This is a genomic window from Nakamurella multipartita DSM 44233, from assembly GCF_000024365.1.
GTDB classification, from domain to species: domain Bacteria; phylum Actinomycetota; class Actinomycetes; order Mycobacteriales; family Nakamurellaceae; genus Nakamurella; species Nakamurella multipartita.
The window spans coordinates 798073-913415 of record NC_013235.1; the positions used below are offsets into that span (position 1 = coordinate 798073).

95 protein-coding genes, 5 tRNA genes, 2 pseudogenes and 1 riboswitch (2 of these 103 only partly in view) are annotated in these 115343 nt (G+C 72.0%); of the genes and pseudogenes, 62 read left to right on the forward strand and 40 right to left on the reverse strand.

Annotated elements, in window-relative coordinates:
- From NAMU_RS03615 to NAMU_RS31350, 8 genes are all read left to right on the forward strand, one after another.
- Nucleotides 1-351, forward strand: partial view of a hypothetical protein gene (locus tag NAMU_RS03615; RefSeq protein WP_015746057.1) — the end only. It extends 414 nt beyond the left edge of the window; 351 of the gene's 765 nt are visible here — the last part of the coding sequence; the start codon falls outside the window, past its left edge; the stop codon is at nt 349-351.
- 1297 nt (nt 352-1648) lie between these two features.
- Complete coding sequence (gene ssd, locus NAMU_RS03620; RefSeq protein WP_083785659.1) at nt 1649-2740, forward strand: septum site-determining protein Ssd; 1092 nt, start codon at nt 1649-1651, stop codon at nt 2738-2740.
- Nucleotides 2737-3909, forward strand: a complete 1173-nt coding sequence (locus NAMU_RS03625) for a TadA family conjugal transfer-associated ATPase (RefSeq protein WP_015746059.1) — start codon at nt 2737-2739, stop codon at nt 3907-3909. Before ssd ends, NAMU_RS03625 begins: the two co-directional genes overlap by 4 nt.
- On the forward strand, nt 3897-4781 hold the full coding sequence (locus tag NAMU_RS26995; RefSeq protein ID WP_138179933.1) for a type II secretion system F family protein: 885 nt from the start codon (nt 3897-3899) through the stop codon (nt 4779-4781). The genes NAMU_RS03625 and NAMU_RS26995 overlap by 13 nt, the downstream gene beginning before the upstream one ends.
- A gap of 19 nt (nt 4782-4800) precedes the next feature.
- Nucleotides 4801-5604 carry a type II secretion system F family protein gene (locus NAMU_RS27000; protein WP_015746061.1) on the forward strand — a complete coding sequence of 268 codons (804 nt, stop codon included), beginning with the start codon at nt 4801-4803 and terminating at the stop codon, nt 5602-5604.
- 310 nt (nt 5605-5914) lie between these two features.
- Nucleotides 5915-6052: a DUF4244 domain-containing protein gene (locus NAMU_RS31670; protein WP_083785993.1), complete on the forward strand. Its 138-nt coding sequence runs from the start codon at nt 5915-5917 to the stop codon at nt 6050-6052.
- 31 nt (nt 6053-6083) lie between these two features.
- Nucleotides 6084-6404, forward strand: coding sequence for a TadE family type IV pilus minor pilin (locus NAMU_RS03645; RefSeq protein ID WP_015746063.1), 321 nt, complete (start codon nt 6084-6086; stop codon nt 6402-6404).
- Entirely contained in the window at nt 6401-6781 is a 381-nt protein-coding gene (locus NAMU_RS31350) for an Rv3654c family TadE-like protein (protein ID WP_015746064.1), read from the forward strand. Before NAMU_RS03645 ends, NAMU_RS31350 begins: the two co-directional genes overlap by 4 nt.
- A gap of 19 nt (nt 6782-6800) precedes the next feature.
- On the opposite strand, the gene NAMU_RS03655 is transcribed toward NAMU_RS31350, so the two are convergent.
- Nucleotides 6801-9314, reverse strand: a complete 2514-nt coding sequence (locus tag NAMU_RS03655) for a DEAD/DEAH box helicase (RefSeq protein WP_407669225.1) — start codon at nt 9312-9314, stop codon at nt 6801-6803.
- A gap of 143 nt (nt 9315-9457) precedes the next feature.
- Between NAMU_RS03655 and NAMU_RS03660 the strand changes: the two genes are divergently transcribed.
- From NAMU_RS03660 to NAMU_RS03680, 5 genes are all read left to right on the forward strand, one after another.
- On the forward strand, nt 9458-11758 hold the full coding sequence (locus tag NAMU_RS03660; protein WP_015746066.1) for a sodium-translocating pyrophosphatase: 2301 nt from the start codon (nt 9458-9460) through the stop codon (nt 11756-11758).
- A gap of 87 nt (nt 11759-11845) precedes the next feature.
- Nucleotides 11846-12424, forward strand: coding sequence for a hypothetical protein (locus tag NAMU_RS03665; protein WP_015746067.1), 579 nt, complete (start codon nt 11846-11848; stop codon nt 12422-12424).
- Between the two features lie 206 nt (nt 12425-12630).
- Complete coding sequence (gene topA, locus NAMU_RS03670; protein ID WP_015746068.1) at nt 12631-15567, forward strand: type I DNA topoisomerase; 2937 nt, start codon at nt 12631-12633, stop codon at nt 15565-15567.
- Between the two features lie 118 nt (nt 15568-15685).
- Entirely contained in the window at nt 15686-16435 is a 750-nt protein-coding gene (locus NAMU_RS03675) for a hypothetical protein (protein WP_015746069.1), read from the forward strand.
- Nucleotides 16436-16472: 37 nt separating this feature from the next.
- Nucleotides 16473-18650 (forward strand): bifunctional MFS transporter/dTMP kinase, encoded by a 2178-nt coding sequence (locus NAMU_RS03680; RefSeq protein WP_015746070.1) that lies wholly within the window; start codon nt 16473-16475, stop codon nt 18648-18650.
- 9 nt (nt 18651-18659) lie between these two features.
- On the opposite strand, the gene NAMU_RS03685 is transcribed toward NAMU_RS03680, so the two are convergent.
- Complete coding sequence (locus NAMU_RS03685) at nt 18660-19913, reverse strand: NAD(P)/FAD-dependent oxidoreductase (RefSeq protein WP_015746071.1); 1254 nt, start codon at nt 19911-19913, stop codon at nt 18660-18662.
- Nucleotides 19914-20067: 154 nt separating this feature from the next.
- On the opposite strand from NAMU_RS03685, the gene NAMU_RS03690 reads away from it, so the two are divergent.
- Together NAMU_RS03690 and NAMU_RS03695 are read left to right on the forward strand one after the other, a co-directional pair.
- The gene (locus tag NAMU_RS03690; protein ID WP_217180737.1) at nt 20068-20955 is read left to right on the forward strand and encodes a class I SAM-dependent methyltransferase; all 888 of its coding nucleotides are present in this window, start codon (nt 20068-20070) and stop codon (nt 20953-20955) included.
- On the forward strand, nt 20948-22186 hold the full coding sequence (locus NAMU_RS03695) for a DNA polymerase III subunit delta' (protein WP_015746073.1): 1239 nt from the start codon (nt 20948-20950) through the stop codon (nt 22184-22186). The genes NAMU_RS03690 and NAMU_RS03695 overlap by 8 nt, the downstream gene beginning before the upstream one ends.
- A 13-nt stretch (nt 22187-22199) precedes the next feature.
- On the opposite strand, the gene NAMU_RS29740 is transcribed toward NAMU_RS03695, so the two are convergent.
- Nucleotides 22200-22337 carry a hypothetical protein gene (locus NAMU_RS29740; protein WP_015746074.1) on the reverse strand — a complete coding sequence of 46 codons (138 nt, stop codon included), beginning with the start codon at nt 22335-22337 and terminating at the stop codon, nt 22200-22202.
- A gap of 134 nt (nt 22338-22471) precedes the next feature.
- Between NAMU_RS29740 and NAMU_RS03700 the strand changes: the two genes are divergently transcribed.
- Nucleotides 22472-23302 (forward strand): PSP1 domain-containing protein, encoded by an 831-nt coding sequence (locus tag NAMU_RS03700; protein ID WP_015746075.1) that lies wholly within the window; start codon nt 22472-22474, stop codon nt 23300-23302.
- 113 nt (nt 23303-23415) lie between these two features.
- Here the strand turns inward: NAMU_RS03700 and NAMU_RS03705 are convergent, their stop codons facing one another.
- Nucleotides 23416-23820 (reverse strand): Rieske (2Fe-2S) protein, encoded by a 405-nt coding sequence (locus tag NAMU_RS03705; protein ID WP_217180739.1) that lies wholly within the window; start codon nt 23818-23820, stop codon nt 23416-23418.
- Between the two features lie 730 nt (nt 23821-24550).
- Nucleotides 24551-25120, reverse strand: a complete 570-nt coding sequence (locus tag NAMU_RS03710; RefSeq protein WP_015746078.1) for a DUF6529 family protein — start codon at nt 25118-25120, stop codon at nt 24551-24553.
- A 315-nt stretch (nt 25121-25435) separates the two neighbouring features.
- Here NAMU_RS03710 and NAMU_RS03715 point away from each other — a divergent pair, with 315 nt between their 5' ends.
- From NAMU_RS03715 to NAMU_RS03725, 3 genes are all read left to right on the forward strand, one after another.
- The gene (locus tag NAMU_RS03715; RefSeq protein WP_217180741.1) at nt 25436-26953 is read left to right on the forward strand and encodes a M20/M25/M40 family metallo-hydrolase; all 1518 of its coding nucleotides are present in this window, start codon (nt 25436-25438) and stop codon (nt 26951-26953) included.
- A 309-nt stretch (nt 26954-27262) separates the two neighbouring features.
- The gene (locus NAMU_RS03720) at nt 27263-28543 is read left to right on the forward strand and encodes a L,D-transpeptidase (protein WP_015746080.1); all 1281 of its coding nucleotides are present in this window, start codon (nt 27263-27265) and stop codon (nt 28541-28543) included.
- 48 nt (nt 28544-28591) lie between these two features.
- A tRNA-Thr gene (locus NAMU_RS03725) sits at nt 28592-28667 on the forward strand.
- 40 nt (nt 28668-28707) lie between these two features.
- On the opposite strand, the gene NAMU_RS03730 is transcribed toward NAMU_RS03725, so the two are convergent.
- Entirely contained in the window at nt 28708-29202 is a 495-nt protein-coding gene (locus tag NAMU_RS03730) for a MarR family winged helix-turn-helix transcriptional regulator (RefSeq protein ID WP_015746081.1), read from the reverse strand.
- A 116-nt stretch (nt 29203-29318) separates the two neighbouring features.
- Here NAMU_RS03730 and NAMU_RS03735 point away from each other — a divergent pair, with 116 nt between their 5' ends.
- Both NAMU_RS03735 and ribD read left to right on the forward strand, forming a co-directional pair.
- Nucleotides 29319-30119 (forward strand): dioxygenase family protein, encoded by an 801-nt coding sequence (locus tag NAMU_RS03735; RefSeq protein WP_015746082.1) that lies wholly within the window; start codon nt 29319-29321, stop codon nt 30117-30119.
- Between the two features lie 42 nt (nt 30120-30161).
- Nucleotides 30162-31262, forward strand: coding sequence for a bifunctional diaminohydroxyphosphoribosylaminopyrimidine deaminase/5-amino-6-(5-phosphoribosylamino)uracil reductase RibD (ribD, locus tag NAMU_RS03740; protein WP_015746083.1), 1101 nt, complete (start codon nt 30162-30164; stop codon nt 31260-31262).
- 69 nt (nt 31263-31331) lie between these two features.
- Here the strand turns inward: ribD and NAMU_RS03745 are convergent, their stop codons facing one another.
- Nucleotides 31332-32870, reverse strand: coding sequence for a M28 family metallopeptidase (locus NAMU_RS03745; RefSeq protein WP_015746084.1), 1539 nt, complete (start codon nt 32868-32870; stop codon nt 31332-31334).
- A gap of 272 nt (nt 32871-33142) precedes the next feature.
- Between NAMU_RS03745 and NAMU_RS03750 the strand changes: the two genes are divergently transcribed.
- Nucleotides 33143-33607: a rhodanese-like domain-containing protein gene (locus tag NAMU_RS03750; protein WP_015746085.1), complete on the forward strand. Its 465-nt coding sequence runs from the start codon at nt 33143-33145 to the stop codon at nt 33605-33607.
- Nucleotides 33608-33617: 10 nt separating this feature from the next.
- Here NAMU_RS03750 and NAMU_RS03755 read toward each other — a convergent pair whose 3' ends face one another.
- Both NAMU_RS03755 and NAMU_RS03760 read right to left on the reverse strand, forming a co-directional pair.
- On the reverse strand, nt 33618-35138 hold the full coding sequence (locus NAMU_RS03755; protein WP_015746086.1) for a M1 family metallopeptidase: 1521 nt from the start codon (nt 35136-35138) through the stop codon (nt 33618-33620).
- A gap of 162 nt (nt 35139-35300) precedes the next feature.
- A tRNA-Lys gene (locus NAMU_RS03760) sits at nt 35301-35373 on the reverse strand.
- A 91-nt stretch (nt 35374-35464) separates the two neighbouring features.
- On the opposite strand from NAMU_RS03760, the gene NAMU_RS27005 reads away from it, so the two are divergent.
- From NAMU_RS27005 to mftM, 8 genes are all read left to right on the forward strand, one after another.
- Nucleotides 35465-36676, forward strand: coding sequence for an ATP-binding cassette domain-containing protein (locus NAMU_RS27005; protein WP_015746087.1), 1212 nt, complete (start codon nt 35465-35467; stop codon nt 36674-36676).
- Nucleotides 36673-38829, forward strand: coding sequence for a YhgE/Pip family protein (locus tag NAMU_RS03770; RefSeq protein WP_015746088.1), 2157 nt, complete (start codon nt 36673-36675; stop codon nt 38827-38829). The genes NAMU_RS27005 and NAMU_RS03770 overlap by 4 nt, the downstream gene beginning before the upstream one ends.
- Before the next feature lie 234 nt (nt 38830-39063).
- On the forward strand, nt 39064-40158 hold the full coding sequence (locus tag NAMU_RS03775; protein ID WP_052307793.1) for an IS110 family RNA-guided transposase: 1095 nt from the start codon (nt 39064-39066) through the stop codon (nt 40156-40158).
- A gap of 79 nt (nt 40159-40237) precedes the next feature.
- Nucleotides 40238-41026, forward strand: coding sequence for an ATP-binding cassette domain-containing protein (locus NAMU_RS03780; protein WP_015746090.1), 789 nt, complete (start codon nt 40238-40240; stop codon nt 41024-41026).
- The gene (locus NAMU_RS31355; protein ID WP_015746091.1) at nt 41023-43158 is read left to right on the forward strand and encodes a YhgE/Pip family protein; all 2136 of its coding nucleotides are present in this window, start codon (nt 41023-41025) and stop codon (nt 43156-43158) included. The genes NAMU_RS03780 and NAMU_RS31355 overlap by 4 nt, the downstream gene beginning before the upstream one ends.
- A gap of 165 nt (nt 43159-43323) precedes the next feature.
- Nucleotides 43324-43860 (forward strand): MarR family winged helix-turn-helix transcriptional regulator, encoded by a 537-nt coding sequence (locus NAMU_RS03790; RefSeq protein ID WP_015746092.1) that lies wholly within the window; start codon nt 43324-43326, stop codon nt 43858-43860.
- A complete protein-coding gene (locus NAMU_RS03795) occupies nt 43860-45785 on the forward strand; it encodes an MDR family MFS transporter (RefSeq protein WP_015746093.1) in 1926 nt (641 codons plus the stop codon). The genes NAMU_RS03790 and NAMU_RS03795 overlap by 1 nt, the downstream gene beginning before the upstream one ends.
- Nucleotides 45786-46032: 247 nt before the next feature.
- Nucleotides 46033-46938, forward strand: coding sequence for a mycofactocin oligosaccharide methyltransferase MftM (gene mftM / locus NAMU_RS03800; RefSeq protein ID WP_015746094.1), 906 nt, complete (start codon nt 46033-46035; stop codon nt 46936-46938).
- Nucleotides 46939-47031: 93 nt separating this feature from the next.
- On the opposite strand, the gene NAMU_RS03805 is transcribed toward mftM, so the two are convergent.
- The 7 genes from NAMU_RS03805 to mftR all read right to left on the reverse strand — a co-directional run bounded on the left by NAMU_RS03805 (nt 47032) and on the right by mftR (nt 54225).
- Entirely contained in the window at nt 47032-47700 is a 669-nt protein-coding gene (locus NAMU_RS03805) for a MadR family response regulator transcription factor (RefSeq protein ID WP_015746095.1), read from the reverse strand.
- On the reverse strand, nt 47697-49022 hold the full coding sequence (locus tag NAMU_RS03810) for a GAF domain-containing sensor histidine kinase (protein ID WP_041369766.1): 1326 nt from the start codon (nt 49020-49022) through the stop codon (nt 47697-47699). The genes NAMU_RS03805 and NAMU_RS03810 overlap by 4 nt, the downstream gene beginning before the upstream one ends.
- Nucleotides 49023-49036: 14 nt before the next feature.
- Nucleotides 49037-50257, reverse strand: a complete 1221-nt coding sequence (locus NAMU_RS03815) for an iron-containing alcohol dehydrogenase (RefSeq protein WP_015746097.1) — start codon at nt 50255-50257, stop codon at nt 49037-49039.
- 305 nt (nt 50258-50562) lie between these two features.
- Entirely contained in the window at nt 50563-51261 is a 699-nt protein-coding gene (gene mftE / locus NAMU_RS03820; protein WP_015746099.1) for a mycofactocin biosynthesis peptidyl-dipeptidase MftE, read from the reverse strand.
- Nucleotides 51258-52775, reverse strand: a complete 1518-nt coding sequence (gene mftF / locus NAMU_RS03825; protein WP_015746100.1) for a mycofactocin biosynthesis glycosyltransferase MftF — start codon at nt 52773-52775, stop codon at nt 51258-51260. The genes mftE and mftF overlap by 4 nt, the downstream gene beginning before the upstream one ends.
- On the reverse strand, nt 52772-53590 hold the full coding sequence (locus NAMU_RS03830) for an SDR family oxidoreductase (protein WP_015746101.1): 819 nt from the start codon (nt 53588-53590) through the stop codon (nt 52772-52774). The genes mftF and NAMU_RS03830 overlap by 4 nt, the downstream gene beginning before the upstream one ends.
- The gene (gene mftR / locus NAMU_RS03835) at nt 53587-54225 is read right to left on the reverse strand and encodes a mycofactocin system transcriptional regulator (protein ID WP_015746102.1); all 639 of its coding nucleotides are present in this window, start codon (nt 54223-54225) and stop codon (nt 53587-53589) included. Before mftR ends, NAMU_RS03830 begins: the two co-directional genes overlap by 4 nt.
- 115 nt (nt 54226-54340) lie before the next feature.
- On the opposite strand from mftR, the gene mftA reads away from it, so the two are divergent.
- The 11 genes from mftA (at nt 54341) to NAMU_RS03890 (ending at nt 64406) form a co-directional block, all read left to right on the forward strand.
- The gene (mftA, locus tag NAMU_RS03840; protein ID WP_015746103.1) at nt 54341-54466 is read left to right on the forward strand and encodes a mycofactocin precursor MftA; all 126 of its coding nucleotides are present in this window, start codon (nt 54341-54343) and stop codon (nt 54464-54466) included.
- Nucleotides 54467-54570: 104 nt separating this feature from the next.
- Nucleotides 54571-54885 carry a mycofactocin biosynthesis chaperone MftB gene (gene mftB, locus NAMU_RS03845; protein WP_015746104.1) on the forward strand — a complete coding sequence of 105 codons (315 nt, stop codon included), beginning with the start codon at nt 54571-54573 and terminating at the stop codon, nt 54883-54885.
- Nucleotides 54882-56099, forward strand: a complete 1218-nt coding sequence (gene mftC / locus NAMU_RS03850; RefSeq protein ID WP_015746105.1) for a mycofactocin radical SAM maturase — start codon at nt 54882-54884, stop codon at nt 56097-56099. Before mftB ends, mftC begins: the two co-directional genes overlap by 4 nt.
- Nucleotides 56100-56154: 55 nt before the next feature.
- Entirely contained in the window at nt 56155-57336 is a 1182-nt protein-coding gene (gene mftD / locus NAMU_RS03855; protein WP_015746106.1) for a pre-mycofactocin synthase MftD, read from the forward strand.
- A gap of 349 nt (nt 57337-57685) precedes the next feature.
- Complete coding sequence (mdo, locus tag NAMU_RS03860; RefSeq protein ID WP_015746107.1) at nt 57686-58978, forward strand: NDMA-dependent methanol dehydrogenase; 1293 nt, start codon at nt 57686-57688, stop codon at nt 58976-58978.
- Between the two features lie 94 nt (nt 58979-59072).
- A complete protein-coding gene (locus NAMU_RS03865) occupies nt 59073-60314 on the forward strand; it encodes an AAA family ATPase (protein WP_015746108.1) in 1242 nt (413 codons plus the stop codon).
- 8 nt (nt 60315-60322) lie between these two features.
- Nucleotides 60323-61861, forward strand: a complete 1539-nt coding sequence (locus NAMU_RS03870) for a VWA domain-containing protein (RefSeq protein ID WP_015746109.1) — start codon at nt 60323-60325, stop codon at nt 61859-61861.
- Complete coding sequence (locus tag NAMU_RS30210; protein ID WP_041368405.1) at nt 61848-62564, forward strand: energy-coupling factor ABC transporter permease; 717 nt, start codon at nt 61848-61850, stop codon at nt 62562-62564. The genes NAMU_RS03870 and NAMU_RS30210 overlap by 14 nt, the downstream gene beginning before the upstream one ends.
- Nucleotides 62561-62884: a PDGLE domain-containing protein gene (locus NAMU_RS30215; protein ID WP_052307796.1), complete on the forward strand. Its 324-nt coding sequence runs from the start codon at nt 62561-62563 to the stop codon at nt 62882-62884. Before NAMU_RS30210 ends, NAMU_RS30215 begins: the two co-directional genes overlap by 4 nt.
- A 5-nt stretch (nt 62885-62889) precedes the next feature.
- Nucleotides 62890-63675, forward strand: a complete 786-nt coding sequence (gene cbiQ, locus NAMU_RS03885; protein ID WP_015746110.1) for a cobalt ECF transporter T component CbiQ — start codon at nt 62890-62892, stop codon at nt 63673-63675.
- Nucleotides 63672-64406: an energy-coupling factor ABC transporter ATP-binding protein gene (locus NAMU_RS03890; RefSeq protein WP_015746111.1), complete on the forward strand. Its 735-nt coding sequence runs from the start codon at nt 63672-63674 to the stop codon at nt 64404-64406. The genes cbiQ and NAMU_RS03890 overlap by 4 nt, the downstream gene beginning before the upstream one ends.
- A 45-nt stretch (nt 64407-64451) precedes the next feature.
- On the opposite strand, the gene NAMU_RS03895 is transcribed toward NAMU_RS03890, so the two are convergent.
- Both NAMU_RS03895 and NAMU_RS03900 read right to left on the reverse strand, forming a co-directional pair.
- Entirely contained in the window at nt 64452-65906 is a 1455-nt protein-coding gene (locus tag NAMU_RS03895; RefSeq protein ID WP_015746112.1) for an aminotransferase class V-fold PLP-dependent enzyme, read from the reverse strand.
- 44 nt (nt 65907-65950) lie between these two features.
- A riboswitch (SAM riboswitch) is annotated at nt 65951-66065 on the reverse strand.
- Between the two features lie 96 nt (nt 66066-66161).
- The gene (locus NAMU_RS03900; RefSeq protein ID WP_015746113.1) at nt 66162-67148 is read right to left on the reverse strand and encodes a pyridoxamine 5'-phosphate oxidase family protein; all 987 of its coding nucleotides are present in this window, start codon (nt 67146-67148) and stop codon (nt 66162-66164) included.
- Between the two features lie 132 nt (nt 67149-67280).
- Between NAMU_RS03900 and NAMU_RS03905 the strand changes: the two genes are divergently transcribed.
- A complete protein-coding gene (locus tag NAMU_RS03905; RefSeq protein ID WP_015746114.1) occupies nt 67281-68012 on the forward strand; it encodes a hemerythrin domain-containing protein in 732 nt (243 codons plus the stop codon).
- Between the two features lie 12 nt (nt 68013-68024).
- On the opposite strand, the gene NAMU_RS03910 is transcribed toward NAMU_RS03905, so the two are convergent.
- Complete coding sequence (locus tag NAMU_RS03910; RefSeq protein WP_041368407.1) at nt 68025-68681, reverse strand: hypothetical protein; 657 nt, start codon at nt 68679-68681, stop codon at nt 68025-68027.
- On the reverse strand, nt 68639-69709 hold the full coding sequence (locus tag NAMU_RS03915; protein ID WP_041368409.1) for a hypothetical protein: 1071 nt from the start codon (nt 69707-69709) through the stop codon (nt 68639-68641). The genes NAMU_RS03910 and NAMU_RS03915 overlap by 43 nt, the downstream gene beginning before the upstream one ends.
- A 147-nt stretch (nt 69710-69856) precedes the next feature.
- Between NAMU_RS03915 and NAMU_RS30810 the strand changes: the two genes are divergently transcribed.
- The gene (locus NAMU_RS30810; protein ID WP_245544901.1) at nt 69857-70849 is read left to right on the forward strand and encodes an IS481 family transposase; all 993 of its coding nucleotides are present in this window, start codon (nt 69857-69859) and stop codon (nt 70847-70849) included.
- 315 nt (nt 70850-71164) lie between these two features.
- On the opposite strand, the pseudogene NAMU_RS30815 reads toward NAMU_RS30810, so the two are convergent.
- Nucleotides 71165-72628: pseudogene (locus tag NAMU_RS30815) on the reverse strand (BTAD domain-containing putative transcriptional regulator); the annotation flags it as partial.
- Between the two features lie 177 nt (nt 72629-72805).
- Entirely contained in the window at nt 72806-73348 is a 543-nt protein-coding gene (locus NAMU_RS03925) for a hypothetical protein (protein WP_015746117.1), read from the reverse strand.
- Between the two features lie 296 nt (nt 73349-73644).
- Here NAMU_RS03925 and NAMU_RS03930 point away from each other — a divergent pair, with 296 nt between their 5' ends.
- Nucleotides 73645-74466: an MIP/aquaporin family protein gene (locus tag NAMU_RS03930; RefSeq protein ID WP_015746118.1), complete on the forward strand. Its 822-nt coding sequence runs from the start codon at nt 73645-73647 to the stop codon at nt 74464-74466.
- 112 nt (nt 74467-74578) lie between these two features.
- Here NAMU_RS03930 and NAMU_RS03935 read toward each other — a convergent pair whose 3' ends face one another.
- Nucleotides 74579-75535 carry a LysR family transcriptional regulator gene (locus NAMU_RS03935; RefSeq protein WP_015746119.1) on the reverse strand — a complete coding sequence of 319 codons (957 nt, stop codon included), beginning with the start codon at nt 75533-75535 and terminating at the stop codon, nt 74579-74581.
- A 75-nt stretch (nt 75536-75610) separates the two neighbouring features.
- Between NAMU_RS03935 and NAMU_RS03940 the strand changes: the two genes are divergently transcribed.
- From NAMU_RS03940 to NAMU_RS03950, 3 genes are read left to right on the forward strand one after another with little or no spacing between them, the layout of a single operon-like run.
- On the forward strand, nt 75611-75997 hold the full coding sequence (locus NAMU_RS03940) for a RidA family protein (protein WP_015746120.1): 387 nt from the start codon (nt 75611-75613) through the stop codon (nt 75995-75997).
- Complete coding sequence (locus tag NAMU_RS03945) at nt 75990-76931, forward strand: sugar phosphate isomerase/epimerase family protein (protein ID WP_015746121.1); 942 nt, start codon at nt 75990-75992, stop codon at nt 76929-76931. The genes NAMU_RS03940 and NAMU_RS03945 overlap by 8 nt, the downstream gene beginning before the upstream one ends.
- Nucleotides 76928-77713, forward strand: a complete 786-nt coding sequence (locus NAMU_RS03950) for a 2-keto-4-pentenoate hydratase (protein ID WP_015746122.1) — start codon at nt 76928-76930, stop codon at nt 77711-77713. The genes NAMU_RS03945 and NAMU_RS03950 overlap by 4 nt, the downstream gene beginning before the upstream one ends.
- 88 nt (nt 77714-77801) lie before the next feature.
- On the opposite strand, the gene NAMU_RS03955 is transcribed toward NAMU_RS03950, so the two are convergent.
- From NAMU_RS03955 to NAMU_RS03970, 4 genes are all read right to left on the reverse strand, one after another.
- Nucleotides 77802-77878: transfer RNA gene (locus NAMU_RS03955), tRNA-Phe, on the reverse strand.
- 43 nt (nt 77879-77921) lie between these two features.
- Nucleotides 77922-77995: transfer RNA gene (locus tag NAMU_RS03960), tRNA-Asp, on the reverse strand.
- 44 nt (nt 77996-78039) lie between these two features.
- Nucleotides 78040-78112 (reverse strand) — tRNA-Glu (locus tag NAMU_RS03965).
- A 97-nt stretch (nt 78113-78209) separates the two neighbouring features.
- Complete coding sequence (locus NAMU_RS03970; protein ID WP_015746123.1) at nt 78210-78950, reverse strand: lysophospholipid acyltransferase family protein; 741 nt, start codon at nt 78948-78950, stop codon at nt 78210-78212.
- An 83-nt stretch (nt 78951-79033) separates the two neighbouring features.
- Here NAMU_RS03970 and NAMU_RS03975 point away from each other — a divergent pair, with 83 nt between their 5' ends.
- On the forward strand, nt 79034-79534 hold the full coding sequence (locus NAMU_RS03975; RefSeq protein WP_015746124.1) for a methylated-DNA--[protein]-cysteine S-methyltransferase: 501 nt from the start codon (nt 79034-79036) through the stop codon (nt 79532-79534).
- Here NAMU_RS03975 and NAMU_RS03980 read toward each other — a convergent pair.
- Entirely contained in the window at nt 79446-80438 is a 993-nt protein-coding gene (locus NAMU_RS03980; protein WP_015746125.1) for an alpha/beta hydrolase family protein, read from the reverse strand. The genes NAMU_RS03975 and NAMU_RS03980 overlap by 89 nt on opposite strands.
- A gap of 48 nt (nt 80439-80486) precedes the next feature.
- On the opposite strand from NAMU_RS03980, the gene NAMU_RS03985 reads away from it, so the two are divergent.
- From NAMU_RS03985 to NAMU_RS03995, 3 genes are all read left to right on the forward strand, one after another.
- Complete coding sequence (locus tag NAMU_RS03985) at nt 80487-81071, forward strand: TetR/AcrR family transcriptional regulator (protein WP_015746126.1); 585 nt, start codon at nt 80487-80489, stop codon at nt 81069-81071.
- A gap of 114 nt (nt 81072-81185) precedes the next feature.
- Nucleotides 81186-81986, forward strand: a complete 801-nt coding sequence (locus NAMU_RS03990; protein WP_015746127.1) for an ABC transporter ATP-binding protein — start codon at nt 81186-81188, stop codon at nt 81984-81986.
- Nucleotides 81987-81991: 5 nt separating this feature from the next.
- A complete protein-coding gene (locus tag NAMU_RS03995; RefSeq protein WP_015746128.1) occupies nt 81992-84538 on the forward strand; it encodes an ABC transporter permease in 2547 nt (848 codons plus the stop codon).
- Between the two features lie 12 nt (nt 84539-84550).
- Here the strand turns inward: NAMU_RS03995 and glpX are convergent.
- Both glpX and NAMU_RS04005 read right to left on the reverse strand, forming a co-directional pair.
- Nucleotides 84551-85541 (reverse strand): annotated as a pseudogene (glpX, locus tag NAMU_RS04000) (class II fructose-bisphosphatase).
- Nucleotides 85542-85631: 90 nt separating this feature from the next.
- Complete coding sequence (locus NAMU_RS04005; RefSeq protein ID WP_015746129.1) at nt 85632-87122, reverse strand: sugar porter family MFS transporter; 1491 nt, start codon at nt 87120-87122, stop codon at nt 85632-85634.
- Between the two features lie 134 nt (nt 87123-87256).
- On the opposite strand from NAMU_RS04005, the gene NAMU_RS04010 reads away from it, so the two are divergent.
- Nucleotides 87257-88255 carry an enoyl-CoA hydratase/isomerase family protein gene (locus NAMU_RS04010; RefSeq protein ID WP_041368412.1) on the forward strand — a complete coding sequence of 333 codons (999 nt, stop codon included), beginning with the start codon at nt 87257-87259 and terminating at the stop codon, nt 88253-88255.
- Nucleotides 88256-88410: 155 nt separating this feature from the next.
- Nucleotides 88411-89367, forward strand: a complete 957-nt coding sequence (locus NAMU_RS29745; RefSeq protein ID WP_015746131.1) for a PDDEXK family nuclease — start codon at nt 88411-88413, stop codon at nt 89365-89367.
- 88 nt (nt 89368-89455) lie between these two features.
- Here the strand turns inward: NAMU_RS29745 and NAMU_RS04020 are convergent, their stop codons facing one another.
- The 4 genes from NAMU_RS04020 to NAMU_RS04035 form a co-directional block, all read right to left on the reverse strand.
- Nucleotides 89456-90931: a DEAD/DEAH box helicase gene (locus NAMU_RS04020; RefSeq protein WP_217180744.1), complete on the reverse strand. Its 1476-nt coding sequence runs from the start codon at nt 90929-90931 to the stop codon at nt 89456-89458.
- A gap of 228 nt (nt 90932-91159) precedes the next feature.
- On the reverse strand, nt 91160-93160 hold the full coding sequence (locus NAMU_RS04025) for an ABC transporter ATP-binding protein (RefSeq protein ID WP_015746133.1): 2001 nt from the start codon (nt 93158-93160) through the stop codon (nt 91160-91162).
- Nucleotides 93157-94890: an ABC transporter ATP-binding protein gene (locus NAMU_RS04030; protein WP_015746134.1), complete on the reverse strand. Its 1734-nt coding sequence runs from the start codon at nt 94888-94890 to the stop codon at nt 93157-93159. Before NAMU_RS04030 ends, NAMU_RS04025 begins: the two co-directional genes overlap by 4 nt.
- Complete coding sequence (locus tag NAMU_RS04035) at nt 94890-95558, reverse strand: TetR/AcrR family transcriptional regulator (RefSeq protein ID WP_015746135.1); 669 nt, start codon at nt 95556-95558, stop codon at nt 94890-94892. The genes NAMU_RS04030 and NAMU_RS04035 overlap by 1 nt, the downstream gene beginning before the upstream one ends.
- A 220-nt stretch (nt 95559-95778) precedes the next feature.
- Between NAMU_RS04035 and NAMU_RS27010 the strand changes: the two genes are divergently transcribed.
- Nucleotides 95779-97656, forward strand: a complete 1878-nt coding sequence (locus NAMU_RS27010) for a M28 family peptidase (RefSeq protein WP_015746136.1) — start codon at nt 95779-95781, stop codon at nt 97654-97656.
- Between the two features lie 16 nt (nt 97657-97672).
- On the opposite strand, the gene NAMU_RS04045 is transcribed toward NAMU_RS27010, so the two are convergent.
- Entirely contained in the window at nt 97673-98332 is a 660-nt protein-coding gene (locus tag NAMU_RS04045) for a response regulator transcription factor (RefSeq protein ID WP_015746137.1), read from the reverse strand.
- Nucleotides 98323-100065: a sensor histidine kinase gene (locus NAMU_RS04050; protein WP_015746138.1), complete on the reverse strand. Its 1743-nt coding sequence runs from the start codon at nt 100063-100065 to the stop codon at nt 98323-98325. The genes NAMU_RS04045 and NAMU_RS04050 overlap by 10 nt, the downstream gene beginning before the upstream one ends.
- Before the next feature lie 203 nt (nt 100066-100268).
- Between NAMU_RS04050 and NAMU_RS04055 the strand changes: the two genes are divergently transcribed.
- The 3 genes from NAMU_RS04055 to NAMU_RS04065 all read left to right on the forward strand — a co-directional run bounded on the left by NAMU_RS04055 (nt 100269) and on the right by NAMU_RS04065 (nt 104323).
- Entirely contained in the window at nt 100269-101291 is a 1023-nt protein-coding gene (locus NAMU_RS04055) for a hypothetical protein (RefSeq protein WP_015746139.1), read from the forward strand.
- A gap of 167 nt (nt 101292-101458) precedes the next feature.
- Nucleotides 101459-103009: an APC family permease gene (locus tag NAMU_RS04060; RefSeq protein WP_015746140.1), complete on the forward strand. Its 1551-nt coding sequence runs from the start codon at nt 101459-101461 to the stop codon at nt 103007-103009.
- Nucleotides 103010-103054: 45 nt separating this feature from the next.
- The gene (locus tag NAMU_RS04065; protein ID WP_015746141.1) at nt 103055-104323 is read left to right on the forward strand and encodes a serine hydrolase domain-containing protein; all 1269 of its coding nucleotides are present in this window, start codon (nt 103055-103057) and stop codon (nt 104321-104323) included.
- Nucleotides 104324-104354: 31 nt separating this feature from the next.
- On the opposite strand, the gene NAMU_RS04070 is transcribed toward NAMU_RS04065, so the two are convergent.
- Complete coding sequence (locus tag NAMU_RS04070) at nt 104355-104690, reverse strand: YnfA family protein (RefSeq protein ID WP_015746142.1); 336 nt, start codon at nt 104688-104690, stop codon at nt 104355-104357.
- Between the two features lie 92 nt (nt 104691-104782).
- Here NAMU_RS04070 and NAMU_RS04075 point away from each other — a divergent pair, with 92 nt between their 5' ends.
- Nucleotides 104783-109501, forward strand: coding sequence for an ATP-dependent helicase (locus tag NAMU_RS04075; protein WP_015746143.1), 4719 nt, complete (start codon nt 104783-104785; stop codon nt 109499-109501).
- Between the two features lie 57 nt (nt 109502-109558).
- Nucleotides 109559-110485: a DNA-formamidopyrimidine glycosylase family protein gene (locus NAMU_RS04080; RefSeq protein ID WP_041369784.1), complete on the forward strand. Its 927-nt coding sequence runs from the start codon at nt 109559-109561 to the stop codon at nt 110483-110485.
- 15 nt (nt 110486-110500) lie between these two features.
- On the opposite strand, the gene NAMU_RS04085 is transcribed toward NAMU_RS04080, so the two are convergent.
- Nucleotides 110501-111196 carry a DUF4386 domain-containing protein gene (locus tag NAMU_RS04085; protein ID WP_015746145.1) on the reverse strand — a complete coding sequence of 232 codons (696 nt, stop codon included), beginning with the start codon at nt 111194-111196 and terminating at the stop codon, nt 110501-110503.
- Between the two features lie 138 nt (nt 111197-111334).
- On the opposite strand from NAMU_RS04085, the gene NAMU_RS04090 reads away from it, so the two are divergent.
- Nucleotides 111335-112048: a TetR/AcrR family transcriptional regulator gene (locus NAMU_RS04090; protein ID WP_015746146.1), complete on the forward strand. Its 714-nt coding sequence runs from the start codon at nt 111335-111337 to the stop codon at nt 112046-112048.
- A gap of 1 nt (nt 112049) precedes the next feature.
- Here the strand turns inward: NAMU_RS04090 and msrB are convergent, their stop codons facing one another.
- Nucleotides 112050-112469 (reverse strand): peptide-methionine (R)-S-oxide reductase MsrB, encoded by a 420-nt coding sequence (gene msrB, locus NAMU_RS04095; RefSeq protein ID WP_041368415.1) that lies wholly within the window; start codon nt 112467-112469, stop codon nt 112050-112052.
- A gap of 149 nt (nt 112470-112618) precedes the next feature.
- Here msrB and NAMU_RS04100 point away from each other — a divergent pair, with 149 nt between their 5' ends.
- Nucleotides 112619-113701: a DNA polymerase domain-containing protein gene (locus tag NAMU_RS04100; protein ID WP_015746148.1), complete on the forward strand. Its 1083-nt coding sequence runs from the start codon at nt 112619-112621 to the stop codon at nt 113699-113701.
- A gap of 153 nt (nt 113702-113854) precedes the next feature.
- Here NAMU_RS04100 and NAMU_RS28050 read toward each other — a convergent pair whose 3' ends face one another.
- On the reverse strand, nt 113855-114718 hold the full coding sequence (locus NAMU_RS28050; RefSeq protein WP_015746149.1) for a DUF1206 domain-containing protein: 864 nt from the start codon (nt 114716-114718) through the stop codon (nt 113855-113857).
- A gap of 120 nt (nt 114719-114838) precedes the next feature.
- Between NAMU_RS28050 and NAMU_RS04110 the strand changes: the two genes are divergently transcribed.
- Nucleotides 114839-115343, forward strand: the 5' portion of a protein-coding gene (locus NAMU_RS04110) for a maleylpyruvate isomerase N-terminal domain-containing protein (RefSeq protein ID WP_015746150.1). Its footprint extends 110 nt past the window's final position; 505 of the gene's 615 nt are visible here — the first part of the coding sequence; it begins with the start codon at nt 114839-114841; its stop codon lies off the right edge, out of view.

A 115343-nucleotide genomic window follows, 5' to 3' on the forward strand; every position in this document is an offset into this window, starting at 1 on the left:
AGCGGCCGGCTGGCGGCCCTGTCGGATCTGGTGGTGCGTTCGACGTGGCCGGCCCCGGTGCTGGTGGCGATCGTGCACGGCGAGTTGGCCACCCTGGCCCCGTTCGGCTCGGCCGACGCCGTCGTCGCCCGGGCGGCGGCCCGGCTGACGATGGTGGCCACCGGGCTGGACCCCGCCGGGTTGGCCGTGCCCGAGGTGGCCCACCTGCGGTCGATCGCCCGCTACCGGACCGGGCTGCGCGACTATGCCGAGGGCGGCTCGGCCGGCCTGGACGCCTGGGTCGTGCAGGTCTGCGCCGCACTGACCCAGGGGGCCGCCGAGGCCGGGACGCTGGCGTCGACCGCGTCGTGACGCGGGCGGTCATCAACCCGCACCCACCGGGGCACCAGTTCGGACGAATCAGCCACGATCGGGCGAACCGGACAGGCGACGATCCGAATTGCGCAACCCGGAAATCGTTCCCTCTGCAAATGAAAATGCCAATGCCGTTGGCCGGCGCGGGTCCATGCGGGCGAAAAGGGATTCGCCCATTTCCCGGCACGGACAATCGGCACGCCGATGCGCATGCATAGGGTCACTCATTGTCACTCCGTGTGGTGACGCGACCCCGGAAAGGCGTGATGAGGGCTACGTCTGTTCGGGTGAATTTCTCGTGGGTGATGAGGATGACTTGTCGTTTCGTGACGATCACTCCGACGGCGGGCGCAGGAAAACCACCGGTTCCGGCGGCCCCGATCGGGTCGGGTCGGGTCGGGTCGGGCGACCGCCGGAGAAACGTTTCCCGGGGCCGCGGCTGGGCCTGCTCGCTCGTCGCCCGGGGCCGACCGCCGGGCCGGCGGCGACCCTTCGGTGGTGCTCACCCGGGAGGTCCGCGGGGTCGGTTCGCAGGATCGAAGCCGGAGACGAAAGACGGCGCCCGACCTAGGGTCGGGCGCCGTCTGCGCAGGCTGACCAGCTACCAAGCTTCACCACAACTCGTCGTGAACGGGCCCCACGTCCTTCGTGGAGGTCCCTGACGACGTACCTCCCGCGGCTTATAGCGGTGAGTGGGTTCCGGGGTCTGCGCGGGGAGCTCCGGAGGGGGTTGACCGGGTTTCTCTTCACCTGGCCCTTGGCCCTTCGGGGGTCCCTGAGTCAGTGATACCCGGGTGGGCGAGCCACGGCAACCTGCCATCCACCCGTGGACGGCCCTGACCGATTCAGATGCACCCGATTGAGTCTGGCGGTATCGGGAATGAAGATCTTCTGACACATGCCCGGAGCGAACACGTGACGAACCGGCGTTCACGGGTCTACAGTGAGGGAGTCGGTTTCCACCCCCCCGGAACCGACTTCGGTTCAGCTCAACCCCCCGGAGCTGAACCCTTGCGGCCCCCGCCCTCCCCCCTGGCGGGGGCCGCCCTCTAACTCCGGCCGTTTCGTCGGCCGTCGGGCACGCCAGGACAGCTGATCTCGCGCCGCGGTTCGCGGCGGTCTGGCCGATCGGCTCGGTGATCCAATCCACGCGGTGGCCGGTCCATCCACATGTCCGAATTCTGTCCACATTCTCGCGCTGGGTCGGTGTCGCCGGCCACGCGCGAGCCACGCTGGCTCCGACCGGACGGCGGTTCCGGACGTTGGGCCCAGGGCCCGGTGGGAGAGCGCAGCGGTGGACGACCTGATGGACGGCGTGGTGGACGGCGGGCGGGCGCTGATCGTGACGGCCGACGAGGGACTGCTGGACGAGGTGCTGCGGATCGCGGCGGCGGCCGGAGTCGAGATGGCGCACTGCCGGGAGCCGACATCGCGCACGCTGTGGCGCACCGCGCCGGTGATTCTGCTTGACGCAGCACAGGTTCGGGCGGCGGCCGAGGCTCGGCCGGCCCGCCGCCCCGGCATCGTGGTGATCGTCGACGCGGACCCGCCGGAGGCGATGTGGGAGCTGTGCGTGCGGCTGGGCGTGGACCGGACCCTGCACGTGCACCGCGACGAGGTCGAGCTGATCGAGTTGCTGGCCGACTCCGTGCGCGACGGACCGGCCGACGGCCGGTGTGTCGCCGTCGTCGGGGCCTGCGGCGGGGCCGGCGCCTCGGTCTTCGCCGGGGCGGTCGCCTTCGCCGGTGCTCGGTCGGGGCGGCCGGCCCTGCTGCTCGACTGCGATCCCTGGGGCGCCGGACTCGACGTGATCCTCGGCGTCGAGCACAGCCCGGGTCTGCGATGGAGCGACCTGTCCGCGACGGCCGGCCGGCTCCCCGTCGGTGAACTGGTCCGGGCACTGCCCCGGATCCGCCTCGGGCCGGCCGGGATCTCGGTCCTGGCCCACGACCGGGAGACGGTGCACGACCTGGACCCCGACGTGGTCGACGTGGTGATCGACGCCGGCCGCCGGTCCGGGGCGGTCACGGTGGTGGACCTGCCGCGGCCGCCCGGGCCGGCGGCCGACCGGGTGCTGGAACGTTGCGACCTGGTCGTGCTGGTCGTGCCGGCCGACGTCCGGGGCTGCTGGGCGGCCGACCGGATCTGCCGGCGGCTCAGCGGGTTCGACGTCGCGGTCGGGTTGGTCGTCCGCGGGCCCTCGCCCTGCGGGATCGGCGCCGACGACGTCGCCGGATCGCTCGGACTGCCGCTGCTGGCGCAGATGCGGGCCGAGTCCGGGCTGGCCAACGAGCTGGAATTTGGGCTGTCGCTGGCCAGTGGGGGCCGGCGTCCGCTGCTGAAGGCGGCCCGGCGAGTGCTCGCCGAGCTCGACCGCCCGGCATGATCACCCACCCGGTGCTGTCCGACGAGGTCATCGGGCGGGTCCAGCGCCGTCTGGTCGACCGCGGCCAGTCGCCGGATCCGCAGGCCCTGGCCCAGGCGCTGCGCGCGGAATCGTCGATGCTGATGAGCGACGCCGAGATGCTGGGCCTGATCAGGGAACTGCAGCGCGAGCTGGTCGGGGCCGGACCGCTGGCCGACCTGCTGGCCGACCCGTCGACCACCGACGTGGTGGTGAACTCGCCCACCGACGTGCGGGTGGACCGGGGCGCGGGCTGGGAGCCCGCGCCGGTGCGGTTCGCCGACGAGGCGGCCGTGCAGCGGCTGGCCCGACGCCTGGCCACCGCGGCCGGGCGCCGGTTGGACGACGCGCACCCGCACGTCGACGCGCGGCTCGCCGACGGCACCCGCCTGCATGCCGTGCTGGCGCCCGTCGCCGCGTCGGGCACCTGCCTGTCGCTGCGGGTGCTGCGGCCGGTCCGGCACGATCTGGCCGCCCTGGTCGACGCCGGCAGCCTGCCCGGGGCGACCCTGCCGGCCGTGACGGCGATGCTGCGAGCCCGGTTGGCGTTCCTGGTCTCCGGCGGGACCGGTTCGGGCAAGACCACTTTGCTGTCCGCGCTGCTGACCGCCGTGCCGGCGCACGAGCGGGTGGTCACCGTCGAGGACGCCGAGGAGCTGCGCCCGCCGCACCCGCATGTGGTCCGGCTGGTCGCGCGCCAGGCCAACGTCGAAGGGGCCGGGACGATCTCGATGCGCGATCTGGTTCGGCAGGCCCTGCGGATGCGGCCGGACCGGCTGGTCGTCGGCGAGGTCCGCGGGGCCGAGGTCGTCGACCTGCTGGCGGCGATGAACACCGGCCACGAGGGCGGCGCCGGCACGGTGCACGCCAACACGGCCGCCGACGTGCCGGCCCGGCTGGAGGCGTTGGCCGCGCTCGGCGGCATCGAGCGGGCCGCGCTGCATTCCCAGCTGGCCGGCGCCGTGCGGGTGGTGCTGCACGTGCGGCGCCGCGGCGCGCAGCGCGAATTGGCCGAGATCGCCCTGCTGGGTAGGGGTTCGGACGGGTGGGTGTCGGCGCAGCCGGCCGTGATCGCGGGCCGGCCGCAGGAACCGGGAGCCGCCCGGTTGGCGGCGCTGCTCGCCGAGCGGGGCGAGCCGTGCCCGTGGTGAGCCTGGGCGGTGCCACCGCTCTGGGGGAGATAGGTCTGGGGGCGATGGGTCTGGGGGCGATGGGTCTCGGGGCTCCGGCCGGTTGCCTGGTCCTGGCGGTCGCGCTCGCCGCGTGGCCGACGCCCGCCCGGACCGCCCCACCCGGACCCACCGCCGGCCGGCCACGGTGGGCCTGGTCGGCCCGGCCGTCGGCGGTGGCCGGCCTGATCACCGCCGGCGCCGCCGCGCTCGGCCCGATGGCGGCCGCGACGGTGGTGGCCGGCCCGAGCGGGTTGCTGGCCGCGGCCATGCTGGCCTCCACCGTCGCCCTGCTGGCCAGCCGGATGCTGGACCGCCGGCGCCGGCGGCGGGGGATGCCCGAGATCCTGCGGGGATTGCGGGCTCTGGGACGCGAGCTGCGCTCGGGGGCGGACCCGCTGACCGCGGCCCGGGGCGCGGCGGCGGCCGCAACCGGCGCCGGCGGGCTGCTGCTGGATTCGCTGGTCGTGCTGATGCGCACCGTCGACGAGAGCCCCGCGCGGGCGGCCCGGTCGCCGGACGACCCGGCCGGGGTGCTGGCGTTCCTGAGTAGCGGGTGGTTGCTCAGCCGCCGGCACGGGGTCGCGTTCGGGCGGGTGGTCACTGCGGTCGCCGACGAGTTGTCCGATCAGCTGGCCGCCGATCAGACCCGGACCGCCCAGCTGGCCGGCCCGCGGATGTCCGGGTACGTGATGGCTGCCCTGCCGCTGATGGGGGTGGTGCTGGGCGCGGGTATGGGGGTCGACCCGGTGGCCGTGCTGCTCGGGTCCCCGCTGGGCAACCTGCTTCTGGTCATCGGGGTGGCGCTGCTGTGCGCCGGCCTGCTCTGGTCGGCCCGGATCGTGGGCCGATGAACCACCGCGGGGCCGCACCGTGAGTCTGGCCGCCGGGCTGGGGGTCGTTGAGCTGGAAGCGATCCGGGATGCCCGTCAGATCCTGCTGGCCCTGGCGGCGCTGGCCTTGGCCGCCGCCGTGATGGTCGCGCCACCGGCCGCTCGGCGGGTCCGCCCCCGACCCGGCCCGGCCGCGCGCGACCCCCGGCTGCGGCAATGGGTGCGGCAATTGGTGCGGCCGATCGCGGCCTTCCTCGCCGTCACGGTGATCGCGCCCGGCCTGTGGTGGGCCGGTCTGGGGCTGGCCGCGGGGCTGGCGCTGCTGCGGGCGGACCGGGCCCGCTGGCCGACCCGGGGCTCGGCGCGACGGCGGGCGCTGCGGCGCCGGTGGCTCATCGTGCACGCGGAACTGCTGGCCGCGGCGCTGGACTCGGGTCTGGCCATGGCGACCGCCCTGCGCGCGGTCAGCGAGGTGCTGGGTGATCAGGGCCCGTCGGCGGGCCAGCAGCAGTCGGCGCTGGCCGCCCTGGACTCGGTCGCGGCCATGCTGGCCCTGGGCGCGGACACCGATACCGCCTGGCGGGCCGTGGATGCCGATGCGGACCTGGCCCCATTGGCTGCGGCCGCGCGCCGCTCCGCGGTCGGCGGCACCACCCTGGCCGACGCAGTCCGGGAACATGCGGCCCAGCTGCGGGAGCAGGCCCGGGATGAGTCCGTCCGGTCGGCCGGGCGGGCGGGCGTGCTGATGACGGCGCCGCTGGGCGTGTGCTTCCTGCCCGCCTTCCTGTGCCTGGGCCTGGCTCCGGTCGTTCTGGGCCTGCTGGGCCGGCTGACGATCCACTGACCCGGCACCGGCCCGGACGCCCCTGCTGCGGTTGTCCCCATGTCCGAATCTCATCCACATTGGCGCGCTGGGCATGTCGCCGTCGAATGGTCTGCGCCAGGCTGGCCGGTAGACGGCAGGGTGCCGCCGGGAAGGTTGGGAGGCTGTTGTGGGACAACATGTTTCGCTGAGCAAGATCGTGATTCGGGGCCCGTGGGAGCAGCCCCCGCCGGCCGAGGCCGAGCCGGCCGATCCGGAGCCGGCGGGTGGCGTGCCCGGTGATGCCGCGGCGGCCGACCGGCCCCTCGAGCCGCGGTCGCGGGACGCCGGGATGAGCACCGTGGAGTACGCGGTCGGCACGGTGGTGGCGGCCGCGTTCGCGGCGGTGCTGTATCAGATCGTCACCGGGGGCTCGGTGATCTCGGGGTTGACCGACCTGATCAACCGGGCGTTGTCGACGTCGTTCTGACGTGCCCGGGCGCGGACGGGACCGGGGCAGCGTGACGATCGAGGCGGCGTTGGGGCTGGTGGTGCTGGTGCTGGTGGTGGCGATGTGCCTGACCGGCATCGGCTGCCTGCTGGCGCAGCTGCGGTGTGCTGACGCCGCCCGGGAGGCCGCCCGGTTGGCCGCGCGGGGTGATGAGGCGGCCGCCGCGGCGGCGGTGGCCGCGCTCGCCCCGGCCGGTGCCTCGTTGAGCCTGGCCGACGGCGAGCTGGTCACGGCCACCGTGACGGCGGTCCCGGTCGGTGGTCTGTTGCCTGGGGTGCGGATTCAGGCGTCGGCGGCGGCGGCCCGGGAACCGGCCGGGGCCAGCCCGTGAGCGCCCGGAACGCGCGTGAGCGGGACCGCGGCACCGCGACCGTGTTCGCCTGCGTCGGGGTGGTGGTGCTGCTGCTGGTCACCGGGGTCGGGGTGCATCTGGGGTCGGCGGTGCTGGCTCGGCAGCGGGCCGAGACGGGTGCCGATCTGGCCGCTTTGGCCGGGGCGGCGGTGCTGCTCCGGGGCGTCGCGGCCGCGTGTGCGGCGGCCACGCAGGTGGCCCGGGCCAACCAGGTGGAGCTGCGCAGTTGTGCGGCGGACGGGCTGGACCTGCTGGTCGAGGTCTCGGCCGAGGTGGCCGGCGGAACGGGGGTGGGTGGGTCGGCCATCGGCCGGGCCCGGGCCGGCCCGGTGCAACGGGCCGGCGTCAGCGGGTGAGCGCGATCGGGCGAGCTGCTCAGGCCCCGACCGACTCGGCCGGGGCGGTGCGCAGCGCGTCGACGACCAGGTTCAGCACGGTGATCGCGCCGGTCTTGTCCAGCGGGTGATTGCCGTTGCCGCACTGGGGCGATTGCACGCAGGACGGGCAGCCGGCCTCACACGGGCAGCCGGCGACGGTGTCCCGGACGGCGCCGAGCCAGCCGGGCAGCGCGTCGTAACCGCGGTCGGCGAAGCCGGCGCCGCCCGGATAGCCGTCGTAGACCAGGACCGTCGGTTCGCCGGTGTCCGGGTGGGCGGCGGTGGACAGCCCGCCGATGTCCATCCGGTCGCAACCGGCGAACAGCGGCAGCAGACCGATCGCGGCGTGTTCGGCCGCGTGCAGGGCGCCGGGGATCGCCGCATCCCGCACTCCGGCGGCGCGCAGGGCCGCTCGGCTGACGGTGTACCAGACCGCCCGGGTCGGCAGGGTGTGCTGCGGCAGCTCGAGCGGGACCTGGTCCAGGACCTCCCCGGTGGGCCGGCGCCGCAGGTAGCCCACTACCTGGGTGGTCAGCGCGACCGGCCCGACGCCCACCCGCACCTGACGTCCGGCCGGCCGGGACCGCTGCGGGCCGACCATCGACACCGAGCTCACCGAGCGGGCGACCGTGGTCCAGTCCGGTCGCCCCGCGCGCACGGTGGCCACGCCGGCCTGAAGATCGAGCTCGTCCACGACGTAGGACTCGCCGCGGTGCAGGTGCACCGCACCGGTGTGCACGCAGGACGGGGCCCGGTGCGCGTCGACCGTGCCCAGCAGCCGCCCACTGTCGGCGTCGACGATCGCGATCTGCCCGGCGCCGGAGCCGCGCAGGTCCACCCGCTGCGCCGGATGCCCCGGGTTCACCCAGAACCAGCCGCTCGGCCGGCGGCGCAGGATCCGCCGGTCCAGCAGCTGGTCGAGCACCGGCCGGGCGGCCGGGCCACCGAACAGGTCCAGGTCCTCCGGCGTCAGGTGGTGTTCGGCCGCGGCACAGGTCAGATGCGGCCCGAGGACGAACGGGTTGGTCGGATCGATCACCGTGCTCTCGACCGGACGGTCGAAGACCGCCTCCGGGTGCCGGACCAGGTAGGTGTCCAGCGGGTCCTCCCGCGCCACGAAGATCACCAGTGCCCGCCGGCCGCTGGCCCCGCCCCGACCGGCGCGACCGGCCTGCTGCCACAGCGCGGCCAGGGTGCCGGGGTAGCCGGTGATGATGGCCGCGTCCAGCCCGGCGATGTCGATACCCAACTCGAGGGCGTTGGTGCTGGCCAGGCCCAGCAGCTCCCCGGAGTCCAGCGCCCGCTCCAGTTCGCGCCGGTCCTCGGGGAGATACCCGCCGCGGTAGGCGGCGACCCGGGAGGCCAGGTCGGGCGCGATCCGGCGCAGCCGCCGGCGCGCGGCCAGCGCGACCTGCTCGGCGCCCTGCCGGGACCGGACGAAGGTCAGCGTGCGGGCGCCGCCGGCGACCAGATCGGCCATCAGCCGCGCGGCCTCGGCCGGCGCGGACGTCCGGCGGCTTGGCTGCGCGGCTTGCTCGATGCCTGATTCGGGTGTGTCTGATCCGGTGCTGTCCGAGTCGGCGCTGTCTGATCCGGCGCTGTCCGAGTCGATGGGGTCCGAACCGGCCGCGCCCGGTGTCCAGAGCACGAAGTCGGCCGCGGGCCGGGCCGAGCCGTCCTGGGTGACGGCCCGGACCGGCCGGCCGATCAGCCGCTGCGCCGACACCTGCGGCTCGGCCGCGGTGGCCGAGGCCAGGACGAACACCGGGCTTGACCGGTACAGCCGGGCGACGCGGATCAGCCGGCGCAGGACGAGCGCAACATGCGAGCCGAACACCCCGCGGTAGGCGTGGCATTCGTCGACCACCACGAAGGCCAGCCGCCGCCAGAACCGGTCCCAGGCCGAATGATGGGGGAGCAGCCCCAGGTGCAGCATGTCCGGATTGGTCAGCAGCCAGTTCGCGTGCCCGCGGGCCCAGTCCCGGTCGTCCCGCGGGGTGTCTCCGTCATAGACTGCCGGACGCAGCCCGGGCACCGCCAGGCCGGTCAGCACCCCGAGCTGATCGGCGGCCAGGGCCTTGGTCGGGGCGAGGTAGAGAACGGTGGTCCGCGGGTCGTTCTCGATCGCGGTCAGGGCCGGCAGGTGATAGCCCAACGACTTGCCGGATGCGGTGCCGGTGGACAGCACCACGTCGTGACCGTCGTGGGCAAGCTGCGCCGCCGCCACCTGATGCGTCCAGGGCTGTTCGATGCCCGCCGTCCTCAACGCGTCCCGGACACCCGGAGGCGTCCATCCCGGCCACTGGGCCGGCGACCCCGCCGCCCGCGGCAGCCGGCGCACATGAGACGCACAGGATGTGACCGAACTCACGTCAAGAAAGCTGGACCGATTTAGCAGAACCGATCCGTCAGCCGGGGCCGGCCAGGGGTTCGGTGTGGTCACGACACCATTGTCCCGATCCGGTCCGACAGCCGGCCCGGAAGGCGAGCGGCCCGGCGACATTGCTGCTATGCCGGGCGTCTCGGGGCTGTGCTCTACAGTACTGACCGTCAACGTCGGACCGCGGGGGAACGACGAAAAGTAGACCAGCGCCGGTCGCATCGAGTTGACCGGTACACACGTATCTGCACCTTTGTGCATGGATCAGGAGCTCGATGTCCACCAGTGCCGCCGCTGCGGAAGTCGTCATTACCGGTAGTGATCAAGTCATCGTCATTGGTGTCGCCGTCGTTGCCCTGATCGCCCTGGTCATCGCGTTCGTGCTGCGGGCCGGGGTACTGGCCGCGGGCACGGGCACACCGAAGATGCAGGAGATCTCGGCCGCGGTCCAGGAAGGTGCGGCCGCCTATCTGGCCCGCCAGTTCCGCACCCTGGGCATCTTCGTCGTCATCGTCTTCGTGCTGCTGTTCGCCCTGCCGGCCACCACCACCGGTGAGCGGATCGGCCGATCGATCGCCTTCCTGTTCGGTGCCGCGTTCTCGGCCTCGATCGGGTACTTCGGCATGTGGCTGGCCACCCGGGCCAACGTCCGGGTCGCGGCCGCGGCCAACGGCGACGGCGGCCGGGAGAAGGCCATGCAGATCGGCTTCCGGACCGGTGGCGCGGTCGGCCTGGCCACCACCGGCCTGGGCCTGCTCGGCGCGTCCATCGTCGTCCTGGTCTACGTCGGCGACGCGCCGAAGGTGTTGGAGGGCTTCGGCTTCGGCGCCGCCATGCTGGCCATGTTCATGCGGGTCGGCGGCGGCATCTTCACCAAGGCCGCCGACGTCGGCGCCGACCTGGTCGGCAAGGTCGAGCAGGGCATCCCCGAGGACGACCCCCGCAACGCCGCCACCATCGCCGACAACGTGGGCGACAACGTCGGTGACTGCGCCGGCATGGCCGCCGACCTGTTCGAGAGCTACGCCGTCACCCTGGTCGCCTCGCTCATCCTGGGCAGCGCCGCCTTCGGCACCAAGGGCCTGGTCTTCCCCCTGATCATCCCGACGATCGGCGTCATCACCGCGATCATCGGCATCTACATCACCAAGGCCAAGCCGGGCGAGCCCGGCCTGGTCACCATCAACCGCTCCTTCTACATCTCCGCCGCGATCTCGGCCGGGTTGTCGGCGGTGGCCTCGTTCGTCTACCTGCCGACCAACTTCGCCGACCTGGGCATCGACTCGGTCCGCGACGTCTCCGGCAACCCCGCGCTGATGGCGATCATCTCCGTGCTGATCGGCATCGTCCTGGCCGCCGTCATCCTGTGGCTGACCGGCTACTTCACCGGCACCGAGACGAAGCCGACCAAGGACGTGGCCAAGGCCTCGCTGACCGGCGCCGCCACCGTCGTCCTGGGCGGCATCTCGGTCGGCTTCGAGTCCGCCGTCTACACCGCGCTGGTCATCGCCGGCGCCGTCTACGGAGCATTCCTGCTGTCCACCACCCTGATCGTGGCGCTGTTCATGATCGCGCTGGCCGGCTGCGGCCTGCTGACCACCGTCGGCGTCATCGTCGCCATGGACACCTTCGGTCCGGTCTCGGACAACGCGCAGGGTGTCGCCGAGATGAGCGGCGAGGTCTCCGAGGAGGGCGCCAAGATCCTCACCGAGCTCGACGCGGTCGGCAACACCACCAAGGCCATCACCAAGGGCATCGCCATCGCCACCGCGGTACTGGCGGCGACGGCGCTGTTCGGGTCGTACTCGGACGCGATCACCGGCGCCCTGATCTCCGCCGGCGACGCCGCCGGCCTGGCCGCGGGCAGCCTGAGCTCGTTCGTCACCTCGGTCGTGTCCCCGGGCACCCTGGTCGGCATGCTGCTGGGCGCCTGCGTGGTGTTCCTGTTCTCCGGCCTGGCCATCAACGCGGTCTCCCGCGCCGCCGGCGCCGTGGTCTACGAGGTGCGCCGCCAGTTCCGCGAGATCCCCGGGATCATGGAGGGCACCAACAAGCCCGAGTACGGCAAGGTCGTCGACATCGTCACCCGCGACTCGTTGCGCGAGCTGGCCACCCCGGGGCTGCTGGCCGTGTTCGCCCCGATCGCCGTCGGCTTCGGCCTGGGCGTCGGTCCGCTGGCCGGCTACCTGGCCGGCACCATCGCCACCGGCACCCTGATGGCCGTGTTCCTGGCCAACTCCGGTGGCGCCTGGGACAACGCGAAGAAGATCGTCGAGGACGGCACCCACGGCGGCAAGGGCTCGCCGGCGCACGAGGCGACCGTCATCGGTGACACCGTGGGCGACCCGTTCAAGGACACCGCCGGCCCGGCCATCAACCCGCTGCTCAAGGTGATGAACCTGGTCGCGCTGCTGATCGCCCCGGCCATCGTCGCGCTCTCGGTCGGCGACTCGGCCAGCGCCGGCATCCGCTACGGCATCTCGGCGCTCGCCGTGGTGATCATCGTGACCGCCGTCGTGGTGTCGAAGCGACGTGAGTCGTCCTTGCACGCGGATCAGCCGCAGGCCACCGCCTGAGCTCAGGGGTCTGCGCAGGACCGATCAAGCAGTAGCCCCCGGCCCGGTGCCGGGGGCTACTGTGCTTTGGGTGGCGAGGGGGCTCGGTTGACTCAGTTGTCGCTGTGGTCGGCCGACCTGACCGCGCCGGTGGGCGAGGATCTGGGCGGGCTGCTGGCGGCCGACGGGCGCCTGGAGGAGGGCGACGACGGAGTCCGGCTGATCATCCCGTTGGCCGACCCGTGGCGGGCATCGGCCCTGGTCCGGGAGTGCCGGGTGCGTGACGTCGACGCGCACATCGAGACCGACGAGCACGTCACCGAGTTGCGCACCGATCCCGCGCCGGTGCTCGCCGAGCTGCGCGAGCGGTGGGTGGACGGCCCGGACAAGGTGATGCCGGCCGGGTTGGAGCTGTCCGCGGGCCTGATCCGGTGCTGGGTGATCGCCTCCGGGCGACCCGCCCCGGTGGGCTACCTGCTCGGCCTGGACCCCCGGACCCCGGAGCTGCACCAGCCGCTGGCCGCGGTCTGCGCGGCGATGGGACTGGCCGGTTCGATCCTGGGTCCCCGCGGCGGCGGGCCGGCGGTGCGTATCGTCGGTCATCGACGGTGCTCGCGGCTGGCCGAGATGGTCGGCACGCCACCGCCGGAGGCTCCGGCCGGGCAGTTCCCGCAGCCGATGCACTGATCGGATCCGGACCGGCACCGCGACCGTGCGGGCCAGGCTCCACACGGATCGCTCGTCCGGTTGTGGCATCCTGCTCCCGGTAGGGCCGCGACGGACGATCCCGGAGGGGCCCCCGGTGGCGGGGACCACCTGTGCAGCACCGTCCGTCCGGCCCGACCTGCATCACCGGCCGGCGCGACGCCCAGAAACAAGGAGAACGAGACCTGATGGCCACTGGCACCTCCGCGAGCACCCGCAACGGCGGCGTGCGGCTGGTCGTCGTCGAGTCACCGAGCAAGGCGAAGACCATCTCCGGTTACCTCGGCGACGGCTACATCGTCGAGTCCTCGGTCGGGCACATCCGCGACCTGCCCCGCGGCGCCGCCGACGTACCGGCCAAGTACAAGGGCGAGCCCTGGGCCCGGCTGGGCGTGGACACCGAGCACGGCTTCGAGCCGCTCTACGTCGTCTCCCCGGAGAAGAAGGCCCAGGTCGCTAAGCTCAAGTCGCTGCTGGCCGGGGCCGACGAGCTCTACCTGGCCACAGACGAGGACCGCGAGGGCGAGGCCATCGCCTGGCATCTGCTGGAGACCCTCAAGCCCAAGGTCCCGGTCAAGCGGATGGTCTTCCACGAGATCACCCCGGCCGCGATCCGCGAGGCCGCCGCCAACCCGCGCGCCCTGGACGAGAACCTGGTCGACGCCCAGGAGACCCGCCGCATCCTGGACCGGTTGTACGGCTACGAGGTCTCCCCGGTGCTGTGGAAGAAGGTGATGCCCAAGCTGTCCGCCGGTCGCGTGCAGTCGGTGGCCACCCGCATCATCGTGCAGCGCGAACGCGAGCGGATGGCGTTCCGCTCGGGCACCTACTGGGGCCTGGACGCGCTCATGTCGCCGGCCGGCACCGGGGCCGAGCCGTTCAAGTCGGCGCTGAGCACCGTGGACGGGCGCCGGCTGGCCGCCGGCCGCGACTTCGACCCGGCCACCGGCGGGCTCAAGGCCGACGCCGACGTGCTGCTGCTGGACGAGGACGGGGCGCGCACCCTGGCCACCGCGCTGGCCGGCGGCACCGCCACCGTCACCTCGGTGGAGGAGAAGCCCTACACCCGCAAGCCCTACCCGCCGTTCATGACCTCCACCCTGCAGCAGGAGGCCGGCCGCAAACTGGGGTTCAACTCCGAGCGCACCATGCGCACCGCGCAGCGGCTGTACGAGAACGGCTTCATCACCTACATGCGAACCGACTCGACCACCCTGAGCTCGTCGGCCCAGGAGGCCGCCCGGGCCCAGGCCCGCGAGCTGTACGGGCCGGAGTACGTGCCGCCGACCCCGCGGCAGTACACCCGCAAGGTCAAGAACGCCCAGGAGGCGCACGAGGCCATCCGCCCGGCCGGCGACAACTTCCGCACCCCGGGTCAGGTCGCCAACCAGATCTCCGGCGACGAGTACCGGCTCTACGAGCTGATCTGGCAGCGCACCATCGCCTCGCAGATGGTCGACGCCCGCGGCCTGACCCTGTCGGTCAAGATCGCCGCGACCGCGCGGGAGCAGGAGTGCGTGTTCAGCGCGTCCGGCCGCACCATCACCTTCCCCGGGTTCCTGCGGGCCTACGTGGAGACGGTGGACGCGGAGGCCGGCGGCGAGGCCGACGACGCCGAACGGCGGCTGCCCAAGCTGGAGACCGGGCAAAAGCTCGACATCCGTGACCTGATCCCGGCCAGCCACGTGACCACCCCGCCGGCCCGGTACACCGAGCCGTCGCTGATCGGCGCGTTGCAGGACCTGGGCATCGGCCGTCCCTCCACCTACACCTCGATCATCCGCACGATCATCGACCGCGGGTACGTGTGGAAGAAGGGGCAGGCGCTGGTCCCGTCCTGGATCGCGTTCGCCGTCATCGGCCTGCTCGAGCAGCACTTCTCCCGGCTGGTGGACTACAACTTCACCGCGGCGATGGAGGACGAGCTCGACGGCATCGCCGACGGGCGGATCGGCCGCACCGACTGGCTGTCCGCGTTCTACTTCGGCGGCGACCTGGGCCCGGCCGGCTCGGTCGGCCGCTCCGGCGGCCTGAAGAAGCTGGTCGGCGAGCGGCTGGAGGACATCGACGCCCGCGAGGTCAACTCGTTGCCGTTGCTGACCGACGCCGAGGGCCGGCAGGTGCTGGTCCGGGTCGGCCGGTACGGCCCGTACCTGGAGCGGATGGTGCAGGGCGAGGACGGCGAGCCGACCGCCCAGCGGGCCAACCTGCCCGAGGACCTGCCCCCGGACGAGGTCGACGCCGAGGTCGCCGAGAAGCTGTTCAGCCAGTCCGGCGACGGTGGCGAGACCGAGCTCGGGGTGGATCCGGACACCGGGCACCTGATCGTCGCCAAGGACGGCCGGTTCGGCCCCTACGTCACCGAGGTGCTGCCGGAGGCCGCTCCGGCGGCCACCGGGGCCGACGGGACCGCCAAGAAGACGACCAAGGCCAAGGCGGCGGCCAAGCCGCGTACCGCGTCGCTGTTCAAGTCGATGACCCTGGACACCATCGACCTGCCCACCGCGCTACGGCTGCTGTCGCTGCCCCGGGTGGTCGGCGTCGATCCGGCCGACGGCCAGGAGATCACCGCGCAGAACGGCCGGTACGGGCCCTACCTGAAGAAGGGCACCGACTCCCGGTCGCTGACCAGCGAGGACGCGCTGTTCGACGTCACCCTGGACGAGGCGCTGGCCCTGTACGCGCAGCCCAAGACCCGCGGCCGGTCCGCGGCGGCCGCGCCGCCGCTGCGGGAGGTCGGCATCGACCCGTCCGGCGGCAAACCGATGGTGATCAAGGACGGCCGGTTCGGGCCGTACGTCACCGACGGGGAGACCAACGCCTCCCTGCGCAAGGGTGACGAGGTCGAGACCCTCACCGTGGAGCGCGCGGCCGAGCTGCTGGCCGATCGACGCGCCCGCGGGCCGGCCCCCAAGCGGGCGACCACCCGCAAGCCGGCGGCGGCCAAGGCCGGTGCCGCGGCCGGTGGCACCAAGACGGCCACCAAGACTGCGGCGGCCAAGACGACGGCCACCAAGACCGCCACCAAGACTGCTTCCAAGACCACGGCGGCGGCGAAGGCGCGGACCACCAAGGCGGCCGGCACCACCCGCAGCACCACCCGTCGGACCGGCCCCGCGGAGTGATCGACGGCCGGGTGCGACCGGTGCATTCGGGGGTGCGGTCAGGGTTTCACCCTGGCTTTGTCCCGAATTCCCGGGCCGCCCGGGCCGTCCGGTCGGTGCCGGGTCCTACCATTTGAATATGACCGCCGGATTCGACGCGCCTGGCAGGACCGATCGTGGGTTCGCCGACGCCCTGAGCGGTCCCGACGGCACCGGCGATCCGGCCGTCCTCATGCCGGTGCTGTCGGTCTACCCGGACGCGTTGTCCGCGCCGATGCCCGACGCGATGGTCGCCCTGCCCCCGATCGACCCGGCCGCGCTGACCCGAGCCGCGCTGGCCGCGGGGTCGATCGCCGCGCCCGCCGTGCCGGTCCAACCGGCGCGAACGACCCGGCCCCCGGGGCAACGGGCGGCCGGCCAACCGGGCCGGCCGGGCCGCACCTCCACCCCGGCCCGGGCGCCGGCCGCCTGGGGTCCGGTCGACCCGCGCGCCTCCGCCCCGCACCTGTCCGCTCGCCAGCCGCCGATGCCCCGGCCGCCGTCGTCGTCGGCCTCCTCGTCGCATCCGGGCGCGGCGGCCTCCGGGGTGTCCTCGACGGTGTCCGCCTGGGCCAACCGGGCCATGACCCCGGCGGAGGTCGCCGGCTTCCTGCGCAACACGCTGACCGGCAACCCGCAGATCGGCTCGACCTCGGCGATGGCCGCCAACCGGCACCAGCCGGCCGCCCACGCGCCGACCCCGCCGCTGCCGCGACGCACCCCGCGGACGACTCGCCGGAACAAGGGGTCGGGCGTCTGGGCCGTCTTCATCTTCCTGGTCGTCATCGCCTTCGCCAGCGGGCTGGGTCAGCGGATCATCCAGGCGATCACCGAACTGCTCAACCGGTGAGTGCGATGAGCCGGGCCCGGTCGAGCGAGCGGATGCCGTGAAGCGCAAGCGGGAACCGAATTCCGTCGCCGTCCTGCTGCGGCTGCCGGCGTTCCGCCGGCTGTGGGCGGCGATCGCCGTGTCCAGCCTGGGGGACTGGCTGGGACTGCTGGCGACCACCGCCCTGGCCGCCTACCTGACCAAGGATTCGTCCAACCTGGCCCAGGGTGCGGCCGTGTCGGGGGTGCTGCTGACCCGGTTGCTGCCGGACCTGATCCTGGGACCGGTGGCCGGCGCCCTGGTCGACCGGTTCGACCGGCGCACCGTCGCCATCGCCGGCGACACCATGGCCGGCCTGCTCTACCTGTCGATCATCTTCTCCGGCAACCTGCTCTGGTTGCTGGTCGCCCAGTTCCTGGTCGAGGCGATCGGCCTGTTCTCCACCCCGGCCAAGCAGGCGATGTGGGTCAACGTGGTGCCGCGGGAGCGGCTGGCCGTGGCCAACCAGCTCAACTACGTGTCGGTCTACGGCATGGTGCCGGTCGCCGCGGTGCTGTTCGCGCTGCTGTCCACCGTGGCCTCGTTCTTCGGGGTACCGGATCTGGCCGGCGGCAGCGGCGCGCTGATCAGCGGCGGCACCAACACCCTGGCCATCGACATCGCCCTGGCCATCGACGCGGCCACCTACTTCTTCTCCGCCTTCATGGTGCTCATCTCGCGGGGGCTGATCCCGGCCTTCGTCGGCGACCGCAGCACCTCCCGGAGCATCTTCTCGCTGATCGCCGAGGGTGTCTCGTTCGTCCGCAAGAACCGGCTGATGCGCTCGATCTACATCGGCATCCTGGGCGCGTTCGGTGCCGGCGGCCTGGTCGCCGGCGTGGCCCAGGCCTACGTGGCCACCCTGGGCGCCGGCAACGCCGGCTACGGCATCCTGTTCGGCGCCGTGTTCACCGGCCTGGCCCTGGGCATGCTGATCGGCCCCAAGGTGCTGCCCAACGTGCCCCGGCGGATGATCTTCACCCCGGCCATCGGCGCCGCCGGCATCGCGCTGATCGTGATGAGCGTCCTGCAGGACTTCCTGGGCGCGGCCATCACCGCCGCGACCATGGGCGTGTTCGCCGGCATCGCCTGGATCAACGGCTTCACCATGATCGGCCACGAGGTCTCCGACCAGCTGCGCGGGCGCGTCTTCGCCTTCGTCATGTCCTCGGTACGGATCATCCTGCTGCTGACCATCGCTGCCGGGCCGATCCTGGCCGGCGCCATCGGCACCTACCCGGTTACCGTCGGCGACTTCCGTTTCGAGATCACCGGGCCGGCGATCGTGCTGGCCGTCGGTGGGCTGATCGCCTTCAGCGTGAGCGCGATCATCGGCCGGCAGATCGGGGGGCTGACCTCCGGCCTGACCCGCCGGGTCTTCCACCGCAAGATGCCGCCGTCGCTGTGGGACGAGCCGTCCGAGCATGCGGGGGCGCTGATCGCGGTCGAGGGCACCGACGCCGCGGCCACCGCCGACTACCTCAAGAGCATCGAGCAGCACCTGCAGGAGACGGGTTACCTCACCTGCGTGGTCTCCCGCCGGGAGCCCTCGCCCACGGTCCGCTCGGCGGCGGTCGACCCGCTGGCCGACGCCCTGCGCACCTCCGCGACGTTGGCCGAGCTGATGGCCACTCAGGTCGGGCCGGCCCTGGAGGATGGCGCGGTGGTGCTCTGCGACGGCTTCATGGACGAGTTCATCGTGCGGTACCGCACCCTGGGGCTGGTCGAGGACGACCTGAGCCGGGTCGCCGTCTGGGCGATCAGCGGACTCAAGCCGGATCTGACCGTCGTGGTCGACGCCGCCCGCGCCGACGCCACGCCGGCTGCGGATGCCAGTGCGGACGGCCCCCCGACGTCCACTCCGAACAGTGCCCAGGACGCCACCCGGGACGGCGCCGCCGCGGGCGCCCCGGACGAGTCCGGCGCCGCCGAACCCGGCCCGGCCGCCGGTGAACCGGCTCCCGTCGAGGGGTCGTCCGCGGCGCCGAGCGCAGCCGGAGCTGAGGCCGACGAGGACGAGCGGGTCGACCCCGCCCAGGCGTACCGGGACCGCGCGTCCTACACCCCCGAGCGCTACCTGATCGTCCGCCCGCTGAGCGAGGAGCAGGGTGTGATCAACGCCGAGGTCACCGAACGCATCGCCTCGGTGCTGCGCGAGCGGTCCCCGGCGATGGTCGAACAGGAGAAGGTCGCCTGAGCACTGGATTCAGGCCAGAACCTCCGGCAGCGGCACGCTCGGATCGGCGAGCTTGGCCGGATCCGCCGGCCGACCGTCCAGACCCGCCTTGACCAGCGCCTGGATGTCTTCGTTGACGTCCCAGACGTTGGCGTTCATGCCGGCCAGCACCCGATCCTCGCGGAGCCAGAACGCGACGAACTCGGGCGCCGCCTGCGCATCGACGCTTGGATCACCGCGGAACACCACCCGGTCGTACTCGCCGGGCGCGACCCAGCCCGAGTACTCCATGCCCAGGTCGTACTGATCGGAGAAGAAGTACGGCAGCGGCGCGTACTCCTGTGTCCCGCCCAGCATGGCCCGGGCCGCCGCGGGTCCGCCGTTGAGCGCATTCGCCCAGTGCTCCACCCGCAGGTGCCGGCCCAGCAACGGGTTGAACGAGGACGCCACGTCGCCGCAGGCGTAGACGAACGGGTCGCTGGTCCGCAGCCGGGCGTCGGTGACGATGCCGTTGTCGACCGCCAGCCCCGCGGACTGGGCCAGGTCGGTCATCGGGCGGATGCCCACCCCGACCACCACGGTGCCGGCCGCCAGTTCGGACCCGTCGTCGAGGACGACGGACTGCACGGCTCCGCCGGATCCGCGGAACTCGCCGATGCCGGCCCCGAACCGGAAATCGACCCCGTGCGCCCGATGCAGGTCGCGGTAGACGGTGGCGACCTCGTCGCCCAGGACCCGCTGCAGCGGCAGCGGGCCCATCTCGACCACCGTGACCGGGCACCCGTGCCCCCGGGCCGCGGCTGCGGTCTCCAGGCCGATCCAGCCGGCGCCGATCACCACCACCGGCTCCCCGCGGCCGAACGCACGCCGCAGCGCGTCGGCCTGATCCAGGGTGCGCAGGTAGCGCACCCCGTCCAGGTCGGCGCCGGGGACCTCCAGCGTCCGCGGGGTGGATCCGGTGGCGATCAGCAGCCGGTCGTACCCGAGGGTGTCCGCCGGGTGCAGGGCCAGCGTCCGGCTCTGTAGGTCCAGCCCGACCGCGGCGGTGCCGGGCCGCCAGTCGATGTCGTGCTCGGCCCACCAGGACGCCTCGTGCAGGAACGCCGCCGACCGGTCGTCGGCCCCGCTCAGGTATCCCTTGGACAGCGGCGGGCGCTCGTAGGGCGGCTCGGTCTCCGCCCCGACCAGCACCACCCGGCCGTCGAAGCCGTCCTCACGCAACGTCTCCGCGGCCTTGCCGCCGGCCAGCGAGGCCCCCACGATCACGAACGTCTCGGCAGTCATGCCGCCAGCGTGCCTGGCCGGCCCCACTCCGACAACCCGCCGGCCGACCCCGCGGCCGTGGTTCGAGGAAACGGCACTGTCGCAGGCCTCGGCTACGGTGGCCGGGTCCGATCTTCCCGATCGGTTTCGACCCCATTCTCCGAAAGGCTCGCCGGTGCCCGACCGCCCCCGACCACCTGCCGTCCCCGGCTCGCACGCCGCCGGCGTGACCGGGATGGCCGACGGGACGTCGTGGTCCGCCGCCGACACCGAGGCCACCGTGTGCTGCCTGTGCGGGGTGCCCGGTGAAGTGGTGCACCGGCGGCCTCCGTTCGCGGTGGTCCGGTGCCCGATCTGCGCGCTGGTGTTCGTCTCGCCGCGGCTGACCGCGCCGGCGTTGCAGCGGCTGTACGACGAGCCGGCCTACTTCGAGGGCGGCGTCTACGGCGACCGCACCCGATGGTCGCCGGCCATGGTGCTGCAGCGGGTCTGGTCCCACGGCCGGCTGGCCGACCTGGCCCGGCTGCGACCGCCGCCGGCCAGCCTGCTGGAGATCGGCAGCGGCTACGGGTTGTTCCTGGCGGCCGCCCGGGACGCCGGCTACCAGGTCCGTGGGGTCGAGCTGTCCCACACCGGGGTGCAGGTGGCCCGGTCCGAACTCGGGCTCGACGTCGTGGAGGGTCAGCTCGCCGACGCGCCGACGGACCCGGTCGACGTCATCTGCTTCTGGGACACCCTGGAACATGTGCCCGACCCGCTGCAGTTCCTGCGGCAGGTCCGGGCCCGGCTGGCCCCGGACGGGGTGATCGCCCTGTCCGTGCCGTCGGTGTCCTCCCTGCCGGCCCGCGCCCTGGGTTCGCGCTGGTGGACGCTCAAGCCCGAGCAGCACATCTGGCACTTCACCCCGCGCACCTTGGCGCTGGTGGCGGCCCGGGCCGGGCTGGTGATCACCTCGGTGGTCCGCTCACCCGTCCGGGCGGCCAACGCCGGCCGGCTGGACTCCATCGTGGCCTTCGGCCGGGCCCTGCCCGAGCGCGTGGACGGCGGTGCGCCGGATGTCTGAGGCCCCCGAATGGTTGATGCAAGGGCTGGCGCACGCCCCGGTGTTCGACGACCTGATCGGCCAGCAGCATGCGATCGAGGAGCTGTCGCTGGCCGTCGCGGCCTCGCACGGCGATCCGGGGGTACCCGGCGCGGCGATGACGCACGCCTGGCTGTTCACCGGGCCGGCCGGGTCGGGCCGCTCGGTCGCGGCCCGCGCGTTCGCGGCCGCCCTGCAGTGCGCCGACCGGGGCTGCGGGCACTGCTCGCATTGCCGCACGGTGGCCGCGCACACCCACTCGGACGTCCGGGCGGTGATTCCCGAGGGGCTGACCATCTCGGTCAAGGAGATGCGACAGGTGGTCCAGCTGGCCGCCCGTAGCCCGGCCGCCGGGCGCTACCAGATCGTGCTGATCGAGGACGCCGACCGGCTCACCGAGGGCGCCTCGAACGCGCTGCTCAAGGCGGTCGAGGAGCCGGCCGAGCACACGGTCTTCCTGCTCTGTGCGCCGTCCACCCACCCCGACGACGTGTCGGTGACGATCCGCTCGCGTTGCCGGGTGGTCGGGCTGCGCACCCCCTCGGCGCCGGCGATCGCCGACGTGCTGGCCCGCCGCGACGGGGTCGATCCCGAGACCGCGCACTGGGCGGCGTCGGTGGCGGCCGGGCACGTGGGCCGGGCCCGCCGGCTTGCCCGCGACGAGCAGGCCCGCGAGCAGCGGCGGCAGGTCCTGGCCCTGCCGACCTCGCTGGCCTCGGTCGCCGACGTGTTCGAGCAGTCCGCCGAGCTGCTGGCCCGGGCCAAGGGCGAGGCCAGCTCGATGTCGCAGACCCGGGACGCGGCCGAGATTGAGGAGCTGAAGACGGCCCTGGGGGCCGGCGGCACCGGCAAGGGCGCGGTGGGCGCGGCCCGTGGGTCGGCCGGCGTGGTCAAGGAGATGGAACGGCGACAGAAGTCGCGAGCCACCCGGACCGAGCGGGACGTGCTCGACCGGGCCCTGGTCGACCTGTCCGGCTTCTACCGGGACGTCCTGGCCCGCAGCCTGGGATCGACGGCGCCCCTGCTCAATCCGGACATGCCCGGGCAGGTCGACGCGGTGGCCAAGCGACTCGGTCCGGACGGGGCGCTGGCCGCCGTGGACGCGGTGCTGGCCTGCCGGGAGGCCATCGAGCTCAACGTCAAGCCGCAGATCGCGATCGAGGCGATGGTGATGGCCCTGTTCGCCGGGGGTCAGCGGCGCCGGTCGGCCTGACCGGAAGCGCGCGTCAGCGGGTGATCACGCCGGGCGCGGGCACCGGGGCGGTCGATCGGCGGAACACGGCCACCGACACCAGCACCCCCAACCCGAGGGCCAGCAGGGCGATGGCTTTGGCGGTCAGGATCCGTCGCGTGGTTCCGCTCATCGAAGGACACGATTCGCACGGCAGGCCTGGGTCATGCCGGCACTCTACGCACGGCCCGGCCGGACCGCCGTCCGGACGCGGCGGTGGCCGCGAGGGCCCGGGCTACGGATGCCCACCGCGTACCGTGGCCTGTCATGGGCATGTTGTGCGCTGTGACCTTCTCCCAGAACGGGCAGTTGCACTACGCCGACCCGGGGGATCTGCGCCCCGAGGTGGGCGAGATGGTGATGCTGCCGACCGAGCAGGGGGCGGTCGCCGCGCGGGTAGTGTGGGCCGCGGAGTACTCCAGCGAGGACACCGATGGGTTCCCCAAGCTGGTGGGCATGGCCACCGAGGCCGACCTGGCCGCCACCGAGCAGCTGCGTCGGATCAAGGCCCGCACCCTGGTCGCCAGCCGCCGGCTGATCCGCGAGCACGGGCTGCTGATGAAGGTGCTCTCGGTCGACCCGCAGCTGGCCGCCGGCAAGACCGTCATCTACTACTCCTCGCCGGAGACCGTCGACTTCCGCTCGTTGCTGCGTGATCTGTCGGCCACCCTGGGCACGCGGATCGAGCTGCGGCAGTTGGCCGCCCGGGACTCGGTCCGGGTGACCGGCGCCATCGGCTCTTGCGGCCGCGACACCTGCTGCTCCACCTTCCTCAAGGACTTCGAGCCGATCACCCTGGCCATGGCCCGTGACCAGGACCTGCCGGCCAACCCGATGCGCATCTCCGGCGCCTGCGGCCGGCTGATGTGCTGCCTGAAGTACGAGCACCCGCTCTACCAGGACTTCAAGGCCACGGCCCCGGCGATCGGGGAGGACGTCGAGACCCCCGCCGGCCCGGGCCGGGTCGTCGGCCACTCGGTGCCGGGGGAGTCCGTGGTGGTCAAGCTGGCCGCCGACGGCACCCGGCAGGTGTGTCCCAAGGCGTCGGTCTGCGGCTCGCGCAAGGCCTACGAGTCCCGGGACCTGACCCCCGGCTGACCCTCGCCCGGCCTCACCAGAGCGAGGCGATCAGGGCCCCGACGGCGAAGGCAGCGGCGGCCACCCAGATCCAGGTCGGCACATGCTTGCTCACGGCTGTCCCGTCCCTCGCCTCATCCGGCCACCACCGATCCATTGACCACCGACACCGGAACCGTCGGCAGCGGCTGTTGGGCAGGTCCGCGCCGCACCGCGCCGGTGGCGGCGTCGAAGGCGCTGCCGTGGCACGGGCAGGTGATCTCGCCGCCGCTGACCGCCGACACCAGGCAACCCTGATGCGTGCACACCGCGGAGAAGCCGTGCACCGTCGTGCCCGCGCCGCGGGTCACCACGATCTGCCGGTCCGGGAAGACGGTCCCGCCGTTCTCCGGGATGTCGGCGAGCGGGGTGATCGCCGCCGATGCCCCGGCCGGCTCGGGGTATTCCTCGCCCCCGGCGCGGGGTCGCGGCGTGGGTCCGGCGACGACGTACCAGGTGGCCCCGGCCGCGGCCGCCACCAGCGCCACCCCGGTGCCCACCAGCACCGACCGGCGCGACGCCGCCGCCGACCCGGCCGCGGCGGGGGGTTCGGTGACGGTGGGCCCGCTGCCCGGTGGTGAACCGGTGGCGGCTGGCGGATAGCCGATCCCCGGCGGTGGGTAGCCGGCTCCCGGCGGGGGGTAGCCGGTCCCGGGTGGTGGGTAGCCGGGACCGCCGGCCGGCGCGGCACCGGGTGGCCCGGAATATCCGGGACGGTAGCCCGGCGGTGACGCGGGAGGCGGCGGATACGGCGAACTCGGCGGGTACGGCACATTCGGCGGATACGAGGCAGGCGCCGAAGTCGGGCGCCCCGGCGCCGGCGGGCCGCTCCAGCCGGCCGGCGGGTACGGCCCCGCCGGCCGCGGCGGGAATCCGGTCGGGGGCCCCGCCGACGCAGACCGGGCCGACGCAGACCGGGCCGACGCAGACCGGGCCGACGCAGACCGGGCCGACGCAGACCGGGCCGGCCCGGGCGGGGCCGGGTTCCAGCCAGGCACAGGCGGGGCGGCGGCCGGCAACCCGGACGGACCGGGCGGGTCGGGAGCCGCATGTCGAGGGGTCGTCGGTCGACCGGCGGGTCCGCCACCGGCAATCGGACGGGGGACCTGTCGGGTCACCTGGTCGTCGGCGGGTGGTTCGTCGCCGGACCGTGCGGCCGGGTCCCCTTGCGGGTGGTTGCTGCTCACCGGTGTGCCTCCGGGCATCTGGTCGGGGACGAGTCGGGTCCGGTCATCGCAGGGAGAGCCCGGACAGGGCGATGGCCCAGAACGCTGAGGTGAACCACACGACGGCCAGCACGGTGGTCAGCAGGCTGCCGAGCACCGGCAGCGTCCAGCCGGACAGGCCGGGCAGTCGCAGCGCCAGCATCTTGGCCGCGAACACCCCGTAGAACAGGCACCCGGCGATGGAGTGCGCCACCGTGCGGGCGGACGAGTCGGAGAACCCCAACGCCCAGACGCAGGCGAAGGCGACCGGCAGGGTCAGCACGAAGGCGATGACCCCGGACCACCGATGAACCGGACCGGCCCAGGCCGGCGCGCCGCTGACCCCCGGCAACCGACCCCACATGGCCAGCGCGCTGATCACCTGAACGACGACGAAGGCGGCCGCCGCGGTCGAGAGCCAAGTCTTCATCGCCACCAGGCTGGCGAACCCGAAGTGCGGCACCGGGGCGCCGTTGCCGGGATGAACCATGGCGTAGGCGCCCAGCATGGCCGCCACCGCCAGGCCCAGCACGCCCGCGGCGGCCAGCCCCCAGCGGGCTCGATCGCGGACGCCGGCGGATTCGGTACCGGACATGGCGCCTCCTCGATTCGGGTGTCCGGGGCTCGCGTCGCCGCAGGTCCCCACTGATAGGTGGTACGGGCCACGAGCGTCATCGGTTCTCGCCACCGGCTGCGGTGATCCGGACGCGTTGACACAGACACCCCAAACGGTGCGCTTGCTCGACGCGCCCGTCAACGAGCCGGCAAAGATAACGAATCGATAACGACCCGCAGCGTTCCGTGATAGTTCCGTCACATCTGGCAACTACTCCGCAGAACATCTCGCCGCGATCCGGTGGAGATGAAGGACGTTCTGTTTGGAGGGATTGTGCGAAGAAATGCTCTCTGGTTGACCTGCGCGGTTGCGGCGGCCATGGTGCTGCCGGCGACCCCGGCCGCCGCGATCGACCAGGTCAACACCCAGAAACTGCGCCAGGCCGTGACGGTCAGCGGGATCCTCGGCCATGAGCGGGTGTTCCAGCGCATCGCGAACCAGAACGACGGCACGCGGGCCTCCGGTACCTCCGGTTACAAGGCCTCCGTCGACTACGTCCGGCGCACCCTGGCTCAGGCCGGGTACGACGTTCGGCTGCAGAAGTTCGACTTCAACTTCTTCCAGGAGTTGGCCCCCGCGCAGCTGAGCGAGCTCTCGCCGACCCCCACCGACTACCAGACCGAGACCTTCGAGTACTCCGGCAACGGGGACGTCTCCGGTGCGCTGGTCGCCACCACCGACATCCAGGTCCCGCCCGGGGCCGAGCCGAGTTCGTCCACCAGTGGCTGCGAACCCGGCGATTTCCCGGCGGCCGGGTCCGAGCCGGCCGTGGCCCTGATCCAGCGCGGGACCTGCACGTTCGAGCAGAAGGCGGCGAACGCGGCGGCGGCCGGGTACGACGCGGCGATCATCTTCAACGAGGGTCAGCCCGGCCGGACCGACCTGCCCGGCGGCACGCTCGGCAACCCGCAGAGCATCCCGGTCGTCGGCCTGAGCTACGCCGACGGTGCCGCGTTGTACGAGCAGCTCGCGGCGGGCGCGGTGACCGTCCGGGTGGCCACCTCGACGGCCAGTGAGGTGCGGCCGACCTGGAACGTCATCGCCGATTCCCGTGGCGGCGACCCGAACAAGGTGGTGGTCGTCGGGGCGCACCTGGACTCGGTGCTGGAGGGCCCGGGCATCAACGACAACGGCAGCGGCTCGGCGACGATCCTGGAGACGGCGGTCCAGATCAACAAGCTGGGCCTCAAGCCCCAGCAGAAGCTCCGGTTCGCGTTCTGGGGGGCCGAGGAGGCCGGTCTGCTGGGCTCCACCCACTACGTCGACAGCCTGTCCGACCAGCAGCTGTCCACCATCATGGCCAACCTGAACTTCGACATGCTCGGTTCGCCGAACTACGTCCGGTTCGTCTACGACGGTGACGGCTCGTCCGGCACGGCCGGACCGCAGCCGGGCTCGGGGCAGATCGAGCAGATCTTCACCAATTACTTCGCCGGGCAGGGGCTGGCCAGCGCGCCGACCGACTTCGACGGCCGGTCCGACTACGGGCCGTTCATCGAGGCCGGCATCCCGGCCGGTGGTCTGTTCAGTGGGGCCGAGGGCATCAAGACGGCGCAGGAGGCCGCCATCTACGGCGGCACGGCCGGCGAGCCCTACGACGCCTGCTACCACCAGGCCTGCGATTCGATCCAGGCGCCGAACAACAACCTCAGTGACCAGGCCCTGGCCGAGCTGGGCGATGCCGCCGCGCACGCCATCTGGACCCTAGGCAAGACCAGCACCGGGTTCTACGCCGACGGCAGCCGGATGGCGGCCAGCCAGGCGGTGTCCCTGGACCAGTTCGACTACCGCGGCGGTCAACTGGTCAGGTGACCTGATCGTCGCACTGTGAAACGACCCGGGCCGGCTACTGCGCCGACCGGGTCGTTTCGCTGTGCGGACGGTATGGATTTGGTCACCGCAGTGTGGTGTCGGGCGGTGGGAGCGACGGCGCCGGTTAGCCTGGTAGCTGGAGATCGGCCGCCGCATCGGCGTCCGACACGGCCGCGGAGTTCACGCGTACCCGACCTGCCACCCGGAATCATTCGAACTGGTGAATGAATGCCGTTGCGGCTCAGGACGTCTGATTCTCGGCGAAACCGAGCACCGGCTGATGTCGCTTCACGACCCGCGGAGGACCCTATGACCACTCACCGACTGCCGGCCGCTCGGCGGATCGCGTTGACGCTCGGCCTGGGTGGACTGCTGGTCGCCGTGGCGGCGTGTTCGGGCAGTACGTCGGCCGCCACCCTCACCCAGGTCGCCGGATCCACCGTGGCCGGGCCCAGCTCGGCGGGCGGCGCCGCGACCAGCGGCTCGTCGAGCGCGACGACCTCCTCCAGCGCGGCCCCAGCCCCGGTCGCGACGGTGACCGCCTCGCCCGCGTTCGGCGGCGACACCATCTCGCCGACGGCGCCGGTCACCATCACCGTGGCCAAGGGGACCATCAGCAACCTGACGATGACCAACCCGCAGGGCGCCACGGTCGACGGCACCCTGTCGGCCGACCACGCGAGCTGGACGCTGGCCGAGCCGCTGGGCTACGGCAAGGAGTACCAGGTCACCGGCACCGCGGTCGGCACCGACGGCAAGTCCGTGGCGATCGAGGGCAGCTACACCACGGTGACGCCCGTCGACCAGATCACCACCTCGATCTCCCCGGGTGACGGCGCCGTGGTCGGGGTCGCCGCGCCGGTCATCGTGCGCCTGGGCTACGCCCCGGAGGACAAGGCGCTGATCGAGCAGCACGTCAAGATCACCACCACCCCGGCGGTCGAGGGCGCCTGGGCCTGGATCCAGCACGACGGCGAGAAGTACCCCTCGTTGGACTGGCGGCCCAAGGAGTACTGGCCCTCCGGCACCGTGGTGCACGTCGAGTCCGACATCTACGGCTTGCCCTTCGGTGACGGCTACTACGGCGGCGACAACGTCACCAGCGACTTCACCATCGGCCGCAACCAGGTGGTCAAGGCCGACGCCAACGCCTACAACATCGTCGTCCAGCAGGACGGGGTGACGGTGGCGACCTACGACGCGTCCTACGGCAGCGGCGACGTGATCGGTGACCCGAACCGGGTCACCCGCTCCGGGGTGCACGTGGTGATGGACAAGCAGGAGACCACCAAGATGAGCAACCCGGCCTACGGCTACACCAACATCACCGAGCACTGGGCCGTGCGGATCAGCGACAACGGCGAGTTCATCCACCAGAACCAGGGCACCGTCGGCGACCAGGGCGTGGACAACGTCAGCCACGGCTGCATCAACCTGTCCGCGGCCAGCGCCGAGGCGTACTTCAACACGGCGATCTACGGCGACCCGGTCGAGGTCACCGGCACCAGCGTGCCGCTGTCCAAGGCCGACGGCGACATCTACGACTGGGCTTACAGCTGGGACGAGTGGAAGGCCCTGTCGGCCGCGTGACCGGCCGGGTCGGAGTCGGCCGTCACGAACGGTAGACTCTCACCCGCCGCCGCTGTAGCTCAGTCGGCAGAGCGTCTCACTCGTAATGAGAAGGTCTGGGGTTCGATTCCCCACAGCGGCTCCATCAGGCGGCTCGGCCGTCTGTCATCACCGCGCCACCCCGCTCAGCAAGGCGGCGCCGGCGGGCAGTCCGAGGTGATGCCCCGGTCGGCCATGGCCTGCAGGATCGTCGTGCAGATGTCCTGGAAGTTGGCCAGCTGGGCCGGGGTCAACGGATCGAACATGGTCGTCTTGACCACCCGTGCGTGTCCCGGCGCGAGTTCGAGCAGCCGTTCGTAGCCGGCCTGGGTCAGCTCGGCGACCTGGCCCCGTTTGTCGCCCGGCGCGGGCATGCGCCGCACCCATCCGGACTCCTCGAGCCGCGAGACCGCGTGCGAGACCCGGGACTGGGACGAGCGGACCGCTTCGGCCAGCTGATTCATCCGCAGCGATCGGTCCGGCGACTCGGACAGCATGGCCAGGATCAGGTAGTAGGCGTGGGGCATCCCGCCGGTCTGCTGCATGTCGCGTTCGATCGACTCGTTCAGCTGACCCGACATGCGCAAAAACGCGCGCCACACCCGCTGTTGCTCGTCGGTGAGCCAGGGATCGTCGGACATCCGCCGATTATCTCCCCGTCCGGCGGATCGGCTGGTCACCAACAGATACTTGAGCGCTCAACTAAATCGCGCTACGATAAGGGGCAACACGATGCTTCCCCCCGAATCGAGTCGAGATGACCACCACCGAACGCCCGGCCACTGACCGGATGCCCGTGCTCTACCTGTCCCACGGCGCCCCGCCTCTGGCCGACGACGCGGTCTGGACCGAGCAGCTGGCCGCGTGGAGCCGCGACATCCCGCGGCCGACGTCGATCCTGGTCGTCTCGGCGCACTGGGAGTCCGCCCCGCTGGCCGTCGGGGCCACCGAGACGGTGCCGCTGACCTACGACTTCTGGGGATTCCCGGAGCGCTACTACCAGGTGACCTACGAGGCGCCGGGTGCACCCGAGCTGGCCAAGGACGTCGCCGGCCTGCTCACCCGGCCGGGCCAGCCGGTGCACCAGGACCCGAACCGCGGCCTGGACCACGGCGCGTACGTGCCGCTGGTGGAGATGTACCCCGACGCCGACATCCCGGTGCTGCAGGTCTCGATGCCCACCCTGGATCCGCGGGGCCTGTTCGAGGTCGGCCGCCAGCTGGCGCCGTTGCGCGACGACGGCGTGCTGATCATCGGCTCCGGCTTCACCACCCACAACCTGTCCCTGGCCGATTTCGGGGACACCACCGGCGCCGGCCCGGCCTGGGGCCAGGAGTTCGACGCCTGGGCCAAGGAGGCGGTCGAGTCCGGCGACATCGACGCCATCCTGGACTTCGAGCACCGCGCGCCGGCCGCGCGTATCGCCCACCCGCGCACCGAACACTGGGCCCCGCTGTACGTCTCGCTCGGCGCGACCGCCGACGAATCGCAGGACGCGACGAGCACTGTCGACGGCTTCTGGTACGGCCTGTCCAAGCGGTCCTTCCAGCTGAGCTGACCCCGGCCGGAGGGTGGCGGCGGCAGGCCGCACACTGGTGCCGTGTCCCCTGACGCGCTGACGCCGGCCGAGTTCGCCGCCCTGCACCGCGCTGCCGAGCTCGCCGAGTACGGCGCCGCGACCGCCCTGCCCAACCCGGTGGTCGGCTGCGTGCTGCTGGCCCCCGGCGGGTGGACGGTCGGCGAGGGCTACCACCGGCGGCCGGGCGGCCCGCATGCCGAGGTGGCCGCGCTGACGGCCGCCGGCCCGTTGGCCCGGGGCGGCACCGCCGTGGTCAGCCTGGAGCCGTGCAACCACACCGGGCGCACCGGCCCGTGCTCGCAGGCGCTGATCGCCGCGGGCGTGAGCCGGGTGATCGTCGCCGTCCGCGACCCCTGGCCGCCCGCGGCCGGCGGGGTCGACCACCTGCGGCAAGCCGGCGTCCAGGTCGTCGATCTGCCGTCCCTGGCCGGCCAGGATCCGGCCGCGGCCGCCGCCGTCGAGCACGCCCAGGACGTCAATCGGGTCTGGCTGGCCGCCATGCGGCACGGCCGCCCGTTCGTCACCTGGAAGGTCGGCATGACCATCGACGGCCGGGTGGCCGCCGCCGACGCCACCAGCCGCTGGATCACCTCACCGCAGTCCCGCGCCGACGTGCACGCGCTGCGGGCCCGGGTCGACACGATCATGGTCGGGGTCGGCACCGTGCTGGACGACGATCCCGCCTTGACCGTGCGCGACGATCAGGGCGAGCCGGTGGGTCGCCAGCCGCTGCGGGTGGTGATCGACTCGTCCGGCCGCACCCCGGCGCAGGCTCGGGTGCTCGACGACGCGGCGCCGACCTGGCTGGCCACCGCCGAGTCGGCCGGCACCGGCGCGGACGGTCGGGTGGACCTGGCCGCCGTGCTGGCCGAGCTGTGGCGACGCGGCCGGCGGCACGTCCTGCTCGAGGGCGGTCCGCACCTGGCCGCGTCGTTCCTGGATGCCGGCCTGGTCGACGAGGTAGTGGCCTACGTGGCGCCGACCCTGCTCGGGGCCGGACCGTCCGCGCTGTCCGGCGGCGCGGTCGGCACCCTGTCCGACGCGCACGCTGCCGAGTTGGTCGACCTCACCCGGTTCGGCCCCGACGTGCGGCTGCGCTACCGGATCGGCGCCCGCGCCTGACACACCAGTGGCGCATCCCCGGAGAACCGGGAATGCGCCACTGGTGAAGCGGTGCGGTCGGTCAGACGGTCACGCGGCGTCCGCAGCGTGCTCGTCGGGCGCGGCCATCAGCGACATCCGCTGGCTCTGGGCCCGCAGCTGAGCCCGCTTGTCGCGCGGGGGAACGCCGTTGATGTCCTCGGTGGAGTATCCGTAGATGCCGGTCGCCCAGGCGGCGGCGTCCAGGTTGCGATCCAGGGCGACCCGGTCGACGTTGCCCAGGTTGTCGCAGGCCTGGTGGTAGCACTTGTCGTAGGCCACGCCGGCCGTGCCACCCCACAGGCTCACCTGGTCCGCGGTCTTGAGCTGCTCGGCTCCGGTGAACAGCCCGCCCGACGGGATGCCGACCGCGATGAACGGACCGTAGTCGGACCGTCCGTCGAAGTCGGTGCCCTCGGTCTGCACCTTGAGTCGATCGTTGAAGAAGTTGACGAAGGTCTGTTCGATCTGCGCCGATCCGTACGGCCCGGATCCAGACCCTTCCTGATCGGAATCATCGCCGTCGTAGACGAAGTAGCCGGCGTTCGGGGAGCCGATCATGTCGAAGTTCAGGTACATGGCGATGTCGAGCTGCTGGCTGAAGGTCAGGCCGTTCACGTAGGCCTCGGAGCCGAGCAGGCCGAGTTCCTCGGCGCCCCACCAGGCGAACCGCACGGCGTTGTTGGTCTTGGGTGAACCACCCAGCTTGCTGGCGATCTCCAGCAGGGCGGCCGAGCCGGAGCCGTTGTCATTGATGCCCGGTCCGGCGGCCACGCTATCGAGGTGGGCGCCCAGCATGACCACGTTGTCCGTGCGGCCGGTGCGGGTCTGGGCGATGACCTGCTGCGCGGTCTTGGTCGCCGGGACGACGCGCATGTCGACCGTGGCGGAGGTCCCGCCCTGCGTCTTGAGGGTGTCCCCGTCGGCCTGGCTGATGCCACCCACCGGGATCGGGCCGGGCGTGGTGATCGTGACGTTGGTCAGCGGTCCGGGCACGTTGTTCGACACCACTGCGGCCACCGCGCCGGCCGCGGCCGCGTTGGTCGCCTTCTGCGCGAAGGTGCAGCCGCCGCGGCGGATCAGCGCGATCGTGCCGGTGTAGGTCTGCGAGGCGAAATCGGCGGCCTCGCAGCCGGTGGTGCCGTCCTCGGGGACGACCGCCAGCGGCCCGGTGAGCCCGCCGGCCGGGGTGTCGATGCTCTCGTTCATCTTGTAGACGGTGAAGGTGCCCCCGCCCACCACCAGCGACTGGCCGACGTAGTCGGACACCTCGTACTGGAAGTCCTTGACCTGCACCTTGAACCCGTAGCTGCGCATCTGGCCGGCGACATAGTCGACGCTGGCCCGGTAGCCGGCCGGGTCGCTCACGGTGGTCCCGTTGATCACCGCCCGGTTGCCGCCGTTGGCATCGGCAATCCGCTGCAACGCGATCAGATGGCGGTTCGCCCCGCCCACCGTCACGTTCTTGACCAGCTGTTCGGCCAGCTTGGTCTCCTTGCCAGCCGCCGCGCCGGCTGGGGGTGCGAGAAGCCCACCGACCAGGAGCAGGGTACTGAGCAGGACCACGCCGGCTCGCCTTGCGCCACGCATGTAGTCACCTTTCGGGCAGGGGGCAGCGACACCGGGTGTGATCCGGCGTTCACTGTTTGTGATGTGTCTGAGATAACACTGTGAAGTGCATGGACGTCAAGGGTGTTCGGATCCGGCGACGAACGAAAACCCTGATGGCCCAAGGCAAATGCGTCGTTTGCGAGGGAAAGGACGGCATGACCGGATTGTGACTTTTCGCTCACACTGAGTCGTGCACGCGATGGAGGGCGGTGGGCCGCCCTCGGGCCAGCCTCCGGCCCTATCCTCGGAACATGATCAGGGCACGAACGGCGGCGGCGCTGACGGTGGGCGTGCTGGCACTCACCGGGTGCTCGACCTCGGCCACCCCGAACGGCTCGGTGGCTTCCTCGACCGGCGCCTCGACCGGCGCCTCGACCGGTGCGTCGGCCGTCGCGGCCGGGCCGGTCCGGCTCCTCGACCCGGCCGACTTCGAGTCCCAGTCGGCCGGCCGGACGGTGATCAACGTGCACATCCCGGACGAAGGCGCTTTGCCGGGAACGGATCTCACGCTGCCCTACAACCAGATCAAGCAGCGCGCCGCCGACCTGCCGGCCGAGAAGTCCACGCCGCTGGCCATCTACTGCATGAGCGGAAACATGAGCGCGATCGCCGGCCGCGAGCTCGCGCAGCTCGGCTACACCGACATCATCGAACTCGACGGCGGGATGATGGCCTGGCAGGCCTCGGGGCGCCCGTTGCTGCCGGCGGCGGGCTGACCGCTACCGATCACTGAACCGGCTTGACCGGGGTGCGCACCCAGGTATCGAAGAAGGCGGACAGGTCCTGGCCCGACGCCTTTTCGAAGACGGCCTGGAAGTCCTCGGTCGAGGCATCCCCATTGCGGTACCGCTGCAACCACAATCGGGTGCCCGCGCGGAACGCGGGGTCGCCGATCTTCTCGTGCAGGGCGAACAACGTCGCCGCCCCCCGGTCGTAGACGGCGTCGACGAACAGGCCCTTCGGCCCTGGATCGGCGACCACCGTGGTCCAGAACGGGTCGGCCGCGTCGATGCCCATCACCTCATCGAAGCTCGCCTGTGCCGACTGGCCACCGCGATGCTCGGTCCACAACCAGGTCGCGTAGGTGGCCCAGCCCTCGTTGAGCCAGATGTCGGCCCACCGGTGCGGGCTGACCGAGTCGCCGAACCACTGATGGGCCAGCTCGTGGGCTACCGTGCCCTCGCGCGCCCGCAGCGAGTACACCGGTCGGGTCTGCGTCTCCAGGGCGTAGCCGACGGTGTCGTCGTCGACGATCGCGCCGAACGAGCCGAACGGGTAGCGGCCGAATCGGCCGGAGAAGAAGTCGATCATGTCGGGCTGTAGCGCCAGACTGGCGTCGGTCGTCGCCCGGTTCGCCGGAGTCAGGTCGCGATCGACGGCGTTGACGATCGGCAGACCGGTCCTGGTTCGGGTGGAGGTGAGGTCGAAGTCGCCGACCGTCGCCGTGGCCAGGTAGCTGGCCTGCGGGTCGGGTGCCTCCCAGTACCAGGTGGTCCACCCGGCCCGCGTCTTCGCCGGCCGGGACTGCAGGCCGTTGGCGACGGCGGTCTTGCCCTGCGGCACGGTGATCGTGAAGGAGTAGGTGGCCTTGTCGGTCGGGTGATCGCTGACCGGGAACCAGGTCATGGTGCCCTCGGGCTCGCCGACCACGATCGCTCCGTCCCGGGTGGTCACCCAGCCATACAGGGCGTCCTCGATATCAGTGGGTCGGGTGGTGGGGCCGCCGTACTCGACCACGACGGTGGCTCGCTGGCCCTTACGGATGCCCTGGCCCGGACGGATGGTCACCTCCCAGATGCGGGCGGCATCGTCCTGGACCTGCCAGTAGGCCGCACCCCGAACGGTGGCGGTCGCTGCCGGTGGATCGATCTCGCGGGATCGTTGCCCGTTGACCGAGACCGCGCTGACGTCCATTCCGCGCAGGTCGAGGTTGAACTGGTCCAGGTTCTGGGTGGCGGTCAGGGTGATGGTGGCCCGGCCGTCCAGGCGCCCGACCAGCGGAGCCGGATCGGCGGCGGGCGGCTGGTACTTCAGATCCAGGTCGTAGTGCGAGACGTCGAAGCCTCCGTTGCCGGCGAACGGGAAGTAGTCGTCACCGGCACCGGGCGCCCCGGCCGAGAATCCGCCGCCCCCGCCGTGGCCGCCGCCCCGATCCCCGGTGGTCGCCGTTGCCGTGGTCGGGACGAGAATCGACACGCCCATGGTCAGGGCGATCACGGTGAACCATCGGGCCCGGCCTGCGGTCATGGCACCTCCTGTGCGAGGCCTGTGACGCTACGCCGCTCGGCCCCGGTGGCAACCGCAGAGTTCGGCGGATATCGACGCCAAATCGGCCGAGATGTGCGCGGCTTCTTCTATGGTCGCGGGAGCGATAGTCGCGGCAGTCGACCGGCGGACCGGGAGGCTCGGTGGGCCCCGTGGGGATCGAACCCACAACCCGCGGATTAAAAGTCCGCTGCTCTGCCAATTGAGCTAGAGGCCCGCGCGATCAGTGTCCGGAGGGGGCCCGGTCGCGACGCGAGCTTACCGGCTCGGTTGGATGTCTTCGGACACCACAGCGAGGGGAACGGGCGATGGCGGGCGAGGACGACGAGCGTGAGGTCCAGGACACGACGCTGATGCGAGGGGAGCAGACGCACGCCTGGTCGGCCGTCGACCGGCCGGGCGTCGACCCCTCCGATCCCCGGCCCCAGGGACCGGATACCGGCGGGTTCGCCGACGTGCCCGCCGCCACCGGCCCGCACGGCTCCGCGGCTCCGGCCGGCGTGCCCTCCGGGCCGATGCGGGACATCGGGCCGGCCGCACCGGTCGGTTACGGCCCGGTTCCCGGTCCCGGCCCGGGCGCTGCCCACCCGGCGCTGCCCGGCCCGACCCTGCCGCCGGCGGCCCCGCCGCCCCCGCCGGGGCCGGTGCTTGAGGCCAGCGGGCTGGGGCTGCTGGGCAAGTCGGGCTGGGTGTTCCAGAACATCGACCTGACCCTGCGTGCGACCTCGGTCGCCGCCATCGTCGGGCCGTCGGGCACCGGCCGGTCCAGCCTGCTGCTCGCCCTGGCCGGCCGGTTGCAGCCCACCGCGGGCTCACTGACCGTGGCCGGGCACCGTTACCGGGACAAGCCGTCCGCGGTCCGGCAGCTGACCGCGATCGCCCGGGTCGGGTCCGTCGCCCACCCCGAGCCCGCGCTGACCATCCGTGAATACGTCGCCGAGCGGTGCCTGCTCGAGGATGTCGGGTTGCCCGAGGGGCGCACCCGGTTCGCCGCCGCCTGCGACGCTCTGCAGCTGTCGTTGAACCCGTCGACGCAGGTCGGCTCGCTGTTCGGCGATCAGGCCACGCTGTTCGCCGTCGCCGCGGCATGTGTGCGGGTGAGCGCGGTGATCATGCTCGACGATGTCGATCGCGGCGTCTCCGGCGCGACCCAGCAGCTGATCCTGGACGCCCTGATCCGGCTGGCCATGACGGGCCCGACCGTGGTGGTCACCACCACCGACCGGATCCCGGTCATGGAGGCCGACGTCGTGCTCGATCTGACCCCGTCCACAGGTGCGGCGATGTGGCAGTTCGACCGCAACGCGCCGCTGCCCGCGCCGCTGCCGGGACCGGTCATCGGCCAGCTCGGGCCGGCCGCCGCGGCGGCGCCGACCAAGACGGCGGAGCCGGACCAGCCGCCGCCCGACGAGACGCCCACGACCATGCTGCCGCCGCAGCCGGACTACCCGGAGGATCCGGCCGACGAGTCGGACCCACCGGCCCCGCCGTCCGACGAGCCGAGACAGGACCAGCGATGATCAAGACCGTCAAGCTCGCCGGCTACGAATTCCGCCGGTTCAAGGGCCCCTGGCCGGTGATCGGTCTGCTGTTCGTGCTGCTCATCCCGACGGTTTACGCCGGGCTGTACCTGTGGTCGAACTGGGATCCGTACGGCCGCCGCGATCAGGTTCCGGTCGCCGTGGTCAACCTCGACGAGCCGGCCCAGGTGGAGAACGCCACGATCAGCGCGGGCGACCGGTTGGTCAGCGAACTGGGCTCCGACCCGATCTTCGCCTGGCAGTTCGTCGGGCAGGACCAGGCCGAGCAGGGCCTGGCCGACGGCACCTACTACATGATCGTGGAGATCCCGCCGGACTTCTCGGCCAACCTGGTCAGCGGATCCGGGGCCACCCCGGAGCGGGCCAACGTCAACCTGCGGCTCAACGACGCCAACGGGTACCTGACCCAGTTGCTGGTCGCCTCGGCCCAGCCGCAGCTGGAGGCGGCGATCGACCGGGCCGCGCTGGGTGCCTATCTCGAGTCGGTCTTCGCCAATCTGGACACCATCCGCGATGGCGTTCGGGCCGCCGCGGGGTCGGCCGGCAAGCTGGCCGCCGACACCGGCACCGCGCTGACCAGCGCCACCGATACGGCCAACGCCGTCACCGCGGCCAAGCAGAGCTCGACCACGGTGGTCGGCGACCTGGCCACGGCCAAGTCCTCCTCGTCGGCGCTGGTCACCTCGTCCGGCGACGCCAAGGCCAGTTCGGCGTCGGCGGTCACCGCGTTGGGCAGCGCCACCAGCGCGGCCTCCACCCTGTCCTCCTCGGCCGACAGCGCGTCCTCCAGCGCCAGCTCGCTGGCCGGCAGCGTGGGTCCCTCCATCAGCGCGATCGATGCGGCCGCCCCGGCGCTGGGTCAGTCGGCCGCCAACGTCGAGGCAGCCACTCAGGACACGTCCTCGCTGGCGGCCCAGCAGACGCAGGACGTGGCCTCGGTCAACAGCGTGATCGCCACCCTCAAATCGCAGAACCCGGGCGTCAACTGGTCCAGCCTGGATGCGGCCATGGCCGACCTGGGCACCAACACCGGGCTGCTCAACCAGTCGGCCGCCCAGGCCTCGGCCCAGGCGGTGTCGGTGAACTCGTCGGCCACCACCGTCACCAACGCCGCGTACGGCCTGTCCGGGGCCGGCAGTGAGCTGACCAACCTGGCGACCACCACGGCCACCGTCTCCACCGGCCTGTCCGGCCTGCTCGACAGCGTCTCGACGGCCGCCAACGCCGCCTCCGGGGTGGACAGCGCGGTCAACGGCATCGCCGCGTCGGCCACCGATCTGGACTCCTCGATCGGCGCCGCCCAGCTGGCCGCGCAGAGCACCGACGACAGCCTGACCGTCGCCGAGACCAGCTCGTCCACCCTGGTCAGCACGATGACCGGGATCAACGGCGCGGCCTCCGAACTGGCCACCGGCCTGAGCGACGCCGCCGATCGCATCCCGACGCTGGCCCCGGGCGAGCAGGCCCAGACCGAGCAGGTGCTGTCCTCGCCGGCCGACATGACCGTGCTGGTCGACAATCCGGCGGTCGTCTACGGGCGGGGCATGGCGCCGACCGCGTTCAGCTTCGCCATCTGGGTGTTCGCGCTGGCGGTGTTCCTGCTGCTGCGGCCGATCGCCGCGGGTGCGCTGCTGGCCCGCGCGTCGTCGCTGCGGATCGCGGTGGCCGGGTGGCTGCCACCGCTGGCGGTGGGCATCGTCGGCTCGCTGCTGCTGTTCGGCATCGTCTGGTTGGGCCTGCATCTGGACCCGGTCAACGCCGGCGCCGCGGTGGGGGTGATCGCGCTCGGCGTCGCCTGCTTCACCGCGCTCACCCACCTGCTGCGGACCTGGTTGGGCAAGATCGGCACGGCGATCGCGCTGGTGCTGCTGATGGTGCAGTTCACCGCGTCCGGCGGGCTGTATCCGATGCCGACCACACCCACCCCGTTCCAGGTGATCGAGAAGGCCATGCCGATGACCTACCTCATCGACGCGCTGCGGATCACCTTCACCGGCGGGCTCTACCAACGACTGTGGATTGACCTGGGCGTGCTCGCCGGGATCACCGTGGTCGCGGTGGGACTGACCGTGCTGGTGGTGCACCGCCGGCGCACGTTCCGGCTGACCGACCTGCAGCCGATCCTGTCCTGACAGTGAGGATGTAGGGGTGGATCGCCGTCGAGCTTCGGCTTGACTCGTGCCCTGACTGACCGTGGTGTCCTGAACGGGATGTGTCGGCCGGGGTTCGGCGGCGATCTCGGCACCTGCCGGACGGGCGTCGTGACCTTATAGGAGCCTGGCCAGAGGCCCCGTCACTGTCTTGTCCGCCCGCCCGACCGGCGCGTGCCGCCCTTCCCGGTTCAGCGACAGGACGGCAGGTCAACGATGACAGCAGTACAAGCGGAGCGACAAGCAGACTCATCGGCGGTCGAGGTGGTCGGCGGTGTGGACACCCATAAGGACACCCACACCGCGGCAGCGGTGGACACCGCGGGGCGGGTGTTGGGGTCGGCCCAGTTCCCCACCGACGCCGCCGGCTACCGGGCGTTGCTACGGTGGCTGCGCGGGTTCGGGACGCTGCTGCTGGTCGGTGTCGAGGGCACCGGTGTCTACGGGGCCGGCCTGGCCCGATTGCTGGCCGCCCAGGGCGTGGCCATGGTCGAGGTCGACCGGCCCGACCGCAAGGCCCGCCGGTGGCAGGGCAAATCCGATCCCGTCGATGCCGAGGCTCCGGCCCGGGCCGCGTTGGCCCGGGTGCGCACCGGGCTGCCCAAGCATCGAGACGGTCGTGTCGAGGCGCTGCGGGCATTGCGGGTGGCGCGCCGTTCGGCCGTCGGGCAACGCGCTGACGTGCAGCGACAGATCAAGGCGCTGATCGTCACCGCACCGGAATCGCTGCGCGCCCAGCTGCGGGCGTTGCCCGACCGAGAACTGATCAAGGTCTGCGCCGACCAGCGGCCGGACCGTGCCGGTGCCGGCGATCCGGGCACGGCCACCAAGATCGCGCTGCGCTCTCTTGCTCGGCGCCACCGGGCGCTCAGCGTCGAGATCGCCGATCTCGACGAGCTGCTCGGTCCGCTCGTGGCCCAGATCAACCCCGGGCTGCTCGCACTCAAAGGCATCGGTCCCGACGTGGCCGGGCAGATGCTCGTCACGGCCGGCGAGAATGCCGACCGCCTCACCAACGAGGCCGCCTTCGCGATGCTGTGCGGCGTGGCGCCCTTGCCTGCTTCGTCGGGCAGGACGACCCGGCACCGGCTCAACCGCGGCGGAGACCGAGCCGCCAATAGCGCACTCTGGCGCATCGTCATCACCCGCATGGGCACCGATGATCGAACCAAGAACTACATCGCCCGACGCACCGCCCAGGGGCTGACCAAGCCCGAGATCATCCGCTGCCTCAAGCGATATGTCGCCCGAGAAGTCTTCCTCGCGCTTACGTCCGCGTCCGCAGAAAAACGACCCGCCAAAGCAGCTTGACAACCATAGGAGCATCCCGGCCCCGAGTCGGGCGGGTCCGCGTTCGCGGGGGGCTGGCCGATCGGGAAAGGTTGTCCCGGTGACGGACGATCAGCTCCCGGCCGCGGCCCGACCCGGCCCCGAGGGCAGCACGCAGTCGGAACCGCCGGCCCCGGACGAGGCCGCCGCCCCGCCGCCCACGCCGGCCCTGGTGGCCACCGGGCTGGGCCTGATGGGCGGGGCCGGCTGGGTCTTCCGGGAGGTGTCGCTCACGGTGCCGGCCGGCGCGCTGGCCGCCGTCGTCGGTCCGGCCGGTTCCGGGCGGTCCAGCCTGCTGCTGACCCTGGCCGGCCGGATGGCCCCCACGGAGGGCCTGCTGTCGGTGCTCGGCCATGACCTGGCCGCCGACGCGGCCGCCGTCCGCGGGCTGACCAGCGTCGCCCGCGCGGGCGGCGTGATCGGCCCGGAGCCGGCCCTGACCGTGCACGAGTCGATCGACGAGCGGTGCCTGATCGACGACGTGCCCGCCGCCGAGGGGCACACCCGGTTCGACCAGGCGTGTGCCGCGATGCAATTCACCCCGGACCCGACCGAGCCGGTCGAAGGCGTGACGGGGGAGCGGGCGGCGCTGCTGGCCGTCGCCCTGGCCTTCGTCCGGACCAGTGCGGTGATCGTGCTGGACGACCTGGACCGGGACATCGCGGTGGCCGGCCGGGGGGCGCTGGCCCAGGCTCTGCGCCGGGTCGCCGACCTCGGGCCGGCGCTGGTGGTCGCCGCCACCGACTCCTCGGCGGTGCCGGGCGCCGACGTCGTCGTCGACCTCGCTCTGCCCGCCGGCCGCACGCCGTGGTCCTTCGATCCCGCCAGTGGAAATGGGTCAGCCCGATGATCAAGACGATCAAGCTCGCCGGCTTCGAACTGCGCCGGTTCAAGGGTCCGCTGCCGATCATCGCGCTGCTGTTCCTGTTGCTGGTCCCCTCGCTCTACGGGGCCCTGTACCTGTGGTCGAACTGGGACCCCTACGGCCGGCTCGACCAGGTCCCGGTCGCCGTGGTGAACCAGGACGTGCCGGTCACCGGGCCGGACGGGCAGAGCGTGGACGCGGGCAACCGGCTGGTCGCCGAACTGCAGAACGACCCGATCTTCGACTGGCAGTTCGTCGATGCCGGCACCGCCGCCGACGGCCTGGCCGATGGCACCTACTACCTGACCATCACCATCCCGGCCGACTTCTCGGCGAACCTGGTCAGCGGCGCGACCGACGATCCGGAGCGGGCGATCGTCGTGATGAACCGCGACGACGTCAACGGGTACGTCATCGGGTTGATGACCTCGACCGTGCAGCAACGGCTGGAGGCGGCGATCAACCGGGCCGCGATCAGCTCGTACTTCGACGCCGTCTTCACCAACCTGGACACCCTCAAACAGAACGTCACCGACGCCGCCAACGGGGCCGCCCAGCTCGCCTCCGGGGCCGACTCCGCGCTGTCCGGCGCCACCGACCTGGCCGGCGGCATCACCCAGCTCAAGGACGGCTCGACCAAGCTGGTCGGCGGGCTGAACGACGCCAAGTCCGGCTCGTCGCAACTGGTCACCGGCTTGGGCACGGCCAAGGACGGCTCGGCCAAGCTGGTCACCGGGCTGACCCAACTGCAGCAGGGGTCCAGCCAGTTGGTGCCGGGCGCCCAGCAGGTCGCCGACGGCAATGCCAAGCTCGCCTCGACGGTGGTCCCGGTGCTGGACCAGGTGAACGCGGCCCTGCCGGCGGTCCAGCAGGCCAACGCCGACGCCAAGGCCCGGATCGACGCCTTCGCCACCGGCGTCACCACCCAGCAGGCGCAGATCCAGGCGGCGGTCGACGCGCTCCCGGCCAGTCCGGAGAAGGCGGCCCTGCAGACCGCCGTGACCAACGCCGGCACCGCCCTGAACACGGCCGCCGGCAACGCCCAGCAGGCCGCCGCCGGCATCGACTCCACCCTCGGCCAGCTCAACCAGAACGCGGCCGCCGACCTGACCCAGGCCAGCACCGATCTGACCAACCTGGCCTCCGGTTCGGCCCAGGTCGCCGCCGGCGCCGCCCAGCTGAACACCGGCATCGGGCAGGCACTGACCGGGGCCACCGACCTGGACACCGGCATCGGGCAGCTGCAGGCCGGCGCGAGCAAGCTGGACAGCGGGATCGGCGACCTGCAGACCGGGGCGACCCAGCTCGACCAGGGTCTGGGCACCGCCCAGACCGGTTCGGCCGATCTGGTCACCGGGCTGACCCAGCTGGATCAGGGGGCCAACCAACTCGCCTCGGAGCTGACCGCCGGGGCGGACAAGATCCCGGTGTTCGCCCAGGACCAGCGGGACAACGCCGAGCAGGTGCTGTCCTCGCCGGCCGACGTGCAGGTCAACGTGGCCAACCCGGCCAACGTCTACGGCCGCGGGCTGGCCCCGTTCTTCTTCGCCATCGCCATCTGGGTGTTCGGCATCTCGGTGTTCCTGGTGATGCGGCCCATCTCGGCCCGGGCCCTGGCCGGCCGGGCGTCCTCGCCCCGGATCGCCATCGCCGGCTGGCTGCCGGTGGTCGGCATGGCCGCGGTCGGCTCGATGCTGCTGCTGCTCGTTGCCCAGGTCGGGCTCGGGCTGGACCCGGTCAACGTAGCCGGCTCGATCGGGGTGGTGCTGCTGGCCGCGGCCTGCTTCACCGCGATCGCCCACCTGCTGCGGACCTGGCTGGGCGTGGTCGGCTCGGCCATCACCCTGGTGCTGCTGATGGTCCAGCTCACCAGCGCCGGCGGCCTGTACCCGGTGGAGACGCTGCCGGCGCCGCTGCGGGCCATCCACGCCTTCATCCCGATGACCTACCTGATCGACGCCCTGCGGATCACCTTCACCGGCGGCCCGACCGATCACCTGTGGCGGGACGTCGCCGTGCTGGCCGGCTTCGCCCTGGTCGCGGTCGGCGCCTGCGTGTGGGTGGTGCACCGCCGGCGCACCTTCCGACCCCGGGATCTGCACCCGCTGCTGGGCTGAGGGTCCGCCGCGCGAGGTTGTGGCGCAGACCACCTGAAGCGATTCAGTCCTTCGCTTGCCAAATGACCGGCGGAGGTAGATGCTTGCTACGTACAACTAGATGTGTTGAACACGCAAGCACCGGTCGCCCCTCGTGACGCCGGTCGAATCCCGAAAGCCCCGCCCATGACAGACACGCTTGTCGCCGCTCCGGCCACCGACCCGACCCCGACCGGCCCCGACGCGCTGCTGGCCGAATCGGCCGACATCGCCGGTGCCGTCGTCGACCTGATGCGTCAGTTGCACGGCATCAAGGCCCGGTTGGCGGTCGGCCCCGAGGCCGACCACTCGCCCTTGCTGCTGCTGGCCAAACTCGTCCACGCGGGCCCGCAGCGGGCCAGCGCGCTGGCCGACCTGGTCGGCGCCGACCCGTCCACGGTCTCCCGTCAGGTCGCCGCACTGGTCAAGGCCGGGCTGGTGGTCCGCGAGGCCGACCCGGACGACGGCCGGGCCTGCCTGCTGGTGCCGACCGCTCTCGGGCGGGAACGGGTGCAGGAGTACCGGCAGCGCCGCGCGGCGGCCATGGCCCCCCTGATCCAGGACTGGACGGCGCACGAGCGCGCCGACTTCCTGCGCCTGCTCCGCAAGTACGTCACGAGCATCGACGCCCACCGCGACGACGTCATCGCGACACTCACCGCTCATCCGCAGAAAGGCCAGTAATGGCAACCGCAACCGGGGAAATTCAGGCGGCCCCGACCGCCTCGCCCTCTGGGCTGACCCACAAACAGATTCGCTTCATCCTGTTCGGCCTGATGGCCGGCATGCTGCTGGCCGCCCTGGACCAGACGATCGTGAGCACCTCGATCCGGGTCATCGCCGACGATCTGCACGGGCTGTCCGCCCAGGCCTGGGTGACCACCGCGTACCTGATCACCTCCACGGTGACCACCCCGCTGTACGGCAAGCTCTCGGACATCTACGGCCGCCGGCCGATGTTCCTGACCGCCATCAGCATCTTCATCTTCGGCTCGCTGCTGTGCACGTTCTCCACCTCGATGTACGAGCTGGCCGCCTTCCGGGCCATCCAGGGCATCGGTGCCGGTGGTCTGTTCTCGATGGCCCTGGCCATCCTGGCCGACATCGCCCCGCCGCGTGAGCGGGCCAAGTACCAGGGCTACTTCCTGGCCGTGTTCGGCATGTCTTCGGTCGTCGGACCGCTGGTCGGCGGGTTCTTCGCCGGCGCCGAGACGATCCTGGGCATCGCCGGCTGGCGCTGGGTCTTCCTGGTCAACGTGCCGATCGGCATCCTGGCCCTGGTCATCGTCAGCATCACCCTGCACATCCCGCACATGCGGCACGACCACCGGGTCGACTGGTGGGGTGCGACCGCGCTCATGGTCGGGTTGGTCCCGCTGCTGATCGTGGCCGAGCAGGGCCGCGAGTGGGGCTGGATGTCCGGTTCGGTGCTGGGCCTGATCCTGCTGGGCATCGTCGGTATCGCCGCCTTCATCGCCATCGAGATCAAGATGAAGGACGAGGCGCTGATCCCGATGCGCCTGTTCCGCAGCCGGGTCTTCTCCACCGGCCTGGGCGCGAACGTGCTCATCGGTCTGGGCATGTTCGGTGCCCTGTCCACCCTGCCGCTGTACCTGCAGCTGGTGAAGGGGGCGACCCCGACCGAGTCGGGCCTGCTGTTGATCCCGATGATGGTCGGCATCATGGGCGGCTCGGTGCTCTCCGGCCAGCTGACCATGCGCACCGGTCGGTACAAGATCTTCCCGGTGATGGGCACCGCCCTGCTGACCGCGTCGTTCTTCCTGATGCTGACCGTGGACGTGGACACCGGCTACCCGCTGCTGGACCTGTACTTCGTGATGATCGGCCTGGGGCTGGGCCTGTGCATGCAGACCCTGCTGATCGCCGTGCAGAACACGGTGCCGGCCAAGGACATGGGCGTGGCCACCTCGTCCGCGACCTTCTTCCGGCAGCTGGGCGGCACCCTGGGTGTTGCGGTGTTCCTGTCGCTGCTGTTCAACTCGCTGCCTGACAAGATCCAGGGGGCGTTCCAGTCGGCGGCCGGTAACCCGGCGTTCCTGTCGGCGGTGCAGACCGCGGCCCAGGATCCGAACAGCCCGGGCCACGCCACCGCGCTGGCCCTGGTCCAGGCGCAGACCAACCCGGCCGCCGCGGCGTCGGTGACCGATGCGTTCAACAGCGACTCGTCGTTCCTGAGCACGCTGGACGCCAACATCGCCCGGCCGTTCCAGGAGGGCTACGTCGCCTCCACCCAGTTGGTCTACATCATCGGCGGCATCATCATGGCCGTTGCCTTCGTCCTGGTGTTGACCATGAAGGAGCTGCCGCTGCGCACGCAGTCGGCGATCGACGAGCGGCTGGCCGAGCAGGCGGCCGAGGCCAAGGACGCCGAGGCGCTCTCGTTCGAGGGTGCCTTCAGCGCGGTCGACGCCGGCGACGCCAGCACCGCGGCGACCACCCGGCCGACCACCGAGTCGACCTCCCCGTCGTCATCGGGTGGCGGGCGGCATCAGGGTGGCCGGCACAGTGCGGCCGACGAGGACCTGGTCCCGGCGTGGGAGATCGCCGGCGACACGGTCAGTCCGGGCGCCGGTCGGCATCGCGCCTGAGCATCCCGCGTGCGACTCGGGGCCCCGCCAGATTCTCTGGCGGGGCCCTTGTCGTGCGTCCCGGCCGGGCGCCGGGGGCGGATACCTGGCCGGTCGGGCAGGCCCGGCCCTGCCCGCGATGAGGGGGCGGGCACGCCGGGGTGACGGTTTGTGCGAGCCCGCCTGTTCGCGGGGCCGTGCAGCCGGTTAGCTCGTCACTGGGTGAGGTCCGGTCGACTTCGCCGGCCGGGCGGAAGGGTGGAGCGCGATGAACACCGCGGGGGCTGCGACGTCGGCCGCGCCGATCGACCCGCTGCGCCGGGCCGAGAACGGGTGCTACCGGGACGAGCTGGTGTGCGTGCTGGCCGCCGACGGTGCCATCCCGGTCTCCGACACCCGCGTCGTGCGCACCCCGCACTTCGAGTTGTGGCGCCACGACTGGGAACTGGTCGTGCGGCACCGGATCCCGCCGGCGCAGATCGACGACGCGCTGACCACCGTGATCAACGACGAGCTGTTCGGCCCGGGCTGGCTGTCCGGCAGCGAGATGTTCGAGCGGATCTTCACCGGGGTGGTGCTCACCTCGGCCGCCGATCCGATCGAGGCCTGGATGCTGTTCTACGGCAATAGCCTTCGTCGCTACGACGCGGCGGGTGCGGGGGATGCGTTGGCCGACTTCGCCTCGATCCACCGGCACGCCGACGCGCTGGTGCCCGCCGACGCCTCGGTGCTGGAGATCGGTTGCTGCTTCGGGTTCCTGTCGCTGCGGCTGGCCCGCGCGGCCGGCCGGTCGGTGATCGCCTCGGACCTGTCGGCCGGCACCGTCAGGCTGCTGCGGGTGGTCGCCGACCGGCTCGGCGTACCGCTGGGCACCCTGGTCGCCGATGCGGCGCGCCTCCCGCGCCCGGATCGCAGCGTGGACGTGGTGCTGATGGTGCACCTGCTCGAGCACCTGGACCCGGACCACTGCCGCCGGGCGATCGACGAGGCGCTGCGGGTGGCGGCCCGGCGGGTGGTGATCGCCGTGCCCTACGAGGACGAGCCGACTCCGGCGTTCGGCCACCTGCGCACCCTGGACGAGTCCGACCTGCGGGCCTGGGGGAGCGCCTGCCCCGGCTGGACCTGGTCCGTGCACGAGCATCTGGGCGGCTGGCTCATCCTCGACCGCGGCTGAGGCCCCCGGTTCGCTTCGCTGATCAAAGCCGCGCCGGGGCCGGGGTGTCGCCCGATCCGGCGCGGCTTTGATCAGCGAACCCGGGGGTGGCGGTCAGATCAGGCCCATCTTGCCGGCCAGGTGCACGGCCTCGGCCCGGCGGGAGACGCCCAGCTTGCGCAGGATGTTGCCGACGTGAAATTTGACGGTGGTGTCGGAGATGAACAGCTTCTTGCCGATCTGCACGTTCGACATGCCCCGGGAGAGCAGCTCGAGCACCTCCTGCTCGCGCGAGGTCAGCTTCTTGTCCGCGTCGACCGGTCCGGCGTGCAGCCCACGGACCATGGCGGCGGCGCTGCGCGCATCGAAAGCGCTGCCGCCGCGGCTGATGTCGCGGATCGCCCGGATCAGCGCCGAGGTGTCGACGTCCTTGACCACGTAGCCGCGGGCGCCGTTGTGGATGGCCGCCAGGACCAGGTGATCGTCGATGAAGGTGGTCAGCACCAGCACACCCAGGTCGGGATGCTCGGCGACCAGGGCCGCGCACAGGTCCAGGCCCTCGGTGTCCGAGCCGGAGGAGAGCTTGAGGTCGAGCACGACGATCTGCGGCCGGGCCTGCCCGACGACGGCCTTGGCCGCCTCGATCGTCGCCGCCTCGCCGACCACTCGCAGGTCGGGCTCGCGTTCCAGGATGGAGCGCAGGCCGTGCCGGACGATCGCGTGATCGTCGATCAGCACGATCTTGATCGGGGCCGCCGGGTCGGCGGTGCGCGGGTCGGTCACGACGGCTCCAGATCGGTCGGGTGGATGTCGGTGAAATCCGCCGCGAAGCGCACCGGCAGCGGGATCCGGACCTCGATGCGCACGCCGCCGAGCCGGGCCCGGCGGAAAGCGATGCTGCCGCCGACCTTCTCGGCCCGGACGGCCATGTTGGCCAGGCCCCGGTGCCGGCCGTCGGTCATCGCGGCCCGTTCGATGCGCAGCAGCCGGCTCAGCGTGACCGGATCACCCGTGCCGTCGTCGGCGATGCTGAGCACCAGCAGGTCGGGGCGGTAGCGCAGCCGGATCACCGCGCGCTGCGCCTGCGTGTGGGTGGCCACGTTGAACAGTGCCTCGCCGGCGATCCGGACCAGCTCGTGGTCGGCCCGGGGATCGATCGGGGTAGCCCCGCCCTCGACCCGCACCTGGACCTGCAGCCGCGGCCGGTAGTGCCCGGCCAGCTCCGAGATCAGCTCCGGCAGCGTCGCCGGGGACTCGCCGCTGGCCGCGTGGTGCAGCGCGTAGATCGCGTCCCGCAACTGCTGGATCGCTTCCTGGGTCAGGTGTTTCGCGCGGTCGAGTTGCTTGGCCAGGTCGGCCCCGGCCGGGCCCAGGTCGGCCGCGTCGCCGCGGGCCATCTCCACCGCCATGCCGGCGCTGAGCACGAACTGGCTCACGCTGTCGTGCAGTTCGCGGGCGATCCGGTGCCGTTCGGCGTCCAGCAGTTCGCGTTGCCGCGCGGCCACCAGCCGCTGCTCGGTGGCCCGCAACTCGTTGGTGCGCAACGTCAGATTGCGGTTCTGCTCGGTCGCCTCGTCGTAGAGCCGCCGGGCCCGCTGGTGCAGCTCCAGCCCGGCCTGGTACTGCTCGGAGGTGTGCAGGGCCACCGCCGCCTGGTTGGCCAGCACCCGCAACACCGACAGGTCACCGGGTTCCGGTGGGGCGGGCAGGTCGTGAATGGCGACCAGGCCGCCGACCAGTTGACCCTCCAGCGTCATCCGCACCCGGATCAACGAGGTGTCCGGTTCGGTCGGTTCGACCGAACCGGATCTGATGGCCTGCAGTTCCGCCCGGACCACCTCGAGCAGGTCCGCGTCCTCGATCGCCCGACCGGTTCCGTCGACGGCGACGAACCGGGGGCGGGCTCGGGTCAGGCTGCCGTCGCACAGGGCCAGCACCACCCAGGGCGCGGACAGGTGGTCGCCGGCGGTCCGGGCCACCTCCTCGAGCAGCGAGCGGGGCCCCTCGTCGGTGCGGATGAACTCCCGGTAGTACGAACGCTTTCCGGACCGGACCCCGGTGAGCAGGGCCAGATCCGGTGGCTCGCCGCGAGAATGGTCGTTCATGCCGGCGGCCGCCGTCACATCGCGGCCCGGAGCAGGCCCTCGATGTCGACGGCGTCGGCGCTCCGGGGATTGGTGGACAGGCACGCATCCTGCAGGGTGGACTGGGCCAGCCGGGGGATGTCCTCGTCGCTGACGCCGATGTCGCGCAGCCCGCGCGGCACCCCGACCTCGTCGCCCAACCGCCGCACGTAGGCCGAGAGCAGGCCGGCGACCTCCTCGGGCGGTGCGCCGGCCACCGGCAGCCCGACGGCCAGGGCCAGGTCGCGGAAGCGGTCGGGGATCGTCTGCGCGTTGTACCCGATGACGTGCGGGAGCAGGATTCCGTTGATCACCCCGTGCGGCAGGTCGAGCAGCCCGCCCACCTGGTGGCTCATGGCGTGGGTGGCGCCGAGGATGGCGTTGGTGAAGGCCAGCCCGGCCTCCAGGCTGGCCTGCGCCATCTGGGTACGGGCCCCGAGATCCTCGGGGCGCTGGATGGTGGCCGGCAGGTAGTGGCTGACCAGCCGGACCGCGGACAGCGCGTGCCCGTCGGCGAGCGGGTTGTGGGCCAGCGAGACGAACGACTCGATGCCGTGGGTGAGCGCGTCCAGACCGGTGGCCGCGGCCAGCCATTCGGGCATGGTGGTGAGCAACCGTGGATCGGTGATCGAGATGTCGGGCACCAGGGCCCGGCCCATGATGGTGATCTTCACCGCGCTCTCGGTGTCGGTGACGATGCAGAACTGCGAGACATCAGCGCCGGTACCGGATGTCGTGGGGATCATGAGCAGCGGCGGGATGGGCCGGGTGACCTGGTCGACACCCGCGTAGTCCAGGATCGAGCCGCCGTTGCCGGACAGGATGGCGATGCCCTTGGCCGCGTCCATCGCCGACCCGCCACCGATGCCGATGAGAACGTCGCACCCGGACTCCCGGTACTGCTCGTACCCCTGGGTGATCTCGACGTCCTTGGGATTGGGGGTGATGCCGCGCCAGACCACCGGGTCCAGCCCGGCGCCGCGCAGGTGGACCAGCAGCTGGTGCACCCAGCCGGCGTCGTGCACACCGTCGTCGGTGACCACGAACGGGCGCCGGGCGCCGAGCCGGGCCGCGGCGAAGCCGGCCTCGGCCAGCGCGCCGAGGCCGAAGACGACCTCAGGGGCGTGGAACTTGACCACCGGCGACGGGCGGGGCGGGGTGGCGCCTGCAGCGTGCGTATGCGTCCGGATCACTTCCTTGTGCCCGATGGCGACCATGCCCACCTCCGTCCGACCAGCCGTTGTCATGGCGCTGCATCGATGTCGATGTCGATGTCGATGTCGATGTCGGTGGCGGCTCGGTCGGGGCCGATCGGCCGGAACATCGTCTCCCGTCGGCCGGTCGAATCGTACGTCCCCGCGGCCGTCCCCGGTCGTTCTCCGGTCGATCGGTTCATCGTGCTCCCGCCCGGCCCACCGCTCGCCCACCCGGCCGACCACCTGCCGGCTGCCTGCACGCTACGGGCCCCGGCGGCGGGTGCGAACCGCTGGACGGACAGGGTCGACCTACCCATTCGGGCAGGTCAGTCCGGGGCCAGCAGCCGCGCGATGGTCGCCAGCAGCCGGCCGCCCATCTCGGCGAAGACCCGCCGGCCCTCCTCCGCGTCGGCGCCGGTGGGTTCGCCCAGGACGCCGGTGGGGCTGACCGCGCGGATGCCATCGGTGCTGATCCGGGGCATCAGCTCGGCGATCGGCGCGGTCTGGCCCGGCACCGCCCGGTCCATCCGCACCCGGTCGGGGTCCAGGTGCAGCATCAGGCTGGTCTCGCGATCGCCGGCGTGCGGGTCGGCCCGCGGTCCGGCGCTGGCCGCGTGGTGCACGTGCAGCGAGCGGCCCTCGTACCTGCTCACCTCGACCGCCCGGCGCAGCGCATCGGCGTTGCCGCCGTGGCCGTTGACCACCAGCACGTGCCGCCAGCTGCCGGCGGCGTGCCGGACGAACTCGATCAGCACGGTGGCCAGTGCCTCGGTGCCGATGGACAGGGTGCCGGGGAAGTGCGCGTGCTCGCCGCTGGCGCCGTAGGGCATCACCGGGGCCAGGCCGACCTCGGGTCGCCGGGCGTGGGCCCACTGGGCCAGCCGGGTGGCGATGACCGTGTCGGTCGAGAGCGGCAGGTGCGGTCCGTGCTGTTCGGTGGAGCCCAGCGGCAGCAGCAATACACGTCGGGGTGAGCGGTCGACCTCGGGCCAGGTGGCCGCGGCCAGCGGTTCCAGGCCGTTCATGACGAGCCGACGGTCCGCCGGCGCCGCCACCGCGGCAGATCGCGCACCCGGGGCAGCACCGGCTCCGGATTGCGGTGGCGCAGCACCCCCTGCCAGACGCCCAGGCTGTAGGCGGCATCGTCCAGCGCGTGCGCGACGAGGGTCTCGGCGGCCAGCCGCACCAGGCCGATGCGGCCCGGGTCCCGCTGGGCCGGGCCGGTGCGGCCGGCGCCCGCCCGGACGTCCTTGGCCACCTGATAGGCCAGCCCGGCTGCGGCCGCGACGGCCAACCGCCGGCCCACCCGCGGTCGCAGCAGGCCGACCAGCAGGGTGACCGGCAGCATCGGACGGATCAGCCAGCGGCCCAGGGCGGCCCCGGCCCGCAGGTGTCCCAGGGCGGCGAGCTTGCGGGCGTGCGCGGGAGACAGCTCGGGCATGCCCCAGGGCGCGATGACGGCGGTGACGGCGGCCGCCGCGACGCCCAGGGCCGGTTGCGCCAACACGGCCAGCAGCCACGGGCCCAAGGACCAGATCGACACGTCCAGGTGCTGCAGCGCGCCGGGATGCTTGGCGGCCAGGTCGGCGGCGCCGGTGCCGTAGAGCCGGCGCCGGTTCAGCGCGGCGGTCAGGGTGCCGCGCGGCCGGTGGGCGACGTGCACGGTCGGGTAGTACCGCACGGCGCCCTGCTCGAGCAGCCGCCAGACCAGGTCGACGTCCTCACCGACATGCATGGCCTCGTTGAAGCCGCCGGCCCGGCGGAACGCCTCGGCGTCGACCAGCATCGCCGCGCTGGGCACGTACGACACCGCCCGGCCGGGACCGACATCGCTGGGGTCGGCACCGAGATCCAGCGCGCAGACGCGTTCTTCGAACCAGCCGCCGGACCCGGTGCCGGGCAGCGGGACGATCTGCGGCGCGGCCAGCAGCACCCGGGGGCCGGGATCGCCGGCCGCGCCACCGGTGTCGGCGGTCTGGGTCAGGTGCGCCTTGAGCGCGCCGATCCATTGCCGGTCGGGGATGGTGTCGGCGTCCAGGAACGCGATCCAGGGGGTGCGGGCCAGGGCGGCACCGGCGTTGCGGGCGGCGGCCGGGCCGCGGAACCGTTCGTGCCGCAGCACCTGCAGGCCGGGGCGTTCGTCGGCCAGTCCAGCGAGCGGATCGGGGGAGCCGTCGTCGACCAGGATGACCGGCAGATCGGCCGGCAGGGTGGCCAGGAGCTCGCGCACCGGACCGGCCGCCGACCGGGCCGGAATGACGACGGTGACGCCGTCGTGGCCGGCGGCCGCCGGGGCGGGGGCGACGAGCAGCCCGGCGGTGCGCAGCCGGCGCACCAGTTCCTCGACGGCCGCCGGCTCGGGGGGTCGCGGGCGTCCGTCGAGCAGCTCCCGGACGATGTCGGCGCCGCGGTCGGTCATCGTGATCACCCGGTACGGCGCGCCGCCGGCCAGCGTGGTGCGATCCAGCCAGCTGGTGCCCGGCCCGAGCCGCCACCGTTGGGCCACCGCCCGCCCCGCCGCCCCGCTCGGCCGGCTCATCCGACGAACCCGGCGTCGACCCGCAGCTCGGTCCCGGTGACCGCGCCGGCGTCCGGTCCGCACAGCCAACTGACGGCCGCGGCCACGTCCGCCGGTTCGATCAGCCGGCCCAGTCGTTGGGACGGGCCGAACTGCTCGATGTCGGTGAGTCCGTAGATCTGCGCGCTGCGTTCCAGCAGGGTGGTCCGGGTGCTGCCCGGCAGGATCGCGTTGGCGGTCACCCCGAACTCGCCCAGGTCGGCGGCCAGGGAGCGGAGGTAGCCCAGAGCTGCGTGTTTGGACGCGACGTAGGCGGCCAGCCGGGGCAGCCCGACCTGACCGGCGACCGAGACGACGGCGACGAACCGGCCGGTGCCCTTGGGGGCGGTCAGCAGCAGCGGCACCGCCGCCCGGGCCAGGTTGGCCACGCCGTAGAAGTTGGTGTCCAGGTCCAGGGCCAGCTCGGCCCGGGTGTACTCCCAGGCCGGGCGGGCCGCGCCGATGATGCCGGCCACCGCGACCACCGCCCGCAGCCGACCGGCCGGCACCTGCCGGACGGCGCCGGCCAGCGCGTCCTCGTGGCGCACATCGGCGGTGGCCGTGAGCACCTGGCCGCCGGCCGACCGGCAGGCCTGCGCGGTCCGCTCCAGGTCGTCGGCGGTGGCCAACGGGTACTCGACGGCCGCGTGCAGGTCGGCGGCCGCCCGGTCGATCAGCAGCAGGTCGAACCCGTCCCGGGCGAGCCGGGCGGCGGTGGCCGCCCCGATGCCGCGGGCCGCGCCGGTGACGATCGCGAACGGCCGGGCCCCGTCTTCGGGGTCCAGTGCGGTGGTCATGGGGGTACCTCGCCGTCGGGAGAGCCGAGCAGGGCCAGCGACTGGTGCAGCAACTCGATCAGTTCGGCGCCGTCGTCGGCCAACCATTGCTCGTACGCCGACAACGCCGCGCCCAGGGCCAGGTGGCCCAGGGTTCGCGGAATCAGGTCATCCGGGTCCAGCCCCAGCCGACCGGCGGCGAATCGAGCGACCACATCGCGCCAGGCTGCGTAGTGTAGCGTCGAATAGGCCTGCAGGGAAGGCGAACTCAGGATCAGCCGCATCCGGGTGCGCAGCGACTCGGTGGCCGGCCGGTCGAAGGAATTGAAGTCGATCACGGCGGCCCGGATCGCCTGGACCACGGTCAGCTCCGGCGGGCAGTGGGCGAACCAGTGCGCGAAAGCCGCCAACTGGCTGTCGAACTCGCCCCACACCGCGTCGTTCTTGGACTTGAAGTACCGGAAGAACGTGCGCCGGCCGATGCCGGCGGCGGCGGCGATCTCGTCGACCGAGGTCACCTCGAAACCCCGCTCGGAAAAGATCTCCAGGCAGATGCGCTCCAGCTCGCCGCGGCTGGTCGCCGCCGGCCGGCCGGGAGCGGCGGGACCCGCCGGGGCGACCGCGGCGGTCGGGGCCGGAGCCGATCGGTGAACCACGCCGTCACCTATACCTTCGGACAGTTGACAGTGGCACTGGGTGCCAATACCGTCGATTGTGGCACGGAGCACTGCCGTTGTCATCCCCCGCAGTATCGGACCATGGAGGTTGGTCATGCCGGAAGTCATTGTCGACGAGAAGGTTTCGACGAGCGCGGAGAGTGCGCCGGAGGCCCCGCTGGTGACCAGCGACCTGCTGGTCGAGGACGTGTCCATCGACGGAATGTGCGGGGTCTACTAGGCCGGCCCGGTCGGCCGTGACGGGCCGGGGCCGGTCGATGCCGGTCCGGCCCTTCGCGGCCCCGTTGGTCGTGTCGGTGCATTCCCGAGAAGCGAGGTTCGACGATGAGTGCTGTCTCGATGGGGGCGCCGACCGGGGCGCCGGTTCCCTTCGTGCCGGAACTGCCCTATGAACTCCACCCGGCGGTCGAGGTCCGGCCGGAGCCGTTCGGGGCCCTGCTCTATTCGTTCAAGACCAGGCGGCTGTCCTTCCTCAAGGACCCGGACCTGGTGCGCGTGGTCCGCTCGTTGGCCGACCACCCGACGGCCGCCGCCGCCCTGCGCGCGGCCGGCATCACCGATCCGGTTCGGTTGACCATGTTCGAACGGGCGCTGGCCACTCTGGCCACGACCGACACCATCAGGGAGCGCGCGTCATGACCACTGCCGTCCTGCCGCTGGTCGAGCACTTCGCCCTGGGCCTGCAGTCGCCGATCTGCCTGACCTGGGAGCTGACCTACGCCTGCAATCTGGCCTGCGCCCATTGCCTGTCCAGCTCCGGGCGGCGCGATCCGCGCGAGCTGAGCACCGCCGAGTGCAAGGCCGTGATCGACGAGCTGGAGCGGATGCAGGTCTTCTACGTCAACATCGGCGGCGGCGAACCGACGGTGCGGCCGGACTTCTGGGAGCTGGTCGACTACGCCACCGCCCACAAGGTCGGCGTCAAGTTCTCCACCAACGGGATCAAGATCGACCAGCAGGCGGCGCAGCGGCTGGCCGCCAGCGACTACGTGGACGTGCAGATCTCCCTGGACGGGGCGACCGCCGAGGTGAACGACTATGTGCGGGGCCGGGGTTCGTTCGACACCGCCATCCGCGCGATGGAGAACCTGGCCGCCGCCGGCATGGTCGGCTTCAAGATCTCGGTTGTCTGCACCCGGCAGAACCTGGACCAGCTGGACGCGTTCAAGGCCATCGCCGATCGCTACCGGGCCCAGTTGCGGCTGACCCGGCTGCGCCCGTCCGGGCGGGGCGCCGACGTGTGGGACGAGCTGCATCCCACCGCCGCCCAACAGCGCGAGCTCTACAACTGGCTGGTGGCCAACGGGGAGAACGTGCTGACCGGGGACTCCTTCTTCCACCTGGCCGCCTACGGCGAGGCGCTGCCCGGCCTGAACCTGTGCGGGGCCGGCCGCGTCGTCTGCCTGATCGACCCGGTCGGCGACGTCTATGCCTGCCCGTTCGCCATCCACGAGTCCTTCCTGGCCGGAAACGTCCGCTCGCCCGGGGGTTTCGCCGGGGTGTGGCGCGAGTCGGAGCTGTTCACCGAACTGCGCAAGCCACAGAGCGGCGGCGCCTGCGCGTCCTGCTCGGCCTTCGACGCCTGCCGGGGTGGGTGCATGGCCGCCAAGTTCTTCACCGGGCTGCCGCTGGACGGCCCGGACCCCGAGTGCGTCAAGGGGTTCGGTGAGATCGCACTGTCCAAGATCGAACCCGGACGCTCGCCCAAACCCTCGGAGGACCATTCGCACAGCAAGGCGCTGCGCAATGGCCCGGTGATGCTCACCCTCAAGACCCGTCCCTCCCGCAGTTGCGACGAGAACCCGCTCGCGGGTCTGGCGCCGGCGCGGGACCGGGCCGCCGTCGGCGGATAGCCGACCCCGCGGCCAGCACTGCTCCGATTCCGTCCGCTGGAAGAAAGGCCTCGCTGTGGGTAACAAGTGGTTCGAAACCGTTGCCGAAGCGCAACGGCGCGCCAAGAAACGCCTCCCCAAGTCGGTGTATCTGGCGCTGGTCGCAGGCTCGGAGAAGGGCCTGACCGTGGCCGACAACCAGGCCGCGTTCGGTGAGCTGGGCTTCGCCCCGCACGTGGCCGGACTCTCGGCCAAGCGGGATCTGGCCACCACCGTGATGGGCCAGGAGATCTCACTGCCGGTGATCATCTCGCCGACCGGCGTCCAGGCGGTCGACCCGGACGGTGAGGTGGCGGTGGCCCGAGCGGCCGCCGCCCGGGGTACTGCGATGGGGCTGAGCTCGTACGCCAGCAAACCCATCGAGGAGGTCATCGCGGCCAACCCGCAGACGTTCTTCCAGGTCTACTGGTCCGGCAGCCGGGACCAGATCCGGCAGCGGGTCGAGCGGGCCCGGGCGGCCGGGGCCAAGGGCCTGATCCTGACCCTGGACTGGTCGTTCTCCATGGGCCGGGACTGGGGCAGCCCGAAGATCCCGGAAAAGGTCAACCTGAAAGCGATGTGGGACTACGCGCCGGAGGCGATCACCCACCCGCGGTGGCTGTGGTCGTTCGGCAAGACGCTGACGATCCCCGACCTGACCGTGCCGAACCTGACCGACCCGGGGCAGAGCGCTCCCACCTTCTTCGGCGTCTATTACGAGTGGATGCAGACCCCGCCGCCCACCTGGGACGACGTGGCCTGGCTGGTCGAACTGTGGGGCGGTCCGCTGATGCTCAAGGGCATCTGCCGGGTCGACGACGCCCGCAACGCGGTCGCGGCCGGTGTCAGCGCGATCTCGGTGTCCAATCATGGTGGCAACAACCTGGACAGCACTCCGGCCTCGATCCGGGCGCTGCCGGCGATCGTGGACGCGGTCGGCGATCGGGTCGAGATCGTGCTCGACGGCGGGATTCGCCGGGGCAGCGACGTCGTCAAGGCGGTCGCCCTGGGCGCGCGGGCGGTGATGATCGGCCGGGCCTACCTGTGGGGGCTGGGCGCCAACGGTCAGGCCGGAGTGGAAAACGTCCTGGACATCCTGCGCGGGGGAATCGATTCCGCCGTGCTGGGCCTGGGACATTCGACGATTCACGATCTCTCGCCGGCCGATCTGGTCATCCCGCCGGGCTTCGAACGGACCCTGGGCGCGGTCGAGGTCTGACCGACCGCCCCGCCGCGGCACGCAAGGCCAGGAGGCTTCATGCCTCCTGGCCTTTGCCTGCGTTTGGCGGCCCCGCTGGGGTGCCGAGTGGCACTGGTGTCGCCCACGTCGGACCATATGCTCCGATGAGAGTCCGTGCGGCGCCGGCCGCCTCACCCGCCGACCAGCCCGCACCTGTCCATTTGGCCAGGTATCACGTCCGATCGGACGGTTTCACCGGTCAGGCCTTCCGCCGGCCGGAACCCGGTCGTAGCGTCAGTGCTGTCTTCGCAAGCGCCGGCTGCGGGCTTCGAGGCCATCCAATCCGGTGTCCGCCAGGCGATGTCGCCTGCGTGAAAGAGGAGTGACCATGAAGGTCGAAGAACTGCTCAAGCCGTTCCCCATCAAGGAGTTTCACCCGTTCCCCCGGGCCATGCTCGGGCCGGGTGCGTTCGAGATGGTCGGACCCGAGGCGATCAAGCTGGGCTTTCGCAAGCCGCTGGTGATGACCTCCGGGCTGCGTGGTTCCGGTCTGGTCGAGCAGTTGATGGGTTCGCTCAAGTGGCACGGCATCGAGGCGGTGCTCTACGACCAGGTGGAGTCCAACCCCAAGGACTACAACGTCATGGACTCGGTCGCCCTGTACCAGGAGAACGACTGCGACAGCTTCATCTCCATCGGCGGCGGGTCCAGCCACGACGCCTGCAAGGGCGCCCGGATCTCGGTCGCGCACGACGGCCGCAACGTCAACGACTTCGAGGGCTTCAACAAGTCCGAGAACCCGCGGAACCCCCCGCACATCGCCATCTCCACCACCGCCGGTACCGGCTCGGAGACGTCCTGGGCCTACGTCATCACCGACACCACGACCGACCCGAACAACCCGCACAAGTACGTCGCCTTCGACGACGCCGCGGTGGCCACCCTGGCCATCGACGACCCGACCCTGTACTACACCTGCCCGATCGACTACACCGCGCAGTGCGGCTTCGACGTGCTGGCCCACGCCAGCGAGCCGTACGTGTCCCGGCTGAACTTCGAGCCGTCGCTGGGCAACGCGATCCGGGCGATCAAACTGACCGCGGAGAACCTGCGTCAGGCCACCTGGAACCCGACCGATCTGGCCGGCCGCGAAGGCATGATGTACGCGCAGTACATCGCCGCGCAGGCCTTCAACTCCGGCGGCCTGGGAATCATCCACTCCACCTCGCACGCGATCAGCGCGTTCTACGACACCCATCACGGGCTCAACAACGCGATCGCCCTGCCCCGGGTGTGGGCGTTCAACATGCCCACCCACTACAAGCGGTTCGCCGATATCGCCCAGGCGATGGGCGTGGACACCCACGGCATGACCGACGTGCAGGCCGCCGAGGCCGCGCTGGCCGCCGGCATCCGGCTGCTGCGCGACGTCGGCATCCCGGAGAAGTTCGTCGACGTCAAGCAGGACTCGTACTCCAAGAACCGGCTGGGCCAGGGTCCGACCGAGTACTACAAGAAGGCCCCGGTCATCAAGGGCGACAAGGCCGATGTCGACCGGATCACCAACCACATCCTGGGCGATGCCTGCACCCCGGGCAACGCCAAGGAGTGCACCTTCGACACCGTGCGCCCGGTCGTCGAGCACTGCATGAACGGCGACCTGGACGATCTGCTCAGCTAACGCGACGTTCTCGCCCGCACCACCCATCAGCGTGCCGGCGTGGCCCGGTCCCCAGCCCGGGACCGGGCCGCGCCGGCCGAACCCAGGAGCCCCCGTGAGTACTTTCGCCACTGTCGACGACGTCAGTGCCGCACTGGCCGAGCACGGCTACATCCCCGACCGTCGGGTCGCCACCACGGTGTTCCTGATGATGCAGCTGGACCGCCCGGCGTTGCTCGAGGGGCCGGCCGGTGTGGGCAAGACCGAGCTGGCCAAGGCGATCAGCCTGATCACCGGGCGCCGGCTGGTGCGCCTGCAGTGCTACGAGGGGCAGGACGAGACCAAGGCCCTGTACGACTGGGACTACGGCAAGCAGCTGCTCTACACCCAGCTGCTGCGCGACAAGATCGGTGAGATCGTCGCCGAGGCAAGTGATCTGGAATCAGCGGTGGACCTGCTGGCCAAGCACGACTCGGTGTTCTTCTCCGAGCGGTTCCTGGCGCCGCGACCGCTGTTCGAGGCCATCCACGGGCAGGAACCGGCCGTCCTGCTGATCGACGAGGTCGATCGGGCGGACGAGGCCCTGGAGGCGGTGCTGCTGGAGACCCTGGGCGAGTACCAGATCTCCATCCCCGAGTTGGGCACGTTCGCGGCCGGAACGGCGCCGCTGGTCCTGCTCACCTCCAACAACACCCGGGATCTGTCGGCCGCGCTCAAGCGCCGCTGCCTGCATCTGTTCCTGGACTACCCGGACGCCGACCGGGAGCTGGAGATCCTGCGCAGCAAGGAGACCGGGCTGTCCGACGCGCTGGCCACCCAGTTGGTGCAGGTGGTCCGCGGCCTGCGGGAACTGGAACTGCGTAAGGCGCCCAGCATCTCCGAGACCATCGACTGGGCCCGCACGCTGGCCGTGCTGGGGGCGCAGGAACTGGACGCGACGATCCTGGCCGACACCGTGTCCGTCGTGGTCAAGTACGAGCGCGACCACGCCCGGGCGATCAAGGCGCTGCCGAAGCTGGTCGACCCCAACGCGGTGGTACCCGAGCACCGGCCCGAGCACGGTCACGGCCACTCGCACGCGCACGGCGGTCATTCGCACAGTCATGCGGACGGCGACCACGAGCACAGCCACGACGACCACGGGCCCAGCCACCCCCACGATTCCGACGAGGTCGGCGTGGCCCGGCGGGCCGAGAAGGACAAGCCCGGCCGGCACGGGCCGGGCCACTACGGAACACCGCCGTACGCGGCCGACGGCGAGGACCTGGTGCCCGAGCCGGTGCCCGTGGCCACGGTCACCGCCGACCGGGGCAAGCGTTCCTTCGCGGCCGGCCTCGGCCGTCGCCGCGCCCTGTAGGACCGGCCATGCAGGAGACCATCCACCGGTTCGTCCGGTTCCTCCGGCTGGCCGGGGTCCGGGTCTCGGTGGCCGAGGTGGTCGACGCGGTCACCGCCGCCACTCAGCCGGGCGTGCTGGCCGACCGGGAGACGCTGCGCGGGGCGCTGCTGGTGACGCTGATCAAGGACCGGCGGGATCGGGAGAGCTTCGAGACCGTCTTCGACGCCTTCTTCTCCCTGCAGCCGGTCTGGACCGCCGAGCCGGACACCCATTCGCACGCGCACGACGACCTGGTCGACGAGGGTGCGCTGAAGAATTTCACGCTGACCGAGGAGCCCTCCCAGACGCCGGGTTTCGGCCACAGTCACGACAAGCCCAAGGACATCCGCCGGTACTTCGACCCGAAGGACATGGCCCAGCAGTACAACCTGCACCAGGAGGCCGACAAGGTGGACCTGGCCGCCCTGAGCGACGAGATGGTGCTCTCGGCCGACCGCCCGACCACCGATTCGGCCGCCCCGCGGGTGCAGATCGAGACCAGCCACCTGCATGGCGCGACGATGCCGCACGAGCTGACCACGGCGACCGGAGCCAAGCTGGACACCAACCTGTCCGTCGCCGAGGAGGCGGCCTTGATGGACTGGCTGGCCGCCGGCGAGGACCCCGAGCTGCCGCCCGAGGTGCTGGCCCAGTTGCGGACCCAGGTGGCCGGCATCCTGGACAAGCTGCCGGAGATGCTGCGCAAGCACCTGGCCGCTTTCGCCGCGCTGCGCGAGCAGGCCGTCGAGGGCGCCGAACCGGCCCGGCAGGCCGCGGTGCAGGCGATCTCGGAGGCCGACCGGGCCCGGCTGGAGGAGACGCTGCGCGAGCTGGTCCGGTCGATGAGCGGCGCGCTGACCCACCGCCGTCGCCCGGGCGCGCGGGGCAAGATCGACTCGGCCCGCACCATGCGGCAGAGCATGCGGTACGAGGGCATCCCGTTCCGCCCGGTGTCGGTGGTCCGGGCCCAGGACCGGCCCCGGCTGGTCATTCTCGCCGATGTCAGCCTGTCGGTCCGGCTGAGCACCCGCTTCACCCTGCAGGTCGTGCACGGCCTGCAGCGGCTGGTGCCGCGGGTGCGCACGTTCGCCTTCGTCGACCAGGTCGCCGAGGTGACCGACGTGTTCGCCGACCATGGCGTCGAGGACGCGCTCGGCCTGCTGATGGGCGGCGACATCCTCGACGTGGACGCCAATTCCGACTACGGCCAGGTGTTGGTCAGCTTCCTGGAGCAGTACGGCAGCGAGATCAACCGGCGCACCACGGTGCTCATCCTGGGTGACGGCCGCGGCAACGGCAAGGACCCCCATCCCGAGGCCCTGGAGGAGCTGTCCCGGCGGGCCCGGGAGGTGATCTGGCTGACCCCCGAGGCGCGGTACTCCTGGGTGCTGGCCGGATCCGACATGCCGGTCTACGAATCGCTGTGCAGCCGGGTCGAGGTCGTGCCCGATCTGGCCTCCCTGGACCGGGTGGCCCAGAAGTACGCCGGAGCGAACGCCAAAGGAGGCGTCCATGCATATTCCTGACGGTTTCATCAACGCACCGGTCTCGCTGGCCGGCGGGGTCATCGCGGCCGGGCTGATCGTCGTCTCGGTGCGCAAGGCCGCGGCCGATCTGGATGACCGGCAGGTGCCGCTGGCCGGCCTGGTGGCAGCCTTCATCTTCGCCCTGCAGATGCTCAACTTCCCGGTCGCCGGCGGCACCAGCGGGCACCTGCTCGGCGGCTGCCTGGCCGCCGTGCTGGTCGGGCCGTGGGTCGGCAGCCTGGCCATGTCGGTGGTGTTCATCGTCCAGGCGCTGGTGTTCGCCGACGGTGGCCTGACCGCGCTCGGCCTGAACATCATCCTGATGGGCTACACCACCTGTTTTGGTGGCTACGGCATCTTCCTGCTCATCCGGAAGCTGCTGCCCGCCAAGCGCTCCGCCGTGGTCACCGCGTCCGCGGTCGCCGCCTGGTGCGGCGTGGTGCTGGCCAGCGTCGTGTTCGTCGGCTACTACGCGCTCGGCGGGCAGGGGGGTGCCCCGCTGGGCACGGTCGCGGTGGCGATGATCGGGGTGCACATGCTGATCGGGATCGGCGAGGCCATCATCACCGGGCTGACCGTGGGCGCGGTCCTGGCGACCCGACCCGATCTGGTCTACGGTGCCCGGGATCTGCGACCGGCGCTGCTGGTCGGCACGGTCGATCCCACCGGCCCCGCGGCGAGCACCCGGGGATCGTCCGCATGAGCCGCCGGTCGCTCACCTGGTTCGTGCTGCCGGGTGTCGGGATCGCCTTGATCCTGGCCTTTTTCGTCAGCCCGCTGGCCAGTTCCGCACCGGACGGGCTGGAACGGGTGGCCATCGACCAGGGCTTCGAGGCCCAGGCCACCGCCCACGCCATGGCCGACGCGCCGCTGGCCGACTACGGAGTGGCCGGAGTGCAGACGCCCTGGTTGTCCACCGGGCTGTCCGGGGTCATCGGCGTCCTGCTGTGCTTCGTGCTGGCCGGCGGGGTCGGGTTGGCCATCCGTCGAGCCCGTCGCCGCACGGCGACGCCGGCAGGGTGATCCCGGTGGCCGACGAGGTGGCGCACCGCCACGTGTTTTTCGTGCACGCCGACTCCGGGGTGCACCGGCTGGCGCCGGAGTGCAAACTCGTCGCCACCGTGCTGTTCGTGTTCGCGGTGGTCGCCACCCCGCGGGCGGCGGTCTGGGCGTTCGTCGCGGACGGGCTGATCCTGGTGCTGATCGCGGTCACCGCGCGGGTGCCGCTGGGCCGGTGGGTCCGCCGGCTGGTGATCGAGGTGCCATTCCTGGCCTTCGCCGTGTTCCTGCCACTGGTCGGCGGGGGTCCGTTCGTCCAGGTCGGATTCCTGAGCCTGTCCGAACCGGGACTGTGGGGGGCCTGGAACATCGTGGTCAAGGGCACCCTCGGGGTGGCCGCCACCTCGTTGCTGACCGCGACCACCACCGTGCCGGAGCTGCTGCACGCGCTGGAACGCCTGCGGGTGCCCAGACCGGTCGTCGGGATCGCCGGGTTCATGGTTCGCTACGGCGAGGTGCTGGCCGACGACCTGCGCCGGATGCGGATCGCGCGGCAGTCCCGCGGGGACGATCCGCGGTGGTTGTGGCAGGTCATGGGCATCGCCCGGACCGCGGGCACCCTGTTCGTCCGGGCCTACGAGCGCGGTGAGCGCGTCTACATCGCCATGCTGGCCCGCGGGTACGGCCTCGGACCCGACCGGCCGGCGACGGCGGGTGCGGACGCGGCGCCGGCCCGCCGGGCCTGGGTCGCCGCGCTGACCGCGCCGGTGGCCGCGGGCCTGATCTGTGCCGTCGCGGTCCGGGCGGCGGCATGACCGGGAGGCTCGAGGTGCGGGATCTGGCCTTCGCCTATCCCGACGGCCGGCAGGTGCTGTTCGGGGTGAACCTCACGGTCACGCCGGGGGAGCGGGTCGCCATCCTGGGTCCTAACGGCGCCGGCAAGACCACCCTGGTGCTGCACCTGAACGGCACGCTGCTGGCCGGCGCCGGCACGGTCCGGGTGGACGGGGTGAGTGCGGCCAAGAACTCCCTGCGGGAGATCCGGCGGCGGGTCGGCATCGTGTTCCAGGATCCCGACGATCAGCTCTTCTCGCCCACCGTCCGCGACGACGTCGCGTTCGGTCCCCGCAATCTGGGCTACCGGGGAGCCGAGCTGGACCGTCGGGTGCAGGCCGCGCTACAGGCCGTGGGCATGACGCCGTTCGCCGACCGGGCACCGCACCACCTCAGTTTCGGCCAGCGTCGCCGGGTCGCCGCCGCCACCGTGCTGGCCATGGACCCGACCGTGCTGGTCCTGGACGAGCCATCGTCGAACCTGGACCCGTTGGCCCGTCGCGAGTTCGCCGACATCGTGCTCACCCTCGGGCTGTCCACGGTGATCGTCACCCACGACCTGCTGTACGCGCTGCAGCTGTGCCCGCGGTCGGTGATCCTGAACGGCGGGCGGATCGTCGCCGACGGCCCGACCCGCGACATCCTGGCCGACGAGGCGTTGCTGGCGGCCCACCGGCTGGAACTGCCGGTCGGCTGCGCCCTACCGGGCTGACCGGCCGCCGATCAGCCCGGCGGCGGCCGGAACAGCCCGAGCGTCCTACCGCTGCCAGGGGGCGATGATCGGCAGCTCGCGGCCGTCCACCGCCGGCACCGGCCGGCCGTCGCGCACCACGTAGCGCAACCGCGGGCCGCGCTCAGCGATCGACTCGACCGCCTGCACCAGCCGCTGCACGTGCTCGGTGGTGGTGCCCAGCCCGACCGAAGCGCGCAGAGCCTGGCCGTTCTCGGCGTCGGCGCAGCCGGCCGCGCCGAGCAGCTTGCGCACCAGCGGGTGGGCGCAGAACGCGCCGTCGCGCACGCCGATGCCGTGCTCGGCGGACAGGGCGGCGGCGACCACCGCGGGCTTCTGCCCGGCGATGGTGAAGGTGGCCACGCCGATGCTGTCGGCCCGGTCGCCGAACAGCGAGTGCACGGTCACCCCGGGAATGCCGGCCAGGCCGCGGCGCAGCGTCTCGGTCAGTGCGGTCTCGGCCTGGGCCAAGGCTTCTCGATCGGCGGTGGCCAGCACGTGGCAGGCGGTGGCCAGGGCCACGGTGCCGGGCACGTTGGGTGACCCGGCCTCGTGCCGGTCGGGCAGCGGCTTGTAGTCGGTGGCGTCGTCCCGGACCGATGCGGTGGCGCCGCCGCCGATCAGGTACGGCGGGGCCGCGGCCAGCCAGTCGGCCCGGCCGATCAGCGCGCCCGTTCCGTACGGGGCGTAGAGCTTGTGCCCGGACAGCGCGACGTAGTCGACGCCGAGGTCGGTGATCGAGAACGGGCGGTGCGGGGCGAGCTGCGCGGCGTCCAGGGCGGTGCGGGCTCCTCGGGAGCGGGCGACCCGGGCCAGCTCGGCGACCGGCCACACCTCGCCGGTCACGTTGGACGCGCCGGTGATCACCAGCAGGGCCGGCCCGGGGGCGCGCCGGCGCAGGGCCTGGTCGACCAGGGCGACGGCGTGCGCGGGGGAATCGGGGGCGGGCAGCCGGACCACCCGGCGGTCGCGACCCGGGGCCCGCTCGGCCGACCAGGGCAGCAGCGCGGCGTGGTGCTCGGTCTCGAAGACCACGACGGTGGTCCGGGCCGGCAGGCAGTGCGCGAGCAGGTTGAACGAATCGGTGGTGTGCCGGGTGAAGATCACCGCGTCGTCGGCCCGCCCGCCGACGAAGCTGCGGATCGGCTCCCGGGAGCCCTCGTACAGGCTGGTGCAGACCTTGGAGTGCCAGCCGGCCCCGCGGTGCACGCTGGCGTACCGCTCCAGCAGCTCGTCCACGGTGTCGCGAACCACCCGCAGCGCCGGCGCGGAGGCGCCGTGGTCGAGATTGGCGTACTCGGCGGTGCCGCCGGTGGCCAGCGGCACCCGGGCGTGCGCGCCGACCAGGTCCAGGCCCGGGGCGTGCGGGTGGGTCACCGGGCCGCGACGGGCCGGCCGGACCGCCGCGGGAAGCTCCGTGGTCCAAGGGTTGTCGCCGGCCAGCGCGGCCGCCAGATCAGGTCGTTCGAGTGCGATGGTCACGATGGTCCACCCCTACGGTCCGTGGGACCACCAGGAAGACCGGAGGCCCGCGCTTGCCGAGCGCACCTCGCGCACGGCCAGGTCCTCACCCGGGGCACCCCACCGCGGTTGGAGGGTTGCCGGCCAGCAAGCCGGGGCTATCTGCTGGCACTCATGACCTTGGACGTGGACGTTAGCAGACGCCTGGGCGCCGCGCTACGACCTGGATCACACCGGCGGCACCGGTCCGGGACGGCCCCCCGCGCCGACCGAGGCCTACTGGGCGCCGGGCTGCTCGCACGCCCGGTGGGCCGCCCAGTCGATCGCCGGCCGGTCCAGCCCGCGCCGCTGCAGGTAGCGGTTCGCGGTCCGGCGGGCCCGAATCACCACTCGCGCCATCTCCACCGCGTTGGCCGGGAACATCGTCGGCAGCATCCGGTCGGGCCGGAACATCCAGGTGCCGGCCCCGGATCGGACCAGCTGACCCACCGCCCCGATCTGGCGCTGGTTCCACAGCAGGTCGTCGTGCCGGTGCAGCAGCACCGACGCCGGCCCGGCGGTGAGCGCGGGGCCCGGGTCGTCGACCAGAAAGGCGCCCGACCCGGGTGCGGGGGTGAGCCGAACCCGCCGCAACACCGGCAACTCGCCGTCGGCGGCGGTGCCCAGCACGGCGCCGGAGAATCCGGGCAGTTCCTGCGCGAGCCGGGCCCAGGCGCCCCCGTCGGCCGGCGTGGCGACGGCCGCGCCGCCCATCGGCCGCCGGTCCGCCGCGGGCGCCGTGCTGACCTCCACCGGGGTCACCGTGATCACCAGCCGCAGGTAGTACCAGTCGAAGAGCCGGCGGCTGAACCGGTTGGCGCCGTAGGTGCGGGACGCGGGTTGCCGCTGGGCCAGGCGCTGCCAGTAGCGCTCGAGTCCGGTGGTGCCGGGATGGATCTGTTCCGGGCACCCGGCCGTCCCGCGGACCAGGATCTGCGGCAGATCGGTGCGCCCGGTCCCGGTCGGATCGGAGAACAGCAGGGCCACCCGGGGGTCGCGACGGATGTTGAACGCCTTCTGCGGGAACGAGATCGAGGTGGTCAGCACGATCCGGTCGGTGGCCGGGTCCCAGTCGAAGACGGCCGGCCAGGCGATCGGGACGCCGTTGCGGGACAGAGTGGCCAGCTCGCAGGTGCGGTACTGGTCGATGGCGGTCCGGATGTCGATCCGGCGATCGGCCGGACGGGTGGTCGGGACGGCGGGGGTGACGGTCAGGTCGGTCATGGCGCCGAGTGTGGACGGAGGCGCTGAAGGACCACTGAAAGCCGGCCGAACCCCGGGTCAAGTCCACCTCAAGTGCCGGCCAAGGCTCCGGGCGCACGGTGGGCCGACCACCACCGACCCCAGGAGCGCCCGATGCCCACGTCCTGCCCGCCCGTTCCCCAGATCCGGCTCCCGGGTCAGGCCGCCGCGCCCGCCGGTCCGTGCGACCTGACCCCGATGTACCTGATGCACCATGCGTTTCGCCGCGACCTGCGCCGGTTCGGGGCCGCGGTGGCGACGACGGCGGTGGACGAGCGCGACACCTGGCGCGCGCTGCAGGGCCGTTGGCGCCGGTTCGCCCGCATCCTGCACCACCATCACGCCGGTGAGGATGAGCTCCTGTGGCCGCTGCTCCTGTCCCGTGTCGACGCCGCCGGCGACCCGGATGGTCGGGCCGTGCTGCTGGCCATGGAGGCCGAGCATGCGGAGATCGATCCGCTGCTGGCCGGCTGCGCCACCGGGCTCGATCGGCTGGCCGCCGGGGCGGGTGAGGACACCCGGGCAGCGTTGGCGGTGCGGGTGGCCGCCACCGCCGAGCGCCTCGGACATCATCTGGGCCATGAGGAGTCGGCGGCCATGACGCTGCTCCAGGCGCACGTGACGCCGGCGGAATGGCACGGGATGGACGCCGGCTTCGCCGCGCACTATTCGGCGCGGGACAAGCTCTTCGCCGTGTCCTGGGTCCTCGACGGGTTGCCGCCGGACGTCCGGCGTTCCGTCCTGCGCACGTTTCCCGGCCTGCTCGCGCTGGCCTGGCGGGTGGCGCTGCGGCCCGCCCACGCGCGCCGCGAACGGCGCATCTTCGGCTCCGGATCGGCTCGGTGACCGAGCTGCCGGTCAGAAGCCGTACCGGGCGCGCAGATCGGCGAGCCAGTCGGCCACCACCGGGGCCGGCCAGCTGGCGCACAACCGCGCGGCGTCGTCGGCGTGCCGGCGGGCCACATCGATCTCGCCGACCGCGGCGGCCGCCGCCGCCAGGAAGGCATCGATCGGTCCCAACGGCGGGCCCGTCCCGGCCGCGGCGGTCCGGCCGGCCCAGGGCAGCATCAGCGGATACAGCCGGCCGGCCAGCTCGGGCCGCCCCACCACCAGGGCGGCCTCGGCCAGGATCGCGAAATCAAAAGGCGCGGCGAAGCTGTCGGCATCCAGCGACACCGGGCGCCGGTCCAGCATGGCCGCGGCCGGCGCCAGCCGGCCGCTGCGGATCAGGCCGATCAACACCCCGGTGTCGGTGTCGGTCGCGGTCGCCTCGGTCAGCCCGCGGAACAGCTCCAGAGTGACCTCGGGCTCACCACGCCACAAGGCAATGGTGGCCCGCGCGGCCGTCACGGCCTCGGTGCGGAACGGGAAGGTGGCCAGTGCGGCCTGCCGCAGGTTGTCGGCCAGCAGGGCATCGGCCTGCTCGAACCGGCCCTCCAGTGCCAGCCACGCGGACTGGTAGGCCCCCAGCATCACCTGCAGCATGCGCAGGCCGTGCCGGTCGGCGTGCTCCATCGCCTCGGCGGCGGGATCCGGCGCTCGGCGATCCGTCCGGCCTCACCGGCGTGGACGGCTCGCCAGAACAGACCGACCCCCGCACCGTCGGGATCACCGGCGGCGCGGGCACACTCGATGGACTCCTCGGTCAGGGCGGTCCGCCGATCCAGGGTGGACGGTCCCATGACGGCCAGGCTCAGCGTGCGGCAGGCGAACGACTGCAACCGTGGTTCGCCGAGCCGGCGGGCCATGGCGAAACCACGTTCGGCGTGGGCCACCCGCTCCGCGGGGTGCCCGTCACCGCCCGGCGCCGTCCAGAACAGTTCCCGGGACAGGGCCAAGAACACCCGGCAGCGCAGGGGTGAGTCCCCCTCCGGCAGATCGCGGGCGGCGGTGCGCAGGGCATCGACGGTGACCGGGTGCTGCGCCCCCTCGGGCACGTTGGACCACAGCCCGCCCTCGGCGGCCGCGATCCCGGCCAGCGCGATCCGCTCGACATCACCGAGCCGGCGGGCGATCTCGATGGCCTCGGTGGTGGCGGCCCGCTGCCCTTCGTTGTCCGCGGCGGCCCGGCAGGCCGCCGCCCGGGCCAGCAGCAGGTCGTAGCGGTCACCCGGGCCGGTGGTGCGGTCGGCGCTCTGCGCGTGCAGGGCGGCGGCCAGCAGGGCGGCGGCCTCCTCATGGGCGGCCAGCCCGGTCGCCTCGGTGGCCGCGGCGACCGCGGCCGGCCAGGCCCGGGCGGCGTGCGCCGGCCCGGCTCGCAGCCAGTGCCGGGCGATCTCGGCCCGACGGTGACCGGAGCGGTCACGATCGAGCAGGGCGCCGGCCACGGCGGCGTGCCGCCGCGGCCGGCGCAGCGCGGAGTCGTTGGCCTCGATGGCATCTCGCACCAGCGCGTGGCCGAATTGCAGCTCGCCGGTGCCGGTGACGACCAGCAGGCCGGCCTCCACCGCCGGTTCGAGCGCGTCGAGCACCCCATCCGGATCCAGGTTCGCGGCGCCGGCCAGCAGGTCCGGGTCGATCGCGCGACCGGCAACGGCGGCCACGCGCAGGATCTCCTGGGTCGGCGCCGGTAGCTGTTGTATCCAGGGACATTGGTGACACGCCGGGTCGGCTGGTTGCGGGCATGAGGGAGGGTCCCCTTGGTGAGGTGTGAAGCGACCAAGCAAACACGCCGAACCAGGAGGACCCTCGTGGCCCACCGTAACGCCCCGCTGACCCCCGAGGGACGCCGACGCCTGTGCCAGCGCGTCGATGCCGGTCGGCCGATCTGTCACGTCGCCGCCGAGGCCGGCGTGGCCCGGCAAACCCTGGCCAAGTGGCACGCCCGCTGGAAGGCCGACGGTCCGGCCGGCCTGCAGGACCGCTCGTCGCGCCCGGTGTCCTCACCCGGCCAGGTCGACGCCCAGGTCGAGGACGTCGTGGAGTATCTGCGGCGGCACCTCAAGCTCGGTCCGGTGATGCTGGCCGCGGAGCTGCGCGAGTTCGGGATCACGCTGGCGCCGTCGACGATCCACCGGGTCCTGGTGCGCCGGGGCATCTCTCGCCTGCGGGACCTGGACGTCACCGGCCATCAGCTGCGGGAACCGGTCCGCCGGTACGAGTGGGCCGCGCCCGGTGACCTGATCCACGTCGATGTGAAGAAGATCGGCCGCATCCCCGACGGCGGCGGCTGGCGGATCCACGGCCGGGGCAACGACGCCCACCGAGCCTCCCAGCGGGGTCAGCGACCCGGGTACGCGTTCCTGCACACCGCGATCGATGACCGGTCCCGGCTGGCCTACACCGAAGAACTGGCCGACGAGAAGTCCGTGACCGCGGCCGGTTTCTGGGCCCGCGCGGTCGAGTTCTTCGCCGCGCACGGCATCGAGAGGATCCACCGGGTGCTGACCGACAACGGTTCCTGCTACCGCGGCAAGGACTTCAACACCGCGCTGGGGGCCACGGTCCACAAGTACACCCGACCGTACCGACCGCAGACCAACGGAAAGGTCGAGCGGTACCACCGGACCCTGGCCCGGGAATGGGCCTACCGCCAGGCCTGGTCCTGCAACGACGAACGAGCCGCCGCCCTGGCCGGGTTCGTGCACCGCTACAACTACCATCGGCCGCACACCGCGCTGAAGGGCAAACCGCCCGCCTACCGCACGCCAGCCGTTACCAACCTGTCCGGGCTCAACAGGTAGCCGGCCCACGCGCGCCGCGATGACGTCGGTGACCGCGGCCGGCACCCCGCCGACCCCCGGGTCGGGTCCCCGCGCCGGATCGGCCGCGCGCAGCAGTTCGAGCAGGAAGAACGGGTTGCCGCCGGTGCGCTCCCGCAGGGCGGCGCCGTCCGCCGGGACGTCCGGCCGGTGAGCGGCGCTGAGCGCCGTGACGTCGGCCACCGACAACCCGGACAGGTCCAGGCCCACCGCCGGCCGCCGCGCCAGGGCCTCGCCGAGCTCGGCCAACCCGCCGGTCGGCGCCGGATGCGCCCGCCGCGTGACGACCACCGCCAGCCGGCCGCGGTCGACCGTGTCGGTGATGTGCCGCAGCAGGGCCAGGGTCGACGGGTCGGCCCAGTGCAGGTCGTCGAACACGAGCAGGTGCCGCTCGCCGGCCGTGATCCGGGCCAGGGCCCGGGCGACGGACTCGAAGCGGGTGAACCGGTCGGCGCCGCCGGGCCGGTCGGCCCGCACCAACGCCACCGCCTCGGCCAGCCCGTCATCGGTCCGCGACTCGGCGAGCGAGCCCAGGACACCGACCCACGGCCACAGCGGGGGCGCGCCATCGTCGGACGAGCAGCGACCCACGTGCACGCCGAAACCCCGTGCGCGGGCGCGGATCCCGAGCTCTTCGGTGAGCCGGGTCTTGCCGATGCCGGGTTCACCGACCAGCAGGGCGATCCGCACGGAGCCGGCCTCGGCGTCGTCGAGCACGCCCAGCAACGCGGACAGCTCGCGTTCGCGGCCGACGAGCGGGGCGCCGGACCGGACGGTGACCGGGCCGGTCATCGCCACGGCGGCCGGCAGCGCGGTCGGGTCGGGTCCCGGAGCCGGCCCGGCTCCCGGCACCGATCCGGGGACCGAGCGGGCGGTGACGACGTCCTGGCGCAGGACCGCCAGTTCCAGCTCCCGCACCAGCGGGCCCGGGTCGATGCCGAGCTCGGCGTCCAGGGACTGCCGGACGGTGCGCAGCGCGTGCAGGGCATCCCCCTGCCGCCCGGCCCGGGCCAGGGCGAGCGCGAACAGCGCCCAGAGGTCCTCGCGCAGCGGATGGTCGTGCGCGACCGGACCGAGATCGGCCACCACGGTGGATTCCTGGCCCAGGGCCAGGTGCAGGCGGGCCCGATCGGCCAGGGCGGCCAGGCGCAGGTCGGCCAGCCGGGCCCGTTCGGCGTCGGCCGCCGGGTGCCGGTCCAGCTCGGGATACGGCTCGGCGCGCCACCAGGACAACGCCCCGGTCAGCTCGACGGTCAACCCGGTCAACGCCTCGGCGGTCAGTCCGGCCGGAACGGTCAGCGGATCGGCGCCGGTGAGCCGGGCATGCACGTCCTGGACCACCCGGGCGAAGCGATGCGCATCGACGGCATCCGCCGGAACCCGCAGTTCGTAGCCGGCGGGCGAGGTGAGCACGGTCTGGGCGGCGGCGCGCGCGGCCCGGCCCGGTTCCAGCACCTTGCGCAGGCTGGAGACGTAGGCGTGCAACGACGCGGTGACTGCGGCCGGCGGCGTCCGGCCCCACAGGAAATCGATCAGGGTGTCGACGGGCACCGGACGGTTGGCATGCAGCGCCAGCGCGGCGAGCAGGGCCCGAGGTTTGGGTGATCCGAGCTCGATCGCCGTCGACCCGCGGTGCACCCGCAGGGGTCCGAGCACCTCGATCCGCATGGGCGCCGAGTGTAGGAGCCCCCGGCCGGGTGGCCACCCGCAGATCGCGGGTGGCCACCGGGGGGCCGGGCCCCGGCGGTCGACGCTGACCATCGGGGCCCGATGCGGCGGCGCCGGGCGGTGATTGCCCTCGGTGACCGGCGGCGGACTAACGGCAGCGGACTAACGGCGGCGGGCGACTCGGCGGCTGGTGCGGCGGGCGACGCGGCGGCAGGCGAACATGGGGGCGGACCTCCCTTCGGTCAACAGCGAGACGGTCACTGGCGTGGGTCAGGCCGGGGCGCCGCTGGTGGCCAGCGCGTGCAGTTCCGCGGCCTCCTCGGCGGTGTGCAGACCCGCTTCGACCAGGTCCAGCGGGCTGATGAAGCCGTCGCTGATCCGGTACCCGCCGGCCCGCATGATCGCGTCGCGCAGCGGAACCGCCCAGTGATGCTCCAGCAGGATCAACGCAGCGGCCGAACCGTTGGGCACGTCCTCCAGGATGTCCCAGTCGTCGGCCTCGCCCAGCGGGCTGAAGTCCTCCGCGGCCCGCTCGGCTCCGGCGGCCGCACCGGCCACCATGCCCTCCTCGCCGTCCTCCCCGAGTCCGATGAGACCGCCGATGATGCTTCCCATCTCGATGGCTTCGTCGCGACTGAGGTTGCTCAGGTGGACGACCTCGACATCGCCGGCGTCGTCCTTGTAGACGGCCAGCGCGTCGACCACGCGCACGGTGTCGCTCGCCCGCAGCCGTTCCAGTTCGGCGATGATCTCGCCGTGGAAATCCGGGTGCGGGAAGCCCAGCACGATGAGCTGGACAGGGCCAACGGCCATGATCGTTTCCTCTTCCGATCGACGGGAGCAGTGGGTCACCGGCGGGGGTGACCCGGTGAGGTGACGTCGGTGTCACCCTCGGCACCGTCCCCACTGTCCGCGCCGCACCTGCGGGCCGCCTCACCCGACCGGTGTGAGAACCGCCGGCGAGTTCACGGCGTCCTCGGGCGGGCGCGCTGGATCCGCACCGGTCCGCTTCATCCGTTTCATCCTTGTCGGGCGAGGAGCCCGGTCGGCGGGCGGTGCCAGGATCGGGCCGCGAGGGCTCGTACCCGCCGTCCGCCCGAGGAGAATCGATGGCCACGTCCACGCCACGGCCCAGCCCGGCCCAGGGGCAACTTGCTGCCCTGGAAGACCAGTTCATCAAGATGGCCGAGGATTTCGACGACCGGTCGCAGGAATGGCGACGTCTGTTCTCCGAACTACTGGGGACGTTCTTCCTGGTTCTGGTGGCCGCCGGCGGCGGGATGATGGGCCAGGCGTTCCCCGACACCATCAGCCGGACCGCCGCGGTGACCGCCCCGGCGCTGATGGTGCTGGGCATCATCCTGTTCATGGGCAAAGTCTCCGGGGCCCACCTCAACCCGGCGGTGAGCATCGCCTTCGCGCTGCGCGGCGACTTCCCCTGGGCGCGGGTGCCCGGGTACATCGTCGTGCAGCTGATCGGCGCCGCGCTGGCCGCCTGGTTCCTGCAGGCGGTGATCGGCGTGTCCGCGCAGTACGGATCGAACTACCCCGCGGCCGGCTATTCGGCGTTCCTGGCCATGGTGATGGAGGCGGTCCTGACCTTCGCCCTGGTCTGCGTCATTCTCGGTACGGCTTCAGGGGCGCAGAATGTCGGCGTGGTCGGGGCCATCGGTGTCGGTGGTTACATCGCCCTGGCCGGCCTGTGGGGCAGTCCCATCTCCGGCGCGTCGATGAACCCGGCCCGCACCTTCGGTCCGAATCTGGTCAGCATGGACTTCGACTCCTACTGGGTGTACGTGGCCGGTCCGCTGCTGGGTGCGGTGCTGGCCGTCGGCGTGGCCTTCGTGCTCCGCGGGCGCGGGGGTGGCCGATCCGGTTCCGCCGCCGCGCAGGGCGTGCTGTTCACCGAGGTGGCCAACCCGAACGCCTGAGCTCGGTCGCCTCGCCCGCCGTACCCCCCGCACCTCGCACCCGCACCCCGCCTGCAGTTGATCATGGGCAGATGGCCGTTCCGCCTCCCGCGGAACGGCCTTCTTCCCATGATCAACTGCTCTGCTGGGCGGGGCCGGGCGCCGGGGTGGGGCGGTCGGCCAGGAACAGCCGCGCGACCAGGTTGCGCAGCCACCGGTTGCCGGGGTCCTCGTGGTAGCGGGGATGCCAATGCTGCCCGACGGTGAATCCCTCGACCGGCAGCGGGCACGGGTGAACGGTCAGCCCGCTGGCCCGGGCCAGCGTTTCGCCGATGTGCCGGGGGACGGTGACCAGCAGATCGGTGCGGCCGATGACGACCCCCAGGCCCAGGAACCCGGGCAGCTCCAGCACGACGCGGCGGGTGGTCCGTTCCTGGGCCAGGGCCTCGTCCAGCAGGTTGCTGCCGGTGCCCGACGGGACGGCCACGTGGTCGGCCGCCAGGTAGTCGGCCAGGGTCAGCGGCGATTGGATCCGCGGGTGCCGGCGGCTGGCCAGGCAGACCCAGTCCTGCGCGTACAACTCCTGGCGCCGGATGCCGGGGCCGAGCCAGGGGGCGAACCCGATGGCCAGGTCCGCCTCGCCGGACTGCAGGGCCTGCTCGGTGCGCTTGTCGATACCGGTGGCGACCAGGCGGGCCCGCGGGGCCTGCCGGCGCAGCTCGACCAGCAGCGTCGGCAGCAGCGTGATGTGGCTGGCGTCGGTCATGCAGATCCGGAACTGGCGCTCGGTGGTCTCCGGCTCGAAGCTGGTGTCCCAGTGCGCAAATCGGCGCAGCGACTCGAGGATCTCCCGGCCCGGCACGATCAAGGTGTCCGCCCGGGGGGTGGGGGACATGCCCGCCGGGGTGCGGACGAACAGCGGGTCGCCCAGCTGGTCGCGCAGCCGGCCCAGCCAGATGCTGGCCGTCGGCTGGCTCAGGCCGAGCTGCTCGGCCGCCCGGGTCACGCTGCGGGTGCGGTAGAGCACGTCGAACAGGGTCAGCAGCTTGACGTCGGGCAGGCCGGGTTCCATCCGGTCATTCTCGGCCATCATTGCCTAAGGCAATAGTGGGATTCCAGCCATTGCATTGCGGACATGACCGGTGGCTGGTTACGGTCGCCCGTTATGATCGTCATCCATACGCCGGACGCCCCCTCCCACACCGGCCCGGTGCCCCAGGCGGTGGAGGCCGGCGGCTGGATCTACGTTTCGGCCCTGTTCGGCGCCGAGCCGCACGGGCATGCCATCCCGGCCGATGCGCGGGCCGAGGCCGAGCAGCTGTTCGCCAATCTGAGCGCCATCCTGGCCGCCGCCCGGGCCGACCTGAGCCACGTGGTGCGGGTGGGCATCGTCATGCGCGACCTGCAGCGGGACCGGCCGGTCTTCAATCAGGTCTGGGCCGAGCGGTTCGGCGACCACCGGCCCGCCCGCTCCGCCATCGAGGCCACCGATTTCGGCCGGCCGGGGGAGAACGCCCGGTACCTGGTCGAGGTCGTGGCCTTCCGTGGCTGACCTCGCCGGGGCCGCCGGCGGCGGGTACGAGCTGGTCGCCAGCTTCTTCACGCTGACCGGGTCCGGCTTCGGGCAGCCGCCGCGCCACTCGTTCACCGCGCGTTGCGAGGCGGCGGCCGACGCCGGCTTCACCGGGATCGGGCTGCACGTCGACGACCTGCCGCGGACCGTGGCGGCGGGCCTGGACGTGCCCGGGATGCAGGCCGTGTTGGCCCGGACCGGGCTTCGCGTGGTGGAGATCGAGTTCCTGGGCGGATGGGCCCGGCCGGATTCCGATCCGGCCGAGCTGGACGCGCTGGTGAACCGGATCGAGGCGGTGGCCGACGCGTTCGGTGGCCGCCACGTCAGCACCGGCGAGTTCGGCGGACCGGCCGAGTCGGGTGGGCCACTCGACCTCGATGCGGCCGCGGCCCGGCTCGATGCGCTGGCCCGCCGGCTGGCCGAGCGGGATCTGCTGCTCGCCGTCGAGGGCTTCCCTTGGTCGGTGCTGGCCGGGGCCGGCACCGTCCCGGACCTGCTCAGCCGGACGGCCTCGGCGAACGTGGGTCAGCTCGTCGACATCTGGCACTACCTCAACAACGGAGGAGACCCGGTGACGCTGACCGGTCCGATCGTCGCCGTTCAGCTCAACGACGGTCCAAGGGTGCACGACGATTTCCTGACCCACGCCCGGGCCGCTCGCTGGTTGCCGGGCGAGGGGGAGCTCGACGTCGTCGGGCTGGTCCGGGCGGTGCTGCGCACCGGATTCACCGGGCCCTGGTGCGTGGAGGTCAACACCCCCGAGTTCCGCAGCCTGCCCATCGAGCAGGCGGCCGCGCAGGCCGCCCGGGCGGCCCGCGCCGTCCTGACCGCTGCCGGCGCCCCGCCGGCGGTTCCGGCACCATCATCGGACGGTCCCACCCGTCCCGCACCGGTATCCAGGGAGAACGCATGAGCACCACGAGCATCACCCCCGACGAGATCGCGCAGGTCCTGCTGGCCGGGGAGCGCAACCGCACCGAGGTGGCCCAGTTCAGTGCCAGCCACCCCGATCTCGACGTGCGCACCGCCTACGCCGCCCAGCGGGCCTTCGTGCAGGCCAAGCTGGACGCCGGCGAGCAGCTGGTCGGCTACAAGCTCGGCCTGACCAGCCGCAACAAGCAGCGGGCGATGGGCGTGGACTGCCCGCTGTACGGGCGGGTGACCAGCTCCATGCTCGCGACGTACGGCGACCCCATCCCCTTCGACCGGTTCATCCATCCGCGGGTCGAGTCCGAGATCGCCTTCCTGCTCAAGCAGGACGTGACCGCACCGGCCACGGTGAGCTCGGTGCTGGCCGCCACCGACGTGGTCTTCGGCGCCGTGGACGTGCTGGATTCCCGGTACGAGGGGTTCAAGTTCACCCTGGAGGACGTGGTCGCCGACAACGCGAGCGCGGGCGCCTTCTACCTCGGGCCGGTGGCCCGCCCGGCCACCGAACTGCGGCTGGATCTGCTCGGCTGCATCGTCCGGGTCGACGGCGAGGTGACGATGACGGCGGCCGGTGCCGCGGTGATGGGTCACCCCGCGGCCGCGGTCGCGTGGTTGGCCAATCAGCTGGCGCTGGAGGGCGAATCGCTCAAGGCCGGCCAGTTGATCTTCTCGGGCGGGGTGACCGCGCCGGTCCCGGTGGTGCCCGGTGGCAGCGTGACGTTCGAGTTCGACGGTCTCGGTGTGATCGAGGTGGCCGGCGCCTGACCGGGTGCGGCGGGTCACGGCCGGCCGGGCAGGGCGGCCGTGGCTGCACCGCTTGACGCGTGCTGGTGGACGCGTGCTGGTTGATGCGTGGTGGCCAGGGCCGGGATCGAACCGGCGACCTTCCGCTTTTCAGGCGGACGCTCGTACCGACTGAGCTACCTGGCCAAGTTTGCGGGCCCGGTCCACTGAGTGGACCGGGCCCGTACTGCGACCCCGACGGGACTTGAACCCGCGACCTCCGCCGTGACAGGGCGGCGCGCTAACCAACTGCGCCACGGGGCCATGGTGCAAGCTCTCCGTCCAACCATAGCTGGTCGAAGAACCCGTACCCCCAACGGGATTCGAACCCGTGCTACCGCCTTGAAAGGGCGGCGTCCTAGGCCACTAGACGATGGGGGCTTGGCCTTGGCAACCCAGCCTCCAACGGCAACCGTTGGGAGCTTGGAAAGCATACGGCACATGCTGCGGCTCGCCAAAACGGTACCCCGACCCCGGCTCAGCCGTCGACGGGCCCCGGGTCGAGCGGTTCGAAAGCGGCTCCGCGGGCGGTCTCGGTCAGCCGCAGGATCCGGGCCATGATCACCTCGGTGGCCGCCCGGACGGCCGCGGGGTCCTGGTCCCGGCCGGCCCAGGCGGACAGGTCGACAGGTTCACCGACGACCAGCCGGACCGCATGCCGCCGCCACAACTGCTTGCTGCCGGGCCGCGGCCCCCACAGGCCGACCGGGATGACCGGCGCGTCCGGATGGGCCAGCGCCAGCCGGGCGGCCCCGGTCTTGGCCGGCCCGGGTCGCAGGTCCGGCTGCCGGGTCCGGGTGCCCTCCGGGTACAGGCAGACGACCTGGCCGCGCTGCAGCGTCTTGGCCGCCGCGGTGAGGGACTCGCCGGCCCGGGCGGTGCCGCGGATGACCGGGATCTGCCGGGCGCTGCGCATGATCCACCCGACGACCGGCCAGCTGAACACCTCGGCCTTGGTCAGGAAGTGCGGGAACCGATGGTGTCCGGTGACCAGCCGGGCCAGGGCCAGGGTCTCGGTCTCGGAGATGTGGTTGGCCACGATGATCGCCGGACCGGTGGCCGGGATGTGGTCGCCGCGTTCGAAGTGCACCCGGTGCACGATCTTGGCCCCCAGGGCGATGCCCAGGAAGGCGATGATGGTGCGGACCGGCCGCTCCCGGGGCCAGTGCACGGCGTCCAGGATCCGGGGGCGCGATCGGCGGGCCGGCGGGTCATTCATGACCTGATCCTGCCAACCGCCTCGCCACCTCACGTCGGCGGCCGTCCCGACGTCTACTGGAGGTGAGAGGTCATGATGGGAGCATGTACGCCGTTGTCGACACCCCGGTGGGCGAACTCACCCTGGTCGGCGGCCCCGGCGGCGAGAACGTGCTGGCGGCGATCTACTTCCCCGACCACGCCCGCCGGCCCGACGCGGCCGGTTTCGGGCCCCGCGACGACGACGCGTTCCCGACCGCCCGGGACCAGCTGGCCGAGTACTTCGCCGGCGTCCGGACCTCCTTCGACCTGGAGCTGGCCCCCCGGGGCAACGAGTTCCAGCGCAAGGTGTGGCAGTTGCTGACCACCATCCCGTACGGCCAGACCCGCACCTACGGCCAGCTGGCCGCGCAGCTGGGCGATCCCGGTCTGGCCCGGGCGGTCGGGGCGGCCAATGGCCGCAACCCCCTGTCCATCGTGGTGCCCTGCCACCGGGTGGTCGGTCACGACGGGTCGCTCACCGGCTATGCCGGGGGGCTGGCCCGCAAGGCGTTCCTGCTGCAGCTGGAACAGCCGGCCGGGGATCGGCGACCGACGCTGTTCTGAGCCCGTCGCCGGCCCAGCCCGGGTCCCGATCCGAGGCCGGGTCCAGGTCCAGGATCGGCAACGCGGCCAGCCGGGGCGCCAGCACCGAGGCCCACAGCTCCCGGTTCGGCTCCCGGAAGAATCCGTGGTGCCCCACCCGGGTCAGGCCGAACCCGGCCGGGTCCAGGCGCAGCTGCTCGACCGGGGTGCCGGCGAACAGCGCGTCCAGGGTGTCGATCGCGGTCGCCGTCACCAACTCGTCGTCGGTGAACCAGATGCTGGTCATCGGGGTGGTCACCCGGGCGGCCCGGTCACGGATCCGGGGCACGTCGACCTCGAAGTACCCGGGGGACAGGCACCACCGGCCCCACTGGCGCATGACCGTGGCCGGCACGTCGCCGATGATCCCGAGACGGCGACCGGGGAAGTAGCCGGCGGTCGCGATGGCCGCCGGGACCACGGTCCGCCAGAACACCGGGGCGCGCCGGCGGACGGCCGGCACGTTGTGCCGCCAGTAGCCGTTGCCGCTGGCCACCGCGATGACCTGGTCGATCAGCCCGTGATGGGCGAACGGCAGGATCTGGGCGCCCAGGCTGTGCCCGAGCCAGGTGACGGGCAACCCGTCGGCCCGCTCCACCAGGGCCTCCAGCGCGCTGGCGGCATCGCCCGCCCAGCGCAGGATGTCGCCCCGCTCGGCTCGCAGCTCGGCCCGCCCGCCGGTGCCGCGGTAGTCGAACGTCAGGGTCAGGAACCCGGACTCGGCGAGCCAGGCGGCCAGCGGCCGGTAGAACGAGGCCGGGGTGGCCATGGCCGGGACCAGCAGGACCGCACCGCGGGGGTCGCGGGCGGGGAACCAGGTCGCGCGCAGCAACCGGCCGTCGTCGGCGGCGATCGTCTCGTTATAACGAGTGTCATAGAGAGCCATGACGGAAGGATATGACAACTGTCATAGCAGGGCAATAGAATTGCCGGCATGGCCAACGACACGCGAGCGCGCATGGTGACCGGGGCCGCGCGGATGATCAGCCGGCGCGGGGTGGACGCGATGAGCCTGCGCGAGCTGGCCGAGCAGGAGGGGGTTCCGCTCGGATCCACCTATCACTTCTTCCCGGGCGGCAAGGCCGCGCTGGTGGACGAGGCGGTCAACTATGTCGGCGACCAGGTGGCCGGCAGCATCGCCGCCACCCAGGGCAAGGGGACCGAGCACATTGTGCGGTGGGTCCTGTTCGCCTGGCGCCGGATCCTGCTGCGCAGTGACTTCCAGGCGGGCTGCCCGGTGCTGGCCGCGGCGGTGGCCAAGGACGAGCGGCACCGGGCGACCGCTCGGGCGGTGTTCGATCGCTGGACGACCGGACTGATCGAGGTGCTGGTCGACGACGGGGTGCCGGCCGACCGGGCGCCGGCGGTCGCCCGCACCGTGATCGCCTCCTTGGAGGGGGCGGTCGGGCTGGCCCGGGCGTTCGGCGAGATCGGGCCGCTGGACGACGTGCAGGGCGAGCTGATCGCGCTGGTCCGGGCCGCGGTGGAGTCCGGGGCGGGGGCGCCGGACCGGGGCTGACTCAGGGGGTTACCCCGACCGGCTACCGGGGGCAATCCTGATGGTGTCGACACCCATACCGGACCTACCGTCGGAAACGGTCCTGAACATCTGTCGAAAACCATGGGAGAAGCCATGACTCACGCCGCATCGGATTCCGGCGGCCTGGCCGTCGCGGACGGGCCGGCGCTCGTCCCGGTCGCGCGGGCGGTCGACCTGCACAAGGTGTACGGATCCGGCGACACCCAGGTGGCCGCCCTGGACGGGGTGTCCGTCGAGTTCTGGCCGGGCCAGTTCACCGCGATCATGGGCCCGTCCGGGTCGGGCAAATCGACGCTGATGCACTGCCTGGCCGCGCTGGACAGTGCCTCGTCCGGCTCGGTGTTCGTCGGTGACGCCGAGCTGACCCGGCTGGGGGACAAGGAGCTGACCCGGATCCGACGGGACCGGATCGGCTTCGTGTTCCAGGCCTTCAACCTGGTGCCGACGCTCACCGCGCTGGAGAACATCACACTGCCGATCGACATCGCGGGGCGCAAGCCCAACCAGGCCTGGCTGGACACCGTGATCGACACCGTCGGTCTGCGGAACCGGTTGGACCACAAGCCCAGTCAGCTTTCTGGCGGGCAGCAGCAGCGGGTCGCATGCGCTCGCGCGCTGGCCGGCCGGCCGGACATCGTGTTCGCCGACGAACCGACCGGCAATCTCGACTCCGTCGCCGGCGCCGAGGTTCTGGGCTTCCTGCGGCGCTCGGTCAGCGAGTTCGGGCAGACCGTCGTGATGGTCACCCACGATCCCAACGCCGCCGGATACGCCGACCGGGTGCTGTTCCTGGCCGACGGCCGGATCGTCGACGAGATGGCGCAGCCGACCGCCGACCGGGTGCTGGACCGGATGAAGCACTTCGACGCGCCCGCCGCGCGGCCGAAGGGCTGACCGTCATGCTCAAGGTCACCCTCAAAGGCCTGCTGGCCCACAAACTCCGGCTCGGGATGAGCGCTTTCGCGATCATTCTGGGGGTCGCGTTCGTCGCCGGCACGTTCGTCTTCACCGACACCCTGAACCGCAGCTTCACCGACCTGTTCCGGCAGACCGCCCCCGACGTCACCGTCCGGCCGGTGCACACCGCGTCCGCCGCCGGCGGGGACGGCTTCACCGGGCCGGATTCGCGGACCGTGCCCGCCGACCTGCTGGCCGGCCTGGCCGCGCGCCCCGGGGTGGCCCGGGTGGACGGTCAGATCACCGACCAGAGCACGTTCATCGTCGGCCGCGACGGCAAGGTCGTCGGCAGCGGCGGCGGCGCCCCGGGGATGGGCCTGACCTTCACCGACGGGCCGGCCGCCGACGGTTCGCCGATCGTCACCCTCACCGGCGGTCGGGCGCCGGCCGGCCCCGACGAGTTCGTGCTGGACGACAAGGCCGCCGCGGCCGCCGGGTACGCCGTCGGTGACCAGATCACCCTGGTGACCGCCGGTCCCGAGCCGACGGTGCGCGGAACCATGGTCGGCACGGTGCGTTTCGGTCAGACCGGCAACACCATCGGCGCCACCCTGGTGTTGATGGACGCGGCCACCGCGCAACGGCTGTACCTGGGTGGGCAGGACGCGTTCACCGACATCGCCGTCACCGGCGACGGTTCGGTGTCCAACGCCGGCCTGCGGGACGAGGTCGGTGCGGCGCTGCCGACCGGTTTCGAGGCGCTGGACGATGCGCAGATCGCCGCCGAGAGCCAGAGCAGCCTGGAACAGGGCCTGTCCTTCATCACCACGTTCCTGCTGGTGTTCGCCGCCGTGGCCCTGGTCGTCGGGACCTTCCTCATCCTGAACACGTTTTCGATCATCGTGGCTCAGCGGACCCGAGAACTGGCCCTGCTGCGGGCGTTGGGCGCCTCGCGTCGGCAGGTGACCCGCTCGGTCCTGATCGAGGCGCTGGTCGTCGGCCTGGTCGGGTCGACCATCGGCCTGGCCCTGGGCTTCGGCCTGGCCCTTGGCCTCAAGGCGCTGTTCGGCGCGATCGGTCTGGACCTGTCCGGAGCCGGGCTGGTGTTCGCCTGGCGGACGGTCGCCGTCGCCTACGCGGTGGGCGTGCTGATCACCCTGCTGGCCGCCTACCTGCCGGCCCGGCGGGCGGCGCAGGTCCCGCCGGTCGCCGCGATGCGCGACGACGTGGCCATGCCCGAGTCGTCCATGCGCCGCCGGCTGGTGGCCGGTGGAATGCTCACCGCCGTCGGGGCCGGGCTGATGGGGTGGTCGCTGGCCGCCGACGGCGGGCTGACCGCGCTGGGCATCGGCGTGCTGGCCGTCTTCGTCGGGGTGGCCCTGCTCGCCCCGGTGATCGGCCGGCCGATCGTCGGGCTGATCGCCGCACCGTTCCCGCGGCTGTTCGGCCCGGTGGGCGTGCTGGCCCGGCAGAACGCCCGGCGCAACCCGCGCCGCACCGCGGCCACCGCCTCCGCGTTGATGATCGGGCTGGCCCTGGTCAGCGCGATGGCGGTGCTGGGTCAGTCCACCAAGGCCAGCGTCGACGAGCTGATCGGCTCGGACCTGCGGGCCGACTACGTGGTGTCCAACGCCATCGGCATGCCGTTCTCCACCGACATCGCCGGCCGGATCGCGGCCGTGCCGGGTGTGGCCGAGGTGGTGCCGGTGCGCTACGGCCAGGCCCGGATCGACGGGCAGGACACCTTCCTCACCGGAACCGAGGTCGCCGGCTACGGCCGGATGGTGACCCTGACCGTGCGCGAGGGCAGCCTGGACGGCGGCGGGGTGGTGGTCGGCGCCGACCGCGCGGCGCAGCGGGGCTGGCACGTCGGCGACGTGCTGCCGTTGACGTTCGCCGACCGCACCATCGACCTGCCGGTCACCGCTGTCGTGGAGCCCAGCCAGCTCGCCGGATCCACCATCGTGCCGCTGGACGTGCTGCAGCAGAGTGGGCAGAGCCCGGTCGACTCGACGCTTTACGTCGCTCGGGCGCCGGGGTCCGATGCGGCGGCCGTCACCGCGGCGATCGACACCTCCATCGCCGACCTGCCGACGATCACCGCCAAGGACCAGGCCGCGTTCGCCGCCGAGCAGCGCGCCCCGGTCGATCAGATCCTGACCATCGTCTACGCGCTGCTCGGGCTGGCGGTCATCATCGCCGTGCTGGGCATCGTCAACACCTTGGCGCTGTCGGTGATCGAGCGGACCCGCGAGGTCGGCCTGCTGCGCGCGGTCGGCCTGAGCCGCCGCCAGCTGCGGTCGATGGTGCGGCTCGAGTCGGTGGCCATCGCGGTGCTCGGGGCGGTGCTGGGCGTCGGCCTGGGGCTGGTGTTCGGGATCAGCCTGCGGCAGGCCCTGTCCGGTGACGGGGTGTCGGTGCTGTCGGTTCCGGTCGGCCAGCTGGCCGTGTTCGTGCTGCTGTCCGCGCTGGTCGGGGTGCTCGCCGCGGTCTGGCCGGCCCGCCGAGCGGCCCGGATGGACGTGCTGCGCGCCATCACCGCCGACTGAGCGGGGCGAGGATCATGGACGGGCGAGCTTGTGCAGCAGGTGGGTGCCGCGGACCGAGCGCACCGTTCCGCTGCGGGAGCGGACCACGATGGATTCGGTCTCGGCCCCCTCGGGCGTGTAGCGGACCCCGCGCAGCAGGTCCCCGTCGGTGATGCCGGTGGCCACGAAGTGGGTGTTGTTACCGGCGACCAGGTCGTCGGTCCGCAGCACCCGGTCCAGGTCGTGGCCGGCGTCCAACGCCCGGCGCCGTTCGTGCTCGTCCCGGACGTGCAGCCGGGCCATGATCGCCCCGCCCATCGCCTTCATCGCGCAGGCGGTGATGATCCCCTCCCGGGGTTCCGCCGATGCCCATCATCAGGTTGATGCCGGTGCCGGGTCGCACCGCCGCGATGGAGGTGGCGACGTCGCCGTCGCCGAACAGCCGGACCCGGGCGCCGGCGGCCCGGATGTCGTGGATCAGCTGCTCGTGCCGGGGCCGGTGCTGCACGCTGACGGTCACGTCCCCGGGCGTGCCGCCCAGCGAACGGGCCACCACCCGCACGATGTGCTCGACCGGCGCGTCGATGTCGACCTCGTCGGCGATGCCGGCCGGGCAGACCAGCTTGTTCATGTAGAAGACGCCACGCGGGTCGTACATGCTGCCCCGGTCGGCCGCCGCCATCACGGCGATCGCGTTGGGCATGCCGCCGGCCAGCAGGGTGGTGCCGTCGACGGGGTCGACCGCGATGTCGAACTCCGGACCGGTCCCGTCGCCCACCTGCTCGCCGTTGAACAGCATCGGGGCCTCGTCCTTCTCGCCCTCGCCGATCACCACGACCCCGCGCATCGGCACCCGGGCCAGCACGTCGCGCATGGCGTCGACGGCGGCCCTGTCGCCGCCCTCCTTGTCACCGCGTCCGGACCAGCGCCCGGCGGCCAGCGCGGCCGCCTCGGTCACCCGCATCAGGTCCAGGCCCACGTTGCGGTCGGGCAATTGGTAACGGACGGGTTCGGGCCGGCTCATGCCGTGATCGTGCCATCGAGCGCGCCCGCGGACGCGTCGAACGCGGGTGACGCGCGCCCTGGCCGCTCCCGACCGACGGCCAGGGACGCGTCAGGCGTGCATGTCCTCCAACTGCTTGCCCTTGGTCTCCTGCACCCACTTGCTGACGAAGATGAACGACAGGAAGGCGAACGCGGCGTAGAGGCTGTAGGCCAGCGCCAGCGAGATGTCGGCCAGCGGCGGGAAGGTGACGGTGACGATCCAGTTCGCCACCCACTGACCGCCCGCGGCCAGCGACAGGGCGGCGGCCCGCATCCGGTTCGGGAACATCTCGCCCAGCAGCACCCAGACCACCGGGCCCCAGGACATGCCGAACGCGACCACGAACAGGTTCGCCGCGATGAGCGCGACGATCGGCGAGGCCGCGCCCAGGATGGCCACGGACAGGTTCGGCGTGCCGTCGGCCACGTTGGCCTCGGTGCACTGGTCGGCGATCACCTGGGTGCACTCGCCGGCGGTGCCGAAGATGATGGCCATGGTCGCCAGGGTGACCGTCATGCCCACCGACCCGATGAGCAGCAGCGGTTTTCGGCCGACCTTGTCGATGGTGGCGATCGCGATCAGCGTCGTCAGGATGTTGATGGTGGCCGAGATGACGGTGATGATGAACGACTGATCCTCGGTGAAGCCGACGGCCTCCCAGAGGATGTTGGAGTAGTAGAAGATCACGTTGATGCCGACGAACTGCTGGAACACCGACAGCAGCAGGCCGATCCAGACGATGCCGGCGATGCGGCCGGTGGTGGTGGACTTCAGGTCCTTCCAGGACGGTTCGGTCTCGCGCTCCATGCTGGCCCGGATCTTCTCGATCTTGGCGTCGATGTTGCGCGGGCCGAGCAGGCCGGTGAGGACCTCCTTGGCCTCGGCAATGCGGTGCTTGGCGATCAGGTAGCGCGGCGACTCCGGGATGGTCAACGCCAGCCCGCCGTAGAGCAGGGCGGGGATGATCATCATGAAGAACATCCAGCGCCAGGCTTCCCAGCCGAACCAGAAGTCCGCGTTCGAGCCGCCGGCGGCGTTGGCGAGCAGGAAGTCCACCAGCAGCGAGATGAAGATGCCGGTGACGATGGCCAGTTGCTGCAGCGAACCCAGCCGGCCGCGGATCTTGGCCGGCGCGATCTCGGCGATGTAGGCCGGCGCGATCACCGAGGCGACGCCGACGCCGATGCCGCCGATCAACCGGAACAGGATCAGCATCCACAGGCTGGGTACCAACGCGCAGCCGATGGCGCTGATCGCGAACAGCACCGCGGCCAGGCGCATCACCGACAGCCGGCCGATGTGGTCGGCCAGCCGCCCGGCCAACAGCGCACCGGCCGCGGCGCCCAGCAGCGCGGCCGCCACCGTGAAGCCCAGCTCCAGCGCCCCGGCGTTGAAGTATTCCTGGATGGCCGAGTTGGCGCCGTTGATCACCGCGCTGTCGTACCCGAACAGGAACCCGCCGAGCGCGGCCACCGAGGCGATCCGGACGACGCCCTTGCCTTCGTCGGAATCGTCGTAGATCGATGCGCTGCTGTCGAAGCTGCCACCGTGCTCGCCCATGAGCTCCCCTTTCGGTGATCTTGCTGGGGGAGAGCATTCCACTGTTGCCGGTTTCCGCATCTCGAACATCGCGATCGATGCGGCACCGTGACGGGAGTGCAATCCAGTACCTGTGCACTGATTACCGTGGCGCGATGAATCAAACCGAAGAGTCCCTGGTGATCCGGGTCGAGGGCCGATTGGGCCGGATCATGCTGAACCGGCCGCGGCAGATCAACGCGCTGACGCTGCCGATGATCGACGGCATCCGCGCCGCGTTGGCCGGCTGGGCCGACGACCCCGCGGTCGACGTCGTGTTGATCGACGGGGCGGGCGAGCGGGGTCTGTGCGCCGGCGCCGACATCCGGGCGCTGCGGCAGTCGATTCTGGACGGCTCCGACGAGGCCATGACCTTCCTGGCCGACGAGTACGTCATGAACAAGGCGCTGGCCGACTACCCCAAGCCGATCGTGGCCGACCAGCGCGGCATCACCTTCGGTGGCGGGCTGGGGGTCTCCGCGCACTGCTCGGTGCGCATCGTCGCGGAGGATTCGCAGCTGGCCATGCCCGAGACGCTGATCGGGCTGTGGCCCGACGTCGGCATCCTGCACCTGCTCGGCCGCTCGCCCGGCCAGCTCGGGGTGCACGCCGCGTTGATCGGGGCCCGGCTGGACGCCGGCGACGCGATCCGGGCCGGGCTGGCCGACCACTTCGTGCCGGCTGACGCGCGACCGGCGCTGCTGGACGCGCTGCGCGCCGGGGTGGTCCCCGAGTTCGCCGGGCCGCCGCCGGCCGGGGCGCTGCAGCAGGCGAGCTGGATCGACGAGTGTTACGCGTTCGCCACGGCCGAGGAGATCCTGAGCGCCCTGCTGGCCCATCCGGACCCGGCCGCGCAGGCGGCCGGCCAGGCGCTGGCCGGGATGGCGCCGCTGTCGGTCAAGGTGACGCTGCGCGCGGTCCGGGCGGCGGCCTCGATGACCCTGGCGCAGGTGCTCGCCCAGGACCTGCGGTTCGCCGCCCACTTCATGGCCCGGCCGGACCTGCCCGAGGGGATCCCCGCGCAGGTGGTGGACAAGGATCGCAACCCGCGCTGGCAACCGGCCCGCCTCGCCGACGTCTCCGACGCCGACGTGGACGCCTTCTTCACCGGCTGACGGCCCGGAGAACCACGACGGCGTGGAACAAAAGCCCGCCGGAGCGAGCCTTTTCTTCCACACGGTCGGTGCGACCGAGCCGGCTGGGGCCGCAGTTGTCCACAATCCGGGCAGCGGTGGAGGAGTGCGGCGCCGCACCACCCGACACTGTCGCGATGGTTCCGGACCTGGCCGGCTGGACGCCGATCGCGCGTGGGCAGGACGACGTCATCGCCCGGCCGCAGCTGCTCGCGGCCGGGCTGACCCGGTCCCAGGTCTCCCGGTACCTGGCCAACCGGCGGTGGCAGGTGCTCTTCCCGGGCGTCTACCTCACCCACACCGGGCCGGTCTCCCGGCGGTCCGTCGCGTGGGCGGGGCTGCTGTACGCCGGGGCCGGCGCGGCGCTGAGCCACGGCACCGCCCTCTGGTGGGACGGAATCGTGGACGAGCCGCCCGGCGCGATCGACCTGACGATTCCCAGTGCGCGTCGGGTCGCCCCGCAGCCGGGGCTACGGGTGCACCGCTCGTCGGCGATCGCGGCGCGAACCCATCCCAGTCGGGTCCCGGCGCGGACCCGCATCGAGGAATCGGTGCTCGACCACCTCGAGTCGGCCGAAGCGCAGGGCGTCATCGACGTCCTCACCCGGGCGACCCAGCGTCGGCTGACGACCGCCCCGAGGCTGCGCGCGGCCTTGGCGCAGCGGGCGCGGCACCCGCAGCGCTCGCTCATCGCGCAGATCCTGGCCGACGTGGACGTCGGGGCAGCGTCCCCGTTGGAGCATCGCTACCTGCGCGACGTGGAGCGCCCGCACGCGCTGCCCCCGGCGACCCGCAATCAAGCCGACCGGACGGGCGCGGGGAACCGGTATCACGATGTCCGCTACCGGACGTGGGCCGTGGTCGTCGAACTCGACGGTCGAGCGGCGCACCCGATCACCGAGGCGTTCCGGGACCTGCGCCGGGACAACAGCCTGGTCCTGGCCGGCGAGACGGTGCTGCGGTTCGGCTGGGTGGATGTGGCCACCCGACCGTGCGCGGTGGCGGGGCAGGTCGGGCAGGTCCTGCGGCGCGGCGGTTGGGCCGGCCGGCCGCGGCCGTGCGGCCCGCGCTGCGGGATCGCGGATGCGGCCTGAGGGCCCCCCAACGACGACAGCGTGGAAGAAAGGCCCGCCGGAGCGAGCACTTTCTTCCACGCTGTCGGTGGGAAGCGAAGCGGCGAGGTCAGCCGGCCAGGCGGGCGATCGCCGGGTGACCCGGGGCGACCGCCACGGTGGCGGCGGAGATGCCGGCCTGCTTCATCAGCTTGCGCAGGTCGTCGCGCTGCTCGGGCAGCATGACGGTGATGACCGTGCCGCCGGCGCCGGCCCGGGCGGTGCGGCCCGAACGGTGCAGGTAGGCCTTGTGCTCGGTGGGCGGGTCCAGGTGCACGACCAGCTCGATGCCGTCGACGTGGATGCCGCGGGCGGCGATGTCGGTGGCGACCAGGACCTTGGCCGAGCCGGCGGAGAACGCGGCCAGGTTGCGCTCGCGGGCGTTCTGCGACAGGTTGCCGTGCAGGTCGACCGCGGGGATGCCGTTCTTGGTCAGCTGCGCGGCCCACTTCTTGGCGCTGTGCTTGGTGCGGGTGAACAGCAGCCGTCGGCCGCCGCCCTGCGCCAGCTCGCGGATCACCTGGGCGCGGTTGCCCGCGTCCACGGCGAAGATGTGGTGCTCCATCGCCTCGACCGGGGAGGTCTCGTCGTCGACGGCGTGCAGGATCGGGTCGGACAGGAACTCCTTGACCAGCACGGAGATGCCGTTGTCCAGGGTGGCCGAGAACAGCAGCCGCTGGCCGACCTTGGGGGTGGCCCGCAGCAGGCGCCGGACGACCGGCAGGAAGCCCAGGTCGGCCATGTGGTCGGCCTCGTCCAGCACGGTGACCTCGATGCCGCTCAGGTCGCAGGCGCGCTGGTTGACCAGGTCCTCCAGCCGTCCCGGGCAGGCGATGACGATGTCAACGCCGCTGCGCAGGGCGGCGGTCTGGTTGCCGTAGCCGACGCCGCCGAAGACCACCATGGTGCGCAGCCCGGCCGCCTTGGCCAGCGGCTCGACGGTGCGGGCAACCTGCAGGGCAAGTTCGCGAGTGGGCAGCAGGATCAGGCCGCGCGGGCGGTTGGGCACGCGGCGGCCGCCGGTCAGCCGAGCCACCAGCGGGATCGCGAAGGCGATGGTCTTGCCGGAGCCGGTCTTGCCGCGGCCGAGCACGTCCCGCCCGGCCAGCGTGGCCGGCAGGGTGGCGGCCTGGATCGGGAAGGGCGAGGGGGCGCCGAGCGCGGTCAGCGCGGGCAGCAACGTGGTCGGCACGCCCAGTTCGGCGAAGCCGGTGGAGGGGCCGGTCAGGGCCGGCTCGACGGCGGGCATCGCCGCGCCGGCGGCCGGCGCGGTGGCGCTGACCGAACCGGTGGCGGCGGGGCCGGCCGGGCGGCTCGAGCGGCGCGATCGGGCCGGCTGGTCCGTGCGCGGGGCGCGGTCACTGCGCGGGGCCTGACCGGTGCGCGGGGCCGCAGTGCCGGTGGCGCCGGCACCCGAACCGTTGATCGAGCCGTTGATCGAGCCGTTGATCGAGCCGTTGCCGCCCCGGCCACGGCCGGAGCGACGCCGGCGACGCGGCTGGCCGGACGAATCGGACTGCGGGCGCGCGGAAACAGAAGTAGTCATGAAGGTGCGGTGGTTCCCATCGGATCGGTCACGCTTGGAGTGGCCGCGGTGCTGGCCGACTCGCAGATCCGGGATACCGGTGCGGAGTAGAGGAATGCCGGGGAAGGCATTCACAGCAACGACCTGGACGGCCGGAATCGGCCGGTCCTTCGACCACCCTACGTGACCGGGGGCGTCCTGCCGCCCACAGTCGGCAAGATCACCCCCGGTCCCGGTCGGGTCGGTCGGCTACTCGGCGGTGACCGCCCCGGCGAACTGCGCGTTGTACAGGTCCGCGTACGCTCCGCCGCGCTGCAACAGTTCGTCGTGCGTGCCCTGCTGCACGATCGCGCCCGATTCCATCACCAGGATCAGGTCGGCATCGCGGATCGTGGACAGCCGGTGGGCGATGACGAAGCTGGTCCGATCGGCCCGCAGCGCGGCCATCGCGTGCTGCACCAGCACCTCGGTGCGGGTGTCCACCGAGCTGGTCGCCTCATCCAGGATGAGCAGGGCGGGGTCGGCCAGGAACGCCCGGGCGATGGTCAGCAGCTGCTTCTCGCCGGCCGAGATGTTGCTGCCCTCGTCGTCGATGAGCGTGTCGTAGCCGTCCGGCAGGGAGTGCACGAACCGGTCGACGTAGGTCGCCCGGGCCGCCTGCAGGATTTCCTCCTCGCTGGCGTCCGGCCGGCCGTAGGCGATGTTGTCCCGGATGGTGCCGGCGAACAGCCAGGTGTCCTGCAGCACCATGCCGATCCGGGACCGCAGATCCGCCCGGGTCATCGCCGAGATGTCCACCCCGTCCAGGGTGATCCGGCCGGAGTCCAGCTCGTAGAACCGCATGATCAGGTTGACCAGGGTGGTCTTACCGGCCCCGGTCGGCCCCACGATGGCGACCGTCTGGCCGGGCGCGGCCACCAGTGACAGGTCGTCGATCAGCGGCTTGTCCGGCACGTAGCGGAACGAGACGTCCTCGAACTCGACCCGGCCGCGGGAGTCGTGCACGGTCAGTGGCGCGTCCGGATCGGGGGTCTGCTCCTCGGCGTCCAGGAACTCGAAGACCCGCTCGGCCGAGGCGATGCCCGACTGCAGCACGTTGGCCATCGACGCCAGCTGGGTCAGCGGCTGGGTGAACTGCCGCGAGTACTGGATGAACGCCTGCACGTCACCCAGCGACATGGTGCCCGAGGCCACGCGCAGGCCGCCGACGACGGCGATCGCCACGTAGGTCAGGTTCCCGATGAACATCATCGACGGCATGATCGTGCCCGAGATGAACTGGGCGCCGAAGCTGGCCCGGTACAGCTCGTCGTTCTTGGCGTCGAATGCCTTCTCGGCGTCGGCCTGCCGGCCGAACACCTTGACCAGGCTGTGCCCGGTGTAGGTCTCCTCGACCCGGGCGTTGAGCTCACCGGTGGAGCGCCACTGCACGATGAACTTGGGCTGCGACCGCTTGGCGATCTGCTGGGTCACGATCAGCGACAGCGGCACCGCGATCAGCGCCACCAGGGCCAGCAGCGGCGAGATGATCACCATCATCACCAGCACGCCGACCACCGTCAGCAGCGAGGTCAACGCCTGGGACAGGGTCTGCTGCAGCGTCTGGGAGATGTTGTCGATGTCGTTGGTGACCCGGGAGAGCACCTCGCCGCGCTGATGGCGGTCCAGGTAGCTCAGCGGCAGCCGGTTCAGCTTGTCCTCGATCTCGGACCGCAGCTCCAGGATGGTGCGCTGCACCACTCCGTTGAGGATGTAGCCCTGCAGGTAACCGAAGACGGACGACAGGATGTAGAGCGCCAGCACGATCATCAGCGTGCGGGCCAGGGCGGTGAAGTCGATGCCCACCCCCGGCACGACGTCCATCGCCGAGAGCATGTCCGCGAACGTGCTGTTGCCGGCCAGGCGGGCGCCCGCGATGGCCTGCTCCTTGGTGATGCCCGCGGGCAGCTGCCGACCGACGATGCCGTCGAAGATGATGTTGGTGGCGTTGCCCAGGATCTTCGGGCCGATCACCGCGAACATCACGCTGCCCACGCCGAGCAGGAAGACCAGGACCAGCCCCACCTGCTCGCCGCGCATCCGGCGCAACAGCCGCCGCAGCGAGGGGCCGAAGTTCAGCGACTTCTCGGCCGGCATGCCCATCCCGCCGAACATCGGGCCGCCCCCACCGGGACCGCGCCGGGGCGGCGGACCGAACGCCGGCCGCTCCGGCGCGGCGCCACCGGCGGGTGCCGTCTTCTCGGCCGTCATGCGGTCACCTCCGCGGCGAGCTGGGACTGCACGATCTCCACGAAGGTCGGGCAGGAGGTCATCAACTCGTCGTACCGGCCGATACCGACCGCCCGGCCGTCCTCCAGGACGACGATCTGGTCGGCGTCGGCGATGGTGGAGACCCGCTGCGCGACGATGATCACCGTTCGGTCGGTGGTCAGCGGGCGCAGGGCCGCGCGTAACCGGGCATCGGTGGCCAGGTCGAGGGCGGAGAACGAGTCGTCGAACAGGTAGATCTGGGGATCGGCGACCAGGGCCCGGGCGATGGCCAGCCGCTGGCGTTGCCCGCCGGAGACGTTGGTGCCGCCCTGGGTGATCGGCGATTCCAGCCCCTCGGGCATGGCGGCCACGAAGTCCATCGCCTGGGCGATCGTCAGCGCGTGCCACAGCTGCTCGTCGGTGGCGTCCGGGTTGCCGTAGCGCAGGTTGGACGCGACGGTGCCGCTGAACAGGAACGGTTTCTGCGGGACCAACCCGATGCGGTCCCAGAGTTCCTCCGGGTCGAAGTCACGCACGTCCACCCCGTCGACCCGCACCGCGCCGCCGGTGGCGTCGAACAGGCGCGGGATCAGCGAGAGCAACGTGGTCTTGCCGGCGCCGGTGGAACCGATGATCGCGGTGGTGGTCCCCGGGCGGGCGGTCAGCGAGATGCCGCACAGCACCGGGTCGCTGGCCCCCGGGTAGATGAAGTCGACCTGGTCGAGGACGACCTCGCCCTCCCGCCGGTCCGGCACGACCGCGCGGGTCGGCGGCCGCACCGACGACTCGGTGTTCAGCACCGCGCTGATCCGGTCCGCGCTGACCGCGGCGCGCGGCACCATGACCACCATGAAGGTCGCCATCATCACCGAGAACAGGATCTGCATCAGGTAGTTCAGGAACGCGATGAGCGCGCCGATCTCGATGTCGCCCTGATCCACCCGGTGCGCCCCGAACCACAGCACCGCCACGCTGGAGACGTTGACCACCAGCATGACCACCGGGAACATCAGCGCCATCAGCCGGCCCGCGCGCAGCGCGCTGTCGGTCAGCTCGGCGTTGGCCTGGGCGAACCGCTTGGTCTCCAGCGGTTCCCGGACGAAGGCCCGGACCACCCGGACGCCGGCGATCTGCTCGCGCAGCACCCGGTTCACCACGTCCAGCCGGGCCTGCATCCGGCGGAAGTGCGGGATCATCCGCACGACGATCAACCCGATGGCGATCACCAGCACCGGGATGCACACGACCAGCAGCCAGGACAGCCCGAGATCGGTGCGGATGGCCATGAAGATGCCGCCGATGCACATGATCGGGGCCGCGACCATCAGGGTGCAGGTCATCAGCACCAGCATCTGCACCTGCTGCACGTCATTGGTGTTGCGGGTGATCAGCGACGGGGCCCCGAACAGGGCGACCTCGCGGTCGGAGAACGATCCGACCTGGTGGAACAGGGCGGCCCGCAGGTCGCGACCGAAGGCCATCGCGGTCCGGGCCCCGAAGAAGACGGCCACGATCGTGCAGACGATCTGCAGCACCGTGATCCCCAGCATGACGCCACCGGTGGAGACGATGAAGGCGGTGTCGCCCTTGGCCACGCCGTCGTCGATGATCTCGGCGTTCAGCGCCGGCAGGTAGAGGTTGGCGATGGTGGCGATGAGCTGGAACAGCACCACGATCAGCAGCGGACCGGTGTAGGGGCGCAGGTGGGTGCGCAGAAGATTGAGCAGCATCACAACACTCCGACTTGTTCGGCGGCGGATTCCCATCGGTGGATCGGGGACTCGGTTGCCTGCGGGTGGGGGCCGACCCCGATGCCGTGCAGCAGCAGGTCGACGATCTGGTCGGTGGGTAGCGGGTTCCCGTCGGTGATCGCAGGGTGCACCGCCGAGAAGGTGACCAGCCGGAACATCCGGGCGGCCTCCAGCGGCGGCAGGCGGAGCCGGTGGCGATGCGGCAGCAGCAGCTCGGCCACCGCGTCGTTGGCCGCGGTCATGTCCGGGCGCGCCGACGGGGCGTACTTGGACTGCTCGTCCCCGCTGCCCGGCGGCCCGACCCAGCGCAGCATCCACACGATCCGCCAGACGCTGGCCAGCCGCTGACGCATCGACTCGACCGCATCGGCCAGGACGTGCTCGAGCGGCCGATCAGGATCGATGCTGCGCAGGTCGTCGACGAACGGGGTGGGGTCGAGCACCTTCTCCACGACGGCGCGGATCACCGCGTCCTTGTCCGGGAAGACCCGGAAGATCGTGCCCTCGGCGATCCCGGCCGCCTCGGCGATCTCCCGGGTGGTGACGGTGGCGCCGTGGTCGCAGACCAACGGGATCGCCGCGGCGACGATCGCCGAGCGGCGTTCCTCGGGGGGCAGGGGCGCGGCCCGCCCAGGGGGAGCTGGCATGGCGCCAACCTAGCTGAGTGAGTACTCACTCAGCAATGGCTTTTGATCGCCGGCGAAATCCTGCGCGCCGAATGACCCCCGGACGAATAGGATCATTCGGTCAGGTGGGGTGCACGTCATCGGCCGGGGGGACTCTGCCGTTGAGCCGGTTCGGGCCGCTGGTCCGCCGATCCGGAAAAGCCCGCCCGGCTCGACCACGCGCACACCGGAGGAGTCGCCGATGGCAGCCATGGAACTGCCGGCCCGGGCGGACGCCTCCGACCTGGATCAGGCCCTGCCGCGGCAGCGCACGGGCGGGCGGGCGCGGCCGGCCCTGCGGCTGATCCTGTTCGATCTGGGCGACACCCTGGAAAGCGGCGAGCAGTTGCGACCCGGCGCCCTGACAACCCTGCGGGCGATCGAGAAGCTGGGCGACGTCGCGCACGTGGCCCTGCTTTCCGATGTCGAGCAGCCGGCCTCGGCGCGGGACGAATCGCGGATCCGCCACGAATACGAGGAGCTGCTGGGCCGGCTGGGCATCCGGGCGTTCTTCGAGCCACTGGCCCGCTGGATCACCCTGTCCAGCGAGGTCGGCGTGCGCAAGCCGGCGCCGGCCACCTTTCGGCGGGCGATGCGCAAGGCGGGCGCCGACCTCGGCTTCGGCGACGTCATGTTCATCACCGAGAACGAGGGTCATGTCCGGCGGGCCCGGGAGCTCGGCATGCGGGCCGTCCAGGTCCCCGGGCCCGGCGGTCCCGCGGCCGGGGCGGACATCACCGGGCTGGAGGAGTTGATCGGTGTCGTCGAGCAGTTCGTCAGTGGCCGGGAGGGCGAGGGCCCCGCGGCGGCCACCGGTGAACAGGACGGGGCGACGATCCACCTTGCGGTGCTCGCCCCGGCCGGCGCTTCGGACGAGGCCGGTGGCTCGATCGGGCACCGGGTGCGCCTGGGGGCGCTGTCGGTCCAGATCGATACCGAACCGATCGGCACCGACTTGATCGACACCGAACTCACTGGTCCCCAGGCTTCCTCCGACGCGCGCGGGGCGCCGCGGTCCCTGGACCGGTTGCACCTGGTGGTGCAGAACGGCCGCACCTTCCAGCAGGAGCACCCGGACGTGCCGGTGCTGGCGGACCAGGGCCGCTACCTCGTCGTCGACCTCGACCCGGCAATCGCGCGCGAGCTGGACGGCCCCGATCAGGTCTGTTTCAGCGTGCTGCCCCTGCCGCTGAACACGACTGTCTTCGCCCGGGCGGTGGCGGAGCCGGTGGCCGAGCAGCCGTGGATCCGGGAGCTGGTCGACCGGGTGGCGGCGGGGCGATTCCGGATGGATCTGGACAAGCTGGTCGCCTTCGGCAGCCGGTATTCCACGAGCAGCGCCTACCGGGCCGCGGCCACCGCCACCCGCGACGAACTGGCCGCCCAGGGCTACGCGGCCGTCCTGGTCCCGATCTCGGTGCAGGGTCGGCAGTCGTGGAACGTCGTCGCCGACCACCCGGGCAGCGGGCCGCAGCCCCGCCCGGTGGTGCTGGTGACGGCCCACCTGGACTCGATCAACCTGGCCGGCGGCCCGCAGGCCATGGCGCCCGGCGCCGACGACAACGCGTCCGGATGTGCCGGCCTGCTCACCTTCGCCCGGGTGTTCGGCACCCACCCGGGGGCGGCCGACCTGCGGTTGATCCTGTTCGGCGGGGAGGAGCAGGGCTTGTTCGGCAGCCGCCAGTACGTGGCCGGGCTCGATCCGGCCGAGCGTGCCCGGATCGCGGCCGTGGTCAACATGGACATGATCGGCACGCTGACCACGCAGCGGCCGACCGTGCTGATCGAGGGCGCCGCGGTGTCCCGGCCGGTGATGGACGGCTTGAGCGCGGCCGCCGCGACCTACACCAGCCTGATCGTGCAGACCAGCCTGCACCCGTACAACAGCGACCACGTGCCGTTCCTGGACGCCGCGATCCCGGCCGTGCTGACGATCGAGGGGGCGGACGGCGCCAACGACCGGGTGCACACCGACCAGGACCTGGCCCGGTTCGTCGACGACGAGCTGGCCGTGCAGATCCTGCGGATGAACGTGGCCTTCGTCGCCGAGCAGCTGGGCCGGGCCGGTGACCCCGGCTAACCCCGGCTGAATTCGGTCAGCGATCCCGGTTCAGATAGCGCATGACGGCCAGCACCCGCCGGTGCTCATCCGGGTCCGGCGGCAGGTCCAGCGTCTGGAAGATCAATGCGATGCTGCGGGCAACCGCTTTCTCGGTCACCACCAGCTCGCGGGCGATCCGCGCGTTGCTGTAGCCCTGGGCCATCAGGCCCAGCACCTCCAGGCGGCGCGGGGTCAACGCGGCGATGCCGTCGTCGCGACGGTCGCGCACCTCTCGGTGCACCATCGCCGAGATGACCTCCGGGTCGATCGCGCTGCCGCCGGCGGCCACCCGCTGCACCGAATCGATGAAGTCGTCCAGCTTCATCACCCGCCGTTTGAGCAGGTACCCGACGCCGGCCGCGCCGTCGCCGAGCAACTCGACGGCGCCGGCGGTGTCGACGTGCTGGGACAGCACGATCACCGCGGTGCCCGGGTGGGCCCGGCGGATCTGCCGGGCCGCGACCAGCCCTTCGTCGGTGAAGTCCGGCGGCATCCGGATGTCGGTGACGACCAGGTCGGGGCGGTGCGCGGCCACCTTGCCGATCAGCTCGTCCCGGCTGCCGGCCAGCGCGACGACGTCATAGCCCTCGTCGGCCAGGATGCGGGCAATGCCCTCGCGCAGCAGCACCTCGTCCTCGGCGATGATCACGCGCATGCGAACTCCGCCCGCAGGATCGACCCCCGGGCGGGTCCCGGTGCCAGCGTCACCGTACCGCCGAGGGCGGCCACCCGGTCCTGCAGGCCGCGCAGGCCGAACCCGGGCGTCGGGTGCTCGCCGGGGCCGCGCCCGTCGTCGCTGACGGTGATCGCCAGCCGGTCGCCGCGCACGGCCACATCGACCGAGATAGCTTGCGCTCCGGCATGTTTGACGGCATTGGTCAGGCCCTCGGCGACCACGAAGTACCCGGTGGACTCGACCTCGGCGGGCAGCCGGCCGATGGTGGGGTCGACGTGCAGGGCCACCGGGATCGGCACCCGCTCGGTCAGCGCGGCGACGCCGGCCGGCAGGCCCCGCTCGGCCAGGGTGGCCGGCATGATGCCGTGCACCAGGTCCCGCAGGTCGTCGAGCAGGTGGCGCAGCTGCTCGCTGATCGTCTCGGCCAGTGGCGCGACGAAGTCGGCGTCCCCGGCGCGGCGACCGATCCGTTGGGCCTCGATGCCCAGCAGCACGATCCGCTGCTGGGGACCGTCGTGCAGATCGCGGGCGATCCGCCGTCGCTCGGCGTCGGCGGCCACCACGATGCGCCGGCGGGATTCGCGCACCTGCTCGACCGCGGCATCCAGATCCCGGACCGCGGCCCGCAGGTCGACCACCAACCGCCGGTTGTCGATGGCCAGGGCCAGCGGTCCGGAGGTGGTCGCCATCAGGCCGGTGTCGGCGATCAGCGACCGGTCGTAGGACAGCCCGCCCACCGGTGCGCCGGCCGGCCCGATCGGCCACCAGCCGCGATCCGGCCCGTCGACCGGATCCCGCACGGCGCCGCCGCTGTCGACCAGGGCCGGACCGGCGGTCCACAGCACCCGGGCGCTGCGATCGCCCAGCGCCCGCACCACCAACTCGTCCAACCTGGTCGGATCGGCCGATGCCTGCGCGATGCCGTGGGCGAGCTCCTCCAGCTCGCCGGCCCGGCCGAAGGCGCCGGCCAGCAGCCCGACGACGAACGCGGCCGGCAGGATCGCCACGGCGGCCACCTGGACCAGGGTGGCCAGGTCGGCGACCGCCGGTGCGGGATCGGCGTGCAGCACGAACAGCGTGCCGACCACGATCGCCAGCATCACGCAGCCGGCGCCGATGAACGGGGCCAGCTGCCGGCGCAGCACCGGTGGTGACCCGGCCAGGCGCCGGCTGACCAGCACGAACGCCGAGATCAGCACGATCAGTCCGAGCCCGGCCTGCACCGTCCAGAGCACGCTCGACGCGGCCGGCGGGATCACCCGCTGCGGGTACTGCAGGACCAGGGCGATCACGTAGCCGGCGCCGGCCGTGACCCGTGCCGCCCGGCCGGCCAGCCGCCCGGACGGGTAGGCCAGCAGCAGGTGGATCAGCAGCGCCAGCGGGAGCGACTCGGCCAGCTCGCCCAGGACGCGCAGCGCGGGCACTGCGTCGTCGTTCATCCCGCCGACCAGCAGGGCCGCCGCGGTGGCCACCATCAACCGCCCGGTGCGGTTGTGCGGACGCCGTCGCCAGGCGATCAGGCCGGTGACCGTGAAGGCGGTGACCGCCACCGCGTCCAGCACGGACGCGGCGGTGACGGTCGAGAGGGACGGGACGGCGAGCTCGACGAACACCAGGGCCCCCATCAGGGTGCCGACGGCCAGCAGCGCGTCGCGCAGCGAGGTCCCCGGATGCGGCCGGGTGGCGTCCGGGGCCAACGGATCAACGGACATTGCCACAGGATCGCAGCCCGACTGTGGTGCAGGCACCACACCGGTTGTGGCGTGCGGACCATCGAAGGCCGGGCGCTCGAATCCTATTGTTTTCTTATCACCAGCGAGGAAATGGAAGCCGGAAACGAAATCCGCATCCGTTCCTCGACACCAACCAATTCCCGGGGCGGGACCGCTCGCCCCGACACGAAAGGACAGAGGTTATGAAGACCATCGACGAACGCGGTTCCGGCACCCGGATCGCGCTGCGGGTGCTCACGCCGGTGCTGATCGCCGGCGCGTTCGCCGGCCTGGCCGGGGCGACCGAGGTGGCCGCCGCGACGGCCCCGCCGGCGGCCGTCAAGGCCGCATCCGCCCACCTCACACAGGGTTTCGATCTGCGGAACCTGTCCAGTCACACCATCACGCTGACCGGGATCGACGGGGCCGGGAAGGCCGACGGCGCGCCGCGCATCGGCAGCGTGCTGCGGCCCGGCGACGCGATCCACTACGAGAAGGTGTTCTGGTTCGGCAATACCCCCAAGACCATTCTCACCTTCAACGAATCCGGATCCGACGGCTCCGTCAGGGTGTTCCAGATCGAATTGTGGGTCGACTCCTTCCTGAACAGCCCGAGCATCATGATGCCGGGCAGTGACGGGCGCATCGGTGACATCGAGGTGCAGGGCCTGGGGTACACCGCCAAGAGCGTGTCCTTCGTGGACAGGTTCGGCAGCGCCCCGATCGAGGTGCCGGCCGCCGACAAGCAGCGGCAGGCCGATCTGCTGAACCGGCTCTGCGCCGACGGGTTGGCCTCCTGCACGTTCCGGACGACCTCGACCGAACCCGGTGCGGTGCTGGTCGACCGCAAGCACTCGGAGGTGAACCTGCTCGATGCGGCCTATCCGTTGACCATCACCGACGGCTTCACCTTCACCGCGGCGACCAACGTGGAGGCCTCGGTGAGCGGCAAGGTCACCCTCTTCGGGTTGGTCGACACCACCCTGTCGGCCAAGTACGGCAAGTCCTGGAGCGAGGCCAACACCGGCACGGTCAGCCGGACCATCCCGGTCAAGCCGGGCTACCGCGGCTACATCGAGCTGCAGCAACCGACCATCCGCCAGCACGGCGACTTCACCGTCACCATGGGCAACACCACCTGGATCCTGACCGGCGTCTACTTCGACATCCCGGACATGGCCCAGCACCGAGACGTGGTGGTCGGCCAGGAGAAGTACGTCGGCTGAACCCCGCCCGGGCACCTCCCGATCACCCGTCGGGGGGTGCCCGGTCTACGTTTCGTCACGATCGGAAACAAAAGGCGTTCCTGAGTATCGGGCTCGTCAGGTCTCGGGTTTACTGTGATCCGCGTTCGTGATTGGAACCATTTCTGCGGACCTAGGCGAGGCTGACCATGAGCACTGACGGTTCGGAACAGGTGAGTGCCCAGGGGCACCACCACCCGCAACAGGAGAAGGGTCTGGCCAGCGGATCGGTCGGCCTGCTCGGCGGCACCATCCTCGGCATCTCCAGCGTCGCCCCCGCCTACACCCTGACGGCGACCATCGGCCTGGTGGCGGCGGTCGCCGGGGTCAAGATCCCGATCATCTTCATCGCCGGGTTCATTCCGATGTTCTTCGCCGCGTACGCCTATCGCGAGTTCAACCGGGTCGACCCGGACTGCGGGACCTCGTTCACCTGGACCACGCGGGCCTTCGGGCCGTACGTCGGCTGGCTCGGCGGCTGGGTGGCCATCCTGGCCACGATCATCGTGCTGGCCAACCTGGCCGCGATCGGCGTCCAATTCTTCTATCAACTGCTGGGCAGCATCTTCAACAATCCCGATCTCGGCGATCTGTGGACGAACAAGCTGGTCAATGTCGGCACCTGCCTGGCCTTCCTGGCCATGGCCACGGCGGTGGCCTACCGCGGCATCACCACCACCGAGAAGGTGCAGTTCGTGCTGGTCTTCTTCCAGCTCGCGGTGCTGCTGTTGTTCGCCGTCATGGCGTTCACCCAGGCCGGCGGCCCCGACGATCCCGACGGTCTGGCCTTCTCCTGGGATTGGTTCAACCCGTTTACCGGGCTGACCCTGTCGGCGTTCGTGGCCGGCCTGGGCGCGTCCATCTTCTCCTTCTGGGGATGGGACACCGCGCTCACCGTGAACGAGGAATCCAAGGACTCGGACAAGACCCCCGGTCGGGCCGCCCTGCTGTGCGTGGTCTCCATCCTGCTGACGTACCTGCTGGTCTCGATCTCGGCCCTGATGTACGCCGGTGACGGCACCGAGGGGTTGGGCCTGGGCAACGAGGAGATCTCCGACAACGTCTTCGGTGCGCTGGCCGAGCCGGTGATGGGCTCGCCGTGGAGCAACCTGCTGTTCCTGGCCGTGCTGGCCTCCTCCGCGGCCAGCCTGATGACCACGTTCCTGCCGACCACCCGCACCATGCTGGGCATGGCCACCTACCGCGCGTTGCCGGCCCGGTTCGCCAGCATCCACCCGAGGTTCAAGACCCCCGGGTTCAACACGATCGTCGCCGGCTGCATCGCCGGGGCCTTCTACACGGCCCTGTACCTGGTCTCCGAGGCGGTCCTCACCGACACCATCCTCTCGCTGGGCCTGATGATCTGCTTCTACTACGGCCTGACCGCCATCGGCTGCGTCTGGTTCTTCCGGGCCGAGCTGTTCACCAGCTTCAACAACGTGATCTTCAAGTTCCTGCTGCCGCTGGTCGGTGGCCTGGGTCTGTGGTTCGTCTTCTTCGTGACCCTCAAGGACAGTGCCGACCCGGACTACGACGGCACCGGGGTCAGCATCTTCGGGCTCGGCGTGGTGTTCGTGCTCGGCCTGGGCATGATCCTGCTGGGTGTCGTGGTCATGCTGATCATGCGGGCGCGGCAGCCCGCGTTCTTCCAGGGCAAGACGCTCAACCGGAATACGCAGACGCTGATCATCCCGGAGTAGCCTGCCGGAGCCACCTTGACACCGTTGTCAGAAGGGACTCCGCCCATGGGTACAGCGAGCTACGAGCAGGTTGAACCGCAGGACGTCGGCGTGAGCGCGCCGTATCTGGCCAATATCGACCGGCTGCAGCAGCGGTACCTGGCCGAGGATGCCTACCAGGGGTCGGTCGTGCTGGTCGCCCGGCACGGAAAGCTCTGCTACTTCAAGGCGTTCGGCAAGGCCGACGAGGTCGACGGCGAGGTCGTGCCGATGGCCACGGACAGCATCTTCCGGCTCGCCTCGATGTCCAAGGTGGTGGCCGCGGTCGCCGTCATGCAGCTGTTCGAGCAGGGCCGGATCGCGCTGCACGAGCCGATCTCGACCTACCTGCCGGCGTTCGCCAACCCCAAGGTGGCCGTGGTCAAGGACTGGCAGGTCACCCAGCTGGCCTCGGCCGACCGGGAGATCACCATCCACGATCTGTTGTCGATGACCGCCGGGATGACGAACACCTGGTGGTACCGGATGTTCGAGCCGCCGGTGTACGGGGTGGTGCCCCAGCTGTACAAGGACGCCGGACTGATGGACGACCTGAACGCGCCGCCCATCACGCTGGAGTCGAACATCGAGATCCTGGCCCAGCAGCCGCTGATCGCCCAGCCCGGGACCATGTTCGACTACTCCAACAACAGCGTGGACACCCTGTGCCGGATGGTCGAGGTGGTCTCCGGGCAGGACTTCGACAGCTACCTGCGCGAGCACATCTTCACCCCGCTGGGCATGCACGAGACCTGGTTCTTCCCGCCGGCCTCCGAGCATCACCGGATCGCCGCGGTCTACTGGGGCGGGCGGGACGAGAAGCAAACCGAAGGCTCGCCGCTGGGGCACGGGTTGCTCGGCCCGCAGTACACCTTCAGCGAGCATCAGAGTTATTTCAGCGGGGCCGGCGGGCTGCACGGCACCACCGCCGACTACTTCCGCTTCGCCCAGATGTTGCTGGGCCGCGGCGAGCTGGACGGGGTCCGGGTGCTCAGCCCGTCGTCGGTGGCCCTGATGACGACCAACCAGATCGGCGACCTGCGGAACTGGCAGCTGACCCAGAACAAGTGGGGCTACATGCTCGACATCCAGGAGGGCGTCAACGCCCCAGCCGGGTCGCTGCACTACCTGGGTGGGCCGGGCGCCTACAGCTGGCAGGGCTTCTTCTCCACCAAGTTCGTCAACAATCCCGCACAGGACACGGTGATCCTGACCATGAGCACGCCCGGGTTCGACGGGGCGCTGCCGCACAACCTGCGCATCGTGGCCGCGGCCGCGGCGGCGGTGCTGGACTGACGACCGTCGCGGGCCGCCTGGCTCGGCCGGTTCAGGCGGCCCGCGGTGCGTACATGATGACGGCGACGCCGACCAGGCAGACGGCCGCGCCGATCAGGTCCCAGCGGTCGGGTCGGAACTTGTCCACGACCATGCCCCAGACCAGTGACCCGGCGACGAAGACTCCGCCGTAGGCGGCCAGGATGCGACCGAAGTTCGCGTCCGGCTGCAGGGTTGCGACGAAGCCGTACAGACCCAGTGCGATCACCCCGGCCCCCACCCAGAGCAACCCGCGATGCTCCCGGACCCCCTGCCAGATGAGCCAGGCACCGCCGATCTCGGCGACGGCGGCCAGCACGAACAGGGCGATCGATCGGGCGACGGTCACGGCTGCCGACGCTAGCCGGGGCCGGGTCCCGAGGGTGGCCCGGGTCGGCTCGGCGGCCGCCGTCGGGGGCACTGTCGGAGGTGACCCGCACAATGGGCGGCGTGACCACCGCCAGACCGGAGCCGGCCGGACCCGGGACGTCGGACGCTCTGAGTCGGTTCCATCCGCTGGTGCGGGACTGGTTCACCGGCGCGTTTGCCGACCCGACGCCGGCGCAGACCGGCGCGTGGGATGCCATCGGCCGGGGTGAGCACACCCTGGTGGTCGCGCCGACCGGCTCGGGCAAGACCCTGGCCGCGTTCCTGTCCTCGATCGACGAGCTGGTCACCGCCCGGCTGGCCGGGGCCGAGCTGCCGGCCTGCACCGTGCTCTACCTGTCTCCGCTCAAGGCGCTGGCCGTGGACGTCGAACGCAACCTGCGGGCGCCACTGGCCGGCCTGCGCGGCCTGGCCACCGCCCGCGGCGTCGCACTCCCCGAGGTCTCGGTGGCGGTCCGCTCCGGGGACACCTCGTCCCAGGACCGGCGGGCCTTCGCCCGCGACGGCGCCGACATCCTCATCACCACCCCGGAGTCGCTGTTCCTGCTGCTGACCAGCCGGGCCCGGGAGATGCTGGCCGGGGTCCGGACGGTGATCATCGACGAGATCCACGCCGTGGCCGGCACCAAACGCGGCGCCCATCTGGCCGTCTCCCTGGACCGGTTGGACGCCTTGCTGGATCGGCCGGCCCAGCGGGTCGGGCTGTCCGCGACCGTCCGCCCGGTGCAGGAGGTGGCCCGGTTCCTGACCGGTGGCCGGCCCGTGCAGGTGGTGCAGCCGCCCTCGACCAAGCAGATCGACGTGGACGTGGTGGTGCCCGTCCCGGACATGAGCGCGATGGGTCAGGTCACCGACGACCTGACCGGCAAGGCGGCCGGGGAGGTCAACCGCAGCTCGATCTGGCCGCACGTGGAGGAACGGGTGGTCGACCTGATCGAGTCGCACCGCTCGACCATCGTGTTCGCCAACTCGCGGCGGCTGGCCGAACGGCTGACCGCCCGGCTCAACGAGATCCACGCCGAAAGGCAAGGTGAGCGTCAGCTGCGCGAGGACGCCGAGCGGCTGGGTTCGCCGGCCCAGGCGATCGCCCAGTCCGGGGCCTCATGGGGGGCGCCGTCGGTGCTGGCCAAGGCCCATCACGGCTCGGTGTCGCGGGAGCAGCGGGCCCTGGTCGAGGACGAGCTCAAGACCGGCCGGCTGCCGGCGGTGGTGGCCACCTCGTCGTTGGAACTGGGCATCGACATGGGCGCGGTCGATCTGGTGGTGCAGGTGGAGTCGCCGCCGTCGGTGGCCAGCGGCCTGCAGCGGATCGGCCGGGCCGGGCACCAGGTGGGGGCGCCCAGCCACGGCGTCATGTTCCCCAAGTTCCGCGGCGATCTGATCTCGGCCGCCGTCGTCGCCGGCCGGATGCAGTCCGGGGCGATCGAGTCGCTGGCCACCATCGCCAACCCGCTGGACATCGCCGCCCAGCAGATCGTCGCGATCTGCGCGATGGATCCCATCGCCGTGGACGACCTGCACGACCTGCTCCGCCGGTCCGCGCCGTTCGCCGCGCTCGGCCGGGGCGCCCTGGAGGCGGTGCTGGACATGCTCTCCGGCCGGTACCCGAGCGAGCAGTTCGCCGAGTTGCGCCCGCGGATCACCTGGGACCGGACCACCGGCCTGCTCACCGGACGGCAGGGCGCGCAGAAGCTGGCCGTCACCTCGGGCGGCACCATCCCGGACCGGGGCTTGTTCGGGGTGTTCCTGGCCACCGAGGGCGGTCCGGGCGGCGCCGGACGCCGGGTGGGTGAGCTGGACGAGGAGATGGTCTACGAGTCGCGGGTGGGCGACGTGTTCGCGCTCGGGTCCAGTTCGTGGCGCATCGTGGACATCACCCGCGACCAGGTTCTGGTGCTACCCGCCCCCGGGTTGCCCGGCCGGCTGCCGTTCTGGAAGGGCGACAGCCTGGGCCGGCCGGCCGAACTCGGGCGCGCGCACGGCGAGTTCGTCCGCTCGCTGGTCTCCGCGGCCGCCCCGGCCGCCCAGGATCAGCTGACCGAGATCGGCCTGGACGAGTTCGCCCGGTCCAACCTGCTGGACTACCTGGCCGAGCAGAAGCAGGCCACCGGGCTGGTGCCGGACGAGAAGACGCTGGTCGTCGAACGTTTCCGGGACGAGCTGGGGGACTGGCGGATCGTGCTGCACTCGCCGTACGGCGCGGCCGTGCACGCCCCGTGGGCGCTGGTCGTCGGCGCCCGGATGCGCGAACGCTACGGCGTGGACGTGGCCGCGATGCACGCCGACGACGGCATCGTGCTGCGGTTGCCCGACGTGGAGTACGAGGACGGACCACCGGACTTCACCGAATTCCTGGCCCTGGACCCACAGACCGTCGAGGCCGACATCACCGCCGAGATCGGCGGCGCCGCGGTGTTCGCGGCCCGGTTCCGGGAGTGCGCGGCCCGCGCCCTGCTGCTGCCGCGGCGGCAGGTCGGCAAGCGGCAGCCGTTGTGGCAGCAGCGGCAACGGGCCAGCCAGCTGCTCGAGGTGGCCTCGGCCTACCCGTCGTTCCCGATCGTCGCCGAGGCCGTGCGCGAGTGCCTGTCCGACGTCTTCGACGTGCCCGCGCTGATCGGCCTGCTGCGGGACCTGCAGGCGCGGTCGGTGCGGATCGTCGAGGTCACCACCAGCTCACCGTCGCCGTTCGCGTCCTCGCTGATGTTCGGCTACGTCGCCCAGTTCCTCTACGAGGGCGACTCACCGCTGGCCGAACGGCGGGCCGCCGCGCTGACCGTCGACCCCACCCTGCTGGCCGAACTGCTCGGCCATGGCGACGGGCTGGCCCTGCGGGACCTGCTGGACCCGAACGCGCTGGCCTCGGTCGAGGCCGAGCTGCAGCGCCTGGCCGATGAGCGCCGAGCCCGCAACCCCGACGAGATTGCCGATCTGCTGCGCATTCTCGGTCCGCTGAGCACGGCCGAGATCGATCTGCGGTCGGAACTGCCGGACCTGGCCGGGGTGCTGGACGGGCTGCTGGCCGCCCGGCGGATCATGCCGGTGCGCATCGCCGGGCAGCAGCATTGGGCCGACCCGACCGACGCGGCGATGCTGCGCGACGCGCTGGGCACGCCGCTGCCCGCCGGGGTGGCCGAGTCGCTGCTGGAACCGGTCGAGGACCCGCTGGGCCGGCTGCTGCGCCGGTACGCCCGCACCCACGGTCCGTTCCTGGCGTCGGAGGCGGCCACCCGGTTCGGCCTCGGGGTGGCGGTGGTCACCGACGCGGTGCGCCGGCTGACCGCGTCCGGGCGGGTGGCCGAGGGCGAGTTCCGGCCGCTGGGTGCGGCGGGCGGCGGCGACGCCGGGCCCGAGTTCGTCGACGCCGAGGTGCTCCGGTTACTGCGCCGCCGCTCGCTGGCCGCGCTGCGGGCCGAGGTCGAACCGGTGGACAAGCGAGCCTTCGCCCGGTTCCTGCCGGCCTGGAACGGGATCGGGCAGCGCCGGGCGGAGCTTCGCGGGGTCGACGGCCTGCTGCGGGCCGTGGAACAGCTGGCCGGGGCGGTGGTGCCGGCGTCCGCGCTGGAGTCGCTGGTGCTGCCGGCCCGGGTCGCCGACTACCGGCCGTCCCTGCTCGACGAGGTGATGACCACCGGAGAAGTGCTCTGGACCGGGCACGGGTCGCTGGCCGGGGACGACGGCTGGGTCGCCCTGCACCTGGCCGAGTCCGCGCCGTTGACCATCCCGTTGCCGGCCGCCGACGCGGTGGCGCCCGACGGCGAGCTGCACCGCGCCGTGCTGGAGGTGCTGGCCGGCGGGGGCGGCTACTTCTTCCGCCAGCTCGCCGATGCCGTGCGCGCGGTGACCGGTCCCGGTCCGGAGGGCGACGTGGCCGATGCGCTCTGGGAGCTGGTCTTCGCCGGGCTCGTCTCCTCGGACACGCTGGCCCCCTTGCGGGCCAGGCTGACCGGCGGCCGGACCACACACAAGCCGAAGGCGGCCGCCCCGCGCGCGCGGATGCGCGGGCCGTCGGGGCTGGCCATGCTCTCCGGCCAGTTGCGGGCCGGGCAGAACGGGGCCGGCGGGGCGCGGCGCGGGGTCCCGCCGTCGGTGGTCGGCCGCTGGTCGTTGGCCCCCGAGGTGGAACGGGACACCACCGTGCGCACCCATGCCGCCGCCGAGGTGCTGCTGGACCGGCACGGCGTGGTCACCCGTGGCGCGGTCGTGGCCGAAGGGGTGCCGGGCGGGTTCGCCGCCGTCTATCGGGTGCTGTCCGCGATGGAGGAGACCGGGCGGATCCGGCGGGGCTACTTCGTGGAGGGGCTGGGAGCGGCCCAGTTCGCCACCGCCGGCGCGGTCGACCGGGTCCGTGGGTACGCCCAGGCGCCCGACACCGACCGCGACGTGGGGATCGCGGTCGTGCTGGCCGCGGCCGATCCGGCCAACCCGTACGGTGCGGCCCTGGACTGGCCCGACCCGGTCGCCGCCGACCACGACGCGCACCGGCCCTCACGGCGGGCCGGCGCACTGACGGTGCTGGTCGACGGGCAGGCGGCGCTGTTCGCCGAGCGGGGTGGGCGGACCATGCTCAGCTTCACCGACGACCCGTCCGTGCTGGCGGCGGCCGCCGCGGTGCTGGCCGATCAGGTGCGCTTGGGGCGGATCTCGTCGATGACCGTGACCAAGATCGACGGCGCCGACACCCTGGCCGACCGCGGCCCGGTGATGCAGGCGCTCACCGAGTCCGGCTTCTCGGTCACCCCGCGCGGGCTGCGGCTGCGCAGCGCCCCCCGATGACCGGTCCGCGCCGCCCACCCGGGCACCTTTCGGGGCGAGCCATGGATGGGTGCCGTCATGCCCGAGGGTGACACGGTGCTGCGGACCGCTCGCCGGTTGCACCAGGCCTTGGCTGGCCGGGAGCTGGTGCGAGCCGAGCTGCGCTGGCCGTCGCTGGGGGAGGCCGACCTGGCCGGTCGCACCGTGACCGAGGTCGCCGCCTACGGCAAGCACATCCTGACCCGGATCGCGGCCGCCGACCCGGCCGCGCCCGGCCCGCGCCGGCCGACCGTGCCGGCGGTGCCGCTCACCCTGCGCTCGCACCTGCGGATGGAGGGCCGGTGGTACGTGCACGCTCGCGACGCCGAACCGTGGCCGTCGCCCGGCCGGGCCAGTGTGCGAGCGGTGCTCGGCGGCGCGCAGTGGACGGCGGTCGGCACCTGGCTCGGCCTGCTCGACCTGGTCCCGACCGAGGGTGGGGAGCGCGAGCTGATCGGTCATCTGGGCCCGGACATCATGGCCGACGGGTTCGACCCGCAGGTCGCGGCGGACCGGCTGCTGGTGGTCCCGGAGCGCGAGGTCGGCGCCGTGCTGCTGGACCAGACCACGGTCGCCGGGATCGGCACCATGTACATGGCCGAAGCGCTGTTCGTGCAGAAGGTCTCGCCCTGGACGCCGGTCGCCGAGGTGGACGTGCCGGCGCTGCTGGCCACCGCGCGGCGGCAGTTGCTGCGCGGGGCGGCCCAGGCCGTGCCCAGCACCACCGGCAACCCCCGCCGCGGGATGCAGACCTTCGTGCACGGGCGGTCCGGCCGGCCGTGCCAGCGATGCGGCGGCACCGTGCGGGTGGCCGAGATCGGTCCGGTCGACAAGCGGCGGCCGGCGTTCTACTGCCCGGCCTGCCAACCCGGGCCCACCCCGACCGACAGCGGGCGACCGCAAAAGCCGCTCGGCGCCAACCCGGCCTACCGGGAGTTCCGGCGGCCCAACGGGTACCGGCGCTGATCGGGACGGTCCGGATCAGGCGGACCGGCGGCGCAGCAGCACCACCGCCACGGCCACCAGCCACCCGCTCCACACGACGTAGCCGACGAAGTTGGCCAGCCCGGCCAGGGGCACCTCGATCGGCTCCACGGTGCCCACCGCGATCAGTGCGGCGGCGACCAGGCCGGCCGCGGTCAGGACCCGGTTCAGCAGGGTCGCGCGCAGCCCCAGGCAGACCAACACGGTCCAGGCGGCGGTCAGCGCGTAGCCGATCGTCTCGCCGACGATCGTGCCCAGGACGAGGTTGAGGGAATCGAAGGTCGCCGCGGCGCCGGCATCGGGGTTGGCGTCGGCCAGGAACGGGACCACCAGCGGCCAGCGCAGCAGGCCGATGACCTGCACCACCGCGGCGGCGATCCCGACCACCCGGGAGGCGCGCAGCGCGCGTCCGGTGCCCAGTCGCGCGACCGCGACGGCGATCGGGGCCAGCAGCGCCGCGCCCGCGGCCAACAGCAGGAACAGGGCGCCGATGACCCAGGGGTTCTCGTGGAACCGCACGAGCACGTCCGCGGGGGGCTGGTTGAGCACGTCGGGGTAGTCGAACACCGAGCCCAGGCCCAAGAAGGCCAGGTTGACGGTGACCGCCCCGGCGACGAGCAGGGCGGCGGTGCGGCGCGGGGCGCTCACCGGGGGCCGGGCGGAGATCGGGGCGGCGGAACGGAGGGCGGTCATGTCGAGCCTTTCTGTACGGTGTACAAATTATGTACGGCGTACAGTATTGCCGACACGCGCCGACGTCAAGGGGTCAATCGACGGGGATGGCTCAGGATGGTCGGGCCGGCCGACGCGCCGGGCCGGGAGGGAGCGTGGGTGAGTCCAGTCGAAGGCGATGCGGCCGCCGCCGGGTCGGCGTCGCGCCGGCGGCCCGGTCCGCGCCGCAGTCTGGATCGGACCAAGGTGCTCGATGCCGCCGTCGGGCTGCTGGACGAGGGCGGGCCGGAGGCGCTGTCCATCCGGGCCGTGGCCGGGCGGCTGGGAGTCAATCCGAACGCGGTCTACACCTACGTGGCCAGCCGGTCTGCGTTGGAACGCGAGATCGTCGAGCGGGTCTTCGCCGAGTCCGAGCTGGAACTGCTGACCGGGCCGGCGCCGCGGTGGCGAAGCCGGCTGGTGAGCTACACCCGGTCGTTGCGGTCGGTGCTGCTGCGCCATCCGGCGGTGGCCGGACTTTTGATGACCGCACCGATGGACGGCCCGTCGGCGGTGCTGATCGGAGAGCGGGTCCTCGGGGCGCTGCGCGATGCCGGGCTGGCGCCCGACGACGCCGCTCGCGGCACCTACGCGCTGATCGTGCAGGTGGTGGGGTTCGTCGCGCTGGAGGTGGCCGAGACGGACGGTCGGCCGCCGTTGGCCCCCGAGGCCGAGCGGATCGCCGCCCGGCGGGCCGCGCTGGAATTCCTGGACCCGGCGGACTGGCCCCTGTCGGCGGCGACCCGGGACGTCGCCGCGGGATGGATCTCCACCGACCAGTTCGACTGGTCGGTGGAGCGACTGCTGGACGGTCTGGTCCAGCGGGCGGGCTGACTCAGCCGTCGACCGGCTCGAGGGTCAGCGACACCCCGTTGATGCAGTAGCGGTCGTTGGTCGGGGTCGGGTAGCCCTCGCCGCTGAAGACGTGGCCCAGGTGGGAGCCGCAGGTCGCGCAGCGCACCTCGGTGCGGGTCGTGAACATCGAGCGGTCCTCGATCAGCTCGACCCGGTCCGCGGCCAGCGGGGTGTAGAAGGCCGGCCAGCCGCAGTGCGCGTCGAACTTGTGCTCGCTGCGGAACAGCTCGCTGCCGCAACCGCGACAGCGGTACACGCCGACCGTCTCGTCGGTCTCGTACGGGCTGGAGAACGGCCGCTCGGTGCCCGCCTGGCGCAGCACCTGGTACTCCTGCGGGCTGAGCTCGGCCCGCCACTGATCGTCGGACTTGGTGACGTCGTAGGTCTTGTCGGACTTCATGGGGTTGATTGTCATGCCTGGTGCAACACGGTGTCATCGGCGGGCGTTCCCCGCGGTGCTGACGGGTTCGTGACGCCGGCCCCCGGGTACGGTGCCCAGGAAGCGGCGGGCGCGCGAGGCGCGGCCGGGTCCGCGAGCGGAGGTGCGGCGTGGGCAGAAGCGCATCGGCCACGGTGTCGGTCGGCGAGCGGGACGTGCGGGTGTCCAGTCCGGATCGGGTCGTCTACGAGGCGACGGAACGGACCCCGGCGATCAGCAAACTGCAGGTGTGCGAGTACTTCGCCGCCGTCGGGGAGGTGATGCTGCGCAGCATCGGCCAGCGGCCCACCGCGATGGAACGCTGGCCGAGCGGGTGGCGCGAGGGGATGCGGCTGGCCACCGGGCCGCAGGATCGGGACGCCGACGGCTTCTACCAGAAGCGGTTGCCCAAGGGGGCGCCCGACTACATCGAGACCGTCACCATCACCTTCCCCAGCCGGCGCACCGCCGACGAGCTCTGCCCGACCGAACCGGCCGCCCTGGTGTGGGCGGCGCAGATGGGGGCGCTGACCTTCCATCCGTGGCCGGTGCGCCGGCCGGACGTCGACCATCCGGACGAGCTGCGGATCGACCTGGACCCGCAGCCGGGGACCTCCTTCGCCGACGCCAAGCGGGTCGCCGCGGTGGCTCGGGACCTGCTGGCCGAGCTGGGGTTGCGCGGCTACCCCAAGACCAGCGGCAACCGGGGCGTGCACATCTACGTCCGGATCGCTCCGCGGTGGACCTTCGACGAGGTGCGGCATGCCGCGATCGGGCTGGGCCGGGAACTGGAACGCCGCGACGGCGGGGTGACCACGGCCTGGTGGAAGGAGGAGCGCGGCACCCGGCTGTTCCTGGACTACAACCAGAACCTGCGGGACCGGACCATCGCCAGTGCCTGGAGCCTGCGCGCGCGGCCGGGCGCGCCGGTCAGTACCCCGGTGACCTGGGAACGGCTGGCGGAGATCGACGATCCGCGCGAGTTCAACCTGACGACCATCCCGCAGTACCTGACCGACGGTGACCCATGGGCCGACATGGACGATCAGGCCTACTCGCTCGACCCCTTGCTCGAGCTGTGGGAAACGTTGCCGGGCGGGGAATTGAACTGGCCGCCCGACTACCCCAAGCAGCAGGGCGAACCGCCCCGGGTGCAGCCGAGCAAGAAGGTGGCCGAGCACTGGGACGAGCACGGGAACCGCATCGAGCCCTGACCTCGGCCAGGACCACTCCGCCACGGGCCGCCCGACTCCACCACCGGGCACCCAACGCCCCGTCGACCGGGAGTGGAGTGCTCATGCGGGGAGTGGAGCCGGATGAGGTGGAGTGGGGTCGGCCGACGATCGGGCGGCCACGGACGGGCTGACTCACCGCCGCCGGTTGGCCGCCCAGGCGAAGCAGTAGACCCCGAACAGGGCCAGCCCGAAGGCTTTGAGCAGCAGCAGGATGCCTCCGGCCGGCGACAGGTTGAGCAGCCGGAACACCGTCTCCAGGCCGGGTGGACCGGTGCGTCCGTCGATGCCGACGATGATCATCAACGCGCCCACGATGCCGAACGTGATGCCTTTGCCGATGTAGCCGCCCTGGCCGACGATGATCACCGCAGGGTGGGCGCCGTCCTTCAGGTCCTCCAGGAAGCGCCGGCGCACGCCCCGGTAGATCGCCCGCACCGCCAGCACCACCAGCACGATCCCGGTGATCACGACGGCCACCCGCAACACGGCCTCCTCGAACGGGGTGGTCGTGTCGGTGGTCCGGCGTCCTTCCCGGGCCGCCCGCCCGGCCAATGCGACCCGGGCGGCGCTGATCCCCAGCGTCAGGTAGGCGGCGGCGCTGAACAGGGCACCGGTGCGACCGAACGCCTTGCCGACGGCGCGTTCGAGCGGGTTGCGCCGCCAGATCGCCTCGAACAGCTGCCACAGGGTCAGCGCGGCGAGCCCGAACGCCGTGATCCACAGCAGCACCTCGCCGAACACGGTCTGGGCCATCGCGGCCAGGGCGGCGTCCTGGGTGTCGCTGCCGCGCACGCCGGTCCAGGCGATCCGAACCGCGATCCCGGCGATGAGCAGGTGGACGAAGCCGTAGGTGACCAGTCCGACCCCGACGATCACGTCGAAGGTGCGGCTCTGATGCACCTGCCGGGTGCGTTGGGCGGCGGTGCGCAGGACCGCGGGCCGGCGGCGATCCGGGGCCGACGCCTCGGCCTCGGTCGTGCCCTCCGGCTCGCTCACTGATCCCCCCGCCGTGGTCGGCCGCGCCGGGAGCGTCCGGCGCGCCCACCATAGATCGTCCGCCGCCGGTTGGGGACGCCTCGGCGCGGCACTGTCGGACCGGTCGCCCACAATGACCGGATGGACGGTACGAGCATCCGGCAGGCGACCCGGTCGACCACCCGGTTCCTGGCCGGCACGGTCGAGCTGGGCTGGGATCGGCCGATCCCGGAGATGACCTGGTCGGTGCGCGAGGTGGTCGCGCACATCGGCGAGACGCTGCTCTGGTACGCCACCGATCTGGCCGGCGGGCCGGACGAGCTGAGCACCATGGACCTGCGGGTGCGGCCGACCGAGGAGCCGGCCCAGCTGATCGCGACGCTGGAGGTCTTCGGCTCGGTGCTGGCCCATGTCGTCGACGGAGTCACGCCCGGCCAGCGGGGCTTTCACCCCGACGGACTGGCCGACGCCACCGGTTTCGCGGCGATGGCCTGTGACGAACTGCTGGTGCACACCAGGGACGCCGCGCTCGGGCTCGGCCTGGACTACGAGCCCTCCGAGGTGCTCAGCCGGGCCGTCGTGCGGCGCCTGTTCCCGTGGGCTCCCGGCGACGTCGACCCGTGGGAGGCGTTGCTGTGGGCGAACG

Bases quoted from the DNA above. Each gene is read 5' to 3' on its own strand.
- NAMU_RS03625 (WP_015746059.1), top strand. From the start codon at position 2,737: ATGATCACCCACCCGGTGCTGTCCGACGAGGTCATCGGGCGGGTCCAG.
- NAMU_RS31670 (WP_083785993.1), top strand. From the start codon at position 5,915: ATGAGCACCGTGGAGTACGCGGTCGGCACGGTGGTGGCGGCCGCGTTC.
- NAMU_RS03660 (WP_015746066.1), top strand. From the start codon at position 9,458: ATGTCCACCAGTGCCGCCGCTGCGGAAGTCGTCATTACCGGTAGTGAT.
- topA (WP_015746068.1), top strand. From the start codon at position 12,631: ATGGCCACTGGCACCTCCGCGAGCACCCGCAACGGCGGCGTGCGGCTG.
- NAMU_RS03675 (WP_015746069.1), top strand. From the start codon at position 15,686: ATGACCGCCGGATTCGACGCGCCTGGCAGGACCGATCGTGGGTTCGCC.
- NAMU_RS03685 (WP_015746071.1), bottom strand. From the start codon at position 19,913: ATGACTGCCGAGACGTTCGTGATCGTGGGGGCCTCGCTGGCCGGCGGC.
- NAMU_RS03695 (WP_015746073.1), top strand. From the start codon at position 20,948: ATGTCTGAGGCCCCCGAATGGTTGATGCAAGGGCTGGCGCACGCCCCG.
- NAMU_RS29740 (WP_015746074.1), bottom strand. From the start codon at position 22,337: ATGAGCGGAACCACGCGACGGATCCTGACCGCCAAAGCCATCGCCCTG.
- NAMU_RS03700 (WP_015746075.1), top strand. From the start codon at position 22,472: ATGGGCATGTTGTGCGCTGTGACCTTCTCCCAGAACGGGCAGTTGCAC.
- NAMU_RS03710 (WP_015746078.1), bottom strand. From the start codon at position 25,120: ATGTCCGGTACCGAATCCGCCGGCGTCCGCGATCGAGCCCGCTGGGGG.
- NAMU_RS03720 (WP_015746080.1), top strand. From the start codon at position 27,263: ATGACCACTCACCGACTGCCGGCCGCTCGGCGGATCGCGTTGACGCTC.
- NAMU_RS03730 (WP_015746081.1), bottom strand. From the start codon at position 29,202: ATGTCCGACGATCCCTGGCTCACCGACGAGCAACAGCGGGTGTGGCGC.
- NAMU_RS03735 (WP_015746082.1), top strand. From the start codon at position 29,319: ATGACCACCACCGAACGCCCGGCCACTGACCGGATGCCCGTGCTCTAC.
- NAMU_RS03745 (WP_015746084.1), bottom strand. From the start codon at position 32,870: ATGCGTGGCGCAAGGCGAGCCGGCGTGGTCCTGCTCAGTACCCTGCTC.
- NAMU_RS03750 (WP_015746085.1), top strand. From the start codon at position 33,143: ATGATCAGGGCACGAACGGCGGCGGCGCTGACGGTGGGCGTGCTGGCA.
- NAMU_RS03755 (WP_015746086.1), bottom strand. From the start codon at position 35,138: ATGACCGCAGGCCGGGCCCGATGGTTCACCGTGATCGCCCTGACCATG.
- NAMU_RS27005 (WP_015746087.1), top strand. From the start codon at position 35,465: ATGGCGGGCGAGGACGACGAGCGTGAGGTCCAGGACACGACGCTGATG.
- NAMU_RS03770 (WP_015746088.1), top strand. From the start codon at position 36,673: ATGATCAAGACCGTCAAGCTCGCCGGCTACGAATTCCGCCGGTTCAAG.
- NAMU_RS03775 (WP_052307793.1), top strand. From the start codon at position 39,064: ATGACAGCAGTACAAGCGGAGCGACAAGCAGACTCATCGGCGGTCGAG.
- NAMU_RS31355 (WP_015746091.1), top strand. From the start codon at position 41,023: ATGATCAAGACGATCAAGCTCGCCGGCTTCGAACTGCGCCGGTTCAAG.
- NAMU_RS03790 (WP_015746092.1), top strand. From the start codon at position 43,324: ATGACAGACACGCTTGTCGCCGCTCCGGCCACCGACCCGACCCCGACC.
- NAMU_RS03795 (WP_015746093.1), top strand. From the start codon at position 43,860: ATGGCAACCGCAACCGGGGAAATTCAGGCGGCCCCGACCGCCTCGCCC.
- mftM (WP_015746094.1), top strand. From the start codon at position 46,033: ATGAACACCGCGGGGGCTGCGACGTCGGCCGCGCCGATCGACCCGCTG.
- NAMU_RS03810 (WP_041369766.1), bottom strand. From the start codon at position 49,022: ATGAACGACCATTCTCGCGGCGAGCCACCGGATCTGGCCCTGCTCACC.
- NAMU_RS03815 (WP_015746097.1), bottom strand. From the start codon at position 50,257: ATGGTCGCCATCGGGCACAAGGAAGTGATCCGGACGCATACGCACGCT.
- mftE (WP_015746099.1), bottom strand. From the start codon at position 51,261: ATGAACGGCCTGGAACCGCTGGCCGCGGCCACCTGGCCCGAGGTCGAC.
- mftF (WP_015746100.1), bottom strand. From the start codon at position 52,775: ATGAGCCGGCCGAGCGGGGCGGCGGGGCGGGCGGTGGCCCAACGGTGG.
- NAMU_RS03830 (WP_015746101.1), bottom strand. From the start codon at position 53,590: ATGACCACCGCACTGGACCCCGAAGACGGGGCCCGGCCGTTCGCGATC.
- mftA (WP_015746103.1), top strand. From the start codon at position 54,341: ATGCCGGAAGTCATTGTCGACGAGAAGGTTTCGACGAGCGCGGAGAGT.
- mftB (WP_015746104.1), top strand. From the start codon at position 54,571: ATGAGTGCTGTCTCGATGGGGGCGCCGACCGGGGCGCCGGTTCCCTTC.
- mftC (WP_015746105.1), top strand. From the start codon at position 54,882: ATGACCACTGCCGTCCTGCCGCTGGTCGAGCACTTCGCCCTGGGCCTG.
- mdo (WP_015746107.1), top strand. From the start codon at position 57,686: ATGAAGGTCGAAGAACTGCTCAAGCCGTTCCCCATCAAGGAGTTTCAC.
- NAMU_RS03870 (WP_015746109.1), top strand. From the start codon at position 60,323: ATGCAGGAGACCATCCACCGGTTCGTCCGGTTCCTCCGGCTGGCCGGG.
- NAMU_RS30210 (WP_041368405.1), top strand. From the start codon at position 61,848: ATGCATATTCCTGACGGTTTCATCAACGCACCGGTCTCGCTGGCCGGC.
- NAMU_RS30215 (WP_052307796.1), top strand. From the start codon at position 62,561: ATGAGCCGCCGGTCGCTCACCTGGTTCGTGCTGCCGGGTGTCGGGATC.
- NAMU_RS03890 (WP_015746111.1), top strand. From the start codon at position 63,672: ATGACCGGGAGGCTCGAGGTGCGGGATCTGGCCTTCGCCTATCCCGAC.
- NAMU_RS03900 (WP_015746113.1), bottom strand. From the start codon at position 67,148: ATGACCGACCTGACCGTCACCCCCGCCGTCCCGACCACCCGTCCGGCC.
- NAMU_RS03905 (WP_015746114.1), top strand. From the start codon at position 67,281: ATGCCCACGTCCTGCCCGCCCGTTCCCCAGATCCGGCTCCCGGGTCAG.
- NAMU_RS03910 (WP_041368407.1), bottom strand. From the start codon at position 68,681: ATGGAGCACGCCGACCGGCACGGCCTGCGCATGCTGCAGGTGATGCTG.
- NAMU_RS03925 (WP_015746117.1), bottom strand. From the start codon at position 73,348: ATGGCCGTTGGCCCTGTCCAGCTCATCGTGCTGGGCTTCCCGCACCCG.
- NAMU_RS03930 (WP_015746118.1), top strand. From the start codon at position 73,645: ATGGCCACGTCCACGCCACGGCCCAGCCCGGCCCAGGGGCAACTTGCT.
- NAMU_RS03935 (WP_015746119.1), bottom strand. From the start codon at position 75,535: ATGGCCGAGAATGACCGGATGGAACCCGGCCTGCCCGACGTCAAGCTG.
- NAMU_RS03940 (WP_015746120.1), top strand. From the start codon at position 75,611: ATGATCGTCATCCATACGCCGGACGCCCCCTCCCACACCGGCCCGGTG.
- NAMU_RS03950 (WP_015746122.1), top strand. From the start codon at position 76,928: ATGAGCACCACGAGCATCACCCCCGACGAGATCGCGCAGGTCCTGCTG.
- NAMU_RS03970 (WP_015746123.1), bottom strand. From the start codon at position 78,950: ATGAATGACCCGCCGGCCCGCCGATCGCGCCCCCGGATCCTGGACGCC.
- NAMU_RS03975 (WP_015746124.1), top strand. From the start codon at position 79,034: ATGTACGCCGTTGTCGACACCCCGGTGGGCGAACTCACCCTGGTCGGC.
- NAMU_RS03980 (WP_015746125.1), bottom strand. From the start codon at position 80,438: ATGGCTCTCTATGACACTCGTTATAACGAGACGATCGCCGCCGACGAC.
- NAMU_RS03985 (WP_015746126.1), top strand. From the start codon at position 80,487: ATGGCCAACGACACGCGAGCGCGCATGGTGACCGGGGCCGCGCGGATG.
- NAMU_RS03990 (WP_015746127.1), top strand. From the start codon at position 81,186: ATGACTCACGCCGCATCGGATTCCGGCGGCCTGGCCGTCGCGGACGGG.
- NAMU_RS03995 (WP_015746128.1), top strand. From the start codon at position 81,992: ATGCTCAAGGTCACCCTCAAAGGCCTGCTGGCCCACAAACTCCGGCTC.
- NAMU_RS04005 (WP_015746129.1), bottom strand. From the start codon at position 87,122: ATGGGCGAGCACGGTGGCAGCTTCGACAGCAGCGCATCGATCTACGAC.
- NAMU_RS04010 (WP_041368412.1), top strand. From the start codon at position 87,257: ATGAATCAAACCGAAGAGTCCCTGGTGATCCGGGTCGAGGGCCGATTG.
- NAMU_RS29745 (WP_015746131.1), top strand. From the start codon at position 88,411: ATGGTTCCGGACCTGGCCGGCTGGACGCCGATCGCGCGTGGGCAGGAC.
- NAMU_RS04020 (WP_217180744.1), bottom strand. From the start codon at position 90,931: ATGACTACTTCTGTTTCCGCGCGCCCGCAGTCCGATTCGTCCGGCCAG.
- NAMU_RS04025 (WP_015746133.1), bottom strand. From the start codon at position 93,160: ATGACGGCCGAGAAGACGGCACCCGCCGGTGGCGCCGCGCCGGAGCGG.
- NAMU_RS04030 (WP_015746134.1), bottom strand. From the start codon at position 94,890: ATGCTGCTCAATCTTCTGCGCACCCACCTGCGCCCCTACACCGGTCCG.
- NAMU_RS04035 (WP_015746135.1), bottom strand. From the start codon at position 95,558: ATGCCAGCTCCCCCTGGGCGGGCCGCGCCCCTGCCCCCCGAGGAACGC.
- NAMU_RS27010 (WP_015746136.1), top strand. From the start codon at position 95,779: ATGGCAGCCATGGAACTGCCGGCCCGGGCGGACGCCTCCGACCTGGAT.
- NAMU_RS04045 (WP_015746137.1), bottom strand. From the start codon at position 98,332: ATGCGCGTGATCATCGCCGAGGACGAGGTGCTGCTGCGCGAGGGCATT.
- NAMU_RS04050 (WP_015746138.1), bottom strand. From the start codon at position 100,065: ATGTCCGTTGATCCGTTGGCCCCGGACGCCACCCGGCCGCATCCGGGG.
- NAMU_RS04055 (WP_015746139.1), top strand. From the start codon at position 100,269: ATGAAGACCATCGACGAACGCGGTTCCGGCACCCGGATCGCGCTGCGG.
- NAMU_RS04060 (WP_015746140.1), top strand. From the start codon at position 101,459: ATGAGCACTGACGGTTCGGAACAGGTGAGTGCCCAGGGGCACCACCAC.
- NAMU_RS04065 (WP_015746141.1), top strand. From the start codon at position 103,055: ATGGGTACAGCGAGCTACGAGCAGGTTGAACCGCAGGACGTCGGCGTG.
- NAMU_RS04075 (WP_015746143.1), top strand. From the start codon at position 104,783: ATGGGCGGCGTGACCACCGCCAGACCGGAGCCGGCCGGACCCGGGACG.
- NAMU_RS04080 (WP_041369784.1), top strand. From the start codon at position 109,559: ATGCCCGAGGGTGACACGGTGCTGCGGACCGCTCGCCGGTTGCACCAG.
- NAMU_RS04085 (WP_015746145.1), bottom strand. From the start codon at position 111,196: ATGACCGCCCTCCGTTCCGCCGCCCCGATCTCCGCCCGGCCCCCGGTG.
- msrB (WP_041368415.1), bottom strand. From the start codon at position 112,469: ATGAAGTCCGACAAGACCTACGACGTCACCAAGTCCGACGATCAGTGG.